The sequence below is a fragment of the Fervidicella metallireducens AeB genome, assembly GCF_000601455.1.
GTDB lineage: Bacteria > Bacillota > Clostridia > Clostridiales > Caloramatoraceae > Fervidicella > Fervidicella metallireducens.
In genome coordinates this window covers 1-82892 of record NZ_AZQP01000007.1, presented here as the reverse complement: position 1 = coordinate 82892, position 82892 = coordinate 1, and the positions used below count along the sequence as shown (strand labels likewise).

The 82892-nt window shown below is 31.4% G+C and carries 82 protein-coding genes, 1 tRNA gene, 1 other RNA gene, 3 pseudogenes and 2 riboswitches; of the genes and pseudogenes, 11 read left to right on the top strand and 76 right to left on the bottom strand.

Going from position 1 to position 82892, the window contains the following annotated elements; translation table 11 throughout:
- From Q428_RS03735 to aroC, 37 genes and pseudogenes are all read right to left on the bottom strand, one after another.
- The coding region (locus Q428_RS03735; RefSeq protein WP_035378317.1) for a tyrosine-type recombinase/integrase at positions 1–684 on the bottom strand (684 nt) is incomplete at its 3' end.
- Between the two features lie 198 nt (positions 685–882).
- A complete protein-coding gene (gene hemL / locus Q428_RS03730; protein WP_035378315.1) occupies positions 883–2157 on the bottom strand; it encodes a glutamate-1-semialdehyde 2,1-aminomutase in 1275 nt (424 codons plus the stop codon).
- A 159-nt stretch (positions 2158–2316) separates the two neighbouring features.
- Entirely contained in the window at positions 2317–2523 is a 207-nt protein-coding gene (locus Q428_RS03725; protein ID WP_035378314.1) for a hypothetical protein, read from the bottom strand.
- Positions 2524–2545: 22 nt separating this feature from the next.
- On the bottom strand, positions 2546–3517 hold the full coding sequence (hemB, locus tag Q428_RS03720) for a porphobilinogen synthase (protein WP_035378312.1): 972 nt from the start codon (positions 3515–3517) through the stop codon (positions 2546–2548).
- Positions 3517–4986, bottom strand: coding sequence for a uroporphyrinogen-III C-methyltransferase (cobA, locus tag Q428_RS03715; RefSeq protein WP_035378310.1), 1470 nt, complete (start codon positions 4984–4986; stop codon positions 3517–3519). Before cobA ends, hemB begins: the two co-directional genes overlap by 1 nt.
- Positions 4987–4995: 9 nt before the next feature.
- Positions 4996–5868, bottom strand: coding sequence for a hydroxymethylbilane synthase (hemC, locus tag Q428_RS03710; protein WP_035378308.1), 873 nt, complete (start codon positions 5866–5868; stop codon positions 4996–4998).
- Positions 5858–6514: an NAD(P)-dependent oxidoreductase gene (locus Q428_RS03705; protein WP_035378306.1), complete on the bottom strand. Its 657-nt coding sequence runs from the start codon at positions 6512–6514 to the stop codon at positions 5858–5860. Before Q428_RS03705 ends, hemC begins: the two co-directional genes overlap by 11 nt.
- Positions 6472–7668 carry a glutamyl-tRNA reductase gene (hemA, locus tag Q428_RS03700; protein ID WP_035378304.1) on the bottom strand — a complete coding sequence of 399 codons (1197 nt, stop codon included), beginning with the start codon at positions 7666–7668 and terminating at the stop codon, positions 6472–6474. Before hemA ends, Q428_RS03705 begins: the two co-directional genes overlap by 43 nt.
- A complete protein-coding gene (gene cobK / locus Q428_RS03695; RefSeq protein ID WP_035378302.1) occupies positions 7665–8384 on the bottom strand; it encodes a precorrin-6A reductase in 720 nt (239 codons plus the stop codon). Before cobK ends, hemA begins: the two co-directional genes overlap by 4 nt.
- Complete coding sequence (cobJ, locus tag Q428_RS03690; RefSeq protein WP_035378300.1) at positions 8381–9100, bottom strand: precorrin-3B C(17)-methyltransferase; 720 nt, start codon at positions 9098–9100, stop codon at positions 8381–8383. Before cobJ ends, cobK begins: the two co-directional genes overlap by 4 nt.
- 57 nt (positions 9101–9157) lie before the next feature.
- A complete protein-coding gene (gene cbiG, locus Q428_RS03685; RefSeq protein WP_051514891.1) occupies positions 9158–10063 on the bottom strand; it encodes a cobalt-precorrin 5A hydrolase in 906 nt (301 codons plus the stop codon).
- On the bottom strand, positions 10060–10815 hold the full coding sequence (cobM, locus tag Q428_RS03680) for a precorrin-4 C(11)-methyltransferase (protein WP_035378298.1): 756 nt from the start codon (positions 10813–10815) through the stop codon (positions 10060–10062). Before cobM ends, cbiG begins: the two co-directional genes overlap by 4 nt.
- Complete coding sequence (gene cobI / locus Q428_RS03675) at positions 10815–11474, bottom strand: precorrin-2 C(20)-methyltransferase (RefSeq protein WP_035378297.1); 660 nt, start codon at positions 11472–11474, stop codon at positions 10815–10817. The genes cobM and cobI overlap by 1 nt, the downstream gene beginning before the upstream one ends.
- A complete protein-coding gene (gene cbiT, locus Q428_RS03670; protein WP_035378295.1) occupies positions 11471–12022 on the bottom strand; it encodes a precorrin-6Y C5,15-methyltransferase (decarboxylating) subunit CbiT in 552 nt (183 codons plus the stop codon). The genes cobI and cbiT overlap by 4 nt, the downstream gene beginning before the upstream one ends.
- On the bottom strand, positions 12009–12572 hold the full coding sequence (gene cbiE / locus Q428_RS03665; protein ID WP_035378293.1) for a precorrin-6y C5,15-methyltransferase (decarboxylating) subunit CbiE: 564 nt from the start codon (positions 12570–12572) through the stop codon (positions 12009–12011). The genes cbiT and cbiE overlap by 14 nt, the downstream gene beginning before the upstream one ends.
- A gap of 24 nt (positions 12573–12596) precedes the next feature.
- Positions 12597–13676, bottom strand: a complete 1080-nt coding sequence (gene cbiD / locus Q428_RS03660; RefSeq protein WP_035378291.1) for a cobalt-precorrin-5B (C(1))-methyltransferase CbiD — start codon at positions 13674–13676, stop codon at positions 12597–12599.
- Positions 13669–14295, bottom strand: a complete 627-nt coding sequence (locus Q428_RS03655) for a precorrin-8X methylmutase (protein ID WP_035378289.1) — start codon at positions 14293–14295, stop codon at positions 13669–13671. Before Q428_RS03655 ends, cbiD begins: the two co-directional genes overlap by 8 nt.
- A complete protein-coding gene (locus Q428_RS03650; protein ID WP_035378336.1) occupies positions 14286–14654 on the bottom strand; it encodes a sirohydrochlorin chelatase in 369 nt (122 codons plus the stop codon). Before Q428_RS03650 ends, Q428_RS03655 begins: the two co-directional genes overlap by 10 nt.
- Before the next feature lie 19 nt (positions 14655–14673).
- Positions 14674–15981 (bottom strand): cobyrinic acid a,c-diamide synthase CobB, encoded by a 1308-nt coding sequence (locus tag Q428_RS03645; RefSeq protein WP_035378287.1) that lies wholly within the window; start codon positions 15979–15981, stop codon positions 14674–14676.
- On the bottom strand, positions 15944–16816 hold the full coding sequence (locus Q428_RS03640) for a GHMP family kinase ATP-binding protein (protein WP_035378285.1): 873 nt from the start codon (positions 16814–16816) through the stop codon (positions 15944–15946). Before Q428_RS03640 ends, Q428_RS03645 begins: the two co-directional genes overlap by 38 nt.
- On the bottom strand, positions 16783–17853 hold the full coding sequence (locus tag Q428_RS03635; protein WP_035378283.1) for a pyridoxal phosphate-dependent aminotransferase: 1071 nt from the start codon (positions 17851–17853) through the stop codon (positions 16783–16785). Before Q428_RS03635 ends, Q428_RS03640 begins: the two co-directional genes overlap by 34 nt.
- Positions 17854–17927: 74 nt before the next feature.
- A complete protein-coding gene (cbiB, locus tag Q428_RS03630) occupies positions 17928–18866 on the bottom strand; it encodes an adenosylcobinamide-phosphate synthase CbiB (RefSeq protein ID WP_035378282.1) in 939 nt (312 codons plus the stop codon).
- The gene (locus Q428_RS03625; protein WP_035378281.1) at positions 18866–20323 is read right to left on the bottom strand and encodes a cobyric acid synthase; all 1458 of its coding nucleotides are present in this window, start codon (positions 20321–20323) and stop codon (positions 18866–18868) included. Before Q428_RS03625 ends, cbiB begins: the two co-directional genes overlap by 1 nt.
- Position 20324: 1 nt before the next feature.
- Positions 20325–21029: a cobalt ECF transporter T component CbiQ gene (gene cbiQ, locus Q428_RS03620; protein ID WP_035378279.1), complete on the bottom strand. Its 705-nt coding sequence runs from the start codon at positions 21027–21029 to the stop codon at positions 20325–20327.
- Between the two features lie 19 nt (positions 21030–21048).
- A complete protein-coding gene (gene cobC, locus Q428_RS03615) occupies positions 21049–21642 on the bottom strand; it encodes an alpha-ribazole phosphatase (RefSeq protein WP_035378277.1) in 594 nt (197 codons plus the stop codon).
- A complete protein-coding gene (gene cobS / locus Q428_RS03610) occupies positions 21633–22376 on the bottom strand; it encodes an adenosylcobinamide-GDP ribazoletransferase (RefSeq protein ID WP_035378275.1) in 744 nt (247 codons plus the stop codon). Before cobS ends, cobC begins: the two co-directional genes overlap by 10 nt.
- Entirely contained in the window at positions 22376–22918 is a 543-nt protein-coding gene (cobU, locus tag Q428_RS03605) for a bifunctional adenosylcobinamide kinase/adenosylcobinamide-phosphate guanylyltransferase (protein WP_035378274.1), read from the bottom strand. The genes cobS and cobU overlap by 1 nt, the downstream gene beginning before the upstream one ends.
- 4 nt (positions 22919–22922) lie before the next feature.
- Positions 22923–23989, bottom strand: a pseudogene (gene cobT, locus Q428_RS03600) (nicotinate-nucleotide--dimethylbenzimidazole phosphoribosyltransferase).
- Positions 23990–24131: 142 nt separating this feature from the next.
- Positions 24132–24302: riboswitch (cobalamin riboswitch) on the bottom strand.
- Between the two features lie 132 nt (positions 24303–24434).
- Positions 24435–25106 carry a C40 family peptidase gene (locus tag Q428_RS14785; protein WP_084478085.1) on the bottom strand — a complete coding sequence of 224 codons (672 nt, stop codon included), beginning with the start codon at positions 25104–25106 and terminating at the stop codon, positions 24435–24437.
- Positions 25106–25232, bottom strand: a riboswitch (cyclic di-AMP (ydaO/yuaA leader). (Overlaps the previous gene by 1 nt.)
- A 64-nt stretch (positions 25233–25296) precedes the next feature.
- Positions 25297–25938: a lactate utilization protein gene (locus Q428_RS03590; protein ID WP_035378272.1), complete on the bottom strand. Its 642-nt coding sequence runs from the start codon at positions 25936–25938 to the stop codon at positions 25297–25299.
- Positions 25939–25941: 3 nt separating this feature from the next.
- A complete protein-coding gene (locus tag Q428_RS14370; RefSeq protein WP_152539064.1) occupies positions 25942–26490 on the bottom strand; it encodes a GNAT family N-acetyltransferase in 549 nt (182 codons plus the stop codon).
- A 98-nt stretch (positions 26491–26588) separates the two neighbouring features.
- A complete protein-coding gene (locus Q428_RS03580) occupies positions 26589–27125 on the bottom strand; it encodes a lytic transglycosylase domain-containing protein (protein WP_035378269.1) in 537 nt (178 codons plus the stop codon).
- On the bottom strand, positions 27109–27735 hold the full coding sequence (gene coaE / locus Q428_RS03575; protein WP_035378268.1) for a dephospho-CoA kinase: 627 nt from the start codon (positions 27733–27735) through the stop codon (positions 27109–27111). Before coaE ends, Q428_RS03580 begins: the two co-directional genes overlap by 17 nt.
- 8 nt (positions 27736–27743) lie before the next feature.
- Complete coding sequence (gene polA, locus Q428_RS03570) at positions 27744–30314, bottom strand: DNA polymerase I (RefSeq protein WP_035378265.1); 2571 nt, start codon at positions 30312–30314, stop codon at positions 27744–27746.
- Positions 30315–30462: 148 nt separating this feature from the next.
- The gene (locus Q428_RS03565; protein WP_035378263.1) at positions 30463–31326 is read right to left on the bottom strand and encodes a hypothetical protein; all 864 of its coding nucleotides are present in this window, start codon (positions 31324–31326) and stop codon (positions 30463–30465) included.
- 1 nt (position 31327) lies between these two features.
- On the bottom strand, positions 31328–31876 hold the full coding sequence (locus tag Q428_RS03560; protein ID WP_035378262.1) for an RNA polymerase sigma factor: 549 nt from the start codon (positions 31874–31876) through the stop codon (positions 31328–31330).
- A gap of 4 nt (positions 31877–31880) precedes the next feature.
- Complete coding sequence (gene aroC, locus Q428_RS03555; protein ID WP_035378261.1) at positions 31881–33029, bottom strand: chorismate synthase; 1149 nt, start codon at positions 33027–33029, stop codon at positions 31881–31883.
- A gap of 172 nt (positions 33030–33201) precedes the next feature.
- Here aroC and Q428_RS03550 point away from each other — a divergent pair, with 172 nt between their 5' ends.
- Both Q428_RS03550 and Q428_RS03545 read left to right on the top strand, forming a co-directional pair.
- Positions 33202–33549: a hypothetical protein gene (locus Q428_RS03550; RefSeq protein WP_035378260.1), complete on the top strand. Its 348-nt coding sequence runs from the start codon at positions 33202–33204 to the stop codon at positions 33547–33549.
- A gap of 187 nt (positions 33550–33736) precedes the next feature.
- Positions 33737–33823 (top strand) — tRNA-Leu (locus Q428_RS03545).
- Positions 33824–33914: 91 nt separating this feature from the next.
- Here the strand turns inward: Q428_RS03545 and Q428_RS03540 are convergent.
- The 8 genes and pseudogenes from Q428_RS03540 to Q428_RS03505 form a co-directional block, all read right to left on the bottom strand.
- A complete protein-coding gene (locus Q428_RS03540) occupies positions 33915–35423 on the bottom strand; it encodes an alpha-amylase family glycosyl hydrolase (RefSeq protein WP_051514883.1) in 1509 nt (502 codons plus the stop codon).
- A gap of 236 nt (positions 35424–35659) precedes the next feature.
- Positions 35660–35854: a hypothetical protein gene (locus tag Q428_RS03535; RefSeq protein ID WP_035378328.1), complete on the bottom strand. Its 195-nt coding sequence runs from the start codon at positions 35852–35854 to the stop codon at positions 35660–35662.
- 168 nt (positions 35855–36022) lie between these two features.
- Positions 36023–37435: an aminopeptidase gene (locus tag Q428_RS03530; protein ID WP_035378259.1), complete on the bottom strand. Its 1413-nt coding sequence runs from the start codon at positions 37433–37435 to the stop codon at positions 36023–36025.
- A gap of 64 nt (positions 37436–37499) precedes the next feature.
- Positions 37500–38444 carry a magnesium transporter CorA family protein gene (locus tag Q428_RS03525; protein WP_035378258.1) on the bottom strand — a complete coding sequence of 315 codons (945 nt, stop codon included), beginning with the start codon at positions 38442–38444 and terminating at the stop codon, positions 37500–37502.
- Positions 38444–39004 (bottom strand): 5-formyltetrahydrofolate cyclo-ligase, encoded by a 561-nt coding sequence (locus tag Q428_RS03520; protein ID WP_035378257.1) that lies wholly within the window; start codon positions 39002–39004, stop codon positions 38444–38446. Before Q428_RS03520 ends, Q428_RS03525 begins: the two co-directional genes overlap by 1 nt.
- Positions 39005–39063: 59 nt before the next feature.
- Positions 39064–40350, bottom strand: coding sequence for an ArsB/NhaD family transporter (locus Q428_RS03515; RefSeq protein WP_035378256.1), 1287 nt, complete (start codon positions 40348–40350; stop codon positions 39064–39066).
- A 104-nt stretch (positions 40351–40454) separates the two neighbouring features.
- A pseudogene (locus tag Q428_RS16495) lies at positions 40455–40619 on the bottom strand (DUF896 domain-containing protein); the annotation flags it as partial.
- A 7-nt stretch (positions 40620–40626) separates the two neighbouring features.
- Positions 40627–41268 carry a TVP38/TMEM64 family protein gene (locus Q428_RS03505; RefSeq protein WP_035378254.1) on the bottom strand — a complete coding sequence of 214 codons (642 nt, stop codon included), beginning with the start codon at positions 41266–41268 and terminating at the stop codon, positions 40627–40629.
- 214 nt (positions 41269–41482) lie between these two features.
- Between Q428_RS03505 and Q428_RS03500 the strand changes: the two genes are divergently transcribed.
- On the top strand, positions 41483–42130 hold the full coding sequence (locus Q428_RS03500; RefSeq protein WP_051514881.1) for a class II aldolase/adducin family protein: 648 nt from the start codon (positions 41483–41485) through the stop codon (positions 42128–42130).
- Positions 42131–42154: 24 nt separating this feature from the next.
- Here Q428_RS03500 and glpX read toward each other — a convergent pair whose 3' ends face one another.
- The 8 genes from glpX to Q428_RS03465 form a co-directional block, all read right to left on the bottom strand.
- The gene (glpX, locus tag Q428_RS03495; RefSeq protein ID WP_035378253.1) at positions 42155–43135 is read right to left on the bottom strand and encodes a class II fructose-bisphosphatase; all 981 of its coding nucleotides are present in this window, start codon (positions 43133–43135) and stop codon (positions 42155–42157) included.
- Between the two features lie 133 nt (positions 43136–43268).
- Positions 43269–43628 carry a phage holin family protein gene (locus tag Q428_RS03490; RefSeq protein WP_035378252.1) on the bottom strand — a complete coding sequence of 120 codons (360 nt, stop codon included), beginning with the start codon at positions 43626–43628 and terminating at the stop codon, positions 43269–43271.
- 51 nt (positions 43629–43679) lie between these two features.
- Positions 43680–43855: non-coding RNA, 6S RNA (gene ssrS / locus Q428_RS14780), on the bottom strand.
- Between the two features lie 127 nt (positions 43856–43982).
- Complete coding sequence (locus Q428_RS03485; RefSeq protein ID WP_035378250.1) at positions 43983–44414, bottom strand: YaaR family protein; 432 nt, start codon at positions 44412–44414, stop codon at positions 43983–43985.
- Between the two features lie 123 nt (positions 44415–44537).
- Positions 44538–46115 carry a phosphoenolpyruvate carboxykinase (ATP) gene (gene pckA, locus Q428_RS03480; RefSeq protein ID WP_035378248.1) on the bottom strand — a complete coding sequence of 526 codons (1578 nt, stop codon included), beginning with the start codon at positions 46113–46115 and terminating at the stop codon, positions 44538–44540.
- A 276-nt stretch (positions 46116–46391) separates the two neighbouring features.
- Positions 46392–47315 (bottom strand): ribonuclease H1 domain-containing protein, encoded by a 924-nt coding sequence (locus Q428_RS03475; RefSeq protein WP_035378246.1) that lies wholly within the window; start codon positions 47313–47315, stop codon positions 46392–46394.
- A gap of 22 nt (positions 47316–47337) precedes the next feature.
- On the bottom strand, positions 47338–47943 hold the full coding sequence (locus Q428_RS03470) for a hypothetical protein (RefSeq protein WP_035378244.1): 606 nt from the start codon (positions 47941–47943) through the stop codon (positions 47338–47340).
- 394 nt (positions 47944–48337) lie between these two features.
- Complete coding sequence (locus tag Q428_RS03465) at positions 48338–48805, bottom strand: hypothetical protein (RefSeq protein ID WP_035378242.1); 468 nt, start codon at positions 48803–48805, stop codon at positions 48338–48340.
- Between the two features lie 141 nt (positions 48806–48946).
- Between Q428_RS03465 and ftsH the strand changes: the two genes are divergently transcribed.
- Positions 48947–50689 carry an ATP-dependent zinc metalloprotease FtsH gene (ftsH, locus tag Q428_RS03460; protein WP_035378240.1) on the top strand — a complete coding sequence of 581 codons (1743 nt, stop codon included), beginning with the start codon at positions 48947–48949 and terminating at the stop codon, positions 50687–50689.
- 37 nt (positions 50690–50726) lie between these two features.
- Here ftsH and Q428_RS03455 read toward each other — a convergent pair whose 3' ends face one another.
- On the bottom strand, positions 50727–51566 hold the full coding sequence (locus Q428_RS03455) for a hypothetical protein (RefSeq protein WP_035378238.1): 840 nt from the start codon (positions 51564–51566) through the stop codon (positions 50727–50729).
- 256 nt (positions 51567–51822) lie between these two features.
- A complete protein-coding gene (locus Q428_RS03450) occupies positions 51823–52713 on the bottom strand; it encodes a hypothetical protein (RefSeq protein WP_035378236.1) in 891 nt (296 codons plus the stop codon).
- 156 nt (positions 52714–52869) lie between these two features.
- Here Q428_RS03450 and Q428_RS15340 point away from each other — a divergent pair, with 156 nt between their 5' ends.
- A complete protein-coding gene (locus Q428_RS15340) occupies positions 52870–53034 on the top strand; it encodes a hypothetical protein (protein ID WP_161633583.1) in 165 nt (54 codons plus the stop codon).
- A 91-nt stretch (positions 53035–53125) separates the two neighbouring features.
- Here the strand turns inward: Q428_RS15340 and Q428_RS03445 are convergent, their stop codons facing one another.
- Positions 53126–54070: an RsmB/NOP family class I SAM-dependent RNA methyltransferase gene (locus tag Q428_RS03445; protein ID WP_035378234.1), complete on the bottom strand. Its 945-nt coding sequence runs from the start codon at positions 54068–54070 to the stop codon at positions 53126–53128.
- 262 nt (positions 54071–54332) lie between these two features.
- Between Q428_RS03445 and Q428_RS03440 the strand changes: the two genes are divergently transcribed.
- On the top strand, positions 54333–55802 hold the full coding sequence (locus Q428_RS03440; RefSeq protein WP_035378231.1) for a nicotinate phosphoribosyltransferase: 1470 nt from the start codon (positions 54333–54335) through the stop codon (positions 55800–55802).
- Between the two features lie 21 nt (positions 55803–55823).
- Here Q428_RS03440 and Q428_RS03435 read toward each other — a convergent pair whose 3' ends face one another.
- The 13 genes from Q428_RS03435 to Q428_RS03375 form a co-directional block, all read right to left on the bottom strand.
- Positions 55824–56723, bottom strand: a complete 900-nt coding sequence (locus tag Q428_RS03435) for a DUF362 domain-containing protein (protein ID WP_035378230.1) — start codon at positions 56721–56723, stop codon at positions 55824–55826.
- Between the two features lie 111 nt (positions 56724–56834).
- Positions 56835–57497, bottom strand: a complete 663-nt coding sequence (locus tag Q428_RS03430) for a CoA transferase subunit B (protein WP_084478081.1) — start codon at positions 57495–57497, stop codon at positions 56835–56837.
- The gene (locus Q428_RS03425) at positions 57497–58150 is read right to left on the bottom strand and encodes a CoA transferase subunit A (RefSeq protein WP_035378226.1); all 654 of its coding nucleotides are present in this window, start codon (positions 58148–58150) and stop codon (positions 57497–57499) included. Before Q428_RS03425 ends, Q428_RS03430 begins: the two co-directional genes overlap by 1 nt.
- A gap of 294 nt (positions 58151–58444) precedes the next feature.
- Entirely contained in the window at positions 58445–58834 is a 390-nt protein-coding gene (locus tag Q428_RS03420) for a tetratricopeptide repeat protein (protein WP_035378224.1), read from the bottom strand.
- Positions 58828–59793 carry a hypothetical protein gene (locus Q428_RS03415; protein ID WP_035378222.1) on the bottom strand — a complete coding sequence of 322 codons (966 nt, stop codon included), beginning with the start codon at positions 59791–59793 and terminating at the stop codon, positions 58828–58830. The genes Q428_RS03420 and Q428_RS03415 overlap by 7 nt, the downstream gene beginning before the upstream one ends.
- A 120-nt stretch (positions 59794–59913) precedes the next feature.
- On the bottom strand, positions 59914–61485 hold the full coding sequence (locus tag Q428_RS03410) for a DEAD/DEAH box helicase (protein ID WP_035378220.1): 1572 nt from the start codon (positions 61483–61485) through the stop codon (positions 59914–59916).
- Positions 61486–61809: 324 nt separating this feature from the next.
- Positions 61810–62031 carry a hypothetical protein gene (locus tag Q428_RS03405; RefSeq protein WP_035378218.1) on the bottom strand — a complete coding sequence of 74 codons (222 nt, stop codon included), beginning with the start codon at positions 62029–62031 and terminating at the stop codon, positions 61810–61812.
- 389 nt (positions 62032–62420) lie between these two features.
- Positions 62421–63278 carry a formate/nitrite transporter family protein gene (locus Q428_RS03400; RefSeq protein ID WP_035378216.1) on the bottom strand — a complete coding sequence of 286 codons (858 nt, stop codon included), beginning with the start codon at positions 63276–63278 and terminating at the stop codon, positions 62421–62423.
- A gap of 167 nt (positions 63279–63445) precedes the next feature.
- Positions 63446–64144, bottom strand: coding sequence for a PHP domain-containing protein (locus tag Q428_RS03395; RefSeq protein ID WP_207639967.1), 699 nt, complete (start codon positions 64142–64144; stop codon positions 63446–63448).
- 14 nt (positions 64145–64158) lie between these two features.
- Positions 64159–64491, bottom strand: a complete 333-nt coding sequence (locus tag Q428_RS03390) for an AraC family transcriptional regulator (protein WP_035378324.1) — start codon at positions 64489–64491, stop codon at positions 64159–64161.
- A complete protein-coding gene (locus Q428_RS03385; RefSeq protein ID WP_051514880.1) occupies positions 64478–65728 on the bottom strand; it encodes a [Fe-Fe] hydrogenase large subunit C-terminal domain-containing protein in 1251 nt (416 codons plus the stop codon). Before Q428_RS03385 ends, Q428_RS03390 begins: the two co-directional genes overlap by 14 nt.
- Positions 65729–65737: 9 nt before the next feature.
- The gene (locus Q428_RS03380; RefSeq protein ID WP_035378212.1) at positions 65738–66166 is read right to left on the bottom strand and encodes an ATP-binding protein; all 429 of its coding nucleotides are present in this window, start codon (positions 66164–66166) and stop codon (positions 65738–65740) included.
- Positions 66135–66515 (bottom strand): DRTGG domain-containing protein, encoded by a 381-nt coding sequence (locus tag Q428_RS03375; RefSeq protein WP_035378210.1) that lies wholly within the window; start codon positions 66513–66515, stop codon positions 66135–66137. The genes Q428_RS03380 and Q428_RS03375 overlap by 32 nt, the downstream gene beginning before the upstream one ends.
- A gap of 275 nt (positions 66516–66790) precedes the next feature.
- On the opposite strand from Q428_RS03375, the gene Q428_RS03370 reads away from it, so the two are divergent.
- The 3 genes from Q428_RS03370 to Q428_RS03360 are packed head-to-tail and all read left to right on the top strand — an operon-like array spanning position 66791 to position 73966.
- Complete coding sequence (locus Q428_RS03370) at positions 66791–71662, top strand: nicotinate-nicotinamide nucleotide adenylyltransferase (protein ID WP_035378208.1); 4872 nt, start codon at positions 66791–66793, stop codon at positions 71660–71662.
- Between the two features lie 16 nt (positions 71663–71678).
- A complete protein-coding gene (locus Q428_RS03365; protein WP_051514878.1) occupies positions 71679–72926 on the top strand; it encodes a lactate/malate family dehydrogenase in 1248 nt (415 codons plus the stop codon).
- A complete protein-coding gene (locus Q428_RS03360; protein WP_035378205.1) occupies positions 72923–73966 on the top strand; it encodes a flavodoxin family protein in 1044 nt (347 codons plus the stop codon). The genes Q428_RS03365 and Q428_RS03360 overlap by 4 nt, the downstream gene beginning before the upstream one ends.
- Before the next feature lie 23 nt (positions 73967–73989).
- Here the strand turns inward: Q428_RS03360 and Q428_RS16490 are convergent, their stop codons facing one another.
- Together Q428_RS16490 and Q428_RS03355 are read right to left on the bottom strand one after the other, a co-directional pair.
- Positions 73990–74472, bottom strand: coding sequence for a 3'-5' exonuclease (locus tag Q428_RS16490; RefSeq protein ID WP_341348999.1), 483 nt, complete (start codon positions 74470–74472; stop codon positions 73990–73992).
- Between the two features lie 158 nt (positions 74473–74630).
- A complete protein-coding gene (locus Q428_RS03355; protein ID WP_341348998.1) occupies positions 74631–76280 on the bottom strand; it encodes a HelD family protein in 1650 nt (549 codons plus the stop codon).
- A gap of 388 nt (positions 76281–76668) precedes the next feature.
- Here Q428_RS03355 and Q428_RS03350 point away from each other — a divergent pair, with 388 nt between their 5' ends.
- Together Q428_RS03350 and Q428_RS03345 are read left to right on the top strand one after the other, a co-directional pair.
- Positions 76669–77916 (top strand): NAD(P)-dependent oxidoreductase, encoded by a 1248-nt coding sequence (locus tag Q428_RS03350; protein ID WP_035378203.1) that lies wholly within the window; start codon positions 76669–76671, stop codon positions 77914–77916.
- Between the two features lie 119 nt (positions 77917–78035).
- On the top strand, positions 78036–78557 hold the full coding sequence (locus Q428_RS03345) for a peptidylprolyl isomerase (RefSeq protein ID WP_035378201.1): 522 nt from the start codon (positions 78036–78038) through the stop codon (positions 78555–78557).
- Positions 78558–78676: 119 nt separating this feature from the next.
- On the opposite strand, the pseudogene Q428_RS16485 reads toward Q428_RS03345, so the two are convergent.
- The 5 genes and pseudogenes from Q428_RS16485 to Q428_RS03320 form a co-directional block, all read right to left on the bottom strand.
- Positions 78677–79144 (bottom strand): annotated as a pseudogene (locus Q428_RS16485) (nicotinamide-nucleotide amidohydrolase family protein); the annotation flags it as partial.
- 51 nt (positions 79145–79195) lie between these two features.
- Positions 79196–80044: a M15 family metallopeptidase gene (locus Q428_RS16480; RefSeq protein ID WP_051514872.1), complete on the bottom strand. Its 849-nt coding sequence runs from the start codon at positions 80042–80044 to the stop codon at positions 79196–79198.
- Between the two features lie 426 nt (positions 80045–80470).
- A complete protein-coding gene (gene pyrR / locus Q428_RS03330; RefSeq protein WP_035378200.1) occupies positions 80471–81007 on the bottom strand; it encodes a bifunctional pyr operon transcriptional regulator/uracil phosphoribosyltransferase PyrR in 537 nt (178 codons plus the stop codon).
- A 212-nt stretch (positions 81008–81219) separates the two neighbouring features.
- Positions 81220–81912, bottom strand: a complete 693-nt coding sequence (locus tag Q428_RS03325; RefSeq protein WP_035378198.1) for a hypothetical protein — start codon at positions 81910–81912, stop codon at positions 81220–81222.
- Positions 81913–81943: 31 nt separating this feature from the next.
- Positions 81944–82867 (bottom strand): RluA family pseudouridine synthase, encoded by a 924-nt coding sequence (locus tag Q428_RS03320; RefSeq protein ID WP_035378196.1) that lies wholly within the window; start codon positions 82865–82867, stop codon positions 81944–81946.
- Positions 82868–82892: the final 25 nt, after the last annotated feature.

The following is an 82892-nucleotide window of genomic DNA, read 5'->3' as shown; positions in this document are numbered from 1 at the left end:
TTGATTTACACGTATCATCATTCTACTGCTGATAATATCTTCTATTTTTAATCTTGTTACTTCTCCAACTCTTAGTCCTGAAGAATATATTAGAAATAGTAGTGTTTTATGTTTTTCATTTTTAACTGCTTTTAATATTCTTAGTACTTCTTCTTGGCTTAAAACATTTGGAAGTTTGTTTTCTCTTTTAGGTCTTGGAAGTGTTTCTACTATTTTGCCCTGTTTTAGTACTTCGCTGCATAAAAACTTTAGTGCACTTATTGCTTGGTTAGCAAATGAGTGTGATGACTTTTCATCATCTAATAAAAACAATATATAATTTCTTATATCTTGTTGAGCTATATCTTTTATGTTTTTACCAATAATGTAACTTTCAAAACGTTTAATATGGCTTAGATAAGATTTTCGTGTTTTGAAGCTGTAGCCCTTTAACTTTAGTTCTTCTTCCATTCTTTTTATTAGTATACTATCTTCTGAATTATCTTCAAATACAATCTTCATCTGTTCATTGTGATAAAGACATTTAAGTGCTGCAAGATTATCTTCATTAAAAGGAATAATCCAAGTTTTTTGTAGGGCATTCCACCTGTAACCTTCTATTGTTTTTACTTTTGCTATCCTTTCAGGTGAATAATCAAATTTAACTAATAGTTCATCATTTTTTCTATCAATTACAACAGCCATGATTATACCTTCTTTCTCATTTTTCCGAACAAATGTTCTTTTTATGGTATAACCATTTATATAATTATTATTTTTTTCACCATAATTGGAATTTATTTGTTATTTTAATTATATAGCTTATATTGGCTTAACTTCAACAGTAATGTAACATTTTATGGAAAAGATAAGAAAGAGCCTGCTTTTGCAGACTCTCTGTGTTTATATATTAAATGTTCTCATTACATCAAGGAATTTTTCAATTTCCTTTTCTGTGTGCTTAACTGAAAGGAACATTGCTTCGAATTGGGATGGGGCCATGTAGATGCCGCCCTTTAGCATGTGTTCAAAGAATAGTCTGTAAAGGTTTGTGTCGCATTTTTTTGCGTCTTCGTAGTTTTCTATTTTTTCTTCATTGGTGAAGAAGATTGTCATCATTGATTGGAATCTGTTTACTAGGATTGGTAGTCCCTTTTCTTTAGCTATTTCTTTAACTCCATTTTCAAGCATTGCTGCTAGCCTTTCAATTTTTTCATAGTAGTATGGATTATTATATAGTTTAGTCAATGTTGCTAATCCTGCTGCCATTACTACAGGGTTTCCTGACATTGTTCCTGCTTGGTAAACTGGGCCCATTGGTGATAGGTGCTCCATTACATCACGCCTTCCGCCGTATGCTCCACATGGAAGTCCCCCACCCATTATTTTAGCAAAGGTTACAAGGTCTGGTTTTACACCATAGAAGCTCTGTGCTCCCTTGTAGGCAACTCTGAAGCCTGACATAACTTCGTCAAATATTAGTAGTGCTCCATTTTCTTTGCATATGTCTGATAGTCCTTTTAGAAATTCTGGTTTTGCTGGAACTACTCCCATGTTTCCTGCAACAGGCTCTATTATAACTGCTGCTATTTGTGACCCATATTTATCGAATATGCATCTAATATTTTCAATATTGTTATATTGAGCAACTATTGTGTTTTTAACACTTTCCTCTGGAACTCCTGCACAGCCTGGTATTCCTTCTGTCATAACTCCTGAGCCTGCACTAACCAGGAAGCTTTCGAAGTGTCCGTGGTAGTTTCCTGCGAATTTTACTATTTTATCTCTTCCTGTAAATCCTCTAGCAAGCTTTACAGCACTCATTGTTGCTTCTGTTCCTGAATTTACCATTCTTATCATGTCTATGTTATCAACTGTTGTGCAAATGTGTTTAGCTAGCTTAAGTTCAAGCTCTGTTGGTGCTCCAAAGGCTATCTGAGTTTCACAGGTTGTTTTGATTGCGTTAACAACATCTTCATCACAGTGGCCAAGTATCATTGGCCCCCATGCACCTATAAAGTCTACATATGTATTTCCTTCTTCATCTTCCAGGTATGCTCCATATCCTTTTTTAATAACTGGAGGATCAACTGTTGCATCCTTAAATGCTCTAACAGGACTGTTTACTCCACCTGGCATATACTTTTTTGATTCATTAAAAATATCTAAATTTCTCATATATAAATGTGTGTAAAACACACTTCCTCCCTTCAATATCTACTACTTAACATGAAGGTCACAGAGAATAAAATGCTTAAATATCAGCATTTAACCCTGTGACTTCATGTTAAAAAATAATTTTGCGAATATCAAGAGCTTGATATTCCATGGCTAAAGTTAATCCTTTGATTTTTTGATGTGAGTTGTAAAGACTATCCAAATGGAAGTAGAAATAAGAGATAACCCTAATATTACAGCAATTGCTATTGATATTACTGAATAGATGCCTGCTGGAATTACTCCTGATATGGTAAGTACGTAGAATATTCCAAAGACAGCTATCAGGAAAATCAATACATTGGTAAATGTAAAGTATTTACTCATTATATCAACTCCCTATTTGTATTTAGTTTATCTTTAGCCATTTACATGCATCAATTGCATGATATGTTATTATTATGTCCGCTCCTGCTCTTTTCATAGATGTTAACATCTCTAAAACGATATTTTTTTCGTCTATTAATCCTGCTTGTGCTGCAGCCTTTACCATTGCGAATTCCCCACTTACGCTATAAGCAGCAACTGGAACGTCGAATCTGTCCTTTGCCCATCTCACAACATCAAGGTATGAGAGCGCAGGTTTAACCATTATAATATCTGCCCCTTCGTTTATATCGTCTTCTATTTCAAGCATAGCCTCCCTTATGTTTCCTGGATCCATCTGGTATGTTTTTCTATCTCCAAACTGTGGTGCTGAGTTAGCTGCTGCTCTAAATGGACCATAAAATGCTGAGGCATATTTTGCACTATATGACATTATTGACACATGGTTAAAACCATTTGCATCTAATTTTTCTCTTATAGCTTGAACTCTTCCATCCATCATATCAGATGGAGCAATCATATCTGCCCCTGCCTTGGCATGTGAAAGAGCTATCTTTGCTATGTATTCAAGTGTATGGTCATTTTCAACTACTCCAGCATTGTTTATAATTCCACAGTGTCCATGACTTGTGTATTGACACATGCATACGTCTGTTATTACAAGTAAGTTTGGAGCTACTTCCTTTATTTTTCTAACAGCCCTTTGAACTATTCCATCTTCTATCCATGCTGACGTTGCAATTTCATCCTTAAAATCTGGAAGTCCGAATAGAAGAACTCCTCTTACTCCAGCATCTTCAACTTCTTTTATTATTTCAGGAAGTCTGTCTACTGAGAAATGATAGTTTCCCTTAAGTGAATCTATTTCTTCCTTTTTGTTTTCTCCCTCAACAACAAATATTGGGTATATGAAATCCATTGGTGTTAAAACTGTTTCCCTTACTAAGTCTCTTATTGCTTTATTTGCTCTTAATCTTCTATGTCTGTTAAACATTATTGTTCCCCCTTAATCTCTATCAACTTTTTTATAATTCCATCCGTTGAATATTCATCGCAAACAACAGCCTCTATTCCATTTTTGAGTAACTCTTTATTTGTTATTGGACCTATTGCAATGACTTGCTTTTCCTTTACTTTATCAAGTCCAACCATTTCAATTAGGTTCTTAACTGTTGTTGGACTTGTAAATATTGTTATGTCAACTTCTTCGAAGGCATTTATATCAAATATTTCACCCTTTTCAACATCATATGTAAAAACTTCATCGACTTCACATCCTAAGTTTCTTAGTTCTTCAACTAAATATGGTCTTGCTTGTTTTGATCGTGGAACTAATATTTTATCCCCAGCTTTAATATGTTTTCTCATTGCTTTAAACAGTGATTCTGCTATAAAATCTTCAGCTATTATTTCAGGAACTATTCCCCTATCCATAATTGCATCAGCAGTTGCCTTTCCTATTGCGGCAAATACTGCCTTTATTTTTCTAACATCATAATTTACTTCCCTTAAATACTTAAAGAAGCTATTAGCTCCATTTACACTTGTAAAGGTTATGTAATCGTATTCAGCTAACTTTTCAATATAATTCTTTAGATTATCTGATGTATCCTTAACTACAATTGTGTTTATTTCTGTTACTTCTGCACCAAGGTCAAGAAGTTTTTCTCTAAATTCCTTTGATTGCTCCTTAGTACGTGTAATGCAAATATTTTTTCCATAAAGAGGTTTCTTTTCAAACCAGCTTAGCTTTTCATTTAGACTTACAACTTCTCCGATAACTATTATACATGGAGATTTAAAGCCTTTCTCTCTAACCTTAATGCTGATATTCTCAAGTGTTCCAGTTACTTTTCTTTGCTTTGAGGTTGTACCCTTTCTAATTACTGCACATGGGCAAGTTTTTTCCTTACCATTTTCCATAAGCTTTGATGTAATTGTTTCTATGCTTTCAAGTCCCATCAGAAATATCAATGTTCCATTGGATTTTGCAGCTGCTTCCCAGTTTATGTTAAGCTTTTCTGTACTTTTCCCTGTGAATACATGAAAACTTTGTGCTATTCCTCTGTGGGTTGCCGGGATTCCTGCGTAGTTTAAAACTGATATTGCAGAGGTTATTCCAGGAATAACTTCAAATTCAATACCCTCCTCGTGTAGTCTTAAAGCTTCTTCTCCGCCACGTCCAAATATGTACGGATCTCCACCCTTTATTCTTCCTACTATATGACCTTCCTTAGCAAGCTTAACCAGCATGTTGTTAATTTCCTCCTGAGTTTTGTAGTGACAACCTGGTTCTTTGCCGCAGTAATATATTTTGCAATCCTTATTAAGATATTTTAAAAGACTGTCATTGGCTAATCTATCATACATAACTGCTGTACATTTTTCTAAAATTCTTTTACCCTTTAATGTTAAAAGTTCCTCATCTCCCGGTCCGGCTCCTATTAAATATACCTTTGACATAGTGTCCTCCTAAACATCTATAATTTTTTCAGCTAGTGTTTTTCCAAGGTTTATGAAATCGTATTTGTTACCTGTAATGTCCTTTTTAATCATCCTACCTGAAAGTTCAAATATACCAACCAAATTCATGATTTCACCATCAATTTGAGCATATGCACCTATTGCAGTATGGCATCCACCATTTAATCTTCTCATGAAACTTCTTTCAGCTTCAACGCACATTCTTGTTTCAATGTCATCAAGGCTTCTAAAAACTTTAATGTTTTCATTTGAAGTAAAAGCCTCAACTCCTAGTGCCCCTTGTCCTACTGCTGGTACGAAATCAATTGGGTCAAAATAGTCAGTAATAATACAATCCATATTAAGTCTTTTAAGACCAGCAGCAGCAAGAATTATTCCATGAAGATTTTCTCTTTCTATTTTATCTATACGTGTTTGAACATTTCCCCTGACAGGAACTATTTCAATATCAGGTCTAATCATTTTAAGTTGTGCTGAACGTCTATTGCTGCTTGTACCAATTCTTGCACCCATAGGCAGGTCAGCAAATTTCATTCCATTCATTGAAACAAATACATCTCTAACATCTTCACGTCTTGGCATTGAAGCTATCTCAAATCCCTCTGGCATTTCATAGGGGACATCCTTCATGCTGTGAACAGCAGCATCTGCCCTGCCCTCCATCATTGCTATTTCTATATCCTTAACAAATAAACCTTTTCCGCCTATTTTATCCAGTGTAACATCAAGTATCATATCTCCCTTAGTTTCTATTAATACCTTTTTGCACTCAATTTTGTGCATTTTAAATATTTCAGCTATTATTGTGTCGGTTTGTACCTGTGCAAGCTTACTTTTCCTTGTTGCTATATTAAGTTTCAATTATAAAACCTCCGTAAAACATTTTTAGTACCACTTCATGCTTCCCTTTTTTAAAAAAATAGAGGAAGTCATCTGTATTTATGAAATCAAGGAGCTCTAATCTGTTATCAAACTTTTTTATTTTGTTTCTAAAGCTGGATACATAATCAATAAAATCATCATTCTCCTTCAAGCTACTATTTATTTTATTACAGAGATATATGGATGTTTTTGGGCTTCCCTTCTTGGTATGAAGAGCTATTTGCGTTGTTTTTGTCTCCCCCATTGTAGGAACAACGAACATCCCCTTTCTGTAATCATTACAGGTTAAATACAGTTTGAAGTTTTCATCACAATCTCTTTTGATTGCATCATTTAATTTATCATCATCTGTTGCTATAACAATTAAATGATGGTTTTTTATATAGGAATTTGAGTATTCTCTCTTAATTAGTTTCAAATTTATACTTTCAAGCTCTTTAAAATCCTCGATGAATTCCCTTGAAATAACAGTTATGCTGCATCCTTTTCTTAAAAATGATTGTGCCTTTATGTATCCAGCTCTTCCTCCTCCAACAATCAGTATCTTTGTTTTACTGGATATAAGGGATATAAACATGTAGTCTATTGTTCCATCATAAATATCTTGTTTAATATTTTTAGGCATTCTTCTCCCCTGCCCTCTAAATGTTCTTCCTTTAAAACTTCAATTGCTCTGTTTATAAAGTAGTTTGATGTGCTTTTAAGCATTGTTTCAGCTAAAACCTTATGATTCTTTGAATCATATTTATTTTTAAATGTCTTTAATCTATCTTTATAAACACTTTCTCCACTTTCACGTATATTCTTTATATTACAAGAAATCTCTCTGATTTTAAGCCAATTCTCATATTTTTTTATGTGCTCTTCTACAATATGCTTGTTCTCCTTCATTAACTCCTTGCGTTTCAAATGGCTTTCATCGTGTAGCATTGAAACCCTATCAATACCATAAAGCTCAATGTTTTCAAGACATCCTACACATTCTTCAACATCCCTTGGAACCGCAAGATCAAATATAATAAGCTCTTTATCTGGAAGTTCTTCTGCCTTAATTACATAATGCGGTGATGATGTACACGATATAATGCATTCAACATCACGATAAACATCAATTCTTTCACTAAAGTCAATTACCCTGACTTTTTCATTATTTAGAAGAACTTTGTCTTTATTTCTTACAGCAATATATAAGATATCAAAGTCTCCATCAAGTATATATTTTGTCGTTAATTGTCCAACTTCTCCAAAACCCAGAATCATAAACCTCTTAACATTTCTTTTTCTAGCTTGTCTAACAACTATTGATGAAGATGACACAGGGAACTTATATAATTCAGATTTTACCCTGAACTCTTTGCCACATGTCAATGCCATTTGAAATAATCTTTGAAGTTCATTTTTTACAGCTTTATTTTTCTTTGATATGTCATACGCATTTTTAATTTGACCAAGTATTTGATCTTCACCAACTATTCTTGAATGGTAACCACAGATAACCTCCATTAAGTGCTTGGCAACCTTTATACCTTTTATATGGAATATGTAATCAATTAAACTTACATCCCAGCCAAGAGCTCTAAAGATTTTATATATTTTTTGCTCATCATATTCATCGCTTGAAAAATAAATTTCTGTTCTGTTACAGGTACTGAGAACTACAGCCTCATCACATTCCTTTATTATATTTTTCAACGCTTCTTCTACTCTTGATGTAATTATTGAAAGCTTTTCTCTTGTCTCAACATCTACATTGTGTTTAATCCCTATTAACTGAATCATAGTATCATCTCCAATAATTTTTCAATGTCATCTATTCCATCTTCTTCAGCTCTTCCTATAATTATAGGGGTTATGCCAAGCTCCAAACATGCATCTATTTTCTCCGCAGTACCTCCCTCTTTGCCACTGTCCTTTGTTACAACATACTCTGCTCCATATTCCTTAAACATGGCCATATTAAATTCCTTTGAAAAGGGACCTAGTACAGCAGCAATATCCTTCATTTTAACATTATTAGACACACATTCTTGTATGCTAAATAGAGAAGGAATAACTCTGTATACAAATCTGTTTTCTCCCCTTATACTTTGAAAATCCTTTATAGTTTTAATTCCAGTAGTAAAGAATACGCATCCCTTTACTTTAGATAAAAAACTGCAACATTCCTCAACAGAATTAACATATACAGCATTTTGTATTTCTGTTTTCTTTCTTACAAACCTGATATATCTAACACCCTCTAATTCACATGCTCTCTTTGCATTATTAGTTACCTCTACTGCGTATGGATGAGACATATCTACTACCGTATCTATGTTATTTTCTTTAATAAAGTTAATCATTTCATCATAAGTCATTCTTGAGACGACAACATTCTTTTCATTTAAAACTTCACTTCCGCTATATGTTGCAACTGTTACAATATAATTAACCCTTCCTCTGATATATTCAAGAAGCACTCCTGTTTCAGATGTACCACCTATAACCCATATCAAATACTGTACCCCCTTGGAGTTATTATTTTATCATTATTTATATATGTCTTTGAATTTCCAATAACCACAACAGTCATCATATCTATAAAGTCGAAGTCTATTGTATCAAGTGTATAGACTCTTTTTTCATTTCCTTCTCTTCCTGCGTTCTTTATAAGTCCTACAGGTGTTGAACCTTTTTTGTGTCTTTTTATTATTTCAACAGCTCTTTCTATTTGTGTCTGTCTTCCCATGCTCTTTGGGTTGTAAAGTGCTATTACAAAATCTGCTTCTGCTGCTAAGTCTAGTCTCTTTTCAATTAGCTCCCAAGGTGTTAAAAGATCACTTAGGCTTATTGTACAGAAATCATGCATTATTGGCGCTCCCAGTTCTGATGCTCCGCAGAAGGCTGCACTAACACCAGGAATTACTTCAACCTCAATCCCATCAGCCATTTCAAGTATTGGACCAGCCATTCCATAAAGCCCAGGATCCCCTGTACTTATAATACATGTATCAAAGCCATTTTTAACTTCTTCAATAGCTGCTTTACATCTTTCAAGTTCACCCTTCATTCCTGTTGAAATAACTTTCTTACCTTCTAAAAAATCATTTATAAGTTCAATATAAAATGTATATCCAACTATTACATCACTTCTTTTAATGGTTTCCAGTGCCTTTTGGGTCATGTGTTCTTTCCCTCCAGGTCCAATACCAACAACATAAAGCTTAGCCATTTTACTCCTCCCTGCCAACTGCAACTGTTACTCCATTTAGTGCCTGTTTCTTTACTATTATTCTTCCTCCTGCAAGGAATACACATGCTCACAAACCGATGTTACGCCTATTGCTGATTTTACAAACTCGCTTGAGGTGAACATTTTTTCAATCTCTTTAATTTTTTCCCTCATAAATATCTTCATTTCACATTTAAGTTCCTCACAGGCATTTATAATTCCCACTTCATCTGCTTTTATATCAACCGTTGCAATGGTTTTTATGCTTTCTATACTTAAATTGTTTTCTTTAAATACATTATTTATTGCATTTAAAATTTCTTCCTTTGATTTTCCCCTTCTGCAGCCTATTCCTACTATAAGGTTTTTAGGCCTTAGTATGCAGTGAGGTTTATCACAATTCACTTCATCTTTTGAGGTTACAAATATAATTCCATCCTCATTTTCTTCTACAAGGTTGTTATAATTAAGCTCTAGCTTAAGCTCTGAATGAAGCTTAATTCTTTTTCCTTCAACCATTAGGGCAGTTATTTTCTTTATATCCTTCAGATTTTCCATACATAAGTTATTTTTCTTTGCAAACATATCAACAGCCTCTATCCCTCTTCCATCAGAAGCTGTTGTTATTACTGGCTGGCAGTTTAAAATGTTTGCTATTTTAATTGCCAATTCATTTGCTCCTCCTATATGACCTGAAAGAAGGCTTATTGCAAATCTTCCAAGATCATCCACAACTACAACAGCAGGATCAAATGTTTTATCCTTAAGAAATTGTGTCGAAATTCTAACTGCAATTCCAGTGGATGATATAAATATAATTCCTTCATAACATGAAAAAATTCTATTCAGGTTATCCTTATAGTCTTTTTTTGTGTATATATCAACTTCGTAAGCTGTTTCAGTTTTGATTTTGCCTGCTATTTTTTCTCCATTATTTGTAAAGGCTATACAGGCTAACTTCATTTACTTCCCTCCCTGAAGCCATGTGTAAATTCAGGATGGTATAGAAGTGAACGCTCATAATCTCCCTCTATGAAATCTCCAACAAGTATCTGTGAGAAGTTTTTTATTCCTGCTTCCTTAACCTTCGCAGCAATGTTGTTAAGCCTTCCCTTAAGTATTTGCTGTTCTGGCCAAGTTGCCTTGTAAACAACAGCAACTGGAACATCTTCCCTTCCATATCCCTTTTTAAGCTTTTCAACTACCTTATCAATATCTTGAACTGAAAGGAATATAGCCATTGAACATTTATGTGAAGCAAGAAGCTCAAGGTCTTCCTTTTCTGGTACTGGAGTTCTTCCTTCCATTCTTGTTATTATTACAGTCTGACTTACGTTTGGTAATGTAAACTCCTTCTTTATAGCTGCACAGCTTGCAACAAAAGAGCTGACTCCTGGTATAACTGTATATTCTATTTTATGCTCATCAAGGCAGTCCATCTGCTCTCTTATTGCTCCGTATATTGAAGGGTCTCCAGTGTGTAGTCTTACAACTAGCTTTCCTTCATTTTCAGCCTTAACCATTACATTTATGACTTCTTCAAGTGTCATTGAAGCACTGTTGTGTTTTTCGCAGCCTTCCTTGCAGAACTGAAGGTGTGCATCCCATACAAGTGAACCTGCGTATATTACCACATCTGCTTCCTGAAGCATTCTTCTTCCCTTTACCGTAATTAAATCAACGTCCCCTGGACCTGCTCCTATAAAATAAACCATTAGTTTATCCTCCTTGCAAAGATTAATGACATGTAATCCATATCCCGTAGCATTTCTTCTTTATCGTAGATTATTGTTTCATTTTCCTGGGTACATCTTTTAACATATATATAACTAAATCCATGCTTTTCTAATCTTTCTATTGTCTCATGCTTGTTTTTGCTTATCTTTAATATACAAACAGTGTTTACTCTCTTTAAAATCTCCTCATCAACACTTCCATCTGCAAGATAAAAACTTTCATCCCTTAGTGTTAAAGGAATTCCAAGTCTTGATGCAGCTGCATTAAAGGAAGTTATTCCTGGTATTGTCTCAACTTCAACATTTTTCTTTTTTAGCTCAAGCATTAGATATATGTATGTACTGTATGTCATAGGATCTCCAAGGGTTAGGAATGTTCCCCTTTCTCCATCCTTTAGTATCTCGTTTATTTTTTCTGCTGCATTTTTATATCTTTCTCCGTTGTCCTCACCCATTGGAAATTCAAGCTCTATAACCTTTTTATCAGTTACATAGTCTGAAGTTATCTTCCCTGCAAGGCTTTCTCCTTTACTTTGTGGAATGAATATATAATCACATTCCCTAATAAGGTTATATGCCTTTAGAGTAATAAGCTCCTTATCCCCAGGGCCTATTCCTATTCCATATAATTTCTTCATCTTTTTCTCCCCTTTACTATAAAGACAGGGTTTTGTCCCTTTAAAAGTCCTATTTTATCCATGTTAGCTGTTTGAATAAGCCTTGCTTCAATTTCAGTATATCCAAATTCTTTAAGGCAGTTTTTAAATGTAACCATGTTGTCCGGTGTTACAAAGTTTCCAACTATTAATCCATTAGCCTTAAGCTTTGAGTCTGCAGCTTTTATTATATCCCTTAGGTTTCCGCCGCTTCCACCTACAAATACCTTGTTAAAGCCATCTACTTTGTTTATATCCTCTGGAGCACTTCCATTTATAACATTTACTTTAACACAAAGCTTTTCAGCATTTTTAGTTATAAGCTCTGCTCCTTCAACTTCTCTTTCAATTGCAGTAACCTCTGCTCCAAGGGCTGCAGCTTGAATTGATATGGAGCCTGTTCCTGCTCCAACATCTAAAAGTACATCTCCCTCTTCTATATCAAGGACTGCCATTGTCACTGCTCTGACTTCAAACTTTGTCATAGGGATATTTCCCCTTACAAAATCCTCATCCTTAAACCATTTCATTTTCTATCACCACCAGGGAAATTGTGCCCATTTTTTCAATTTCCTCTCCTACTTTTTTCTCTATTATACATTCATCATCATAGGATAGATTATATCCTGTGTAGATTGTTCCTCTTAAACCCATTTCATAAAGTTTTTTTGAAATTTCATTTGGACTGTTTTTGCTGTCTGTTAATAAAACTGACAGCCTGCTTTTTAATGCTCTTTCATATCCATCCTCTCTACCATGAAGGCTTAAAAGTGCTGCATCCTGCCAGCTTTTTTTAAGCTTTGCCATCATGTATTGAAAGGAGGATAGTCCCGGTATTATTTCATCTATTTCAATACCATTTCTTTTCAGGTATTCAGTTACTCCGTAAAAACATGGGTCTCCTGAAGCTAATATTGCTGTTTTCTTATTTTTATCAATATTTTTAATTATTTCATCAACTCTGTTTACAGCAATAATTTCGCCCTTTAATTTTTCAGCGGTTTTAGAGATTCTACCAAAGGCAATTACAACCTCTGATTCTTTAATAATTTCAACTGCTTCCATGGTTAAATATCTTATATTCCCAGGCCCATGCCTACAACTCTAATCATCGTAACCTCCCAAAATTCCATATTCCATTGAGTACATTATAACTTCTATATTAAAATCCTCATCCTTTACATATCTTTTAATTCTTTTTCTGCAACCTGATATCATGTCATTTATTATGTGGTCATACCCTTCATTTTTAAGTATTTTAAGCGCCTCCTCAGAGGTCTTACATTCGTTTACTCTATCTATTATGCTCTTTTCAGCACCTGAAAGCGCAAGGTAATATATGAAGGCTTCAATTCTTACATCACAAACCTTGTTATGTGTATTAAAAGCTCCAACAGAGAGCTTGCTTAGTTTACCTATATGACCTACTAATGTAACTTTTTTAAAGCCCTTACTGTGACAGTATAAAAGCATATCTCCAATGAAATTTGATATTTTAACCTTTTCTCCACTCAGATTAAGATTTTCAACAACCCCTTCTCCATAGTTCCCAAGGAAAAGAACTACTTCTTTATTTCCTTTATCAAAGGCAGCATCAATCTCCAAATAAATAGTCTTTTTAAGTGCGTCCTCAGACATTGGCTCAACTATTCCCTTGGTTCCTATTATTGATATTCCACCAATTATCCCTATATTTGAGTTGAAAGTCTTTTTTGCTATTTCCACTCCCTCTGGAGAATATATTAAAACATCAAATCCACTGTGGGAAATTTTTTGAAGCTCTTCCCTAATCATATTTCTTGGTACTGGATTTATTGCAGCTTCTCCTGCTTCTCCCCAGAAGCCTGACCTTGTTATTCTTCCAATCCCTTCTCCACCATCGATTATGATTTTAGAGTCGTTTCTTCTTCTAACCCTTGAGTAAATTCTTATCTTGTCAGTAACATCAGGGTCATCTCCTGCATCCTTAACTATGCAGCACTCAGCATAATCTTCACCTATATGCTGTTCCTCAACTTTTAATGTTAATGATATTCCAGCAGGTGTATCTATTTGAATTTTATCAACAATTCTTTTCTCCATAAGCATTTGTGCTGCTGCCTTTGAAGCACCTGCAGCACAGCTTCCTGTTGTATAACCGCACCTTAGCCTTTTACCTTCCTTTATAACGAAGAAATCAGACATCCCTACCCACCGCCATATATAATATAGCGTTCATAATTGCAGCGGCTACATTGCTTCCACCCTTGTTTCCTATTGTTGATATTGTTGGTACATCAAATCCCCTTATATATTCCTTAGATTCAGCTGCACCAACAAATCCAACTGGAACCGCAACTATTAGCTTTGGTGAGATCTTACCTTCTTTAATAAGCTCACCGATTCTAAATAAAGCCGTTGGAGCATTTCCTATAACGAAAATGTCTGCTCTAACCTTTGCTGCATAGTCCATTGCAGCCATTGACCTAGTTATTCCCTTTTCCTTAGCTATCTTTGCAATTTCCTCTTCTGCTATGAAGCAGTCTATTGTGCAGTTTGCCTTTTCCAGTACTTTTTTGTTTATTCCTGAAAATGCCATTTTTGTGTCAGTAACAATTCTGCAGCCTGATTTAATTGCTTCTATTCCAGCTTCAATTGCTCCTTTTTTTATGTGAATGATATTCTTATAATCAAAATCTCCTGTTGTATGTATTGTTCTTTCTACAACCTTTAGCTCCATTGGAGTGAAGTTATGTTCACCAATGGCAGCTTCGATTATCTCCATGCTTTTGTTTTCTATTTCCATTGGGTTTGTTATATACATTTTACCTCACCCTCTGCCCTTTCCTTTAGTAATGTAACTAATGCTTCATCATACCCTAACGGATTAGCTATTGATAATTTTATATCTGTGTACTTTTCCTTAATTTCTGCTAATATTTCCGGGATATCCTCCTTTATATGTATTCCTGAATACAGGAAATACGGAAGAACTGTAAACTCTCTAACTCCCTTTGAATACATCTTTTCAATTGTTTCCGGTATGTTTGGCTCTGATATTTCCATAAAACAGCCCTCAACCTCAGAGTCCATTTTATTTCTTAGTCCATCAACTATTTTAAAAAATGTATCAAATGCCTCCTTTGATCTGCTTCCGTGTCCAACTACTAATATTCCTCTCATTTTTGTTTCTCCCTTCAAATTATTTGCATTTTTCAATTTCATCTAATAAATGCTCCAAGACAGTTGTATTTCCAATGAAATTTATGTGTGGATAACCAGCTAGTACATTTTTGTATGTGTAGCCACACTCCCATGTTTTTTCTCCCATTGTTCTATTTATCTTATATATGCACTCACCTTCAACATCAGAGGTTGATTTATGAAATTCATGGGCCGTTAACTTTTCGCCAGCAGCACCTAATATTGAATCCTTCTTTAGTTCTATATCTATGTATCCAAACCTTTGAAGGCTTTTGGTCATTCTACTGTTTCCTTTAAATATTCCAACCATTGGAGTTCCATCAATGTGTTCAGTTAAATACATGAAACCGCCACATTCTGCATATATAAACCCACCATTATCTGCATAATCCATAATTGATTTAATCATGCTTTTATTCTTTGATATCTCATCCTTAAACACTTCAGGATAACCTCCACCAAGATAAACCAAATCACAATCTGGCAGTTTTTCATCCTTCATTGGTGAAAAGTATACAACGTCACACATATTTTCTAATAGCACAAGATTTTCTTTGTAGTAGAAGGAAAAAGCCTTGTCCATTGCCACCGCTACCCTTATCTTTCTTTTTCTGTAAATGGGTTTTTCCTTTGTGCTTATATCATTCATTAATGATAAAATACCATTAATGTCTATATTTTCTCTTATTACTTCTGATAGCCTATCTATCATTTCCTCAAGATTTTCTATCTCAACACTTTGTATTAGCCCTAGATGTCTGCTTTTAAGTTCCATATCCTGAAGCTTTGGAATGTATCCAAGGACCTTAATATCTGTGTGCTTTTCTACTGCCTCCTTTAGCATTTGATAATAATGCAGATTTACATTATTAAATATAACTGCCTTTATGTTAGAGTCCTCAAATTCTGCCATACCCTTAATCTTTGGTACTGCTGAAAACATTTCACCATAGGGAGTGTAAATAAGCACTGAATTAATTCCTAGTGTTCTTGATATATCATAGCTTGAATTGGTACAGGTATTATAAATTCCATCAAAATACCCCATAGCACCCTCAACAATACAATATTCACTTTTTTCAAAGGACATAGCTTTAAACATTCCTTCTTTTCCCTGAAGGTGCATATCAAGATTTCCAGCTCTCTTTCCCGCTGCTTTACTTAAAAATGCTGTATCTATATAGTCTGGTCCTGTTTTATACGCACATACATCAAGCCCCATATTCTTAAGGGCTCTTATTATCCCTATTGTTATTGTTGTTTTTCCACTACCACTTGAAGGTGCTGTAATCATTATTGTCTTCATAATTAACGCTCCTTAATGACTTCAATTGATAACATTTATATCCCTTAATGTAATCTTTGTACTTTTTGAAGGCCATTTTAAGTTTTTCTGGATCATCATACATAACTGCTAAAACATCACCACTATGTCCACCCAGTATTCCTAGACCTCCAGTTTTTTGTTTAACCACTTCTACAATATTCAGGACATCATAATAAAGTCGTTTCTGATTCCTTAATATACTTATTGTTGATGCCTTCCCCAAAGCTCTAATATCCTTGTTCTCTACAGCCCTTTTTACTAAGGGAAATATATCATCTAGATTGCTAAGCTCCGGGATATTTGAGTTATTAAAAGTTATTGTATCAACAATGTTATTTCCCTCATAAACAAGGAAATAACATTCCATATAATTTCCAATCTCTCTATAAAATTTTCCTTCTTTGTAATCAAAGAGTGTTAGTTTATTAAAAATTATGCTGTCTGTTGGCTCAATCTTTATACACTCTTCCATAAGTTCTGCTACATCAGCCTCTCTATTAAAAAACTTTATAAGGCTGTGATATGTTCCACAAAGGTCAGCAGTGCTGCTTGCAAATCCTTTTCCCTTAGGTATTTCTGAAGAAATTTCAATATCTAAATAATTTATGAACTCTATATATCCCCATTTTTCCAAGAGATTTTCCATTAACTTTTTAGATTTACTGAATTCAAATTTATTTTTAGGTTCCTTTGTTTCAAATATTTTAACTTTGGTAAAAAGATTTATTGGACAAGAAATTAAAAGAGCTTTTCCCTCTATCTTACCCTGTATTATCTCTCCTAAGCTTCCTGGGTAATACGTTGTTTTCTCCATTGCTGATACTCCCTTAGTGCATTTACTAGATACTTATTATCGCTAAAGTCCTTTATAGCCACCCTTATATAGCTATTATCAAGTCCTTCAAAGCTAGAAGCTTTTCTTACGAGAATTCCTTTTTTAGCAAGGTATTCAAATATATTATCCTCATTATCATCTAGAAGTTTAATCAATATAAAGTTACAATGGGTATCATAAACTTTTATATTTTCTATCCCCCTTAATTCAGAAAGTAAATATTCTCTTTGAACTGCTATGTAGTCCCTAGAGGAAGTTATATAGTGTTGATCATTAAAAATATGTTCAGCTGCTATTTCAGCAAAGGTGTTTACACTCCATGGCAAAGCAATTCTGTTGTATTTTTCTACCATTGTCTTTGAAGTAAATGCATAACCAAGCCTTACTCCTGGCAGGGCGAAGAACTTTGTTGCTGCACGAATTATACATATGTCCTCACTATCACTAAAAAGCTTTATGCTGTCATAATCCTCTGGACAGAATTCAAAAAAAGCTTCATCTAACAATAAAAAAGCATTCTTTTCCTTTATAGTTTCATGTATCTCAATTAATTCATTTTCCTTCATTCTCTTCCCAGTTGGATTGTTTGGATTACCAAGTATAAGAAGGTCTCCTTCACTAATGGTTTCTTTTATTAATTTAATATTTATTTCAAATTCTTCATCTAAAGGAAGCTTTACAATTTCCTTACCAAAAATTTCTGGTCTTTCAATGTACTCAGAAAAACAAGGAGTAACTACCACTACTCGATTGAACATAAATGATATGTTGTTTATAATCTCAACTGCTCCATTTCCAACAATAATATTTCCTGCATTACAACCAAGGTATTTAGCAATTTCCGACTTTAAATTTCTATACTGAATATCAGGATATTTTGTAAGCTCCTTTATTCCATTCAAAATTTTCTCTTTAAGTCCAAATGGCATCCCAATTGGATTGATATTGCTACTAAAGTCTCTAATTCTTCCATCATATAAGTGTCTATAAGTTAAAATATCTCCACCATGTTTCATATAAATCACTCCATAACTAAGAATAAATGCTTTCCGTCTTAACCCTTTGAATCCTTTAATCAGTGTTTTTATATTCACTTACTTATAATCAAACATATAACTGAATAGATAACCACAAACAAAACCTCAGTTCTAAACATTACTTCAACAGTCCTTTTGATATCATCTCTACTGAGTATTCGCCTTGCATCCCCTATTCTTGGTTTTTTCATTATTTGTCCAAAGTAAACATTGTCTCCCCCAAGCTGAACTCCTAAAAGCCCAGCAACAGCTCCCTCTGGGTATGCGCAATTGGGACTTTTGTGATTTTTTCTATCTCTTATCATTACTTTAAATCCACTTAAAACATCGTATTTAAATATTCCTGATATATTCATAAATATTCCAGTAAGTCTTGCAGGTATAAAATTGAACAAATCGTCTGTCTTTGCAGGAAAAAAACCTATATGTCTATATTTTTCATTCATATATCCAAGCATTGAGTCCATTGTATTTATCATTTTATATAAAGTTGCTGCTGGTGCTCCTCCTATCATTGCAAAAAATAAAGGTGCAATGACTCCATCCGCTGTATTTTCAGCAACTGTTTCAACTGTAGCCCTGACTATTTCCTGTTCGTCTAAATGCTTAGTTTCTCTTCCAACAATAAATGAAAGCTTATATCTAGCCTCTTCTATTCCCTTATCAAATGCCTTTAATATATTTACTGCTTCATCCCTTAAACATCTTGCAGCTATACATGTATAGATGATATATATGTTAACTATATGATAGACATATGTGTAAGGTTTCAATAGTTTTAAAATTATATAAGTAATCCCAAAGGCTAAAAGCATATTAACTATTACTATAAAAAAGCCTCCAATAACCAATCCTCTATCACTTTTTGCAACTTTCCTTACAAGCTTATCCTCAAAGGCTATAGTATTTCCCATAAACCTTATTGGATGGGGCCAGGTTGGTGGGTCACCAATTATAAAATCTATAACTACAGCAATTAATAAATCTAACATTAGTCCCTCCCAATTAATTTATATATATAATCCATATCAAGATTATCTTTATAAATCTCTGCAAGTTTTTCAAGCTCCTCTTCTCTTCTTTCTCTAAGATCTACTGATTTCTTTTCCTCAAGATTTTTACTTCTTCTTATCCTGTTTAATATAAATTCTCTAAATTCATTTGAATCAAAAATACCATGAATGTATGTTCCAAAATACTTGTCTCCAACATGCTCTCCATCAGTATAATCAACCATTTCACCCTGTTTAGTGTTAATTTTTACAAATGGATTTTCATTATTAAAGGTCTTTCCTGAGTGTATTTCATATCCATAAATCTTATGTCCAAGAGCTGTTCCTTCTACATTTGTTGTAATCTTTTCTCCTTTAAATACAGTAATTGTATTAAAAATTCCAAGTCCCCTTTCAACTTCACCCTTGTTTACTTCCCAACCTTCTTCATCAATTATTTCTCTTCCAAGCATTTGATATCCACCACATATTCCAAATACTGTTCCTTTGAATTTCTTAATAACCTCTTCAAATCCTGCTCTTTTCAACCATCTAAGATCTTCAATTGTATTTTTGCTTCCTGGTATTACTATCATGTCTGCATATCCAACTTCTTCAGGTGACGTTATATATCTTACATTTACATCCTCATCAAATCTGAAGGCATCAAAATCTGTGAAGTTTGATATTCTTGGCGTCTTTATAACACAAATATCTATGTCCCCACCCTTTGTACAGTTAAAGTGAGTTGCTCCATCTTCTTCATCAAGTTTAATATTCATAAATGGAATAACTCCAACAACTGGTATTCCTGTTAACTCTTCAATCTTATCAAGCCCACCTTGAAGTATAGATTTATCTCCTCTGAACTTATTTATAATAATTCCCTTTATTCTTTTCCTTTCATGTTCCTCAAGAAGCATAATTGTTCCATAAATTGAGGCAAATACTCCACCTCTATCTATATCTGCAACAAGAAGAACTGGTACATCTGCCATTTCTGCCATCCCCATGTTAACTAGGTCATCATCTTTTAGATTTATTTCTGCTGGGCTTCCAGCCCCCTCTAACACCATAACATCACATTTTGCCTGAAGCTCATTATATATTTCCTTTATCATAGCTTTTAACTGGGGCTTAAACTCATAATATTCCACTGCATCCATATTCATATATGGCTTTCCCTTTATAATAACCTGACTTTTCCTATCAGAAGTAGGTTTTAAAAGTATTGGGTTCATAAGTGCCGAAGGTTCAATTCTTCCAGCCTGTGCCTGAAGAACCTGAGCCCTGCCCATTTCCAACCCCTCCATTGTAACATAAGAATTTAATGACATATTCTGAGCCTTAAATGGAATTACTCTAAGCCCATTATTATTGAATATTCTACAAAGGGCTGCTGCTGTTAAACTTTTTCCTGCTGAAGATGCTGTTCCTACTACCATTATTCCTGCCATACTACCACTCCTTGTAAACACATATTATTAATAAAATTAAATTATATAAAAATATTGCAAATCTTCTTTTTGTTGAACTAGAAAAATTTTTATGAAAATAACAAGTATGTCCTCGATAACATCTGCTATTTATTGCTTCTTTTATTTCCTTCCATCTTCTAAATGTATTAATAAACAACAAACCTGCTACCTTTCCTGAATTTAAAACCTTTGATTTGAAATCATCAAATCCACCTCTGGCTTTAACTGCACTGTGTAAAATAAAAAACTCATCCTCAATAAGTATGAGAAACCTCTGCATGCTTTTTGCAATATCACATATATCCCTGAGGTTCTCATTTTTTGATATAACATATAGCAAATCATCAATAGGTGTAGTAAATGCAAGATATGTAACTGCAAGTCCACCTGAAAGACATTTTAATAGCACTATTAAACAATACCCTATACCATAATCAAATACAAAAGTTACTGAAGACATTAACGCAAAGCCAAGAATACCTAAAACAAACTTTAAAACAAGTTTTAAAGGATTTTTAGATATAATATGCAGTGCTATAAAAACTAATATATTAATTGCTGGCATCAAAATACTTCTTGTAAATCCAATAATTAGTATTGGAATTATACAAAAGGCCGCTTTCTCATATGGATGTATATTTGCCAGTTTGCTGTTCTTTGCATAGGCTGTTACTATTCTGAACATTTCTTTTCCTTCCTTGATATCATACTAGTACTTCTGATAAATTTCCAAATGAATTTAGTGCCTTTATGTACATGTACCCATTATCTACTGATATTATATTGACTGTTCCATGATTAACTTGAAACTTATAAAAATGCTCTTTACTGCCAAATACTAATGACATTGCACATCTTATTACCCCTCCATGGGTTACTGCTAAAACTCGTTTGTGTTTATAACTTACATCCTTAATAAAATCTTCTACTCTGCCAAATAGTTCTGAAAGGCTCTCACCCTCTGGAATCTTATAATTTATATAATCTCTAGTCCACCAAGAATATTCTATTGGGTACTTTTTTTCTATTTCCCTATAATGAAGTCCATCAAATATCCCAAAATTTATTTCTCTGAGCCTTTCATCTATTGAATAACTTTTTTCCAGAAGTTCTATTGTCTGCTTTGCCCTCTTTAAAGGACTTACATAAACTGCATCAAATTCAATTTCCTTTAAGTAATTATTCAAATTTTTAATTTCGTTTTTTCCTTCAAAAGAAAGCTCATCATCAATTGCTCCAAGGTAGCATCCCTTTTTATTTATCTCAGTTCTTCCATGTCTTATAAAAACTATCTCCATAAACTCACCGCCATAAATACTGTTAAGCTCACAATTTCACAAAGCTCAGTGCATGCTCCATAAACATCCCCTGTTAATCCATCTATTGTTTTATAGGACAATTTCATTAACAAAAGAGCAAATATCACAACACTGACAAGAGCAATTAAGAACATTGTCCTTACTGTTACTAACCCTATTACTGTAAGTATTATAGTTGCTGAAATAAAATACTTTTTCGTAGGGTTAGCAGTAAACATATCACCCATACCACCTGGTCTGGCACTTTTCCCAAAAGAAAAAAGCATTGAAGATGCTGTTCTTCCTAATGCACAGGAAAATATTAATGCTGGTATTACTAATCCTGCTGGTATGTTTTTTATAATCACATACTTGGCTAATATATCAAATATTATAGCTATCACTCCAAAGGTTCCAACTCTGCTATCCTTCATTATTTCAAGTATTCTTTCTTTAGAACGTGCCGAAAAGAACCCGTCTGCTGTATCTGATAAACCATCAACATGTATTCCACCAGTAACAAAAATAATAGTAAAAACTGCTGAAAGTGATGCTATATCATTATTTATGAATTGAAACAAATAATATACTCCTCCTGATATTAAGCCAACAACAACTCCTACAAATGGGAAGAAAAATGCACCTCTTGAAAGAGTCTTGCTGTCCATATCAACTGGGATATTTATTGGTAATCTTGTTAAAAACTGAAGCATTAAAATAAAAGCCTTAATCATTATTTAAGCCTTAATGGCAATCCACATGCTACAATATAAACCTCGTCGCACATGGAGGCTATTTTTTGGTTTACTCTTCCAACAATATCCCTGTAAACCCTTGCCACATGGTTTTCAGGAACTATTGAATCTCCTACTTCATTTGTTACCATAACAAGATTACCATCTATATTTCTTACAGCTTCTACTAATTTTGATATTTCATTTACAACGGTATCTTCAACTTCCCTTTGTTTATCAAATGGAATTTTCTCATAATCCTTAGTTATATCAAACATGATATTAGAAGTTAATACAGTTATACAATCTAAAAGATAGTTTTGTATGCCGCATACTGCTTCTTCAAGATTATAGTTATTCTCAAAAGTTTTCCATTCTTTAGGACGTTGCTCCCTATGGAGCCTTATTCTATCTTCCATCTCCTTGTCATATATTCTTGACGTTGCAATATAAACAACATCCTTAATACCCAGATATTGAGATTCCGCAAAGGTACTTTTACCACTCCTTGCGCCACCTGTTACTAAAACTATCCTTGCCATAACATCACCTTATATCCACATAATTATTTTTATCTAAACAAGCATCATCAAAGGTTCCCATATTATTAATGGTATATAGTGCAGCCTCAATAACATTAAATGCTAAAGGACATCCTGAACCTTCTCCAAGTCTCATCTTTAAATTAAGTATTGGCTCTAGTACAAGTTCCTTCATCATATAAACTGCACCAGGCTCAGCTGAAAGATGTGACGGAAACATGTACTCCCTTGCCAGAGGATTTAATCTATATGCACAAAGGGCTGCTGCTGAAGCAATAAACCCATCAATTACTATTGGAACCCTGTTTTTAGCAGCTCCTAAAAAGCATCCACATAAACCTGCTATATCATATCCACCAACCTTAGCAATTACATCAATCACATCCTCCCTATTGGTTTATTAACCTCTAATGCCCTTTTAACTACATTTTTTTTATGTTCGAACTGCTCGTTAGTAAGTCCTGAACCCTTACCAACTACAATGCCAGCATCAAGACCAGATAAAGCACTTAAAACTGCTGCACTTGTAGTGGTATTTCCTATTCCCATTTCACCAGTTCCAAAGATATCATATCCATCTTTCACAAGGTTATCTATTATTTCTATTCCTGTTTCTATGGCTATTATTGCCTGTTCCCTTGTCATAGCTGGTCCTTTAACTATATTTTGTGTTCCATAGGATATTTTTTTATTTATAATCATAGGATTATCAAAATCCGCATCTACACCTATATCTACAATTGTCAAATCTGTATTGGTAAACTCTGATAGCACACAAACTCCAGTTATTTTTCTTGTGAAATTATTTGTTACAATTGCTGTTGTTTCCTTTGGATTAGTACTAACTCCCTCATCAACTACTCCATTATCTGCACACATAATGATAATATTTTTTTTGTTCATTTTATTTTGTAATTTTCCTGTAATACCTGCGATTCTAGCAGCTATATCTTCAAGTATTCCTAAGCTTCCAATTGGTTTACTCAGATTATCTATGTAATTCCAAGCTTGATCCATCGTTTTTTTATCTAATTCCTCAATATTATTTAGGGTTTTCATTAATAAATTCATACAAATTCCTCCAAAAATAAATTCCCCTGACCAATGGAGGCAGGGGATAAGGCATATCCTGATACATAAAAAAACTCACCGTCCAAGGTGAGGGTAATGATCTATGCATAATCACTTATATGCCGTTAACCTTCCCTCCGAAGGATTAGCTAAAGACTAGGCAGGTCTCCTGGCTGACGGGTCATTCTCCTCCTACCTTCCCAGCATTGCCAGTGGTTAGGATTCGTCTCCGTATACAGTAGCGGGGGCTGCAGCGGATTTTCACCGCTTTCCCTATTAAACCATATCGGTACCGTAGACTTTTTAAAACAAATATTCTATTACTATCTAAATTATAATTGCAGTTAACGCATATTTCAAGAACTTTTTATATAATTCAAAATATATTGTTTAAGTGAAATTTTGACGAAAAAGGTTATTCCACATGGAATAACCTAAAAAATTACTAATTAATAATTCTTGTTGCCCCAACATACCTTGCAGCATAGTAACTTTCCGATAATGCAGTTACTGTTATACCTTTACTTGAAGAAGCATGTATAAACTTTCCTTCTCCAATATAAATTCCAACATGTGAAATTCCTGGCTTATAAGTTTCAAAGAAAACTAAATCCCCTTTTTGGAGCTCAGATTTTGGAACTGATTGTCCTAATGTTGCCTGTCCAGCTGCTGTATGAGGTAAATTAATACCCATTTTATCAAAAACAAACATTGTAAAGCCTGAACAATCAAATCCTGAAGGTGATGATCCTCCAAATACATAATGAACTCCCATATACCTTTTTGCAATAGAAATCAACTCATCAGCATTAACATCGCCTAATACTCTGCCAGTTCGCCCTACAATATAGCTACCTCTACTCTTTGAACGTACTATTTTTTTCTTTTTTGATGTTGTCTTTTTAGCTTTTGAAGACTTCTTTTTTGCTGTTTTAGTTGATGTTGTTTTTTTCTTTGCTGCACTTTTACTTGAAGTGGAGCTTTTTTTAGATGTAGTTTTCTTTGCTACTTTTTTAGATGTTTTTTTTGTAACTGCATATGTTGTTACCTCACTACAAGTGAAAGCAAACATACACATAAAAACGATGGAAAGAACGATTTTTTTGTAGTTTTTCATGTAATTCCCCTTCCTGCCTCCGAAGTTAGCTGACGGTTCGGGAGAAGGTCTTCCCTACTAGTTGTTACTAGATTCACCCCAACATTGGTTCCTCCGTACCATCTCTGGATTCGGCTAAAATTTTATGTGAATATTTCACATATACTTATTTATATATTATATTTTGTTAAGCCACAAAAATCAACCTATTTTAGAATCCAATATCTTCCTTGACCAATATCACTATACCCCTCCCCCTTGTATTTTGTCTGTAGGTAACTACATAGTGAGTACATATTCTTTCATCAGAAGAACAATCTACACAATTTCCTACTTGAACACAAGGTGTTTTCCTATTAAGTCTTTTTGAGTTAATGGGTGATGCATAGTTTCTAACCCTTTCATATGCGTCATCAAGGTTTTTTACTATTTTATTCCACCCAGCAATTATCACTATTTTCTTAGGTCCAAAAATCATAGCTGCAACTCTATTACCATTACCATCAAGATTTACAAGTTCTCCATTTTCAGTAATCGCATTACTGCTTGTTATATAAAAATCAGCAAAGAAACTTTCTCTATAAAGTTTGCCTATATCATCTGGTGATAATCCTTCTTTATATCTATCTAGAAGATGATAATCATTATTTCTTAGATATTCAATAGCTCCTGCTTCAATAATTGACATTGAGCCACCAAATGAAACTGTTGAATTTTTTGGAATTATATCTTTTAAAATACCATTTACGTCATCTTTTTTTTCGACAATATAAACTTCATAATTATTCTTCTCTAACGCCTGTTTAGTCTTTTCTAACTGCACTTCCCTATACCATAACACATTCTTATCCATTTTTTACACTCCCTTCTTTTCAAAGATAATCATCTTCCCAGCAGAGCCCTCATTTGAAAAGTCTGCAGCCCTAGTCGGCTTGTACCCATTATTCTTCCAAAACTGCTGTGCCCTTTTGTTTTCAAACATCACAACAGCATTAATTTGCTTAACACTATATTTTGTTTTAAAATAATTTTCAATATCTTCTATTACCTGAGTACCTATTCCTGCTTCTCTATATTCTTTTATTATAATAAATGATAAAACCCAAAGCTCCGGTTCATTTATATTTTCAAGCCTTCCCTTAATTATTCCAACTAGTTTTTCATTTTTATATATTCCTAAAAAATATTCTAAGCTGTTTACCAATGTTTCAAAATATCTTTCTTTAATATCCTCAATTTGAAATTCTTCTTTTCTCCCTAATGCTTTCAAGCTATCCTCTGATTGGTTAACACACTCTAAAACACTCTTAAGATCAGTAACGTTTATATTTTTTATGTCTAAATCCCCATTAACGATTTGTACCGGTATCATACTATCACCTGTCTTTTTCATTTGTAGTTTCAAACTAAATATATTATTCTATAAAAGAATTTAAATTCCTTTAAAGTAAAATAATAATTTGATAGCATAATCCCCTATCGTTTATGTAGCCATTACATACCCTATTTATAAATCATTTTATACATTTTATAGTTAGCCTTTATTTTTATAACATAGTTTCTTGTCTCATTAAATGGTATCTCTTCTATATTCAATCTTTTATCAGTGCTGTTTCTAACCCATTTTCTAACATTCCCCTCTCCCCCATTATATGCTGCAATTACACAATCCATGTTACCATTGAAATCCTTATATAATTTTGAAATATAGTAACATCCAAATTTAATATTAGTCTGAGCCTCAAAAAGTTTTTCCTCGCTATAATCTTGTTCACCAAGAAGGGAAGCAATATATTTACCGGTTTTTGGCGTTATTTGCATGAGACCTCTAGCATTTTTGTTTGATATTGCATACGGATTAAATTTACTTTCTACTTTAATAAAGGAAAAAATTAAATTCGGATCTAAATTATACTCTTTACTATACATATATACGTATTTTTTATAATGCTGAGGATAAAAATTTTTTAAAATAATCTTATAATTTATAGCAATAAACACAAAGATCAATATTACAATTAGACTAAGAACCTTCTTCAAAACTAAATTCCTCCAACCCCATTATATCTTTAATTATTTTTCTTGTTTGCAGTTTCACATTCTCTAAATCCCCATTGTTATCGATTATAAAATCAGCATATTTAACTTTATCTGATAAGGGCATTTGTGAATTTATTCTTTTAAAGGCTTCCTTCTCAGATATTTTATCTCTTTGCATAAGCCTTTTTAATTGTGTTTCTTTATTGACACAAACTAAAACGACATAATCAACTAATTTATAAAAACCAGCTTCTATTAATAATGCAGCATCCACAACACATAATTTTTTCCCTGATTTATCCTTTAAATCTATCTCATATTTTATATGCTTTTCTATGACTGGATGAGTAATTTTATTTAATTTATTAAGTGAATATTCGTCAGAGAACACTATCTCTCCTAATTTTTTTCTGTTAAGGCTTCCATCAGAATTTATAACCTCGTTTCCGAATTCTTCAGCTATCTTATCTAAGATATCTGATCCTTTTTTAACTATTTCCCTGGCTATTAAATCTGCATCTATAATATCTATATGAAATTCAGTTTTTAATATGTTAGAAATAGTACTTTTTCCAGAAGCAATTCCTCCTGTAAGTCCAATAACCTTCAAATTATCACCTACTTCGTTTCATACCAGTTTTCACCTAGATTAATGTCTACTATTAGCGGTACTGCTAAGGAAACAGCTTTTTCCATCTCAGTTCTGACAAGATTCACAACATCGTCTGCTTCTTCTTTTTCAACCTCTAAAATTAATTCATCATGTACTTGTAATATTAATTTGGATTTTAAATTATTTTCTTTTAGTCTTTTATCTACATTAACCATTGCAATTTTTATTATATCTGCCGCACTTCCTTGAATTGGAGTATTCATTGCTAACCTTTCACCAAACATCCTTACATTTTTATTGGTTGAATTTATTTCAGGTATAAATCTAATTCTATGCATCAAAGTTTTAACGTAATTTTTTTCTCTTGCTTCTCTAATTGTATCATCCAGATATTTTTTAACTCCCTTATATCTTTCAAAATAGTTCTCTATATATTTTTTTGCTTCCTTTACACTGACCTTTATATCCTTTGATAACCCAAAATCGCTTAATCCATAAATAATTCCAAAATTTACAGCTTTTGCATTGCTTCTCTGCAATTTTGTAACTTCATCCATTGATATTCCAAACACTTCCGAAGCTGTCCTTGTGTGTATATCTTGGTTATTTATAAATGCGTCTATTAAATTTTCATCCTTTGATAAATGTGCAAGTACCCTTAGTTCAATTTGTGAATAATCAGCTGATAAAATTAAGTTATCCTTTTTTGATGGAATAAAAGCTTTTCTTATAGTCCTTCCATATTCCATTTTTATTGGTATATTTTGGAGGTTTGGCTCAGTGCTTGAGATTCTCCCTGTAGCAGTTACTGTCTGATTAAAATTTGAATGTATCTTTCCATCTGATTCAACCGCTGCAATTAAACCATCTATATATGTTGATTTCAGCTTAGTAAGCTGTCTATAACTTAATATTTTTTCAATTATTTCGTGTTTTCCTAATAATTCCTCTAAAACTTCTGCACTTGTGGAGTATCCAGTTTTAGTTTTCTTTATAATGGGAAGTTGTAATTTTTCAAAGAGTATTACTCCTAGCTGTTTTGGTGAATTTATATTAAACTCTTCTGCAGCAATATCATATATTTCTGCTGTAAGCTTATCTATTTCTTCTGAGAGTTCAAATCCTATTTCGTTAAGTGTATTTTTATCAATCTTAAATCCTTGGATCTCCATTTTAGCCAACACTTCACATAAAGGCATCTCAATATTATTAAATAGTTCTAACATTTCATATTGGTGCATCTTCTCCAACATTAAAGCCTTTATGTTTTCCATGCTTTCAAGAAACATTACAGTTATATTTTTTGAATTTTCTTCATTAACTGGTGGCAAGTTTAGTTCAGTAAATTTTTCAAGTATGGTTGTAATTCCATAATCATTTTCTGATGGATTTAAAAGATATGCCGCAATCTCAAAATCGAAATCAACTGCTGCCAAATTTATATTATTTTTCTTTAGGTAACTGTAAACCCTCTTTAAGCCAAAGGTGTTCTTTTTTATTTCATCTGACTCAAAAATCTCTTTAAAATCACTAATTTTTTCTCTCGTTACATATAAATTTTTATCCACCATCATACCATTTACTTCATTACCGCTATATGTAAATACAAAATTAAATGTCTTTTCCTTAGTTATTTTATCAAATACTGATGAATCGCCAAGGTATTCCTTTATTTCTGGTAGTCCTATTTCCTTAATTTCCTTTTTTTCTTCTAATTTTATTCTATCCCCTAAACTTTTAAACTCCATTAGTTTAAATAATTCTTTTACCATAGCAGCATCATAATCTTCTACCTTTATATCATCCAATTTAAAATCTATTGGTACATTTCTATCGATTGTTGCTAATTTTTTACTTAAGAAAGCATCATCCCTATGTTTTTCAAGATTTTCTTTTAACTTTTTTCCCGAAACCTTATCAAGATTTTCAAAAACGTTTTCAAGTGTCTTATACTCTAATAATAACTTTATAGCTGTTTTTTCACCAACCCCTGGAACCCCTGGTATATTATCCGATGCGTCACCCATTAAACCTTTTAAATCAATTATTCCTTCAGGCGTAAGACCATATTTATCTTTTATTTGTTGGATATCATATAAATCTGTTTCAGTTATGCCCTTTTTAGTTATTATAACCCTTGTGTATTTTGAAACAAGTTGTAACGCATCCCTATCACCAGTGTAAATATATACATCAAGCTCAGGTGACTCAAACTTTTTTGCTATTGTTCCAATTATATCATCCGCTTCATATCCCTCTATCTCAAAAATTCCAACATTAAATGCTTGGAGTAATTCCTTAACAGGCGGGAACTGCTGTGCTAAATCATCAGGCATTTTTTTTCTCCCTGCTTTATAATCCTCATATTCTTTATGTCTAAATGTTGGAGCCTTTTTATCAAAAGCTGCTGCTATATAGTCTGGTTTCATCTCCTCAAGTATTTTGAGAAGCATTGTAGTAAACCCATAAACTGCTCCAGTTGGTTGTCCATTTGAAGTAGTCATTGGCGGAAGTGCATAATAAGCTCTATTTAATAAACTATTAGCATCTAAAATAACTAGTTTCCTTTTATTCAATTTAATCTCCCCTTAACCTTTAATTAAATATATTATATACAATAACTTTCATTATGTAAAAGTCAACCAGAAATTCATGTTAATTTAGAGTAAAATTTACCCTTTCAATTATTTATTGAATATATGATTGTTGTTAAAAAAAGCAACCTTACGGCTGCTTTTTTAATATTTCTATTACAACTTTATCTTCTTTAACTTCATTCAACATCTCAAGCTGAATATTATCTCTGTTAACTTCTTCTAAAAAATTTTTAAAATCCTCTTCTGTTAAGGAAAAAATATTATCAGAAAGTTTTGTAGAACCAGCTAAAATCAATCTAACTTTTTCTTCCTCCTCATCATTAATATATAACTGATAATTAACAACATAACTTTTATCACTAAAGTCCGAAGATGTTTTATTAGAGTTATTATTTAATACCTCATCATTAATATCGTTATTTTTAAAATCTGTTACTTGAGTCTTCTCTTTTTTATCATAACTGTAATTTTTTTCCGATGTATCCTTTTCCTTTCTTTCCTGTTGAAGTTTTACATCATTTGTCTTTTCAGCTAAACTTTTTTCAGTAGCTTGACTTATATTCTTTTTTGTTGTTTCTAACCTGTCATTTGTTATATTTGCAGAAGACATATTTTTATCTGTAGTTGTATTTTCATTTGATAGAGAATATTGAGTTACCCCAGGAGCCTGTTTTGCTACACCTCTATCCTCCATTATATTTTTTGATAATTCTTTTTTATCCTTTAGGTATCCTGTTTCCTCAGACTTTTTCAAATTATGGAAAGGTAGATAAATACTTCTTGCACCAACAAAAATTAAAATTGCGGCAGCCAACCCTGTTAAGAATTTATGGTTTAATTTTTGTTTTTTATGCAAAGTATGCTCATTTATCATCCTGTCAATAATTTCATTGTGTAACTCATCAGGTGCCGTTTCTTCTAATTCAAATAGTAAACCTGCTTCTAATTCTTCATTTTTATCTAAATCATTCAAATATCTTTCTAAACTCATATCAGCACCCCCTTCTGATTCCTGTCTTTGTCAATTCGTTTTTTAGTGCTTCCCTTGCCCGGTTAATTCTGGATTTTACAGTTCCAATTTCAAGCCCTAATATTTCTGATATTTCCTGGTATGAAAGTCCATTTATATCTCTTAATATAATAATTGTCCTATGATCATTACTTAGCCTTAATATACACTTTTTAATTATATTTTTTATCTCATTTTTTTCTACAATGCTTTCCACCCTGTATTCATTATCTATTTCAAATTTGGATGCCTCTTCAAATGATATCTCAGCTTTTTTCTTTTTTAAATAATCAATGCATGTATTGTAAGTAATTCTATATATCCATGTTGATATTTTACTGTTACCTTGAAACTTTTCAATTGACTTATATATTTTCAAACATACATCCTGCGTTACGTCACGTGCATCTTCTTTATTCTTTAAGGTATAATAGGAAAGATTATATATCTTGTTTTCATATATACTAAAAAGTTTTTCAAAGGCTAATAAATCTTTATTCTTACACCTCTCAATAAGCTCCATTTCTTCCATATCTCTACCTCCTGCTTATACGTTTCAAATAAAAGTCATAGGAGTTTCTTATATCTTCAATGGAGTCTCCACCAAATTTATTTAAAAATTCCTTAGTTATTTCAAAGGCTAAAATATTTTCACATACAACACCTAATGATGGAACTGCACATGTATCAGAGCGTTCATATCTACTTATAGCTTCCTCTCCATTCAATTTTACTGTCTTTATACCCTTCCTTGTTGTTGGTATTGGCTTCATATAAACTTTAATCACAACAGGCATTCCATTGGTTATTCCTCCTTCTATCCCCCCTGCATAATTTGTTGAACGCTTATAGTAATCATTTTCTACAATAATTTCATCATTCACTTCGCTGCCATATGAACATGAAGCCATAATACCCTCACCAAATTCCATTGCTTTCACAGCCTGTATTGACATTATAGCACCTGAGATTATATAATCCATCCTTCTATCATAACTTGAATAACTTCCTAACCCACATGGTATATTATAAGCTATTACTTCAACCTCTCCTCCTAATGTTTCTCCCTTTTCTTTAGCTAATTCAATTTCTTCAATCATCCTTTTTTCTATCTTAGCATCAAAACACCTGATTTGTGACTCCTCTATACGTTTAATGTTTTCTTCAGCACTCATATCAACTCTGCTTAAATCCTCCACTTTTCCTATCCTTAATACCCTGCTGACTATTTTGACGTCAAATTTATTTAAAAGTTCCATACAAATTGCTCCAATAGCAGTTCTTATTGCTGTTTCTCGAGCACTTGCCCTCTCAATTACATTTCTTATATCATTAAGATTATATTTTAAAATTCCATTTAAATCAGCATGTCCTGGCCTTGGAACAGTAATCTTTCCAGTATATTCCTTTTGTATATCCATAATGTCCATCCAATTTTTATAATCCTTATTATATATTAACATAGATATAGGGGAGCCAGTTGTTTTGCCACCTCTAATACCTGATAAGATTTCTACCTGGTCATATTCTATTTTCATTCTTTCTCCTCTCCCATACCCCCTTTGTCTTCTAGCCAATTGCAGATTTACTCTGTTTATATCTATTTCAACATTTGAAGGAAACCCTTCAATAATTGCAACCAATCCTTTACCATGGGATTCTCCTGCATCAAGAAATCTTAACATAAATTCAACCCCTTTACATATTTAAACAGTTTTACATTTTTTCTTATCCAGTATTTAATTTTACCATAAATATTATCATTCTTCATATATAGTTAATGTATACTACGTTAATTTAATCTGGAAATTATATAAAAAATATTATAATATATTAAATAGAAAGGAGGTTTTAACTATGATGTTGCCAAAAGGTGCACCATGGTATGTAATAGTTTTAATTTTCACTGCTATTGCAATTTTTTCAATAATAATATTTAATTTCTTAAGGGTTACATTACTTAAAAAGTACAAAATCAAAAAAAGTGTTCTTTTTATTTTAATGACCTTTATGTTGTTTATGCCATTGTTGTTTCAAAAATTTTACACTAGTAATGTTTTAATCCCATATGTCCAAGTTATTGTCTTTTCTGTCCTTATGTTAATTTATCTTGAAACTGCTAAAATCGATCGTGAAAATAAAAATAAACCGGTTGTTGGAAGACCAAAGGCAAAACCTAATAGAGCCAAAAATGATAACAAATAATAAAATGTTTGTTATTCTATTAATCAGTAATTGTTTACATAATAAGCAAGTGAGCTATATTTTAATGCTTCACTTGCTTTGTTATTAAAATATAATTGTGTATTGTATATTCTTTTAAAATTTATTGTTGACTTAAAATAATTTTGGATTTATAATAAAACATGTCAACAGGAACAGTATATTGCATGCCGAAGTGGTGGAATTGGCAGACGCGCCGGACTCAAAATCCGGTGGAGTAAAATCCGTGCGGGTTCGACCCCCGCCTTCGGCACCAGTTATACCAAGATTAAAGAGCATTGAGTGTTGAATTCAATGCTCTTTTTTATTTGGATTCTAATTCTTGTAGATACTTAATTATCTTTATACTATTTAATTATTATAAAAGAATTCCTATTTAAATTTAAGTTTATATCACCATTATTTATATTCATATCTCCTTTTCCTTTAATTATTTCTCCCTTTAACTGTATATCCTGTGGCAGATGAATTGTTAAAGTAACAGAACTGTCACCCAGGTTATGAACTATAAGGTTTGAATTGCTTTCATAAGTTCTTAAATAAGCCAATGTTTTATCATCTGTATTTAATAGCTTTATATCTCCTTTTGTTAAAACATCGTTAGACAATCTAAACTTGATCATATCCCTGTAAAAGTTAAGCAAGGAATCATTCTTGTTATCCATTTCCTCAACTGAAGTTGAATTTTTCCCTATATTATAATCTAATCTTTCCCATGTTGTTTGCCCCTTGCCACTGTTTTTGTACCATTTAAATGGTTCCCTTATTTTTTCATCAGGCTTCTCACCTAACATTCCTATCTCTTCACCATAATAGATAAATGGATTGCCTGGGAGTGTTAGGTAGATTGCAGCAGCTGTTTTCATTTTTTCCATTGACTTTAGCCTTGACATTACTCGATTCATATCATGATTAGTAAGAAAAGGTGCATCTACAAAGTTCTTATTAATGTTCCCATATTTAGGATAGGTGTTTTCCATGATTAATTTAAGATTTACAGTTCTTCCAGAAGTTGCAGCCTTTATTATTTCTTCTGCTAGGGGAAAATTAAAGCATGAATCCATGACCTTAAAGTACTTTCCTATTATATTTTCACTAGTCCAAATTTCTCCCACCAGATACGTATCACTTTTTATAATTCTGACATAATCACCAAACTCCTGCCACCAGATTAAAGTATCTTGAATTCTATTTTGGGGATAAATATGCCTAGCCGCATCTATTCTAAAACCATCTACTCCTTTATCAAGCCAGAATTCTGCAATTTCTTTTATTTCTTTTCTTACTCTTTTGTTATCAAAATTTAAATCTGGCATTTCTGACCAAAAATTTGCATAATAAAATGAATCACCACTTTTATGCCATGCCCTTTGCCCAATGTCAGACAACTCAGTTAGATTTGTATTTTTATCTGACCAAACATAATAATCTCTATATTTATTGTTTTTTGATTTTCTAGCTTCAATAAACCATGGGTGCATGCTACTTGTGTGATTTGGAACAAAATCAATTATCACTTTTATGTTTCTTCTGTGAGCTTCTTTTATTAGATTAACAAAATCCTCAAAAGTTCCAAGTTCTTCTTTAATCCTGTAGTAATCTGTAACATCATAGCCGTGATAGCTTGGTGATTCAAATATTGGACTTAACCATATTCCATTCACACCTAGGTTTTGTATATAATCCAATTTTTCTTCAATTCCCTTTAAATCTCCAATTCCATCACCGTTGCTATCGTAAAATGATCTAACAAATATTTCATAGAAAACCATACCTTTTTTCTCAGTAATAGGGACTTTGATATTGATTTTACTTAAATCTAATGGCTTTACTTCTTTATGTGCAAACTTGCACATTCTGCAAAAAATAATAGCCTTTCACTGCTAAACCTAAGATAATCGTTGCAATAATAAATAATATTAATTTTTTCTTCATTTTCCTCCTCCTTTTTTCAAAAATTACTTACTGAAATATAATTCAATTTTTATTTTCATTTTCCTTCTGAAAATCAAATACTTTATTAAATTTAAGAATAATAAAGGATTTCAAAAAAAGTTAAAGAGTAAGGAAAATGCCCTTACTCCTTAAACTGTCATCTTCTATCCTTTACGAGGTCAATGGTTCCTAATACAACATGGGCTAATCCAAAACCGATGATGCCGGCTGCTACCATAGGCTTAATTTCATGTCTTGGCATTCCTCTTTTTTTCATGTCAATACCCCTCATTGTAGCTCCAGCTGCTGTTACTACTGTACCTAGCATTGTTGGAATTAAACCTTCTCTTATCATAAAGAACCCTCCCTCTATATAGATATCGATGTCATTATTATAATTCTCTATAAAATCAAATATTATTCCTTATATTATTAACTGATAAAACTACTGGTTAAATTAAAATAAAAAGTTAAACCCCATAATTTACCTGATAAATCATGGGGCTTAAATCAATGTTTTTTAAGCTTCGATTAAGAATACTTTATATGCCTTATAAGTTTCATATATATCAGCTTTACTTGCAATTTCCCAAGGTGCATGCATACTCAACAATGCGACACCACAATCAACCACTTCCATGCCATATTCTGCAAGGATATATGCTATTGTACCACCACCGCCTTGATCAACCTTTCCAAGTTCTGAAGATTGCCATACAATTCCATTAGCATTAAAGATGTCTCTAATCTCTCCAATAAACTCAGCATTTGCATCATTACATCCAGCTTTTCCTCTTGCACCAGTATATTTAGTTATTACTATACCTTTTCCAAAATAAGCTGCATTTTTCTTCTCAACAACTCCTGGAAAATTAGGATCAACTGCACAAGTAACATCTGATGACAACATTTTTGAATTAGCAAGTGCACGTCTTAATTTCAATTCACTGTATTGTCCTAAAAGGTCCATAACCTCTGCAACAGTATTTTCAAAGAATCTTGAATGCATACCAGTTGCACCATTGCTTCCTATTTCTTCTTTATCAACAAACAATGCTACACATGTTTTCTCTGGTTCCTGAATTTCAAGCATAGCTCTTAAAGAAGTATAAGCACATATTCTATCGTCATGTCCATATGCCATAACCATGCTTCTATCTAAACCTACATCTCTGGATTTTCCAGCTGGAACTATTTCTAATTCTGCAGTAACAAAATCCTCTTCATCAATACCATACTTTTCATTTAAAATTCTTAAAATATTATACTTTACCCTTGCCTTTGCTTCTTTATCTTCAATTGGCATACTTCCAAACAATACGTTCAGGTCTTCCCCTTCTATACCTTTTGCTAGCTTTTTCTCCATTTGATCAGCAGCTAAATGAATCAATAAATCAGAGATATACACAACTGGATCATTTTCGTCTTCACCAATAACAACATTTACCTTTTCTCCACCCTTTTTAATAATTACACCATGGATGGCAAGAGGAATTGTTACCCACTGGTATTTTTTTATTCCTCCATAATAATGAGTATCTAATAAAGCAAAACCCTCGTCCTCATATAAAGGATTAGCTTTAACATCTATTCTTGGGGAATCAATATGTGAACCAACAATATTCATTCCATTCTCCATAGGTTCCTTACCTATTATGAACATAGCTACTCCTTTACCTTTATTGACAGCATAAACCTTATCTCCATTTGCTAATTTTTTACCATTTTTTATTGCTTCATTGATATCTATGTACCCATTTTCCTTAGCTATGCGAACAATCTCATCTGTTGCCTCTCTTTCAGTTTTAGCAACATCCATAAATTTTTTATAGTCTTCACAGAAGCCCATAAGTTTTTCTAATTCCTTTTCCTTTAAATTGTCCCAAACAAGATTATACTTTTTAGTTAAATTTTCAACAGCTTTTGTTTCCATGTTTTCTCCCCCTTAGAATTAATTTTTAATTCTATATTACAATAATTGATAAGAAAATACAATTTTATAACCATTTCTTTTTTTTGAAATATACAAATAATATGAAAGAAACAGCAAACATCAATACAATTACATATAAATATCCATACTGCCAGCTACATTCTGGCATTTTAAAATTCATTCCATATATACCTACTATTAGCTGCAGTGGTGAAAAAAACATTGCAATTGTTGTAAAGGTTTTCATCAATTCATTTGTTTTATTAGCCATCTCAGTTTCAAAGGCTTCTCGAACAAGGCCAATGTATTGAATCAAACTTTCCAATGAAAACATCAGTTTTTCTATTTTTGAATTTATCTGCTGAAAATATTTAATGCACTTAGCATCAATTACTTTGTTATCATTTCCTAATAAGTTATCCCCAATGTATCTTAAAGGAGTTATACACCTTCTTAAAGTGTGTACTTGATGTCTTAAATAAAGGAGTCCCTTTAAAAATTGTTTATTTGGGTGTTTTAAAATCTGTATTTCTAAAACATCCGCTGTATTCTCAAGTTTGTTTATTATCTCATAATCGTTATGAATCAGTCTATCTAAAATATAATATAAAAGTTTTGATGGTGATCTATCTGTTGAAAAAAATACGCTATTTTTATAATTTAATAGTTCATTCTGCAGTTCACATATTATTTTTACTTCTTCTTTAGATGTTGTTACTATATACTTTTTTGATACAAATATATTGAATTCATCTGGATTAACATTGCCTTCCTCAAACTTTAAAGAATTCAATACAAGGAAAATATAATCATCATAAAATTCAACTTTAGCCATCTGGCTTCTGCTTTTACACTCTTCTATACAGGTTTCTTGAAAATTAAATATCCTACCATTTAATTCTTCTAATTCATCTGGTGTCAACTCAAACCAGTAAAATAACTTAGAATCAAAATTTACCATATCTACAGTTGTTTCATTAATTTCACTATCAATGGAATATATTTTCATTAAACATCACCAGTGTTAATTATTCCCCTTTCAGTTATTAAATAATCCATACTGACATCATGTTCCTCAGGAAAAACATCATCCAAGACTTGAAATTCAAAACACATTCCAACTTTTATTCCTTTAAAATCCCTTAAAAATCTATCATAATAACCAGCTCCATAGCCTATTCTATATCCTCTTTTATCAAATGCCACACCTGGAACAAAAATAATATCTATATTATTTTTAGAGAAAATTTCTTTTTCGGGCGGCTCCATAATTCCATATTCCCCTTTAATTAATTCTAAAACACTATCTATTTTACATGGCAAAATTGTTGTAGTTTCTTTGATTGTTTTGGGTAAAATAACATTTTTCCCACATCTAAAGCACTCCTCAATAATATCTAAAGTATCAACTTCATTTCTAAAGGAATAATAAAGCATTAAATTATTTTTGTCTTTAAATAATTGCCAACTAACAATATTATTAAAGACTGAATTACTATTTTTTATAAAATCCATTTCAGTCATGCTCTGTCTTTTTTTTATAATTTCAGCCCTAAGTATTTTTTTCATATTATCCCCCCAATGTTTCAAAACATTAAATCATAAATCGTCTTTACAAAATAATGCACTTAGCTAAACATAAATCCAAGTACAACCAAACTCATAACCAAAACAGGCGTTACAACGTAAAGTGCAGCCTTTGTATAGTCTAACCAAGAAATTTCAACACCTTTTAACTTTAAAATATCAAACCATAAAATAGTAGCCAATGAACCAATAGGTGTCAGTTTTGCTCCAAGGTCATTACCTATAATACTTGAAAAGGCAATTATCTCTTTAGACATCTCAGTAAACCTAGGATCACTTATAGTAAATGCACCTAACATAACTGAAGGTAAATTGTTCATTGTGCAGGCTGATATAGTTGAAACAAATCCAGAATAAATTGCAATTAACAAATTATTATTATTCTGTACTTTAAGAAGAATATTTAACAGTATTTCATTAAATCCATTTTTATAAAGTCCAAAAACAATTAAATACATACTAAAAGCAAATATTAATATGTCCCAAGGGGCTTTTTTCAATATTTTTGTTATTTCTATGGACTTCTTAACCTTACCAAAGACTAATAAAGCCACTGCTCCAAAAATTGAAATCAAAGATACTGGTATTTTATGTTTCGAAGCTATAAAATAACCAATAATAACTGAAAATAAGACCAGTACCCCTATATTAAACATTCCCCAGTCAGTTATAACATCATCAGGATTTCCAATATCTCTTGGATTGTAATGATTTACTATGTTTTTCTTATAGTACAAAAACAACATAAATGTAATTCCAATAATTACAGTCAATCCAGGAATTAGCATTTTTGATAGGTAATAATTAAATGACAGCCCAAGAATGTCAGCATTTATTATATTGGCTAAATTACTGACAACCAGTGGTATACTTGCTGCATCTGCAATAAAACTGCATGCAAAAATAAATGGTAAAATGTTTTTTTCTTTAAATCCTAACGCTTTGATTATTTCATATACTATCGGTGTTAAAATTATTATAGTCCCATCGTTATTAAAAAATATACTTATCATAGCTCCAAGTAAAATTATATATAAGAACAATTTTTTACCTTGTCCTTCCGCAGTTAATGCCATAGTTAATGCAGCCCATTTAAAAAATCCTATTTCATCAAGTATTGATGAAATTATCATAATAGATATCAAAGAAAATCCTGCATTCCATACATTATTAACAACTGTTCCAATATCCGAAAAACTAACAATTTTAAATGCTACTACAAGAACGGCAAAAAAGGCTGCATAGACAGCCTGTCCTAGTTTAAATGGTTTTATTATAACAAAAGCTAATGTTAAAGTAAAAATTATTATAGCGATGTAAAAATTCATTAGTGTCTGTGCTCCTTGCAATTGCAACTATCATCTTTATGAAAATGGTCATGCCCACATCCGCACTTTTTAGTATTTGTTAATTTTTCGTATTCTTCAGGACTAACTATTTTTATATTTTGCAATTGTGACTTTAAATTTTCTCTAACTGCTTTAACATATAGCCTTCTTAATTCTTCCTGCTCTTTTTTTTCTTCATCTGTCAAACCAATTTCCTTACTTTTTTTATATAGCTCATTTATTCTTTCTATTTGTTCCTTTGTTACCATTAAATTCTCATCCTTTCTTGATAATATATTTATAAATTATTGGGACAAGTGACACCGACACAAATATTATAACAGATATTTTGAATTCTACAGAATTAAAATTCATTATATTGCTTCCAAGGTAATTATATACAAAGGCACCAGGCAAGCTGCCAATCAGTGTACCTACAGCAAAATCAAAAATATTAATTTGAGTAAGTCCTGCTGCATAGCTAACAGCATCAAAGGGCAAAATTGGAACTATTCTTAAAAATATAACATAGATAATACCATTATTCTTAATTATGCCATCGATGTTTTTTGCTCTATTGCCTAAAATTTTCTGTATAAAATCCCTACCCCAGAATTTTGAAATATAAAAGGCAATTATTCCACTTAGTGTCGTTCCAATAGCTGTTAAAAGAGTACCTAGCAGGCTTCCAAAGGTTAATCCCGATGCCAAGGCATACATACCTGCGGGTAAAAAAATTAATGTTCTAGTAGCACTTAAGATTAAGTAAATTAGTACAGATAATTTCTTATTAACTAATAGAAAATGTCTTAAATTCTGTGGGCTTGAAACAATTGTTAACATCTCGTTTCTAATGAAAACACACAATATGATTATTACACAAAACATAAGTAATGAAAATACTTTTTTTATCTTCACTAAATCATCTCCCAATTGTTCTATAGGATTAATATGCCAATTTTTTTAGATTTATTTTTTATTTTATTCCGATAATTAGCATCTATTTAAAAAATAAATTTAATCTCAAGCAGGAAAAATTAAAAAATTATAGTAATTATATATTTGTTGCTATTGTACTTTATAAAAAGGTTATAATTTATACCTAAGAAAAACTATATATGAGGTGACATTAATGAATGAAATGGAATTGTTAAAGGCTGATATAGTTAAATATGGTAAGAAAATCAAAAGTGCAAACTTAGTTTCTGGTACTTGGGGAAATATCAGTATTAGACATGGTGATAAAATTTACATAACTCCCTGTGGAATAGATTATGATAATCTATTGCCGGAAGATATTGTAACATTAAATTTAGAGGGTAAAGTAATAGATGGTACTAAAAAACCCTCTACAGAATTAAATACACATATTGAGTTATATAAATTCAGGGAAGATATTAATTCAATAATTCACATTCATAGCATATATGCAACTTCTATAGCAGCTGCCCGTAAAAATATACCGGCTATTGTTGATGATATGGCAATGATAATTGGTGGAGAAGTACCCTGCGCAAAATATGCTTTTCCCGGAAGTAAAACAATTGCTCAGAATATAATTGAAGTAATTGAAAATAAAAATGCTGTTCTTCTATCCAATCATGGGGCAATCTGTTTAGGACGGGATATTGAAGAAGCCTTTTTAGTATGCGAAATTTTGGAGAAATCCGCCCAAATTTATTTATTTTCTACACAGATTGGTATTCCTAAACCATTAGCTATGGAAGAAGTAGAAAAGATGAGAGATGTATATTTAAATATATATAATTCAAAAGAATAGAGGTCCTTTTAAAGGACCTCTATTTTATATTTCGTCTTTTATATGAATCATACTCTTTTCCAATTTATGTGTTGCATCTACAAATCTTGTGACTCCATTGGATGACCTCATTACAACTGAATGTGTTATTGCAATATCATTTTTATATGTTACACCCTTTAGCAAGTCACAATCACTTATAGCTGTAGCTGCAAAATATACGTCATCTGTCATAATCAAATCATCAGCTGTTAACACTTTATTGATATCTTCAATACCTGCTCTTTTACACATAGCTAACTGCCTTTCATTTTCCGGTAATAACTTTGCCTGGATTTCTCCATCAAGACATTTTAATGCTGCAGCTGCTAAAACGCCTTCAGGAGCACCACCAATTCCCACTAACATATCTACCCCTGTATCTTCAAACACTGTAGCTAATGCTGCAGCTATATCACCTTCACCAAAAATCTTAACTCTAACGCCAATCTCTCTAGCTTCTTTAATTAACTTCTCATGCCTTGGTCTATCTTGAATCATAACAGTTATATCTGCAATATCTTTTTCCAATTTATCAGCAACACTTACGATATTCTCCTTTAAGGACTTGTTTATATCTATAGCTCCTTTACCCCTAGGCCCAACAACTATTTTTTGCATATATATCTGTGGTGATCTGAATATTTTCCCTTTTTCTGCAACTGCTATAGCTGAAATAGCGTTTGGCCTCCCCTTTGCAACAAGAATTGAACCATCAACTGGGTCCAATGCTATATCGAATTCCTTCTGCCCATCTTCCCACATTCCAACCTTTTCACCTATGTATAAAATTGAAGATTTATTTAATTCACATTCTCCAATGACAACTCGTCCCTTTATCGGCAATAAGTCAAATGCATGCCTTATTCCATCAACAGCCGCTTTATCAACAATTTCAGAACTACCTTTTCCCAATAGTTTTGAACATGAAAGAGCCGCTGCTTCACTTACTCTTACAATCCCCATGGCAATATCGAATTTTTCCATTATTATTTATACCTCCATTGCACTTTTAAAAGTATTATACCACATTTTGTAAGGAGTATAAAGATTTAACCATAAAGCAAATCACATGTAGTCTTATAGTATAAATTAAAAAAATGTGGCAAATCTGCCACATTTAAATTACTCTTCCCGGTATAATCAGGTTGATTAAACCAATTACTAGAGCTGCAAATATAGCTCCCCAAAAACTTACTGCCACACCTGCAACAATAAATTGGGTCACATAAATAATTACTGCAGCCACAATAAAACCAGACAATCCCCTTCCAAAGGGTGTTGCATCAATTTTAAAAATCGCTTCAACAAAGTAATCTAATATTGCTATTACAATAGCAGCAACCAATGCAGTTGCAAATCCAGCTACAAAAAAGCCCGGTACCAAAAAACTAACTATAAGCAAAACTACCGAATTAATTAAAAATTTAATTATCACACTTAAAAGACCTGGCCTTTTTCTTTCGTATAAATCAGCCATTTATACCACCTCCATAGGTAGTATATGTAAATTTATAAAAGTTATTCAAAAAAAATGCCCGACATGCCGCTACCTGATAATTTCAGACCCGCCCTCACGGCAGGTGGGTGTTCTGCAACATACTTCTGCCTTTCTGGTAAACAGACATGACATCCATATACTGACGTGAACTCCCGTTTTAATGTTGTCGGTTGAAATTACAGGCTCTACGAACATCTCAGGACTATTTTATATTAATTATATATCATTAATCTACTTTTGTTAATAGGTAATTTAATGTATTTTATACCTATATTTGAATTCATAGGGCATAACCCCTTGTTTAGATAAGTTAAATCCTTTAAATTAATAACATTACTTATAAACATCAACTAAAAGTCCTTTAATCTCATGAATTCTATCTGCAAGCTCGATGCTCTCCTTTTGATCATTTAACAACTCTTTTGTTAATTCATCCAATTTACTATCTATTATTTCGATTCTAGTATGAATACCATAATTATAAACTCCTGGTTCCCTTTTTAATATATATATATTCTTAACTATAAAACTTAAATAGTTTTTAATTTTATTTTTATATTCCCTTGCATCCTCAGCACTTCTTGTTGAAATAAGTCGTCTCCCTATCCTATCTATTTCTTGCAACATTTTTTGCAGTTCTTCTTCTGTTTTCTCCCTATATGCTAGATCAAGAGAAGATGAGAAACTTTCCATTTTAAAAGACTTTTCTTTGGTATTATTTGGCTTTGATAAGGAATTTTTATTTGAGATACCCGAAACCTTCACTTTTCATTCCCCCATTTATTTCCCTTATTTACTAATTTAGTTGCAATAAAACAAATTAATATCTTTCATTATGTTTTCCATTATATAATAAAACAAAAGGGTAGAAAATTCTACCCCCTTTTATTATTCAATAGAAGCTGCTATTTCCTGTATATTTTCTGGTACATCCGTAAATTTACTAAAATTCTCTTTAAATTTCTTTGCTAATTCCAATGCATATTTTCTATATTCATCCTTATTTTCCCAAGTATTTATTGGGTTCAATATTTCAGATGGAACACCTTGGCAACTTACTGGCATCATTAACTTAAATATTGGATGTTCAACATACTCTACATTTTTTAATTCACCATTTATTGCAGCTGTAACCATAGCTCTAGTATAAGAAAGCTTCATTCTCTTTCCTACACCATAAGGACCTCCCGCCCATCCTGTATTTACTAAGTAAACATCAACATCTGCTGATTCAATTTTATCACCAAGCATCTTTGCATAAAAGGATGGATTCATAGGCATAAATGGTGCTCCAAAACATGCTGAAAATGTTGCTTGTGGTTCTTTTATGCCTCTTTCTGTTCCAGCCAATTTACTTGTATAACCTGACATAAAATGATACATCGCTTGCTCCTTTGTTAATTTAGAAATAGGAGGAAGGACTCCAAAGGCATCAGCTGTCAAGAAAAGTATAGTTTTCGGTATGCTTCCTGTACCTTCTAAAACCGCTCCAGGAATATAATCAACTGGATATGCAGCTCTTGTATTTTCTGTAAATCTATCATCACTATAGTCAACTTCTCCATTTTTATCAGCAACCACATTTTCAAGCATAGTTCCAAACTTTATTGCATTCCAAATCTGAGGTTCATTATCCTTTGATAAGTTTATGCATTTAGCATAACAGCCTCCCTCAAAGTTAAATATTCCATCATCAGACCAACCATGCTCATCATCACCTATTAACCTTCTGTTTGGATCTGCTGAAAGTGTTGTTTTACCTGTCCCTGATAATCCAAAAAATAACGCTGTATCTCCTTCTATACCAATATTTGCTGAACAATGCATTGGTAAAACACCTTTTTGTGGTAGAATGTAGTTTAATACTGAGAATATTGATTTCTTCATTTCACCGCTATACATAGTACCGCCAATAATAACCATTTTCTTTTCAAAATTAATAATAACAAATGCCTCTGAATTAGTTTTATCCACCACTGGATCAGCTTTAAATCCAGGAGCACAAATCAAAGTAAACTCAGGTGAAAAATTAATTAATTCTTCTTCAGTAGGCCTAATAAATAGTTGATGCACAAATAAATTCTGGCATGCCAATTCGTTAATAAATCTAACTTTCATTGAATATCTCTTGTCCGCACCAGCAAAACCATCAAAAATATATAAATCCTTACCTTGAAAATATTCTATCAGTTTTTTATAAATTAAATCAAAATTTTCTTGGGCAATTGGAACATTTACCTTTCCCCAGTTTATATCATTGTGTATACTTCTCTGGTCAACAATAAATCTATCCTCTGGTGAACGCCCAGTATATTTTCCTGTATTTACATTTAAAGCGCCACTAGAAGTTAGTTTTCCTTCTCCATTTAATACTGCTCTTTCAACTAATTCACTTACTGATAAATTCTTATAAATGTTTTTTACACCTTTAAATCCTAGCGAGTTTAAATTTTCGTTTATTAACATAAGACCTTCTCCCCTTCATCCCGTTATAAATTAATTTTATATGTATGAAATTTAAATTGCAACTATAAATTATAAATAATATTCATCCGTCATTGTGGTACTCTTTTCAAAATATATTATATACTATTTAATTAAATATGTTAATATATAATAAAATTATTTTAATTTTCAATTTTTTATGCTCAACAATTTCAATATTTTTGCAACTTATTTTCTGCAATTTTTATATCAAAAAAGTCAAAATGAGCCTTATTTTGGCTCATTTTGACTTAAATTCTATATAGTTTTTATTAGATGTAAAATTATTTCATCTTTTACTCTGCTATCTAACTGTTTTAAATAATTTAAAGTATCTTCTTTACTCATCGATGAATTTTTTAAATAATCAATAATATCTTCTATATCTGTTGATTCTTTATTCATTTTTTCTATTATTTCTTCAGTTACTTTTATATTTTCAATACAATCATCATTGATTAATTTTCTTAATTTGCTTTTCACCTCACTGTCTAATACATATACTATTTTATCTTTTATTAAATTCCTAATAGTCTTATTGATTTCTACTCCTGCTCCTATTTTTGCAAATTCATCAGCCATCTCGTTATATAAGTCTCCGGTATGGCTATCTACCTTTACAAAAACAATCTCAAGATTTAATTTATCAATTAAATGTCTCATTTTTGAATAATATTCAACTGAAGATTCATCCTTCCTATCCCATGTACCTACAGCATGATGAAAAATTCCCTCATAGTCATGAAAAATAACTATTCCTTTTTCATTATTTCTAACTGCATATTCAGCTGCCCTGACTGCCGCCTTTAACTCACCAGCAATTTGCCTTAATGATTTATTACTATCATCTTCAGCCCTTCCATTTTCTACATATATGATTACATCATTTTTAACTAAAACTAAAGCATATCCATATTTTCCAGTAATATTGTTGTAACTTCCATCTACATATGCATGGATCCAGTCTTTAGGATATTCATCTATATCTTTCTTTAGTAACCTGCAGGTCTCATTTAAATATTCATTTGCTTCTATTATATCTGTAAAACTTTTATATTTAGCCCCCTTTACACCTTTAACATATTTAAGACATTCATCCCATGTATTCACAATTAGATTCTCAACTTTTTTATTGTTTGCAAAATCAAAACCTTCTTTAATTGCATATATTTTTTTACCCATTTTTCTACCTCACATATTTTATTTATTTTATAAAACTTAGAGTTTCAATACATTTAATGCTAAGGCTGCGTATTTCATCTAACCAATCCTTTTGCTCTAATATTTTCGAATGCATAAAATTATTTCTCTCATTTTGTAATCTTATCAAGTTGCCTGCTAAGACTATAATATCTTCTCTTGTTAAGTCTTTATATTGGACTTTTAAAAAATTTTTATAGGCACAGTAGAAAAGTAACAGCATGCCAGCACTCTTTGTTCCATCAATGGGGTCTTTACCAGTTTTTATACAATGATTAATAAATTTTAGCTTATCCCAAGGCATAATATGTTCATTACCTGTATACTTTTTCCTTAACAATCTGTGTTTATTTATTTCAACAAGATAATCACTTGAAGAAATATCAAACTCATTTTTAAAACTATATCTTATTACTCCTCCTACGTCATAACTTTTTATTCCAATATTTAAATAATCCTCCCTATTATCTGCCGGTGGCAAACTGGATCTGTTTTCAATAAAATATCTTACTAATTTTTCCCTTGAAAGCATCTCTACTGCTTTACAATATGAAAAGACAATGTATGAATAATCCACATCAACATCTTTTTTTCGTGTGTAATATAACAATTCTGCTACCCTTAGAACCTTTTCAATATCTTCATTTAGATTATATTTCTCTATTTCTTTTGCAAATTTTTTTGCTTCACTATCATTTAAATAGCAGTTGTATTGTTTTTCTGCATCAAGAATTAACTCATTTGTATTTATTAAATCCTGTTCCAGCCTCTCCTTTTGCTCATTAAATAAAATCTTGATTTTTTTAAAATATTTTTTTATTTTTTTAAAAACATTCTTCTCCTCAATTTTTATACTATCAATCTTTTCATATAGTTGTAATGAATTTTTTAAAAGCTCTCCAATATAAGTCCCCTTTACATAATAATCTTCTATAAACTTATTTTTAGTCTCAACACCAGCTAATCTATCAATAATAGCTTCCCTGATATTTTTTAATTTATCATCAGGGGGTAATATCTAAGGCAGAATTTATATATCTTAGTGAATCAACGAATTCACCCATCTGATACTTACATATACACATATATGTAAGTGAATATACCTTTTCAAATCCTTGGCATTTATTACAAATATCGCTGAAATTTTTTTCTGCATCTTTATAGTTACCTTTATTAAATTCAATAAAACCCTTATTTAAGTTTTCTTTAATATCACTTCTTGATATTAATGCTAAAGAATTATTCATTTCTGTTTTTTCTTTTTGTGATTTTATATACAAAATTTTCTTTCTTCTATTTAAATCCAGTTTATTAAGATCAACTTCTCTACTTTCTCCTTTTAAAAAATAATAATAATCAATTAAAACATTATCAAGCTTAAGTAATCTACAAATATGAATAGCTGCATCAAACATTAAATTTTCCTCTAAGCTTAGTAAAATTTTTTCTACTAAAACTTCTCCTTTTTCCATAATATCACCCCTATTTTTATTGTAACTAACATTAAATAACATGGAAAGAATTATGTAAATTATTTTACATTTTCATTAAAAAATTTATAATATATTATGTAAACTAAATTATTATATCAGATAGTAGATTGGAGGGATATAATGAACAAAATAAAAAAGTTTAACTTTATTTTGCCTACCTTAGTAATAATTCTAACAATTGCCTCCTTTTTTGGATATAAAGCATCTAAAAATATGGATAACATGATTCCATATAAGACTTTTATATCTGAGGTGCAAAATGGAAATGTATCTGATGTTTATTTATCAGATTCAGAGAGGATTAAGGTTATTCTAAAAAACAAAAAAGAATTGTTTACAGAAAATCCTAGAACTTTAAATTTTAAAGAATACCTGCTATTAAAGGGTATAAAAGTTCATGAGGGGGGAGCTGTAAGTCCATATGAAGCTGTGCCAACAGCAATTCTTCTTACAGTTATTGTAGCTACCCTTATATATTTTATTTCCCGAAAAACTTCAAGCAATAGTGGTGCTTTTAAACTATCAACAATGGATGTTTCCCCTGAAAAAGATTGGGAGATAAGCTTTGATAGTATAGCAGGAAATCTTGAAGCGAAAGAGAGTGTAAGAGAACTTGTGGATTTTATAAAAAATCCAGAAAAATTTACAAAATACAATGCTAGAATGCCACGTGGAGTTATATTATATGGTCCTCCAGGTACAGGAAAAACTCTTATGGCCAAAGCCCTTGCCGGAGAAGCAAATGTACCATTTTATGCAGTTAACGGTTCAGACTTCGTCCAAATCTATGTTGGAGTTGGTGCCGGTAGAATAAGGGATTTATTTAAAAAAGCAAGAGAAAAAGGTAAAGCAGTCATTTTTATTGATGAAATTGACGCAATTGGTAAAAAGCGAGATGGTCGTGCTGATGGAGGCTCTGATGAAAGAGATCAAACCCTTAACGCTCTATTAGCAGAAATGTCAGGTTTTAAAGAAAGCCAGGGTATTATAGTCATTGCTGCTACTAATAGACTCGATGTATTAGATGAGGCATTGCTTCGTCCAGGAAGATTTGACAGGCACATTGAAGTTGGCCTTCCTGATGTTAATGCAAGACATGAAATTCTAAAGCTTCATTGTAAAAGCAAACCAATAGCTGATGATGTTGACTTATATAAAATTGCACAGATGACAGTTTACTTTTCAGGAGCAAAACTTGAAAACTTAGTCAATGAAGCTGCTATATTAGCTGCTCGTGAAAACTCTCAATTCATAAATATGAACCATTTTGATTTATCCTATGGTATAGTCCTAGCTGGTGCAGAAAAGAAAGACAGAAGCTTTATTAAGGAAAATGACAAAAAAATTACTGCCTACCATGAAGCTGGACATGCATTGATTTCAAAATTGATTTCACCTGAAAACCATGTGAGAAAAGTAACAATAATTCCAAGTACTAAGGGTGCTGGAGGATACACATTGAATATTCCTCCTGATAGAATTTATCATACAAAAACCCAACTTCTGAATAACATTAAAGTTGCACTTGGTGGAAGGGCAGCAGAAGAACTGGTCTTCGGAAAGGACAATATTACAACAGGTGCTTCTGGTGATATTGAAAATGCCACAAATACACTTCTTGCTATGATTAAATATTATGGTATGTTTGACAGCACTGGATTGCTAAATTATAACATTTTAGACAAAGAAGGCATTTCAAATAATGCTGCTATTGTAGAAGTATGTAACAAAACAATTACTGAACTTTACAAAGAAGTATTTAACATTCTTGTGGAAAACAAAACAAAGCTTGATTCTTTAGCAAATATGCTTCTTGAAGAAGAGACAATATATGATGAGCAGATTGAGAAGATTATAGCATAAAAACAGTGAGGAAAATCCTCACTGATACATAATTGTATTAAATACTAAAATCCAAATTTTCTTCTAAATTACTTTTATAAAAGTAAATCATGCCCTTGTTATATTTTATAAAACCTTTTCCTTTTGCTATTCCTGTCCCTTCAGAAATTATATTATATTTCTTACTTATCTCTTTTTTAATATACTGAAGGTTAGTTAATTTGCCTGCAAACCAAATTTGAATATTTTCATCATAGTCTATTAAAATATCAAAATCGTCCTTGCTCCTCCATTTTTGCAGATTATCAACTATATTTAGCAATTCCTCTAAAACTCCAAAATTATTTTCAACCATCAGATAATTTCCGGTCATATCATTTGAAAAATCTGGGTCTATCCTTGGATGTCCCCCACAATGGCAAGTCTCTGTTATATATTTAAACATATCTAATATTCTATCATCAATTTCCATAAGTATAGTTAATCCTTTAAGAAACTGGCTTCCATCAAATATAACAATGTTAACATTAACTCTTCTCTTTTCAAGAAGGATTTTTATTTCATAAAGATCATTGTCATTTTCTAAGTTATAGGAAAATAAATAAGATTTTTCTGCATCTTCAATTTTAAATTCTATAACAGGGCCTTTTAAGTCTCTTAGGACATTTATTATCTTTCTGCTTTTTACGAAGGTTTCTAATGTTATATTATTATCTACTTTAACCAGATAGTTAATATCATCGTTTTCGTCAATATAATGACTTGAATTTCTATAGGACAACTCCTTATACACAAACTCATATTCCTTATAATTTAAAGAGCTGATGTATTTTGAAGAATTTAATGTTTTATATCTTCTGACATTTGTAACTGATTTTATTTTTTCATAAACATCCATATTTTTTCCTCCCTGTCAGCTTAAGTCTGTCCCTATTGTTTTAAAACAATTATTTCTTTTAATTTTTTATACAAATCCTCTACATTATCCAGTTTGTATGGTAATGTTTTTCTTATATTTGAAAAAATCTTTATTGCATTAAAAAATTCCCCTGTTAAAAAATTGCACAGTCCTAAATTGTAATAAAGAGGTATATAAACATCACTAATAAAATTCCTTTCCTTTGTTAACTCTAAAATATTCTCTTCACAAATATTTATAGCATAGAGAAATATTTTTTTGCCAATTCATATTCTTTTTTCTTAATATAGACACATCCAATTATATTAAAAGGATCAGGAATATTATTTTCTATATATAAGATGCTATTTGCCATATCATATGCTTCCTGAAAATTTCCTCTGTCAAAATTTTCCCAACCTTCTTCAATCATTTTAATATATTGTCTTTTTATGTTTCTACTATAAAATCTAAAAAATTCTTCTCCGACATTAGTTAACTTAAAATATTTACTTTTTTCTTCATTTTTAACTAAGCCTAAAGGAATTAGAATTTCTTTTACAATTATTTTAATACCATTATCATCTAAAAACTCCAAAAGAATTCTATAGCTATTATATAAACTTTCCAGATTTAAATCAGAGTTCTTAGCATTTTCCTCAATAATTGAAATATCTCTACATTTTAAAAATAAACTTGCCACATATTCCCTGCTATTTATTTCAAGATATTTATTGTTAATCTTATTATCTATTGCTTTATTCCAATCACATCTATCAAATAAATACCTATAAACATCCACTACTTTCGATATATCATCAGATATAAGAAATAATTTTCCATAGGATGTTAATGATATTCCCCCATTTTTATTTTCAATTAAATCGTTATCGTATAAAAAGCTAATAATAAAGTTTATTTGTATCCTTGTTAAATTTAGCTCAACTTTTAAATTTTTTAATAAATCTCCTTTAGTATAATCCTTATCAGGTTCTGCATCTATTCTTAATAAAATTTTATTTATTATGTCCATTAATTCACTTCTTTTTAATTGTAAATTACTTAGTAACTTATGGAGTTCGTGATGTTTATCATCATAACAATAATTTTTTATTGGTATTATTACGGTATTTGTTTCGTCAATCATTATTCTTCCTCCAATGTGCGTGATAGACAACTCAATTATATCATATCCTTTGTGTTATATACAAAAACACAGCATTTTTGTATATATAATTTTTTAATGAGCACACTATTAGCATAGGTTTTTAAATAATCTCTGTTCTTAAAGGGGTGTTATGTTATGACAAGAAAAAGTAAAAAGGGTATAGTTGGAAAAGCTAATCCAACTCCATCTGTAAGATATAATGTTGGCCCCGGTGTAGATTTTGTAGAAGAAAATTTGCGCTACGGTAATGAAATAAAAACTGCCGTAGAAAACATTAAGGAAGACAAGGGTTTGAAATAAATTGGCATGTTAACATGCCAATTTATTCAAAATGACAAGAAACATTATTTATAAACAGCTTGATTTGCTACGATTCCTTTTTATTTCTTTATCATGATGATTTATATAATTTGCAAATAAAAAATCCTTCCATTTCCCTGTTTGGGAGTATTCTCATTGAATTCTTTATCTCTTTCTTAACGCCTTCAGATATACCCTCCATTCTATGTGGTACTTCTAATTCTATTTTCTGAGTTTTCAGGTTAAAATTATCTAGAGCCCAATCTATTATTTTTTCATTTTCTTCAAAATTCAAAGTACATGTGGAATATACCATAGTACCCCCTGGTTTTAATGCTGTATAAGCACTTTTAAAAAGTTTCTTCTGTACCTCCACCAACTTAATGACTTCATTTTTTGACCAATATTTATACGTTCTCACATCACTAGCCAGAAATCTTCCTTCACCACTACAAGGTGCATCTAATAGAACTTTATCAAATTTTTCTTTGTAAATATTTCCAAGTTTTGACCCGTCACCTAATTTAATTTCAACTATTGAAGCTCCCTGTTTTTCAACGTTATACTTCAATCTTTCAAATCTAATCTTATCCATCTCATTTGCAAGTACGTATCCTTTATTTTTCATTATAGCAGCTATTTGAGTAGTTTTTCCTCCAGGAGCTGCTGTTAAATCCAGAACATTATCACCTGGCCTGGGCTGTAAAACCAAAGGTGGCATCATGCTTGGTAGACTCTGAAGATATATACCTCCATTTTCGTATATGTTTAACTTTTGTATTTCTTTCTCAGTTACATTTTTTATACTCAAGGCATCTTTAAACCATGTATTTCTCTGAAATTTTATATTCATATCTGTTAAATATTGCATTACTTGTCTTGTATCATATTTTAAAGTATTAACCCTTAAAGTTACATCACGTTTTGAAGCCAAACCCATTAAAATCTTATCAACAGTGCAAGGAGAAAAAATATCATATAAACTATTTAAAAAATCATGAGGAAGTTTTTCTTTTAAACTTTTAACTGAATACATAAAATACTCCTCTCTATATTTTATTAATCTTAAATAATATAATTTTTGTAATCACCTTTACACTTGTCTTAAATAGTACTTAGTAATACAATGGTAATATGATGCTTATATAAAATAATTTCCAGATTAATTGTTCATGTGAAATTATGGCAATTTTTAATTATTATACACTATAAACCTGAGAAATATAAGCTGTTAATTTATATTCTAAAACTGTTTATGTATTATCTATTACTTAGAAGTTGTGAAAGGAGAAATTTAGATGTCTCACCTATTTGACTGGAAAGAAGAGAGAAATCTTAGCCTTTTAGTAGATTTTTATGAACTAACTATGGGCAATGGATATCTATATAATGGTGTTGGAGATAAGATCGTTTATTTTGATATGTATTTCAGAAGGGTGCCTGACGGTGGGGGTTTCTGTATCATGGCAGGTCTTCAACAGTTAATTGAATATTTAAAGAATCTTAAATTCAGCGAAGATGATATTTTATATCTGAAAAATAAAGGACTATTTAATGATGATTTTATAAATTATCTCAGAGATTTTAAATTTTCTTGTGATGTATGGGCAATACCAGAGGGAACTCCTGTGTTTCCAAATGAACCCCTAGTTATAGTCAGAGGTCCAGCCATACAAGCACAATTTATTGAAACTATGGTATTGCTGACGATTAATCACCAAACATTAATAGCTACAAAGGCTAACCGAATAGTCAGAGCTGCCGATGGAAGAACAGTTATGGAATTTGGCTCAAGAAGGGCTCAGGGCTATGATGGAGCAATTTTTGGAGCAAGAGCCGCTTATATTGGTGGGTGTGACTCAACAGCATGTACAATTGCAGAAAAAATGTTCGGTATTCCAGCAGTTGGTACAATGGCACATAGCTGGGTACAATTATTTGACTCAGAACTGGAGGCTTTTAGGGCTTGGGCCAGAACCTATCCTAATAATTGTCTTCTTCTGGTTGATACATATAACGTTTTAAAATCTGGTATTCCTAATGCAATTAAGGTTTTTAATGAAGAACTTGTACCTCTAGGTATACGTCCAAAGGGTATAAGAATTGACAGTGGTGACATTAAATATCTGACAGAAAAGTCAAGAGAAATGCTGGATGAAGCAGGTTTCCCTGATTGTAAAATTGTAGTATCTAATTCTTTAGATGAATATATTATACGTGATGTAATATTGCAAGGCGCAAAGATTGATTCATTTGGTGTTGGTGAAAGATTGATTACTGCTAAATCTGAACCGGTTTTTGGAGGAGTATATAAACTAGTTGCAATTGAAGAAAACAATGAAATTAAACCAAAAATAAAAATAAGTGAAAATGAAGAGAAGATCACCAATCCAGGATTTAAACAGATTTATAGACTTTATGATAAGAAAACAAATAAAGCAATTGCTGACTTAATAACTTTAGCTGATGAAATAATTGATGAATCAAAGCCCCTTGAAATTTTTCACCCTATACACACATGGAAACGAAAAACACTTACAAATTTCAAAGCAAAAAAATTGCTAACCAAGATTTTAGATAAAGGTCAGGTTGTATATGACTGTCCCAATGTTACTGATATAAAGACCTATTGCAAAGAACAAATCTCTACACTTTGGGATGAGGTTTTAAGATTTGAAAATCCTCATAAATACTACGTAGATCTATCCTCTAAACTTTGGTCAACAAAACATAACTTACTGACAAAACACAATATCCACTTCAGATAAAGCCTTCCATTAGAAGGCTTTTTATTCATCAATTGCAAATTCCTTTCCAAAGGCAAGATTAGAAAAGTATTTTTCCATTTCTATTAATGTCATCCCTTTTATATCGATATTATCCATATTTCCTTGACCAACACCATCTTTAATTAATCTGAAAAGATAATTAATTGCCTGGGGTCTAAATCCTAGTAATCTGGCACAAACCGTATCAACTGCAACAGCATCAAGTCCACTAATAACAAGGCCTGAATGTACTGCTTTTCCCTTTGATGGTCCTGTACCTATCATTGCTGGATTTAAACTTACAATTGCCAAATCTATTGGTATCGTCTCAGCCATAGCAACTATAAAACCATGTAAATCTTCATGAATACCAAGAGATTTTTTAGGATAACCATGAATATCTGCTGGTGGCCAGCTTAATGCCATATTTTTTATGGCTGCAGACATAGTTGACTCTTCATGTACTTTTAATTGAGTAAAGGATATAAGCACATCTGTTTCGTTAATTAGTTTGTTAATCTTTGTACTCTTTACTATATTATGATTCAGGGAAATCTCAACAAAATCACCAGAATTCAAATCTACGAACTCAACATTTTCTTCATTCACCACTTTGTCGTAGCCATAAGCTTTAAACACATCCATGGTACTTGCTCCTCCTGAGCCTCCAGCTACAACTATTCTTTTGGGATTTCTCTCCTTAATTAACTGTATTAATTTTTTTAACGTATTCTGTCCCACTGTAACTGCTTCATGTGGAGGATTAAGATTTACCAAATTTGCAGTTATTGTAACCCTGTGATTACTTTGTATAAAATTATTCCAAGGTAAAAACATAAGGGATTGTCGCAAAGCTTCTGATTCATCAGCATTTTTCCCAACCCCAACAATATTACTTTCTAAAACTTTTTTCCTTAGCATAAAAATCTCTCCAATTCATTAAATCTTCAGGATTATTATTTCTTAAACTTTTATCATATATTCATTTAGTACAAAAATAATAAAAAGGGGACCTTTCGGTCCCATTTAATATTAAACTTCCATAGTTTTTAAATTACTATCTATTATTAATTCAGCTCCTGTAGCTTCCTTTACCTCTTCTAATGTTGTTTCTGGAGCTATCTCTTTTAACAATAATCCATCCTTTGTTACCTCAATAACAGCCATATCAGTTACAATTAAATCCACTTGATTTGCAGCTGTTAGTGGCAAAGTACATTCCTTTAATATTTTATGGCTTCCCTTTGCAGTATGTTCCATGGCAACAATAACTTTCTTAGCTCCAACTACCAAATCCATTGCTCCACCCATACCAGGAACCATTTTGCCAGGTATCATCCAATTTGCTAAATTTCCTTTTTCATCAACCTGAAGAGCCCCAAGTACTGTTGCATCCACATGTCCACCCCTTATTATTGTAAATGACATAGAACTATCAAAACATGCTCCACCTGGAAGAATACTTGAATACTTGCCTCCAGCATTAACAAGATCCTTATCCTCTTCACCTTCCTTTGGTGCTGGTCCTAAACCAATAAAACCATTTTCTGACTGAAAAGTAACTTCAATTCCTTCAGGTATATAGTTAGCTACTTCTGTTGGAAGGCCTATGCCTAAATTTACAACGTCTCCATCTTTTAGTTCCTTTGCTACTCTCTTGGCTATTAAAACCCTTCCTCTTTCCTTGTCTAACATTATTCAGCCCTCCTAACTATGTAATCTACAAAAATATGTGGTGTCATTACATTTTCTGGCTCTATTTCTCCAACTTCAACCAGTTTCTCAGCTTCAACTATTACAACATCTGCAGCTGTTGCTATCAATGGGTTGAAGTTTCTTGTAGTTTTGTTATACCATATATTACCTTTTTTATCTACTACACTACCAAATACGATAGCTATATCCGCCTTTAGTGGCTTTTCTAACAAATATTGTTTTCCATCTATTTCTATAATTTCTTTTCCTTCAGCAACAACTGTTCCAAGTCCAGTTGGTGTTAATACTCCTCCAAGTCCTGCCCCAGCAGCCCTGACTCTTTCTGCTAAAGTGCCCTGAGGAACAAGTTCAACCTCCAACTCACCTGAATTCATCTGTCTTCCTGTTTCTGGGTTGGTTCCTATATGAGATACTATCGCCTTTTTTACCTGCTTATTTACTATAAGCTTACCAACACCCCTATCTGGAAAAGCAGTATCATTACAAATAAGTGTAATATCTTTAACACCCTTTTTTACTATTGCATCAACAATAGATTCTGCTGTACCGTTTCCTAGAAAACCGCCAAACATTATTGTTTGTCCATCTTTAATTAAATCTAAAACTTCATCTACAGTTCTAAATTTGTTCATAATACACCTCCATAACCCTTACTGTTTGTCCTAATAATATAATACTTCATGTTGGCACATATAACAAAATTAAACATCTGTAACAATTTCTTATTATTCGAAATTTTCACTCTAAAACTCTTGTTTTTAAATTATATCTAAAATTATCTCAAACAGGATAAAAACCCTTGAGATTCCTGAAGTGAATAGATTCTAAAATAGTATCATTTAAAACAGCTTCATTTCTCAAAGGTTTTTTAGTTTCATATTTATATTTAATTTTAAGATAGTCGGGTTTTATATCATTACCCGAATTTAAATTCTTTCCATTTTTTTTAATTTTTCTTCATAACAGTTTATATCATCTTCGTACCTTAACTTCCTGCAACAAAGAACCAAATGATAGAGAATTGATTTGGAAATTTTACCCCTTTTTGATGACAATTCATAGGCATGTTTTAAAACCACATAAGCGTTTTTAAAATCTCTTTTTAAAATCAACAGCTGACCAAAATAATTCCATACAACAACATTATCACCATAATTTATCAAGAACTTAATCATACTTCTTTCAGCTAATTGAAAATTTTTATTTCTTATCAATTGTTCAATGTTGCTGATATGATTTTTTATCCTCCAAGCATACTCATTAAATACACACCTTAAAATTTCCATTCCAAAATCGCTTATATGATAATTTACCACCCCTCCATTTTGGGTATAACATCAAGAATCCCCATACCAATAAGGCAAATATTTATAATATTATCAACATAAGGTGTAACTTCCATCTTTGCTAGTCTAAACCTTTCTCTTGATATTTCTACCAGTGTTTCATCTTCTTTAATATCCTTTATACTATTCAAATCTATTATAATATCGTTTTTGTTAATAAAAATGGTTGATATGAGGTGAATTACCTCTGAATAATCAAATGCATTTTCTGGCATATTGAAAGTATCAAAAATAACTTTATTCCAGTTGGTGTCAAAAATTAGTAGAAACAATATAGCTGCATATTTTTCATCTACAGGCAATCTTGATACAGTTCTACCCTTTTTGGTTACATCTATCTGACCATTTTTTTCATCAATCAAATTTAAACTAATCAGTACCCTCTTCAAAAGGTTGATGTCGTCGTTATATTCTTTCTTACTAAAAGGAATATCGCTTAAAATTTTATCAATATATTCCATGGTTTTAAATTCATATACATTTACATCTTCAATCAGTTTTATCACGTTATGGCTAAATTTATTGTCTGTTGCTCTTTTTAAAAATTCCTTTGTATCATCCTTTCTTCCTGTCATCATATCGTATTTATCAAGATAATAATCTATATTAGAGAACATCCTTTTGTAATGTGCTATTTTCCCGCCTTTAATCATTTTATTTATTTTTAAAAACTCTGTAAGTTCCAACATGCAATCTAAAATTTTTGCAATACCATTTCTGCCACCTAATTCATCGTCGATTAACCTAATCATGTCTGTAAATTCTTCGAAGGTATAGGTGTCTATATTCTCTAGGTTTTCTTCAAAATAATACAAAACTTCTTGAACAAGTAATTTAACCACCAATATATTATACTTTATCTTCTCTTCTTCATATCCTTTTTCTCTAAGATAGTTTTCAAATAAAATTATTTTTTCCTTGTCAGTCATGCAAATCACCACCTCACTTCGTATACATTCTAATTATTTACATTATTGTATTTTTTTAATCCTATAAGTGATAAAATTTCATAATAAAAAGGAGATACTTTCGTATCTCCTTCAGGAATTTTATTTTTTATTTTTTGCAATTTCCACAGACATTCTTTTACCTTTAAAAGTTAATTTAACTTTACCACTAACTATTTTTCTAGCTGCTTCAGGTGTTACATTTGCAAAAGAGAATTTTTCTAGAATATCAATACCATTTATATCTTTTCCTGTAACACCCTTTATTTGAGATAGTATTGTTACTATATCCTTCTTATTAATGCCATCCTTTTTGCCGAAATTTATAAATAATCTAATTTGTTCTTCACCTAAATGTTTCTCATCTACCTTTTGAAGTTCATCTATACTTATCTTATTTTCTTTTTCAAATACCAGCTTTAATGCAGCTGCGCATATATCCATCAGATTGTTTTCTTCTTCAAGTTGTTCAACTATTAAAGAATATTCACCTAATTTTCCTTCATTTACAGTATCTAAAATCAGCTTTTTCAACTTGCTGACTTTATATTCATATACATCCCTAGCCTTTGGAATTTCCATTAACTTAATTTTACTTTTTGTATATTTTTCTACATCCTTTAATAATCTAAATTCTCTTGCAGATACCAAGGTTATGGCAACACCAGATCTTCCAGCTCTTCCTGTTCTTCCTATTCTATGAACATAAGCCTCTGGATTTTCAGGTATATGATAATTAAACACATGTGAAACATTTTCAATATCAAGTCCCCTGGCAGCAACATCAGTAGCAACTAAAAAGTCAATTGTACCGTCTTTAAACTTATTTATAGCATTAATTCTATGATTTTGATTATAATCACCGTGAATACCCTCAACAACATATCCAAGGGATTGCAGACTCTCAACTAACTCATCAACACTTTTCTTTGTTCTGCAGAATATTATACCATTCTGTATATCCTGTGCATCTAATACTCTAGTCAATGCGTCTAATTTATTTTTTTCACTTACATTAATATAATATTGATCTACAGTCGTAGCTGTAATTTCCTTTGGCATTACTGAAATGTGTATTGGATTATTCATAAATTTGTTTGCTAAATTTTTAATCTCCTCAGGCATCGTTGCTGAAAACAACAGTGTTTGTTGTCTGTTGCTTATTGTATCTAAAATCTTTTCAATATCCTCTATAAAGCCCATATCCAACATTTCGTCTGCTTCATCAAGTACCACAAACTTAATATCATTTAAGTTCAAAGTCTTTCTATTTATATGATCAATTATTCTTCCTGGTGTACCAACAACAATTTGTACACCTTGCTTTAATGCCCTTATCTGTCTGTCAATTGGCTGACCTCCATAGACTGGAACTTCCTTAAGTTTTTTAAACTTTGAAAGTTTTCTTATTTCTCCCGCCACCTGGATTGCAAGTTCCCTTGTTGGAAGTAATATTAATCCCTGTAGACCTCCTTTTTCATCTATCATATCAACAAGGGGCATTCCAAATGCTGCTGTCTTTCCTGTTCCAGTTTGTGCTTGTGCAATGACATCGTGTCCCTCTAAAATTATGGATACAACCTCTTCCTGAATCCTTGTTGGTTCTTCATAACCCATTTCCTCAATTGCCTTTAAAATATTTTCACTGACGCCTAATTCCTTAAATGTTTTCATCGCATACTCTCCTTTATTTTTTCTTTTCCCACTCAACCTATTTAATAAGTATTTTGTAAACCTTGTTCTAATTTATGCATCTTTTATAACAAAAATTAAAGGGCACTTATTAAACAATGCCCTTCTTACAAATATTGCTTTCAAAGTAATGTATAGTCTCCTCAATATGATCAAATGCTTTTTTGTTTAAATAAAATATAAATTGATTTTTGTCAACGTCTCTTATTTTAATGTTTTTTATTAAAATAGTCCCAAAAATGTTGGTCGCATTAAAATCTTCCATATATACTCTGTCTTTTATAATACTGAAAGAGCCATATGTTTCTAAATTTTTATCATGCAGCGGTATTTTTTTGGGCACTTAAATATATCAATTGTAACATATTCAAAAGCATCGTATGGATTTGAATAAAAATATTTACATTTAATATCCTCATCTAATCCATCTCTAATTCCTTCATAGACCATTAAATTTTTTCTTTTTTTTAGAATATTATATAGATATTCCTCGAAACTAATTTGCAATTCCTGACAAATTTTATGCATATATATTCCTCCGAGCAAAGCTAACTTCTTCATATTATCACAAATACCGTTTTTTTTCAACACTATCTGGAAAGGAAGTTTTAAAGACGACAAAAAAAAGATTAGTTTGATAACTAACCTCAGATTGTTGACAAATCTAATTGTTTGTTAAAGTATGAAAAAGCCCCATAAAAGGATTTCAAAAGGTATATTTCATGAGCTTTAGCAATTCTTGTCTTTCGACTTTGAAAAAGTCCGTAAATCGCACAGGACGTGCCGAGCCGAGGGGCCATCAGGAGGATGGCATCCCGAGGGGAGGGCTTTTTTAAACAAAGAAAAACTTAGAATTGCTTGGCGAAATGAAGGGATACCCAAGAAATCCTTCATGGGGTAAATCGATATATAACTTTTCAACAGCCTGAGATTTCCCTTTTAATTAAAACTTTATCGGGAAAACGTTTATATACTGTCCAATAGGATAAAGCTATAATTATAGATCCTCCTATTATATTTCCTAAAGTTACTGGAATGATGTTATTAATAGCATGAGTTATATCTATTTTTGCAAGTTTCTCAGCTGTTATATGGCTCATTTTTATATAATTTATATTATTTTTTGCTAATAAGGCTATTGTAAAATAGTACATATTGGCTATACTGTGTTCAAATCCTGATACAATAAATGCCATCACGGGAAACCATATAGCAAATATTTTTCCAACAACATCTCTGGCAGCATATGATGCCCAAACTGCCACAGAAACAAGTATATTACAAAGTATCCCACTAGAAAAAGCCTGTCTGAAAGATAAACTGGATTTTGTTGAGGCTATTTTTAGGACATAACCCCCAAGTTTTCCACTGTTTGCATCTAATAGTCCAGTGTTAAATATTAAAAATGCTATAATAAATGAACCAATAAAATTTCCTATATAAACAATTACCCAATTCTTCAGCATTTTAGATATGGTTATCTTTTTATCACTTAGTGCTGCAACCATCAAAGTGTTACCTGTAAAAAGTTCTCCTCCACATATTATTACCAAAATAAGACCTACAGGAAATATTGCTCCAGAAACCAGCTTGGCTACTCCATAGTTTTCAATATTATGGGAGGCTGTTGATGCAGTAAATGCTCCAAGGGATATAAAAACCCCTGCTAAGATCGATAAAATCAAAGTCTGAGTCGAAAAGGATTTTGTTTTTTTAATGCCTACATTTATCCCTTCTTCACAAATCTCCGCTGATGTCAATATTCTTTTGTCCATATTACCCTCCATATTACATTATTTCCAGGGAAATTTTTCCATATACTTTCCCATATGCAAGTTTATTTCAACCTGAACTTTATCCATTCCAATAACCAATTATAAATTTCTTCCCCCTAGAATACAATAGAAATTATTATTTACTTTGGTAATAAAATAAAATCAAGTTAATTATTGAGATAGTTTAAAATGCTTTTTACGCTGTATTCTGAAACTTCTATTGAAAAAACACTTTCTAAAATGTCTTGCAAATAATGTGCATCAGAAGATTGAATAAATTTATAATTATCTTTGATAATCCCTGAAGAAATTAAATTTCTTAATTTTTGTTCTGAATTATATTCTAAACATTTAATTCCTAGATAATCAGGTATAAAACCAAGGCTTGTTATAACACTGTAAGAATCCCTGTCAACATGGGCAGGAATAAAAACTCCTCCCAATTCTTTAACACTATAAAAAGCATCGTCAAAAGATATTTCTGATGAAAGTAAAAGCATTCTTTCATTTATTCCAACAATCTCATCATTTATATCACATATCAGTTGCTGCCCAAATACATCATGTTTATTTAATTTATATGTCAGATTACTATATACATAATTTTGAAACTCCATTGCATCTTCTACACTTTTAAAAAGACATAAAGAATGTACATCTTCCTTTGTTTGAAGTTCCATTCCAGGAATCACGATAATGTTGTTTTTAATTCCAACCTCAACGCAAGCTGCAACATTTTCACAACTATTATGATCAGTAATTGCTATTGCATCTAACCCCTTAAGCTTAGCCATATTTATTATATTGTTGGGAGTCATATCATTATCGCCACAAGGTGAAAGTGCCGAGTGTATATGAAAATCCACATATATTTCCATGTTTATATACCTAACTCCTTTAACTTACCACAAATTTCAAATGCACTTTCTTCTCCTTGAAGGATAGCAATATTTTCTTGATTAGCTTTGTCTAATGTTACTCTATCTACTTCTATATTCTCTGGAATGATTATACAAGAAAACTCTGCCAATAATGCTACTGCTACTATGTTGGGATGTACCTGCACTGTTATCCATGCATTACTTTTTGAACCATGGGACATCACCCAACTTAACAAGTCACATGAATATCCACCCTTTACTTCTTTCTCCATACCACTATTATTTGTTAAAACCTTCAAGTTAAGTTTCTCAGCTACTTCACTTACCTTCATTTCCTTCACCTCCTTTTAAAGTTATAAATTTACATTCATCAACCGTTGACAACCCCCTTACCACATCTTCTGCAAAAGCCTTACATGATGGTGAGCCACACTGACCACAATCTGTCCCAGGCAGCGAGTTAATTAATTTATTCATAAAGTTCATTTTTTTAACAGCGCTAGCAAAGTCCTCTGCCAGTTTAGGGTTGTATGTTTTATTATTTTTCATATCAGATAAAAATCTACTTTTATATTCTTCACTCATTTCATTTATCTCACATCTTTTATCTAACTTATCATAATACTTATTTATTATTCTTCTTGCGTTAAAGGGATTATCTGCTAATAATATTCCTCCAAGACATCCTTCTGTGCAAGCAAAGGCCTCTACAAAATCAACGTTGCTTAATTTTCCCTTCTCTATTTCATCCAATACTTTAATAACATTTTCAACCCCATATACCGCTATATATTCCTCAAGATTCATTGCTTTACTCTGTCCCCCAGGTATAGCCCAAGCTATTCCTGTTGATGACATATTACTATTACTTTGGGGAGCTGCAGCTTTATTTTTGTTAATATATTTAAGCAATTGAGGAAATAAATCGCTTATTGCTAAAACTCCATCAATATGTGTTTCGCTGCTTAAAAATGGATATTTGCCTTTTGTTACCCTAGAAACACAGGGAGATAAATAAAATATGCCAATTCCATCACTGTTCTCACCATATTTTTCTCTAATTAATATCGCCGCAACCTCAATTGGAGTAAGAACTTTTACAATGTGATCAACCAGTTCCGGATAATTTACTTGAATTAATCTGATTATACTTGGGCAGAATGGAGAAATTGCAGGTTTTGGCATTTTTTCTATTTCGTTTTTAGTTATTTCCGTTACAATATCACATGCATATGTTATGTCAAAAACCTCATCAAAGCCAAGGCTTTTTATTGCATCATTTATCAAACCAGGTTCTATATATTCTCCAAACTGTGAATATAAGGTCACTGAAGGTATAGCAATTTTAGTTTTAAAATTATCTAAAACATCAAGCACATCCCTTTTACCAACATGGGCGTTATAAGGGCATACTTTTATGCATACTCCACAATCAATACATCTATCTCCATATATTACAGCCTTAGAATTTTTCAATCTTATAGCCTCAACTGGACATTTTATCATACACCTGGTACATCCGTTGCATTTTTCCTCGATAAGTTCCACTGAATGGAATATTTCATTCATACAATCACCCTAATCTATAAAAATTACTATTCTAACATTGGTATACTCACCAACAACAGAAGTTATTTCAAATTCATCACTGCTCTTTCTTATATTAGGCAATCCCATGCCAGCACCAAAACCCATTTCTCTGGCTACATCAGGCGCTGTTGAATAGCCCTCAGTCATTGCAAGTTCAATATCCTTAATGCCTGGTCCCTTATCCTTTGCATTCATCTCTATCCTATCTTCAAAAATATCTACATCAATACATCCTCCATAGCTATGAATTACTATATTCATTTCAGCTTCATAACAAGCAACACAAAGCCTTTTAATTATTGCATTGTCTACTCCTAGCTGCATAAGGGCTTTTTTGATGTTACTTGAAGCCTCTCCAGCCTTCATGAAATCACCGTGTATTATTTCATAATGTAGATTTATCAAAGCTTTTTCCATTTATATGTTCAGCTCCCTTTAAGCCATTTTTGTATAATATCCCACAGGCATCAAACATTATATATTGGGTTGACATCAAACAAATTCCCTTTTCCTTTGCCAAATTTATTGTAAGTTCATCTGGCGTCTTGCCTCTGACATATATTATACACTTTATATCCATCATTTCAGCCGTCCTTATAGTTTGAATATTAACCAACCCTGTTAATAATATGGTGTCTCCGTTAACCAATGAAAGCACATCGCTCATTAAGTCACAGCCAAAAGCATATTTTACATCCATATCAAGTATGTCTTCCCCAGTCAAAACATCTGCATTTACCATATCCTTTATTTCTCGTAATTTCATAAAGTTCCCCCATAATTTAATTTTTTGAAAAAAACTTAATATTGTTTTAAATCCCTTCATATAACTCATAATATAAAGGAATAAGTTGTTTGTTTATATTGTTCTAAATATTGCGACAAAATATCAGAATAATATTATTTTATCATTTTTTTATTCTTACTCCAATATGTTTTACAGTTTTAAATTTGTGTTTATTTAATCTAGTAGCAATTCAGTGGTTATTTTTTAAACAATGTATTTTAATTATAATAACTTTACACTCAGGAGGTCTTAATATGGACATAAATGTTTTGAATATATATCACATGTTGTATGACAGTCTTTTAGATAATTATTGGCTCAATAAAAACAGTTTAGACTCTGTCATTATAAAAAATTATCTTGAAAGTAATTCTTTTAAAGACAGGTTATGCAATATCATAGAAAATAAAAACTTCAGGTGTCAGGATATATTTTTTCTTATTCAGGATTTTCTTTCAAAACTATTTAAACAAATAAAATCTGATGATTTTTTAAATGAAGTTTATTACTATACCCTTAACAAAGCCTTCCCAAGGGATGAAAATCAGAAACTTTATGGCTCTTCTTCTGAGCCATATGAAGTTTATTTAAGATTTTTAAGTTTTTTTTCAGAAATTCAAAAATCTAACCCTGATGAAACATGGCAAAGTAAATATCCTTTAAAATTTTTAGAAGATAGAGAAAGGGAATATATTGAAAGCAAAGAGGAATATAATAAATTCTGTTCAGCTTTTAAAGATGAAAATATATACGAAATAATGAAATTGAATCAGGATGTATTAGGTTATAATACCCTAGACCACATCTGTGGTGTTCACCATCTATCCTTATTTATTTCCAGGCAACTATTTAATCTTAACATACCGATAGATCTTGGCAGGGTTTCTGGGGCTGCAGCTGGACATGATATTGGTAAATATGGCTGTAAAGGTTCTGAACTTAAAAGAGTTCCATATCTGCATTATTACTATACAGACCAATGGTTTAAAAAACATGGAATAACTTATATTGGCCATATAGCATTAAATCATTCAACATGGGACCTTGAATTGGAAAATTTGCCAATCGAATCATTAGTTCTAATTTATTCTGATTTCAGGGTTAAAAATAAAATAATTAATAACAATGCTAAAATGCATATCTATAGTCTTGATGAGTCCTTTGATGTAATACTAAGCAAGCTGGATAATGTTGATGATGCAAAGGAAAAAAGATATCGCAGGGTATATGCAAAACTAAAGGACTTTGAGGACTACATGATAAACTTAGGTATTAGTGTTGATTTTCAGACTGAAAACTTCTTGAAAAGTAATGAGAAAATCAATTTTTCTCTGCTTCACGGTAAGAAAATAATAAATAATATTAAGTACATTGCCATAAATCACAACATCAATTTGATGCATATGCTCAGAGATGAAAATTCTTTAAATTCAATACTTGAACTTGCAAGAAGTGAAACAGATTGGAATAAATTAAGAGAATATTTAAATATCTTTCAAGAATATTCAACCTATCTTACTCAAAAGCAAAAGCTTATTACAATTAAATTTTTATACGAACTTTTAATACATCCAGAAGGAGATATTAGAAGACAATGTGCAGAACTGATTGGCCTGCTTATTGCAACCTTTGATGAAGATTATAGAAAAGAAATCCCTGAAGATGCTATTATGCCCTTATCAGAAATTTCAAGCTGCGATTTGCTTAATAAATACATGATTTTATTTTTAAGCCCAGATCATAAAATAATTGAAAGACATAAAGAATGGATTGGATATAGTGCTTGCCACATGGTTTCTTCACTTTTTTCTCACAGTAGAGAAAAACAAATAAGTTCCTATAAATCTATTATATTTAATTATTTTATTCCAAACTGTTTAGATTCCAATACAAGCCTATATCTTCTGGAGATAGCAAAAAAAATACCTATAAACGATGATGATGATCTAAATTCTAATTTACTGAATTTTATTATGTTTAGTATTAATAACGGGAATCAAACAATCAGATTATCTGCTTTAGAGCTTTCCTTAAACATAATTAAACATTCGGAAATCTATACATTTAAAAATCTTATTAAAGAAATGCTTACAAACCAAACCAGCCGTTCAAAGCTACCCTCAGAGAACTATTTAAAATATAAACTGGCTCAATTTCTTCATTTAGAAGATGAGATTTTAAATAAATTCGCCTCATTTTATCAGAAAGATTTAAGAAAATCCTCTGATATATTTTTAAGTAATCTAAAAACAGCAACGGAGTGGATAGTAAAAAAAATCCAAGTTAAGCTTCTTGTGGAGCATACCCTCAATAACCCTGAAGAAAATGGGTTCTATTCTGCAATGCATTTTTGTAATTTATTAAAAGTTAGTGCCAGTGAAACTGTTAGAAATAAAGCTGGTAAGGCTTTAACCCAAATAATACCTTATCTATCCTTTGAACAGCGTAATGATGTATGTATAGAACTGTTAAGAGCACTTGAAATAGAAGGTTATCAATTTACAAAATTTATACCCCAATATTTAGGTCAGCTGATACTTTATCTAAAACCAATTGAGCTTGACGAATTCATTGATGATTTATCAATAAAAACAAAACAAGCTAACCCCCAGCTCAACTCTTTGCTTTTAAAAACTGTGGGTATAACAATAATCAACTATCCTAAATATAAAAATATCTTTAAGGAACGAAACAAAGAATATAACAGACGACTAATAAAACTTTTGGGTATTCTACTCAATGGCCTAGCTAATTTCAACCCCCAAATAAAACAATTATCCTTTAGTGTTATAGGAAAAGAGATTTTTGGCTCAAAAGCTTTAACCCTTGAACATAAAAAATTAATATTTACTTTAATTTCCAAAAAAATACTGACCTTGATGACAGACCATTTTGAAGAAGAATTATTATTTTTAACTAATTCAGCTGGTTTAAATAACATATACAGGTTTATCTCTGATTATACCTTTTTCTTTGGTGAGATAAATATAAAGCCTCCTAAAAAAATAGCATTTTTTCCAGGAACATTTGATCCATTTTCCCTTAGCCATAAACAAATCGCCAAAGCCATCAGGGATCTTGGATTTGAAGTTTATTTAGCTGTAGATGAGTTTTCTTGGTCAAAGCAGACCCTTCCTAATCTTCTTAGAAGGAATATTATAAATATGTCCGTTGCAGATGAACTTAATATTTATTTATATCCAGAAAACTATCCAGTAAATATATCTAATGATATAGATTTAAAAAATTTACGTGCTACATTCCCAAAATCAGAAATATACGTTGTAGTAGGTAGTGATGTGTTAATCAATGCTTCTGCATACAAAAAACAAAATAAGTCAATTGAAATTTATAATTTTAACCACATTATTTTTGAAAGGAGAGTTTCAAGTCTTCAATATTCTGAAGAAGACTTAAACAAATCCATAAATAACATAAAAGGTAAAGTAATAAAACTTTCATTACCTACCCAGTATGAGGATATCAGTTCCACACAGATACGAAACTATATCGATGAAAACAGAGATATTTCAAGCCTGGTTGATGCACTTGTTCAAAAATATATTTATCAGTTCGGATTTTATCGCAGGGAGCCGCAGCATAAGGCAGTTTTAGAAGAATTCAGTTTAAAAATTGATATAATTGAAGAATTTAATGATGTAATTTTGGAAAAGCTTTATTTACTGTTCGATCTTGATAATGCATACCTAAATAGCCGATTTAGAGATTTCCTCAGTAAGGATTCTCCAAGAATAATTATCATAAGAAATATTAAGGAGGATATCATACTTGGTTTTTCTGCCTTTCATTGGGTTAGATCTAATTCACTGCTTAAAGAATTTAAAGACAGTATGTTATGCGAATACATTAGAGAAAATGCTGTTGGAAGAATAATTTGTATTGATGGTGTTTATATTAATTCAAAATATAAAAACATTAATTTAGAACAAATATTGTTAACCGAAACATTATCACTATGTCTCTCTAAAGATTACGACTATGCAGTTTATAAAAATATGCTTGATAAATATGATTGTCAAGAAATTTACGAAATCCTTGATCTGCAAGGCTTTATAAAAATTCCATGTATTGACTGCCTGACTCCTGTGTACGCAGTTAATATGAATAACCCCTGTACTTTAAATCTTGACATTGATTCTATAATCAAAGAACCTTTTAAAAATAATGAAAAAATAAAAAATGCAATTCTATTATCAAGAAAAAGACTTCAAAAAGCTTTAACTTTACTTTATCCAGGTAATCTTGTTTTGTCCTTTGACAAAGATATACTTTATCAAAGCTTAATTACTAAGATATGTAACGAAAATAATGTCCCTATTAAACAGATGGTGCCAAAGCAACTCGGTAATGCTATGTGCGTTCCCTTTGGGAATATTTTAAGTAGATATGTAATTCCAAATACAGTAACTAAATCTCTACACACCGAAAAATTATATCAGCCAGATTTAAAAAACTTTGAAATAGGCCCATATCCTTATTACTTGGATTTAAAAACACAGATTAAAATGATTAAATCCTTTAAAAGACCTATTATTCTTGTTGATGATATCCTGCACAAAGGATATAGAATAAAGGCTTTAGATCCTCTTTTAAAAAATGAAAACATAGAAGTTCAGAAAATAATTGTCGGCATATTGTCTGGTCGGGGTAAAGAAATAATGGATCTTCAAAATCGCCAAGTTGATAGTGTTTATTATATTCCTAAATTGAAAGTTTGGTTTAATGAAAATAATCTATACCCTTTTATCGGCGGTGATACACTTTGGAGAGATAAAAGTCCCCAAAGAAATCTCATACCTTCAGTTAATTTAATACTTCCTTATGCTTCACCTTTGTATATATTAGGAGCATCTAAGCAAGCATTGTATAATTTATCTAAAACCTGTCTTGAGAATGCTATGGATATTTTAACAGTAATCGAAAATGAATATCAAACTATGAACGAACGTAACTTTACACTGGCATTTTTAGGAGAAGTTTTCATTTACCCACGTTGTCCCGATCATGGTATGGATATCAATTACGATTTAAATCTAAGTCCTAGTCACTATTTAAAAAATGACATGGAACTATTAAAAAGATTAGAAAACATTCTAAATAAATAATTTAAGGGTGATAACTATGTATTATTATTATCTACTAGACGATAAAGTGGCATTTTCCAAATTTAAATTAAATAAATTTCAAGAAATACTCCCTGACCATGCTAGAACTGTTCAAGGAAATATGTTTTATCTTAATCAACTAACACCTGGCAAATCAAGAAAAAGTTTTTGTATTTCAGATCCATCAATGCTGGATATTTCGAAAGAAGATTTAAACCTTTTAAGAACTGGTAAGAAAGAATACAGTGATATACCTGAATGGATACTTGAAAAAATTTCATCTAAAGATGTTATGTGTATTAATATTTCTTATCCAGATTGGCAGTATTTACTTAACAGTACTAAGAAAAAGTCTTACAAAGTTAATATCGTTGGTCTTGGAGATGTAGGTGGAATACTTGCTTTAGGTCTAAAGCTTCAAGGGAATGATATAATAAGCTCTATTGGTATCTATGATGTTGATAAAAATAAAATTCAAAGATGGTATCTAGAGCTTAATCAGATAATTCATCCTAACCATGAGTTTCTTTTTCCTAAGGTAGAAGTAATTGGAATGGATGACTTATTTAATTGTGATATTTTTGTGTTTTGTGTTTCAACAGGAGTTCCTAAAATTGGAGAAGAACAAAATGATGTCCGTTTAGTACAATTTAATGGAAACTCAAAGATTATAAATGAATATTCAAAAAAAGCCCGTAAAGAAAAATTTAAAGGATTATTTGCTGTTGTATCTGATCCAGTTGATTTGCTATGTAAATCAGCCTATTTATCAAGCAATACTGACGAATATGGCAATTATGACTATTTAGGTCTTGCACCAGAACAAATTATAGGTTTTGGTTTAGGTGTTATGGATGCCCGGGCAGCGTTTTATTCTCAAGAAAGTAATGAGACTAGTCACTATATAAAGGAAGGCAGGGTGTTTGGTCCACATGGGGATGGTCTTGTTGTTGCTGACAGCATAATAAGATATAACCATAATATTTCAATTTCACTGACAGAAAAAGTATTAAATTCAAACCTTAAAGTAAGGGAAACTGGATACAAACCTTATATAGCTCCTGCTATATCATCAGGAGCACTATCCATTATTTCCTGTTTAAAGGGCGAATGGCATTACAGTTCTACTTTTGTGGGAGGTGTTTTTATGGGTTTAAAAAACAGGTATACTTCAACAGGAATTGAGCTGGAAAAATTGGAATTACCTGATAATCTGTTTGAAAGGTTATCAGCAACTTACAAATACCTGGAGAAAATTCTATGAGCCAATTGGAATTAATATCACCTGGTCCACTTTCTCATGAACTGCAGATGATGCTAGAACCCATAATCACTGAAAAAAATGTACATGTAATAAATAGTATTAAAGATGTTAATTCATTAGCTAATAGAAAAATAATTTTTGCAGTTGAAGTAGATGATTCAGGTTTTGCCATACCTATTTATGACTTTATAAAAAAGCTATATAAGAGTGATTCAAATTATTTTAAAGACTCTAGTGCAGCCATTTTTATACATAGTTCAAATCAATTATTTACAAAAAGCGTTGCACAAAGCTTAATATTTATAACAAATAAAATGGGATGCCGATATATAGGGCATCCTGTTGTTGAAGCTATTGAAGGCTATAAAAACTTTCATACTTGGCAAAAAACAATGGATATGCCATTAAAGGACATCTGTCACCTCCATTGTCAAAACCTTTATAAACGTTTGATTAACGATGTAATCCCTCATAAAAAACAGCCACATATACTTGTACTTCATGCAAGCTCCCGCAAAACTTCTAATACCCTGTTGCTATGGGATATTATAAAAAAATACTTGTCTAACTGTATTATTGAAGAAATTCATGTTGAAAACGGAACTATTAATGACTGTCGGGGATGTTCATTTAAAACATGTTTACACTATAGTAAACAGGATAGTTGTTTTTACGGAGGTATTGTCGTAGAAGAAGTTTTTCCAGCAATCCAAAGGTGTGATTCTATAATATGGATTTGCCCTAATTACAATGATGCAATTTCAGCTAACCTTACAGCAGTCATAAATAGACTTACTGCCCTATATAGAAAAATTAGCTTCTATGATAAAAGCATTTTCGGAATAATTGTTTCTGGGAATTCCGGTGGTGACTCTGTTGCAAAACAACTTATTGGAGCCCTTAACATTAACAAAGGGTTCAGACTACCTCCAGATTTTGCAATTATGGAAATTGCAAATGACCCAAAGTCAATTCTTAAAGTTGATTCCATAGAGAATAAAGCAAAATCCTTCGCTGAAAATATAATTTTAAATTTTTAATTTTTCATCATTCATTAGTAAAGTTATTGAACTCCTTCTAGCAAAGAAGACAGTTCACTATTGTAATATATATATAGTTTATGAAGTGGCCTTGTCATAGCAACATATAAAAGTTTAACATCAAGCTCCGCTGTTGTATATTTTTCTTTACTTCCATCTGATATGAAAACTACATCAAACTCAAGGCCCTTTGATAAATAAGAAGGAACAACAATAACACCTGTTCTGTATTCCTTTTCTTTGCCCGTTATAATATATGGATTATAATCTTCATTTTTAATACTATTAAAAACTGTTTTGCATTCTTCCAATGTTTTGCATATTATTGCAAAGGTTTTATATCCTTTATTTTTTAAATACTTAATTTTCTTATTAATATCTTCTACAGAACTTCTTAAATTTTCTTTCTTTATTAATGACACTTTCTCTCCATGTCTTATAACTGGCTTTGCAGGAACTAAATTCTCATCCTTTAAATTTGAAATAACCTTATTAGCAGCATCCATAATTTCAACTGTTGTTCTATAACTCTGTTCAAGAGTTAATAATTCACTTTTAACTTCCGAAAAAACAAAATTCCTTATATCTTCCCAATTCTTTGTTCCCCTATATGAATGTATTCCTTGGCTTAAATCTCCTAAAATTGTAAAGGAGCTATCCTTTATTATTTTTTTATTACATATATTTGAAACAAACTGAAGTCCTGTGCCTCGTCAATTACAATATGTTTAACAGGTATTTTCTCATCAATGCCATGAATGCAATATTTTAAATATATAATAGGTGCTAAATCTTCTAATTCAACTTTCTTTGAATCCAATATCTCTAGTGAATAATCTCTAATAAATTTTTGATATTCATCTTCTAACTTGGAATCCGTATATTTATAAAACAACTCCTTATTGCTAATTAAATTGTAATAATACTCGTAAGGATCTATTTTAGAAATTTTTTTAACGTAGTCATTAACAGCTTTTTTTGAAACATTATCTAGTTTTGAGATAAGTTCATATTTCCTATCTATTATCTTACCTATTTTTTCACGTCTTTCTTCGCCATCCTCCATTTTGGTTTTTAGAAATTTTACTCTCTTATCACATTCATTCTCAATATAAGAAAGAATACTTTCCTTTTTATATTTTAGTCTATTTATAAGGTGCTTTTTTATCTCCAAAATTCTTTTACTCATGGCTAAATCTTTATATTCATTTAAAAACAAATGGTTTATGTCCTCATATTTTAGAATCACTATTTTACCTATCATAAAATCTTCTTTTGGTATAAAATTCTTTTCAATATCCTTAATATACTCATCTAGAATCTCTTTAAACATCATAGAAGATTTAAATTTTGACTCTACCTCAACTAATTTATTTTTTTCAACTTCTAAATCCGTTGCATTGTTGTTTACAAAATTAGTTAGTTTTTCATTTGTATCTGTTAACTTAAACTTTTTCCCTATAAGCTCCATAGCAAAATCTTCAAAGGTTGTTTGTTTAACTTTGTCAACGCCTAGCTCTGGCAAAACCTCTGAAATATAGTTAAGAAATAATCTATTAGGAGCTATTATCATAAAATTTTCAGGAACAAAAGTTTTTTCATATGTATAAATTAAATATGCTATTCTATGAAGGGCTATTGTAGTTTTTCCACTACCTGCAGCTCCCTGTACAATTAATGGTTTCCACATATCTGCCCTTATTATTCTATTTTGTTCAGCCTGTATAGTTGAAACTATATCTTTTAATCTATTATCAGCATTTGCCCCAAGATATGTCTGCAGAAATTCATCATTGGTTGTTATATCTATATCAAATATTTCATTTAGAATTCCCTTTTCAATAGAAAATTGTCTTTTTAAAGACAGATTTCCAGTTATCTTCCCATCAGGACATAAATAACTTGCTTCACCAAGCCGTTCTTCGTAATATAAGTTAGATATCGGAGCACGCCAATCTACAATTACTAGTTCCTGGTTTTCCTCCTTCATAAGAGATACCTTTCCAATATATATCTTCTCTATTTGTTCTTTATCTTTCTCTTTAAAATCTATTCTTGCAAAATAAGGTTTGCTCTGTGCATCCAACAGTTTTTTTAGTTTTATCTTGATACTTTCTTCAAACATACTGTTTAGCATTAAATCTATATATGCCTGGCTGCTATCAGAATTTAAACTTTTCCTGCTGCCTAACAAATCCTCTTCAACCTTTTTCTGTCGCCTGGTCATTGATATTATACTTTTTTCTACATAATCAAGTGTATAATCTAATCTTTTAATTTCTTCATTATAATCTGGATGGGTTTTGGCTGGCATAGATTCAACCTCCCTTTATTAAAATGTTACAGGTATTAATTTTGAAAAGTACTATATATTATATCACAATCTTCTTTTTATTAAATAAAGTTATTTCCCATTAAAAACATTTATTGCAAAACCCGAATTGTAAAACAACTTTTATGCTATTATTAAAGTCATATATTTTAGAACATCATAATAATTGCAAAATTCTTAGACACCTATCAAACATGAATAATTATATAATTAATTTTATATTTATTATTATATTTTGTTATTTTTTTATCATATATCTCTTGTCCACTACGTTTTTAGTTTTTGTAATTTTCTGTGTATTGTATATATTGTTGTATAAATAAAGATAATCAAATATAATTAAGGCATAATTTATACAGGAGTTGATTTTATGGGTAGACACATTATCGAAGAAGCAAAAAAATGTCTTCAATGCAAAAATCCTAAATGCAAGGAAGGTTGTCCAGTCAATACACCAATTAATGAAATCATTAACTTATTACTTGATGGAAAAATTATTGAATCTGGGGAAAAACTCTTTCTTAACAATCCCCTTTCAGTTGTTTGTTCACTTGTTTGCCCTCATGAATCTCAATGTGAAGGAAGCTGCATTCTAGGTAAAAAAGGATCCCCTGTTCAAGTTAGCTCAATAGAAAACTATATTTCTGAATACTATCTAAATGTAATGAACTTAAAACCAATTAAAGATATAAACAAGAAAGTTGCCATTATTGGTTCTGGCCCTGCTGGTATAACTATTGCTTTTTTGCTGGCACTTAAATCATATGACATAACAATTTTTGAAGCCCATGATAAAATAGGTGGAGTTCTAAGATATGGAATACCGGAGTTTAGATTGCCAAAAAATATTCTTGAAAAACTTAAAGAAAAATTGATTCAAATAGGTGTAAAAATTAGACCAAATACACTGATTGGTCCCCACATTACTATTGATGATTTGTTTAGGGATGGTTATAAAGCTGTATTCATCGGTACAGGTGTATGGAAACCAAATACCCTTGGAATAAAAGGAGAAAGTCTAGGTCATGTTCACTATGCAATCGATTATTTAAAAAACCCTGATGTTTATAATTTAGGCGATAGGGTATGTATTATTGGTGCTGGAAATGTTGCAATGGACGTTGCCAGAACAGCTCTTAGAAATGGATCTAGGGAAGTATATGTTATGTATAGAAAGGGTGAAAACTCTGTAACTGCCAGAAAACACGAAATAGAATATGCAAAACTTGATGGAGTAAAATTTGAATTTTATAAAAATCCTGTTGAAATTGTTGATGAAGGTATCAAATATGTAAAAACAAAAGAAATTATAGACGAGCAAGGAAAAGAAAGACTTATATCAATTGAAGGTTCAGAAGATATTTTCCCAGCTGATTCTATAATAATTGCAATAAGTCAAGGTCCAAGAACAAATATTGTTTCAAGTACAACTGGTATTGATATTAATAATAGAGGCTTAGTAGTTGTGGATGCATTTGGAAGAACAACAAGGGAAGGGGTTTTTGCATCAGGAGATGTTGTAACTGGGGCGAAGACTGTTGTGGAGGCTGTAAAATTTTCAAAACTTGTAGTAGAAGCAATTGATGAATATGTGACCCAAAAACTTAAAACTTCATAGAACTAGTTTGATAAAATTTCTCTCAATAATTTGTTTATATTAGTAATTTTATTTTATTTTGCATAATCTAGATAAATTTTGGTATAATATCTATATCTCAAGAAGAAAGGATGATAAAAATGCAAAAAAATCCAATTGTAACGATTGAAATGGAGAATGGTAACCAAATTAAAATAGAGCTATATCCAGAAATCGCTCCAAATACTGTTAATAATTTTATTTCTTTAGTAAAGAAAGGTTTTTATGATGGGTTAATTTTCCATAGAGTTATTCCTGGATTTGTGATTCAAGGTGGTTGCCCAGAAGGAACTGGTATTGGGGGGCCAGGTTATTCAATTAAAGGTGAGTTCTCAAAGAATGGCTTTAATAACGAATTGAAGCACGAAAGAGGAGTAATATCAATGGCAAGAGCCGCTTCTTTCAATTCAGCTGGTTCACAGTTTTTCATAATGACAGATGATGCTCCACACTTAGATGGACAATATGCTGCATTTGGAAGAGTAACAGAAGGTATGTCAGAGGTTGATAGGATTGTTTCTGTTAAAAGAGACAGATATGACAAACCACTAGAACCTCAAAGAATGAAGAAAGTAACGGTGGATACTTTTGGTATAGAATACGGGGAAGTAGAAAAAATGTAACAATATTAAGTGATAAAAAGTGCCATAAGTTTAAGAAGTTCACTATATAAATCTTTGAAAACATAAACTTTTAAACTGTATATGGCACTTCTATTTTCTTATATTATCAATTTAACTCCTCAATCACTCAATTCCATCATTAACCATTCTAAAAGTTTACACACAGTTTCTTTTCTTATTGTATTTCTATCACCATTGAGTCTTAATTCCTTAGACTTCACAACTCCATTTTTATAAAAACCTAAATATACAAGCCCAACAGGTTTTTCTTCAGTTCCCCCACCCGGTCCTGCTATCCCGGTTGTTGAAACACCTATATCAGTACCAGCAGATTTTGCTATGCCTTCTGCCATTTCTTCAGCAGTTTGAAAACTAACAGCCCCATATTTTTTTAAAGTACATTCTTTGACATTTAATCTCTTTATCTTAGATTCATTACTATAAGTAACCGCTCCTTCGTAAAATACAGAAGATATTCCAGGATAGTTAATTAGTGTTGCTGCAACTAACCCCCCAGTGCATGATTCTGCTGTTGAAATAGTTAAATTTTTTCTTATTAATAGTTCCCCAATAATCTCTTCTATTGACTTTCCATACCTTAACATAAAATCACCAGCCATTTCTTAAATTTGATGTAATCATTTAATATCTTCTAGTCTAATATTTAACAACGGATATTTTTCCCAATCGCTATCTGTAAAATGCCACCATTCATTCTTTACTGATATAAATCCATTTTTCTCCATGACACTTCTTAGGCATTCAAGGTTTTTTTTCTGTATCTCAGACATGCCTATATAATTTTGTGATGCTCTATTGGTGAATTCATCAAAACCAGTTGGCATACTAAGTTCTCTTTCATCTTCATCAACAAGTGTAATATCAACTGCTGCTCCTCTATTGTGCTTTGAACCACTTACAGGATTGGCTAAGAATTCCTTATCTACTGCAATATCATATAAAATTTTCTGAACGTAATATGGTCTGTATGCATCCCATATTTTTATTCTATATCCCATCTTATTAAACTCATTGTTTGCATTTATTAATTTTTTAGCTGTCTCTCTTCGTAACATGCATACAGCCTTAGGATAAATCTTTTGTCTAGTAAAGTTTTCTTCAGTTGCATATCTAAGTTCAATAACAAAGTTACTATCTATTTCCTCTAAATTAACCAAACCTTTTATATCCCTGACTTCATCAATTTTTTTCTTTTTGGGCTCTGAAATATAGTTGTTTGCACTGGTTTGTTTTTCTACTCTCTTTCCTTTGTTATCTATCTTACTAAATACTGAAACAGATTTTTTATATGTTTCATCCACTAATATTAAAATTTTCCCTAAAAATTCGTCTGTTTCTATCAATCTAAATGTATTAGTATTTTTTTCATTTTCAAAGACAAAATATACATATAAACTCATTATAGAAAGACAGATTAAAATTGTTGCAATACAAAAATTAATAATAACTTTTTCATGTCTTCCCATTGCTACTGCTCCTTTTTAATATCTTATAAAAATATTATCGTGTAATTTCATAAATTCCTGTACACTTAATTTAACATTCACTTCAAAGAAATATCCGAGCTGTTAACTTATTTTATCTGAATTAAAAGCAAAAAAGTCATGATATTATTACAGAAAATTTGTGTCCTTATTTGTAGTAAGTATCTTCTCCCATGTAACAATTTTATATGTAACACAACAAACTATCTCTGCTTACTTAAGATAATTATTTTTAACAAAAGAGAGATTTAGACTTACCATTTTTTAAGGCGTTGAACTTCTGCAATAACTCATGACGTTCTAAAATATGTGCTTTTTAAAGTGTCTATAATATTAAAGTGAACATTTCTATTACTTTATCTTATCAATATCTAATTTTAATATAATATATAACTTAATACCATACAGCTATCTTTCAGTTATAACAACTTCATCCTTTTCATCTGTTTCTTTAAGTTTTACATGTACAATTTCTAAAGTTGAGGTTGGTACATTCTTTCCAACATAATCTGCTCTTATTGGTAGCTCTCTATGTCCTCTATCAATTAATACTGCCAATTGTATAGCCTTTGGTCTTCCAATATGGATAATAGCATCCATTGCTGCCCTTACTGTTCTTCCAGTATAAAGAACATCATCAACCAGAATAACTATCTTATCTTTAATATCAAAATCAATAGAAGTCTGATTTAAATTGGGTTGTTCAAATTGTTCTGTTAAATCATCTCTATATAGGGTAATGTCTAGAACACCAACCGGGATTTTTACACCTTCAAACTCCTCGATATATTGAGCTATTTTCTTTGCCAGTGGAACTCCTCTGGTTTTTATACCTACAAGAGCAACATTTTCAACACCTTTAGTTCTTTCTATAATTTCATGAGAAATTCTTTTAAGCGCTCTGTTTATACCATTTTCATCTAGAAGCTGTGCCTTAATTTCCATATTTACACCTCATCTTCATATTTATGATAACAAAAAACTTCTTACAAAGTAAGAAGCCAATTTATGTACTGGTGTACAAATCTATTTAACTCCTTACAGACTCACCGGACTGAATTAAAGGATTCCATTAACATCAACAATATACCACATAATCTTTTGATATTCAACACACTTGTTTTGGATTTAAAATACATGGTATTGACATTCAATAATTATTTTCTAAAACTTATTTCATTTAATGACTCAACATGATCAAAGTTCAATTCTTTACCGTTATAGAGAAACCTTATTCCATCAATCCAGTCTCCCCTATAATCTCTTTGCAAAAAAGTTTCAATTAATGTTGTAGCTGTAACTGTTCCACCTGCAGAACCTTGAAAATAGTCCTTTGCCCATGAGCTTCCCTTATGTCTCGAATAATCATTTATGCCCTGATTAATTTTAGATTCTTTCAAATTAATAACTGCTATCTTTCTACCATCTGTATTTTCTATTTTTTCTATCTTTATTTCCAATCCATTGAAATAAACATCCGATAAAGTTTTTCCAAGCATATCTAGTTTATTTATTATGGATATGTTTTTCGGAATATACACCCATAAACCTATTTCTTTTTCGTAAGTATCATTATTAGCTGTATATATTTTATATATATTATCACTTTTATTCAATGCTTCGTCATTTATACTGATTGTGCTGTTTTTCAATTCATTTATTTCTTTGGTTAGTTCAGACAGGTTTTTTTCTAATTCACTATTTCTTTTTTCCAATTTACTTTTATCTGATTTAATTGAAATCAGTTCCTGATTCAATCTTTGGTTTTCAGTTCTAACGGAATTAGAACAACCTGTAACAAAAAGGATTCCTAATATAAAAATAGATATTGTTGTTAACGTTTTTTTCATTTCAAGCACTCCTTTTTAGAAGCTTTTATCTTTATTTCTGATTTCTAAGCTTCTTTATTAATTCTTCAAAATACTCCGGAAGTTGTGAAGAAAACTCCATATATTCTCCCGAGTAAGGATGGATAAATCCTAAAGTTTTTGCATGCAGCGCCTGACCACTAAGTTTAATTTTTTGTCTTTTATGTCCATATACAGGATCCCCAACTAAAGGATGACCAAGATAAGACATATGTACTCTAATCTGATGTGTTCTTCCTGTTTCTAATCTTGCTTCTATTAAAGTATTTTCCTTAAATCTTTCTAAAACCCTAAAATGTGTAATTGCATGTCTTCCGTTTTTCTGTAGAACAGCCATCTTCTTTCTCTCAATGGGATGTCTGCCTATTAATGTTTCAATTGTCCCAGCATCTTTTTTAATCACCCCCTCTGTTAGAGCTATATATATTCTTTTAACACTATGTTCTTTTATCTGTTCTGCTAAACTCCTATGGGCGATATCGTTTTTTGCAATCACAAGAACTCCAGAAGTATCTTTATCTATTCTATGTACTATACCTGGTCTAATAACTCCATTTATGCTCGACAGAGTCTTGCACTTTGCCAATAAAGCATTTACTAAAGTACCAGTATAATTCCCGGCAGCAGGATGAACTACCATTCCCTGTGGCTTGTTTACAACTGCAAGATAATCATCCTCATATAATATCTCTATGTCTATGTTTTCTGCCTTCACTTCAAGCTTTACTGGTTCAGGTATAAATATTTGAATTTTATCATTTAATCTAACTTTATAGTTACTTTTAATTTCTTTTTCATTAACTTTAATTTTTCCTTCTTCCACTAGTTTTTGTATTTGTGATCTTGACATTTCAGCTAGACTTTCATTTAAGAAAACATCTATTCTTTTACCAACATTATCAGTTTCTACAATAACTTCTTTAACTTCCTTAATCATAAAATCACTCCTACAACTTTTCCGG

Coding starts and splice junctions, on each gene's coding strand:
- hemL (WP_035378315.1), bottom strand. CDS start 2,157: ATGAGAAATTTAGATATTTTTAATGAATCAAAAAAGTATATGCCAGGT.
- Q428_RS03725 (WP_035378314.1), bottom strand. CDS start 2,523: ATGAGTAAATACTTTACATTTACCAATGTATTGATTTTCCTGATAGCT.
- hemB (WP_035378312.1), bottom strand. CDS start 3,517: ATGTTTAACAGACATAGAAGATTAAGAGCAAATAAAGCAATAAGAGAC.
- cobA (WP_035378310.1), bottom strand. CDS start 4,986: ATGTCAAAGGTATATTTAATAGGAGCCGGACCGGGAGATGAGGAACTT.
- Q428_RS03705 (WP_035378306.1), bottom strand. CDS start 6,514: ATGCCTAAAAATATTAAACAAGATATTTATGATGGAACAATAGACTAC.
- hemA (WP_035378304.1), bottom strand. CDS start 7,668: ATGATTCAGTTAATAGGGATTAAACACAATGTAGATGTTGAGACAAGA.
- cobJ (WP_035378300.1), bottom strand. CDS start 9,100: ATGGCTAAGCTTTATGTTGTTGGTATTGGACCTGGAGGGAAAGAACAC.
- cbiG (WP_051514891.1), bottom strand. CDS start 10,063: ATGAAGTTAGCCTGTATAGCCTTTACAAATAATGGAGAAAAAATAGCA.
- cobM (WP_035378298.1), bottom strand. CDS start 10,815: ATGGTTTATTTTATAGGAGCAGGTCCAGGGGACGTTGATTTAATTACG.
- cobI (WP_035378297.1), bottom strand. CDS start 11,474: ATGAAGAAATTATATGGAATAGGAATAGGCCCTGGGGATAAGGAGCTT.
- cbiT (WP_035378295.1), bottom strand. CDS start 12,022: ATGAAATGGTTTAAGGATGAGGATTTTGTAAGGGGAAATATCCCTATG.
- cbiD (WP_035378291.1), bottom strand. CDS start 13,676: ATGTCTGATTTCTTCGTTATAAAGGAAGGTAAAAGGCTAAGGTGCGGT.
- Q428_RS03655 (WP_035378289.1), bottom strand. CDS start 14,295: ATGTATATAACAAACCCAATGGAAATAGAAAACAAAAGCATGGAGATA.
- Q428_RS03650 (WP_035378336.1), bottom strand. CDS start 14,654: ATGAGAGGAATATTAGTAGTTGGACACGGAAGCAGATCAAAGGAGGCA.
- Q428_RS03645 (WP_035378287.1), bottom strand. CDS start 15,981: ATGAAGACAATAATGATTACAGCACCTTCAAGTGGTAGTGGAAAAACA.
- Q428_RS03640 (WP_035378285.1), bottom strand. CDS start 16,816: ATGGAGAAAACAACGTATTACCCAGGAAGCTTAGGAGAGATAATACAG.
- Q428_RS03635 (WP_035378283.1), bottom strand. CDS start 17,853: ATGAAACATGGTGGAGATATTTTAACTTATAGACACTTATATGATGGA.
- cbiB (WP_035378282.1), bottom strand. CDS start 18,866: ATGTTAGATTTATTAATTGCTGTAGTTATAGATTTTATAATTGGTGAC.
- Q428_RS03625 (WP_035378281.1), bottom strand. CDS start 20,323: ATGGCAGGAATAATGGTAGTAGGAACAGCATCTTCAGCAGGAAAAAGT.
- cbiQ (WP_035378279.1), bottom strand. CDS start 21,029: ATGTTCAGAATAGTAACAGCCTATGCAAAGAACAGCAAACTGGCAAAT.
- cobC (WP_035378277.1), bottom strand. CDS start 21,642: ATGGAGATAGTTTTTATAAGACATGGAAGAACTGAGATAAATAAAAAG.
- cobS (WP_035378275.1), bottom strand. CDS start 22,376: ATGATTAAGGCTTTTATTTTAATGCTTCAGTTTTTAACAAGATTACCA.
- cobU (WP_035378274.1), bottom strand. CDS start 22,918: ATGGCAAGGATAGTTTTAGTAACAGGTGGCGCAAGGAGTGGTAAAAGT.
- Q428_RS14785 (WP_084478085.1), bottom strand. CDS start 25,106: ATGAAAAACTACAAAAAAATCGTTCTTTCCATCGTTTTTATGTGTATG.
- Q428_RS03590 (WP_035378272.1), bottom strand. CDS start 25,938: ATGGATAAGAATGTGTTATGGTATAGGGAAGTGCAGTTAGAAAAGACT.
- Q428_RS03565 (WP_035378263.1), bottom strand. CDS start 31,326: ATGAGTTTAGAAAGATATTTGAATGATTTAGATAAAAATGAAGAATTA.
- Q428_RS03560 (WP_035378262.1), bottom strand. CDS start 31,876: ATGGAAGAAATGGAGCTTATTGAGAGGTGTAAGAATAAAGATTTATTA.
- aroC (WP_035378261.1), bottom strand. CDS start 33,029: ATGTTAAGATTTCTTGATGCAGGAGAATCCCATGGTAAAGGATTGGTT.
- Q428_RS03550 (WP_035378260.1), top strand. CDS start 33,202: ATGATGTTGCCAAAAGGTGCACCATGGTATGTAATAGTTTTAATTTTC.
- Q428_RS03540 (WP_051514883.1), bottom strand. CDS start 35,423: ATGTGCAAGTTTGCACATAAAGAAGTAAAGCCATTAGATTTAAGTAAA.
- Q428_RS03530 (WP_035378259.1), bottom strand. CDS start 37,435: ATGGAAACAAAAGCTGTTGAAAATTTAACTAAAAAGTATAATCTTGTT.
- Q428_RS03525 (WP_035378258.1), bottom strand. CDS start 38,444: ATGAAAATATATTCCATTGATAGTGAAATTAATGAAACAACTGTAGAT.
- Q428_RS03520 (WP_035378257.1), bottom strand. CDS start 39,004: ATGAAAAAAATACTTAGGGCTGAAATTATAAAAAAAAGACAGAGCATG.
- Q428_RS03515 (WP_035378256.1), bottom strand. CDS start 40,350: ATGAATTTTTACATCGCTATAATAATTTTTACTTTAACATTAGCTTTT.
- Q428_RS03500 (WP_051514881.1), top strand. CDS start 41,483: ATGAATGAAATGGAATTGTTAAAGGCTGATATAGTTAAATATGGTAAG.
- glpX (WP_035378253.1), bottom strand. CDS start 43,135: ATGGAAAAATTCGATATTGCCATGGGGATTGTAAGAGTAAGTGAAGCA.
- Q428_RS03490 (WP_035378252.1), bottom strand. CDS start 43,628: ATGGCTGATTTATACGAAAGAAAAAGGCCAGGTCTTTTAAGTGTGATA.
- pckA (WP_035378248.1), bottom strand. CDS start 46,115: ATGTTAATAAACGAAAATTTAAACTCGCTAGGATTTAAAGGTGTAAAA.
- Q428_RS03475 (WP_035378246.1), bottom strand. CDS start 47,315: ATGGGTAAAAAAATATATGCAATTAAAGAAGGTTTTGATTTTGCAAAC.
- Q428_RS03465 (WP_035378242.1), bottom strand. CDS start 48,805: ATGGAAAAAGGAGAAGTTTTAGTAGAAAAAATTTTACTAAGCTTAGAG.
- ftsH (WP_035378240.1), top strand. CDS start 48,947: ATGAACAAAATAAAAAAGTTTAACTTTATTTTGCCTACCTTAGTAATA.
- Q428_RS03455 (WP_035378238.1), bottom strand. CDS start 51,566: ATGGATGTTTATGAAAAAATAAAATCAGTTACAAATGTCAGAAGATAT.
- Q428_RS03450 (WP_035378236.1), bottom strand. CDS start 52,713: ATGATTGACGAAACAAATACCGTAATAATACCAATAAAAAATTATTGT.
- Q428_RS15340 (WP_161633583.1), top strand. CDS start 52,870: ATGACAAGAAAAAGTAAAAAGGGTATAGTTGGAAAAGCTAATCCAACT.
- Q428_RS03445 (WP_035378234.1), bottom strand. CDS start 54,070: ATGTATTCAGTTAAAAGTTTAAAAGAAAAACTTCCTCATGATTTTTTA.
- Q428_RS03440 (WP_035378231.1), top strand. CDS start 54,333: ATGTCTCACCTATTTGACTGGAAAGAAGAGAGAAATCTTAGCCTTTTA.
- Q428_RS03435 (WP_035378230.1), bottom strand. CDS start 56,723: ATGCTAAGGAAAAAAGTTTTAGAAAGTAATATTGTTGGGGTTGGGAAA.
- Q428_RS03430 (WP_084478081.1), bottom strand. CDS start 57,497: ATGTTAGACAAGGAAAGAGGAAGGGTTTTAATAGCCAAGAGAGTAGCA.
- Q428_RS03425 (WP_035378226.1), bottom strand. CDS start 58,150: ATGAACAAATTTAGAACTGTAGATGAAGTTTTAGATTTAATTAAAGAT.
- Q428_RS03415 (WP_035378222.1), bottom strand. CDS start 59,793: ATGACTGACAAGGAAAAAATAATTTTATTTGAAAACTATCTTAGAGAA.
- Q428_RS03410 (WP_035378220.1), bottom strand. CDS start 61,485: ATGAAAACATTTAAGGAATTAGGCGTCAGTGAAAATATTTTAAAGGCA.
- Q428_RS03405 (WP_035378218.1), bottom strand. CDS start 62,031: ATGCATAAAATTTGTCAGGAATTGCAAATTAGTTTCGAGGAATATCTA.
- Q428_RS03400 (WP_035378216.1), bottom strand. CDS start 63,278: ATGGACAAAAGAATATTGACATCAGCGGAGATTTGTGAAGAAGGGATA.
- Q428_RS03390 (WP_035378324.1), bottom strand. CDS start 64,491: ATGAAGGTAAGTGAAGTAGCTGAGAAACTTAACTTGAAGGTTTTAACA.
- Q428_RS03385 (WP_051514880.1), bottom strand. CDS start 65,728: ATGAATGAAATATTCCATTCAGTGGAACTTATCGAGGAAAAATGCAAC.
- Q428_RS03380 (WP_035378212.1), bottom strand. CDS start 66,166: ATGGAAAAAGCTTTGATAAATCTACATTATGAAATAATACACGGTGAT.
- Q428_RS03375 (WP_035378210.1), bottom strand. CDS start 66,515: ATGAAATTACGAGAAATAAAGGATATGGTAAATGCAGATGTTTTGACT.
- Q428_RS03370 (WP_035378208.1), top strand. CDS start 66,791: ATGGACATAAATGTTTTGAATATATATCACATGTTGTATGACAGTCTT.
- Q428_RS03365 (WP_051514878.1), top strand. CDS start 71,679: ATGTATTATTATTATCTACTAGACGATAAAGTGGCATTTTCCAAATTT.
- Q428_RS03360 (WP_035378205.1), top strand. CDS start 72,923: ATGAGCCAATTGGAATTAATATCACCTGGTCCACTTTCTCATGAACTG.
- Q428_RS16490 (WP_341348999.1), bottom strand. CDS start 74,472: ATGGATGCTGCTAATAAGGTTATTTCAAATTTAAAGGATGAGAATTTA.
- Q428_RS03355 (WP_341348998.1), bottom strand. CDS start 76,280: ATGCCAGCCAAAACCCATCCAGATTATAATGAAGAAATTAAAAGATTA.
- Q428_RS03350 (WP_035378203.1), top strand. CDS start 76,669: ATGGGTAGACACATTATCGAAGAAGCAAAAAAATGTCTTCAATGCAAA.
- Q428_RS03345 (WP_035378201.1), top strand. CDS start 78,036: ATGCAAAAAAATCCAATTGTAACGATTGAAATGGAGAATGGTAACCAA.
- Q428_RS16480 (WP_051514872.1), bottom strand. CDS start 80,044: ATGGGAAGACATGAAAAAGTTATTATTAATTTTTGTATTGCAACAATT.
- pyrR (WP_035378200.1), bottom strand. CDS start 81,007: ATGGAAATTAAGGCACAGCTTCTAGATGAAAATGGTATAAACAGAGCG.
- Q428_RS03325 (WP_035378198.1), bottom strand. CDS start 81,912: ATGAAAAAAACGTTAACAACAATATCTATTTTTATATTAGGAATCCTT.
- Q428_RS03320 (WP_035378196.1), bottom strand. CDS start 82,867: ATGATTAAGGAAGTTAAAGAAGTTATTGTAGAAACTGATAATGTTGGT.